This is a genomic window from Lactobacillus helsingborgensis, assembly GCF_003173695.1.
Classification (GTDB): Bacteria; Bacillota; Bacilli; order Lactobacillales; family Lactobacillaceae; genus Lactobacillus; species Lactobacillus helsingborgensis.
Map to the genome: position 1 here is coordinate 807,402 of NZ_CP029544.1, position 115,343 is coordinate 922,744.

112 protein-coding genes, 1 pseudogene and 1 riboswitch (1 of these 114 only partly in view) are annotated in these 115,343 nt (G+C 36.9%); of the genes and pseudogenes, 96 read left to right on the forward strand and 17 right to left on the reverse strand.

What is annotated here, in order from left to right:
* From DLD54_RS03835 to mreD, 9 genes are all read left to right on the forward strand, one after another.
* Positions 1-903, forward strand: the 3' portion of a protein-coding gene (locus DLD54_RS03835) for a cysteine desulfurase family protein (RefSeq protein WP_109918292.1). It extends 255 nt beyond the left edge of the window; 903 of the gene's 1,158 nt are visible here — the last part of the coding sequence; its start codon lies beyond the left edge, outside the window; its stop codon occupies positions 901-903.
* A gap of 6 nt (positions 904-909) precedes the next feature.
* Positions 910-2,127 (forward strand): tRNA uracil 4-sulfurtransferase ThiI, encoded by a 1,218-nt coding sequence (gene thiI / locus DLD54_RS03840; RefSeq protein WP_109918293.1) that lies wholly within the window; start codon positions 910-912, stop codon positions 2,125-2,127.
* A gap of 269 nt (positions 2,128-2,396) precedes the next feature.
* Positions 2,397-5,036 (forward strand): valine--tRNA ligase, encoded by a 2,640-nt coding sequence (locus tag DLD54_RS03845; RefSeq protein ID WP_109918294.1) that lies wholly within the window; start codon positions 2,397-2,399, stop codon positions 5,034-5,036.
* Position 5,037: 1 nt separating this feature from the next.
* Positions 5,038-6,315, forward strand: coding sequence for a bifunctional folylpolyglutamate synthase/dihydrofolate synthase (locus DLD54_RS03850; protein ID WP_109918295.1), 1,278 nt, complete (start codon positions 5,038-5,040; stop codon positions 6,313-6,315).
* Entirely contained in the window at positions 6,296-6,976 is a 681-nt protein-coding gene (locus DLD54_RS03855; RefSeq protein WP_109918296.1) for an HAD family hydrolase, read from the forward strand. The genes DLD54_RS03850 and DLD54_RS03855 overlap by 20 nt, the downstream gene beginning before the upstream one ends.
* A 35-nt stretch (positions 6,977-7,011) precedes the next feature.
* Positions 7,012-7,635: a JAB domain-containing protein gene (locus DLD54_RS03860; RefSeq protein ID WP_109918297.1), complete on the forward strand. Its 624-nt coding sequence runs from the start codon at positions 7,012-7,014 to the stop codon at positions 7,633-7,635.
* A gap of 97 nt (positions 7,636-7,732) precedes the next feature.
* Entirely contained in the window at positions 7,733-8,737 is a 1,005-nt protein-coding gene (locus tag DLD54_RS03865; protein ID WP_038522305.1) for a rod shape-determining protein, read from the forward strand.
* A gap of 50 nt (positions 8,738-8,787) precedes the next feature.
* Positions 8,788-9,639 (forward strand): rod shape-determining protein MreC, encoded by an 852-nt coding sequence (mreC, locus tag DLD54_RS03870; RefSeq protein ID WP_109918298.1) that lies wholly within the window; start codon positions 8,788-8,790, stop codon positions 9,637-9,639.
* Positions 9,639-10,169, forward strand: coding sequence for a rod shape-determining protein MreD (mreD, locus tag DLD54_RS03875; protein ID WP_109918299.1), 531 nt, complete (start codon positions 9,639-9,641; stop codon positions 10,167-10,169). The genes mreC and mreD overlap by 1 nt, the downstream gene beginning before the upstream one ends.
* 140 nt (positions 10,170-10,309) lie before the next feature.
* Here the strand turns inward: mreD and DLD54_RS03880 are convergent, their stop codons facing one another.
* Complete coding sequence (locus DLD54_RS03880; protein ID WP_084608687.1) at positions 10,310-10,441, reverse strand: DUF4044 domain-containing protein; 132 nt, start codon at positions 10,439-10,441, stop codon at positions 10,310-10,312.
* Positions 10,442-10,543: 102 nt separating this feature from the next.
* Between DLD54_RS03880 and DLD54_RS03885 the strand changes: the two genes are divergently transcribed.
* The 29 genes and pseudogenes from DLD54_RS03885 to DLD54_RS04020 all read left to right on the forward strand — a co-directional run.
* Positions 10,544-10,870, forward strand: coding sequence for a DUF3397 domain-containing protein (locus DLD54_RS03885; RefSeq protein ID WP_046327039.1), 327 nt, complete (start codon positions 10,544-10,546; stop codon positions 10,868-10,870).
* Positions 10,871-11,037: 167 nt separating this feature from the next.
* Entirely contained in the window at positions 11,038-11,469 is a 432-nt protein-coding gene (gene mraZ, locus DLD54_RS03890; RefSeq protein WP_038522316.1) for a division/cell wall cluster transcriptional repressor MraZ, read from the forward strand.
* Positions 11,470-11,471: 2 nt separating this feature from the next.
* On the forward strand, positions 11,472-12,419 hold the full coding sequence (rsmH, locus tag DLD54_RS03895; RefSeq protein ID WP_109918300.1) for a 16S rRNA (cytosine(1402)-N(4))-methyltransferase RsmH: 948 nt from the start codon (positions 11,472-11,474) through the stop codon (positions 12,417-12,419).
* A gap of 13 nt (positions 12,420-12,432) precedes the next feature.
* Complete coding sequence (ftsL, locus tag DLD54_RS03900) at positions 12,433-12,795, forward strand: cell division protein FtsL (RefSeq protein WP_109918301.1); 363 nt, start codon at positions 12,433-12,435, stop codon at positions 12,793-12,795.
* Complete coding sequence (locus DLD54_RS03905; protein WP_109918302.1) at positions 12,795-14,960, forward strand: penicillin-binding protein; 2,166 nt, start codon at positions 12,795-12,797, stop codon at positions 14,958-14,960. The genes ftsL and DLD54_RS03905 overlap by 1 nt, the downstream gene beginning before the upstream one ends.
* Positions 14,961-14,966: 6 nt before the next feature.
* Positions 14,967-15,929 (forward strand): phospho-N-acetylmuramoyl-pentapeptide-transferase, encoded by a 963-nt coding sequence (gene mraY, locus DLD54_RS03910; RefSeq protein WP_109918303.1) that lies wholly within the window; start codon positions 14,967-14,969, stop codon positions 15,927-15,929.
* Positions 15,930-15,938: 9 nt separating this feature from the next.
* On the forward strand, positions 15,939-17,318 hold the full coding sequence (murD, locus tag DLD54_RS03915) for a UDP-N-acetylmuramoyl-L-alanine--D-glutamate ligase (protein WP_109918304.1): 1,380 nt from the start codon (positions 15,939-15,941) through the stop codon (positions 17,316-17,318).
* A 1-nt stretch (position 17,319) separates the two neighbouring features.
* Positions 17,320-18,426 (forward strand): undecaprenyldiphospho-muramoylpentapeptide beta-N-acetylglucosaminyltransferase, encoded by a 1,107-nt coding sequence (gene murG, locus DLD54_RS03920; RefSeq protein ID WP_109918305.1) that lies wholly within the window; start codon positions 17,320-17,322, stop codon positions 18,424-18,426.
* A gap of 17 nt (positions 18,427-18,443) precedes the next feature.
* A complete protein-coding gene (locus tag DLD54_RS03925; protein ID WP_109918306.1) occupies positions 18,444-19,301 on the forward strand; it encodes a cell division protein FtsQ/DivIB in 858 nt (285 codons plus the stop codon).
* Between the two features lie 60 nt (positions 19,302-19,361).
* Positions 19,362-20,720, forward strand: a complete 1,359-nt coding sequence (gene ftsA / locus DLD54_RS03930; RefSeq protein WP_109918307.1) for a cell division protein FtsA — start codon at positions 19,362-19,364, stop codon at positions 20,718-20,720.
* A 14-nt stretch (positions 20,721-20,734) separates the two neighbouring features.
* Positions 20,735-22,072: a cell division protein FtsZ gene (gene ftsZ / locus DLD54_RS03935; RefSeq protein WP_109918308.1), complete on the forward strand. Its 1,338-nt coding sequence runs from the start codon at positions 20,735-20,737 to the stop codon at positions 22,070-22,072.
* 15 nt (positions 22,073-22,087) lie between these two features.
* Positions 22,088-22,528 carry a cell division protein SepF gene (locus DLD54_RS03940; RefSeq protein WP_038522343.1) on the forward strand — a complete coding sequence of 147 codons (441 nt, stop codon included), beginning with the start codon at positions 22,088-22,090 and terminating at the stop codon, positions 22,526-22,528.
* A complete protein-coding gene (locus tag DLD54_RS03945; protein WP_046327050.1) occupies positions 22,528-22,833 on the forward strand; it encodes a YggT family protein in 306 nt (101 codons plus the stop codon). The genes DLD54_RS03940 and DLD54_RS03945 overlap by 1 nt, the downstream gene beginning before the upstream one ends.
* A gap of 171 nt (positions 22,834-23,004) precedes the next feature.
* Positions 23,005-23,835 carry a YlmH family RNA-binding protein gene (locus tag DLD54_RS03950; RefSeq protein ID WP_233559191.1) on the forward strand — a complete coding sequence of 277 codons (831 nt, stop codon included), beginning with the start codon at positions 23,005-23,007 and terminating at the stop codon, positions 23,833-23,835.
* Positions 23,836-23,840: 5 nt separating this feature from the next.
* Positions 23,841-24,596 (forward strand): DivIVA domain-containing protein, encoded by a 756-nt coding sequence (locus tag DLD54_RS03955; RefSeq protein WP_109919002.1) that lies wholly within the window; start codon positions 23,841-23,843, stop codon positions 24,594-24,596.
* A 220-nt stretch (positions 24,597-24,816) separates the two neighbouring features.
* A complete protein-coding gene (gene ileS / locus DLD54_RS03960; RefSeq protein ID WP_109918309.1) occupies positions 24,817-27,606 on the forward strand; it encodes an isoleucine--tRNA ligase in 2,790 nt (929 codons plus the stop codon).
* Positions 27,606-27,812 (forward strand): cold-shock protein, encoded by a 207-nt coding sequence (locus DLD54_RS03965; protein ID WP_038522352.1) that lies wholly within the window; start codon positions 27,606-27,608, stop codon positions 27,810-27,812. The genes ileS and DLD54_RS03965 overlap by 1 nt, the downstream gene beginning before the upstream one ends.
* A gap of 14 nt (positions 27,813-27,826) precedes the next feature.
* Positions 27,827-28,399, forward strand: coding sequence for an NUDIX hydrolase (locus DLD54_RS03970; RefSeq protein ID WP_038522355.1), 573 nt, complete (start codon positions 27,827-27,829; stop codon positions 28,397-28,399).
* A complete protein-coding gene (locus tag DLD54_RS03975; protein WP_109918310.1) occupies positions 28,392-28,724 on the forward strand; it encodes a hypothetical protein in 333 nt (110 codons plus the stop codon). Before DLD54_RS03970 ends, DLD54_RS03975 begins: the two co-directional genes overlap by 8 nt.
* An 18-nt stretch (positions 28,725-28,742) precedes the next feature.
* Entirely contained in the window at positions 28,743-29,438 is a 696-nt protein-coding gene (locus DLD54_RS03980; RefSeq protein ID WP_109918311.1) for a 5'-methylthioadenosine/adenosylhomocysteine nucleosidase, read from the forward strand.
* Between the two features lie 4 nt (positions 29,439-29,442).
* Positions 29,443-30,594 carry a cysteine desulfurase family protein gene (locus DLD54_RS03985; RefSeq protein ID WP_109918312.1) on the forward strand — a complete coding sequence of 384 codons (1,152 nt, stop codon included), beginning with the start codon at positions 29,443-29,445 and terminating at the stop codon, positions 30,592-30,594.
* Between the two features lie 53 nt (positions 30,595-30,647).
* A complete protein-coding gene (locus DLD54_RS03990) occupies positions 30,648-30,989 on the forward strand; it encodes a DUF1831 domain-containing protein (RefSeq protein WP_109918313.1) in 342 nt (113 codons plus the stop codon).
* A 5-nt stretch (positions 30,990-30,994) separates the two neighbouring features.
* On the forward strand, positions 30,995-32,119 hold the full coding sequence (gene mnmA, locus DLD54_RS03995; protein WP_162542257.1) for a tRNA 2-thiouridine(34) synthase MnmA: 1,125 nt from the start codon (positions 30,995-30,997) through the stop codon (positions 32,117-32,119).
* Positions 32,120-32,240: 121 nt separating this feature from the next.
* Positions 32,241-32,897, forward strand: coding sequence for a histidine phosphatase family protein (locus tag DLD54_RS04000; protein ID WP_046327054.1), 657 nt, complete (start codon positions 32,241-32,243; stop codon positions 32,895-32,897).
* Positions 32,894-33,541 carry a tetratricopeptide repeat protein gene (locus tag DLD54_RS04005; protein ID WP_109918314.1) on the forward strand — a complete coding sequence of 216 codons (648 nt, stop codon included), beginning with the start codon at positions 32,894-32,896 and terminating at the stop codon, positions 33,539-33,541. Before DLD54_RS04000 ends, DLD54_RS04005 begins: the two co-directional genes overlap by 4 nt.
* The gene (recD2, locus tag DLD54_RS04010; RefSeq protein ID WP_109918315.1) at positions 33,534-35,912 is read left to right on the forward strand and encodes an SF1B family DNA helicase RecD2; all 2,379 of its coding nucleotides are present in this window, start codon (positions 33,534-33,536) and stop codon (positions 35,910-35,912) included. Before DLD54_RS04005 ends, recD2 begins: the two co-directional genes overlap by 8 nt.
* An 11-nt stretch (positions 35,913-35,923) precedes the next feature.
* Positions 35,924-36,319, forward strand: coding sequence for a DUF1828 domain-containing protein (locus DLD54_RS04015; RefSeq protein WP_109918316.1), 396 nt, complete (start codon positions 35,924-35,926; stop codon positions 36,317-36,319).
* A 104-nt stretch (positions 36,320-36,423) separates the two neighbouring features.
* Complete coding sequence (locus DLD54_RS08810) at positions 36,424-36,588, forward strand: P-loop NTPase family protein (protein ID WP_158593319.1); 165 nt, start codon at positions 36,424-36,426, stop codon at positions 36,586-36,588.
* Positions 36,552-36,759: pseudogene (locus DLD54_RS04020) on the forward strand (IS3 family transposase); the annotation flags it as partial. The gene DLD54_RS08810 and the pseudogene DLD54_RS04020, both read left to right, overlap by 37 nt.
* Here the strand turns inward: DLD54_RS04020 and DLD54_RS04025 are convergent.
* The 4 genes from DLD54_RS04025 to def form a co-directional block, all read right to left on the reverse strand.
* On the reverse strand, positions 36,756-37,706 hold the full coding sequence (locus DLD54_RS04025) for a diacylglycerol/lipid kinase family protein (protein WP_109918317.1): 951 nt from the start codon (positions 37,704-37,706) through the stop codon (positions 36,756-36,758). The pseudogene DLD54_RS04020 and the gene DLD54_RS04025 sit on opposite strands and share 4 nt — an antisense overlap.
* A gap of 47 nt (positions 37,707-37,753) precedes the next feature.
* Positions 37,754-39,433 (reverse strand): ribonuclease J1, encoded by a 1,680-nt coding sequence (gene rnjA, locus DLD54_RS04030; RefSeq protein WP_046327058.1) that lies wholly within the window; start codon positions 39,431-39,433, stop codon positions 37,754-37,756.
* A 5-nt stretch (positions 39,434-39,438) separates the two neighbouring features.
* On the reverse strand, positions 39,439-39,663 hold the full coding sequence (locus DLD54_RS04035; RefSeq protein WP_109918318.1) for a DNA-dependent RNA polymerase subunit epsilon: 225 nt from the start codon (positions 39,661-39,663) through the stop codon (positions 39,439-39,441).
* 174 nt (positions 39,664-39,837) lie between these two features.
* Positions 39,838-40,392: a peptide deformylase gene (def, locus tag DLD54_RS04040; protein ID WP_109918319.1), complete on the reverse strand. Its 555-nt coding sequence runs from the start codon at positions 40,390-40,392 to the stop codon at positions 39,838-39,840.
* Positions 40,393-40,647: 255 nt separating this feature from the next.
* On the opposite strand from def, the gene typA reads away from it, so the two are divergent.
* From typA to holA, 9 genes are all read left to right on the forward strand, one after another.
* The gene (typA, locus tag DLD54_RS04045) at positions 40,648-42,492 is read left to right on the forward strand and encodes a translational GTPase TypA (RefSeq protein ID WP_109918320.1); all 1,845 of its coding nucleotides are present in this window, start codon (positions 40,648-40,650) and stop codon (positions 42,490-42,492) included.
* Between the two features lie 97 nt (positions 42,493-42,589).
* Positions 42,590-43,771 carry an FtsW/RodA/SpoVE family cell cycle protein gene (locus tag DLD54_RS04050; protein ID WP_109918321.1) on the forward strand — a complete coding sequence of 394 codons (1,182 nt, stop codon included), beginning with the start codon at positions 42,590-42,592 and terminating at the stop codon, positions 43,769-43,771.
* The gene (locus DLD54_RS04055; protein ID WP_109918322.1) at positions 43,768-44,109 is read left to right on the forward strand and encodes a DUF2129 domain-containing protein; all 342 of its coding nucleotides are present in this window, start codon (positions 43,768-43,770) and stop codon (positions 44,107-44,109) included. Before DLD54_RS04050 ends, DLD54_RS04055 begins: the two co-directional genes overlap by 4 nt.
* Complete coding sequence (rsmD, locus tag DLD54_RS04060; RefSeq protein ID WP_109918323.1) at positions 44,106-44,657, forward strand: 16S rRNA (guanine(966)-N(2))-methyltransferase RsmD; 552 nt, start codon at positions 44,106-44,108, stop codon at positions 44,655-44,657. The genes DLD54_RS04055 and rsmD overlap by 4 nt, the downstream gene beginning before the upstream one ends.
* The gene (gene coaD / locus DLD54_RS04065) at positions 44,657-45,151 is read left to right on the forward strand and encodes a pantetheine-phosphate adenylyltransferase (RefSeq protein ID WP_109918324.1); all 495 of its coding nucleotides are present in this window, start codon (positions 44,657-44,659) and stop codon (positions 45,149-45,151) included. The genes rsmD and coaD overlap by 1 nt, the downstream gene beginning before the upstream one ends.
* The gene (locus DLD54_RS04070; RefSeq protein WP_109918325.1) at positions 45,144-46,193 is read left to right on the forward strand and encodes a SepM family pheromone-processing serine protease; all 1,050 of its coding nucleotides are present in this window, start codon (positions 45,144-45,146) and stop codon (positions 46,191-46,193) included. Before coaD ends, DLD54_RS04070 begins: the two co-directional genes overlap by 8 nt.
* Positions 46,194-46,254: 61 nt before the next feature.
* A complete protein-coding gene (locus DLD54_RS04075) occupies positions 46,255-46,971 on the forward strand; it encodes a ComEA family DNA-binding protein (RefSeq protein WP_109918326.1) in 717 nt (238 codons plus the stop codon).
* Positions 46,940-49,228: a DNA internalization-related competence protein ComEC/Rec2 gene (locus DLD54_RS04080; RefSeq protein WP_109918327.1), complete on the forward strand. Its 2,289-nt coding sequence runs from the start codon at positions 46,940-46,942 to the stop codon at positions 49,226-49,228. Before DLD54_RS04075 ends, DLD54_RS04080 begins: the two co-directional genes overlap by 32 nt.
* A complete protein-coding gene (gene holA, locus DLD54_RS04085) occupies positions 49,225-50,211 on the forward strand; it encodes a DNA polymerase III subunit delta (RefSeq protein ID WP_109918328.1) in 987 nt (328 codons plus the stop codon). The genes DLD54_RS04080 and holA overlap by 4 nt, the downstream gene beginning before the upstream one ends.
* 69 nt (positions 50,212-50,280) lie before the next feature.
* Here holA and rpsT read toward each other — a convergent pair whose 3' ends face one another.
* Positions 50,281-50,532 carry a 30S ribosomal protein S20 gene (gene rpsT / locus DLD54_RS04090; RefSeq protein ID WP_038522422.1) on the reverse strand — a complete coding sequence of 84 codons (252 nt, stop codon included), beginning with the start codon at positions 50,530-50,532 and terminating at the stop codon, positions 50,281-50,283.
* 200 nt (positions 50,533-50,732) lie between these two features.
* Here rpsT and rpsO point away from each other — a divergent pair, with 200 nt between their 5' ends.
* The 7 genes from rpsO (at position 50,733) to yihA (ending at position 58,621) form a co-directional block, all read left to right on the forward strand.
* Positions 50,733-51,002 (forward strand): 30S ribosomal protein S15, encoded by a 270-nt coding sequence (gene rpsO / locus DLD54_RS04095; protein ID WP_038522425.1) that lies wholly within the window; start codon positions 50,733-50,735, stop codon positions 51,000-51,002.
* 178 nt (positions 51,003-51,180) lie between these two features.
* A complete protein-coding gene (locus tag DLD54_RS04100) occupies positions 51,181-52,965 on the forward strand; it encodes a ribonuclease J (RefSeq protein ID WP_046327068.1) in 1,785 nt (594 codons plus the stop codon).
* Complete coding sequence (locus DLD54_RS04105; RefSeq protein WP_109918329.1) at positions 52,965-53,798, forward strand: tetratricopeptide repeat protein; 834 nt, start codon at positions 52,965-52,967, stop codon at positions 53,796-53,798. The genes DLD54_RS04100 and DLD54_RS04105 overlap by 1 nt, the downstream gene beginning before the upstream one ends.
* A gap of 184 nt (positions 53,799-53,982) precedes the next feature.
* Positions 53,983-55,173: an elongation factor Tu gene (tuf, locus tag DLD54_RS04110; protein ID WP_038522433.1), complete on the forward strand. Its 1,191-nt coding sequence runs from the start codon at positions 53,983-53,985 to the stop codon at positions 55,171-55,173.
* 144 nt (positions 55,174-55,317) lie between these two features.
* The gene (gene tig / locus DLD54_RS04115; RefSeq protein WP_109918330.1) at positions 55,318-56,643 is read left to right on the forward strand and encodes a trigger factor; all 1,326 of its coding nucleotides are present in this window, start codon (positions 55,318-55,320) and stop codon (positions 56,641-56,643) included.
* 123 nt (positions 56,644-56,766) lie between these two features.
* On the forward strand, positions 56,767-58,047 hold the full coding sequence (gene clpX, locus DLD54_RS04120) for an ATP-dependent Clp protease ATP-binding subunit ClpX (protein WP_109918331.1): 1,281 nt from the start codon (positions 56,767-56,769) through the stop codon (positions 58,045-58,047).
* The gene (gene yihA, locus DLD54_RS04125) at positions 58,037-58,621 is read left to right on the forward strand and encodes a ribosome biogenesis GTP-binding protein YihA/YsxC (protein ID WP_038522442.1); all 585 of its coding nucleotides are present in this window, start codon (positions 58,037-58,039) and stop codon (positions 58,619-58,621) included. The genes clpX and yihA overlap by 11 nt, the downstream gene beginning before the upstream one ends.
* Positions 58,622-58,659: 38 nt before the next feature.
* On the opposite strand, the gene DLD54_RS08910 is transcribed toward yihA, so the two are convergent.
* Positions 58,660-58,788: an SPJ_0845 family protein gene (locus DLD54_RS08910; RefSeq protein ID WP_255409528.1), complete on the reverse strand. Its 129-nt coding sequence runs from the start codon at positions 58,786-58,788 to the stop codon at positions 58,660-58,662.
* A gap of 216 nt (positions 58,789-59,004) precedes the next feature.
* Between DLD54_RS08910 and uvrC the strand changes: the two genes are divergently transcribed.
* From uvrC to DLD54_RS04165, 8 genes are all read left to right on the forward strand, one after another.
* Complete coding sequence (uvrC, locus tag DLD54_RS04130; RefSeq protein WP_109918332.1) at positions 59,005-60,807, forward strand: excinuclease ABC subunit UvrC; 1,803 nt, start codon at positions 59,005-59,007, stop codon at positions 60,805-60,807.
* Positions 60,808-60,884: 77 nt separating this feature from the next.
* Positions 60,885-62,204, forward strand: a complete 1,320-nt coding sequence (obgE, locus tag DLD54_RS04135) for a GTPase ObgE (protein ID WP_109918333.1) — start codon at positions 60,885-60,887, stop codon at positions 62,202-62,204.
* A 24-nt stretch (positions 62,205-62,228) separates the two neighbouring features.
* Positions 62,229-64,148, forward strand: coding sequence for an acyltransferase family protein (locus DLD54_RS04140; RefSeq protein WP_109918334.1), 1,920 nt, complete (start codon positions 62,229-62,231; stop codon positions 64,146-64,148).
* Positions 64,149-64,160: 12 nt separating this feature from the next.
* On the forward strand, positions 64,161-65,102 hold the full coding sequence (gene rnz / locus DLD54_RS04145) for a ribonuclease Z (RefSeq protein ID WP_109918335.1): 942 nt from the start codon (positions 64,161-64,163) through the stop codon (positions 65,100-65,102).
* Positions 65,095-65,889 (forward strand): SDR family NAD(P)-dependent oxidoreductase, encoded by a 795-nt coding sequence (locus DLD54_RS04150; RefSeq protein WP_109918336.1) that lies wholly within the window; start codon positions 65,095-65,097, stop codon positions 65,887-65,889. Before rnz ends, DLD54_RS04150 begins: the two co-directional genes overlap by 8 nt.
* A gap of 8 nt (positions 65,890-65,897) precedes the next feature.
* Positions 65,898-66,119, forward strand: coding sequence for a lipopolysaccharide assembly protein LapA domain-containing protein (locus tag DLD54_RS04155; RefSeq protein ID WP_109918337.1), 222 nt, complete (start codon positions 65,898-65,900; stop codon positions 66,117-66,119).
* Positions 66,120-66,228: 109 nt separating this feature from the next.
* Complete coding sequence (gene rpmF, locus DLD54_RS04160) at positions 66,229-66,420, forward strand: 50S ribosomal protein L32 (RefSeq protein ID WP_038522462.1); 192 nt, start codon at positions 66,229-66,231, stop codon at positions 66,418-66,420.
* A 57-nt stretch (positions 66,421-66,477) separates the two neighbouring features.
* Positions 66,478-68,025, forward strand: coding sequence for a bifunctional metallophosphatase/5'-nucleotidase (locus DLD54_RS04165; protein WP_109918338.1), 1,548 nt, complete (start codon positions 66,478-66,480; stop codon positions 68,023-68,025).
* A 36-nt stretch (positions 68,026-68,061) separates the two neighbouring features.
* Here the strand turns inward: DLD54_RS04165 and DLD54_RS04170 are convergent, their stop codons facing one another.
* Positions 68,062-68,268 (reverse strand): YjzD family protein, encoded by a 207-nt coding sequence (locus tag DLD54_RS04170; protein ID WP_038522468.1) that lies wholly within the window; start codon positions 68,266-68,268, stop codon positions 68,062-68,064.
* A gap of 107 nt (positions 68,269-68,375) precedes the next feature.
* On the opposite strand from DLD54_RS04170, the gene DLD54_RS04175 reads away from it, so the two are divergent.
* The 16 genes from DLD54_RS04175 to DLD54_RS04250 all read left to right on the forward strand — a co-directional run bounded on the left by DLD54_RS04175 (position 68,376) and on the right by DLD54_RS04250 (position 85,494).
* Positions 68,376-71,504: a DNA polymerase III subunit alpha gene (locus DLD54_RS04175; RefSeq protein WP_109918339.1), complete on the forward strand. Its 3,129-nt coding sequence runs from the start codon at positions 68,376-68,378 to the stop codon at positions 71,502-71,504.
* Positions 71,505-71,664: 160 nt separating this feature from the next.
* Positions 71,665-72,624, forward strand: coding sequence for a 6-phosphofructokinase (gene pfkA, locus DLD54_RS04180; RefSeq protein WP_109918340.1), 960 nt, complete (start codon positions 71,665-71,667; stop codon positions 72,622-72,624).
* Positions 72,625-72,652: 28 nt separating this feature from the next.
* Positions 72,653-74,422 (forward strand): pyruvate kinase, encoded by a 1,770-nt coding sequence (gene pyk / locus DLD54_RS04185; protein ID WP_109918341.1) that lies wholly within the window; start codon positions 72,653-72,655, stop codon positions 74,420-74,422.
* A 178-nt stretch (positions 74,423-74,600) separates the two neighbouring features.
* A complete protein-coding gene (locus DLD54_RS04190) occupies positions 74,601-75,485 on the forward strand; it encodes a CvfB family protein (RefSeq protein WP_109918342.1) in 885 nt (294 codons plus the stop codon).
* Positions 75,482-76,381 carry a site-specific tyrosine recombinase XerD gene (gene xerD, locus DLD54_RS04195; RefSeq protein WP_046327083.1) on the forward strand — a complete coding sequence of 300 codons (900 nt, stop codon included), beginning with the start codon at positions 75,482-75,484 and terminating at the stop codon, positions 76,379-76,381. The genes DLD54_RS04190 and xerD overlap by 4 nt, the downstream gene beginning before the upstream one ends.
* Before the next feature lie 8 nt (positions 76,382-76,389).
* On the forward strand, positions 76,390-76,746 hold the full coding sequence (locus DLD54_RS04200; protein WP_046327084.1) for a hypothetical protein: 357 nt from the start codon (positions 76,390-76,392) through the stop codon (positions 76,744-76,746).
* The gene (locus tag DLD54_RS04205; RefSeq protein WP_109918343.1) at positions 76,743-77,483 is read left to right on the forward strand and encodes a segregation and condensation protein A; all 741 of its coding nucleotides are present in this window, start codon (positions 76,743-76,745) and stop codon (positions 77,481-77,483) included. Before DLD54_RS04200 ends, DLD54_RS04205 begins: the two co-directional genes overlap by 4 nt.
* Positions 77,473-78,081, forward strand: coding sequence for an SMC-Scp complex subunit ScpB (scpB, locus tag DLD54_RS04210; protein ID WP_109918344.1), 609 nt, complete (start codon positions 77,473-77,475; stop codon positions 78,079-78,081). Before DLD54_RS04205 ends, scpB begins: the two co-directional genes overlap by 11 nt.
* Positions 78,081-78,800, forward strand: a complete 720-nt coding sequence (locus DLD54_RS04215; protein ID WP_109918345.1) for a pseudouridine synthase — start codon at positions 78,081-78,083, stop codon at positions 78,798-78,800. The genes scpB and DLD54_RS04215 overlap by 1 nt, the downstream gene beginning before the upstream one ends.
* A gap of 27 nt (positions 78,801-78,827) precedes the next feature.
* Positions 78,828-78,942, forward strand: a riboswitch (FMN riboswitch).
* An 87-nt stretch (positions 78,943-79,029) separates the two neighbouring features.
* A complete protein-coding gene (locus DLD54_RS04220; protein WP_046327088.1) occupies positions 79,030-79,710 on the forward strand; it encodes an ECF transporter S component in 681 nt (226 codons plus the stop codon).
* Positions 79,711-79,813: 103 nt separating this feature from the next.
* A complete protein-coding gene (locus DLD54_RS04225) occupies positions 79,814-80,305 on the forward strand; it encodes a LysM peptidoglycan-binding domain-containing protein (protein WP_046327089.1) in 492 nt (163 codons plus the stop codon).
* 51 nt (positions 80,306-80,356) lie between these two features.
* A complete protein-coding gene (cmk, locus tag DLD54_RS04230; protein ID WP_109918347.1) occupies positions 80,357-81,031 on the forward strand; it encodes a (d)CMP kinase in 675 nt (224 codons plus the stop codon).
* A 72-nt stretch (positions 81,032-81,103) separates the two neighbouring features.
* Positions 81,104-82,309, forward strand: a complete 1,206-nt coding sequence (gene rpsA / locus DLD54_RS04235) for a 30S ribosomal protein S1 (RefSeq protein WP_038522505.1) — start codon at positions 81,104-81,106, stop codon at positions 82,307-82,309.
* A gap of 60 nt (positions 82,310-82,369) precedes the next feature.
* Positions 82,370-83,680: a ribosome biogenesis GTPase Der gene (der, locus tag DLD54_RS04240; RefSeq protein WP_038522508.1), complete on the forward strand. Its 1,311-nt coding sequence runs from the start codon at positions 82,370-82,372 to the stop codon at positions 83,678-83,680.
* Between the two features lie 183 nt (positions 83,681-83,863).
* Positions 83,864-84,139, forward strand: coding sequence for an HU family DNA-binding protein (locus DLD54_RS04245; protein WP_038522511.1), 276 nt, complete (start codon positions 83,864-83,866; stop codon positions 84,137-84,139).
* A 95-nt stretch (positions 84,140-84,234) separates the two neighbouring features.
* The gene (locus tag DLD54_RS04250; protein ID WP_109918348.1) at positions 84,235-85,494 is read left to right on the forward strand and encodes a tetratricopeptide repeat protein; all 1,260 of its coding nucleotides are present in this window, start codon (positions 84,235-84,237) and stop codon (positions 85,492-85,494) included.
* A gap of 66 nt (positions 85,495-85,560) precedes the next feature.
* On the opposite strand, the gene DLD54_RS04255 is transcribed toward DLD54_RS04250, so the two are convergent.
* Entirely contained in the window at positions 85,561-86,448 is an 888-nt protein-coding gene (locus DLD54_RS04255; protein ID WP_109918349.1) for a YitT family protein, read from the reverse strand.
* A gap of 86 nt (positions 86,449-86,534) precedes the next feature.
* Between DLD54_RS04255 and DLD54_RS04260 the strand changes: the two genes are divergently transcribed.
* Positions 86,535-87,734: a CCA tRNA nucleotidyltransferase gene (locus DLD54_RS04260; protein WP_109918350.1), complete on the forward strand. Its 1,200-nt coding sequence runs from the start codon at positions 86,535-86,537 to the stop codon at positions 87,732-87,734.
* A 1-nt stretch (position 87,735) separates the two neighbouring features.
* Here DLD54_RS04260 and trhA read toward each other — a convergent pair whose 3' ends face one another.
* Positions 87,736-88,401, reverse strand: a complete 666-nt coding sequence (trhA, locus tag DLD54_RS04265) for a PAQR family membrane homeostasis protein TrhA (RefSeq protein ID WP_109918351.1) — start codon at positions 88,399-88,401, stop codon at positions 87,736-87,738.
* A gap of 120 nt (positions 88,402-88,521) precedes the next feature.
* Between trhA and DLD54_RS04270 the strand changes: the two genes are divergently transcribed.
* From DLD54_RS04270 to DLD54_RS04320, 11 genes are all read left to right on the forward strand, one after another.
* The gene (locus tag DLD54_RS04270) at positions 88,522-89,382 is read left to right on the forward strand and encodes a DegV family protein (RefSeq protein ID WP_109918352.1); all 861 of its coding nucleotides are present in this window, start codon (positions 88,522-88,524) and stop codon (positions 89,380-89,382) included.
* A 3-nt stretch (positions 89,383-89,385) separates the two neighbouring features.
* Positions 89,386-89,616, forward strand: coding sequence for a YozE family protein (locus DLD54_RS04275; RefSeq protein ID WP_038522527.1), 231 nt, complete (start codon positions 89,386-89,388; stop codon positions 89,614-89,616).
* Between the two features lie 46 nt (positions 89,617-89,662).
* Positions 89,663-90,502: a ribosome biogenesis GTPase YlqF gene (gene ylqF, locus DLD54_RS04280; protein WP_038524986.1), complete on the forward strand. Its 840-nt coding sequence runs from the start codon at positions 89,663-89,665 to the stop codon at positions 90,500-90,502.
* The gene (locus DLD54_RS04285; protein WP_109918353.1) at positions 90,499-91,254 is read left to right on the forward strand and encodes a ribonuclease HII; all 756 of its coding nucleotides are present in this window, start codon (positions 90,499-90,501) and stop codon (positions 91,252-91,254) included. Before ylqF ends, DLD54_RS04285 begins: the two co-directional genes overlap by 4 nt.
* A gap of 44 nt (positions 91,255-91,298) precedes the next feature.
* Positions 91,299-92,150 carry a DNA-processing protein DprA gene (gene dprA, locus DLD54_RS04290; protein WP_109918354.1) on the forward strand — a complete coding sequence of 284 codons (852 nt, stop codon included), beginning with the start codon at positions 91,299-91,301 and terminating at the stop codon, positions 92,148-92,150.
* Between the two features lie 60 nt (positions 92,151-92,210).
* Positions 92,211-94,322 carry a type I DNA topoisomerase gene (gene topA, locus DLD54_RS04295; RefSeq protein WP_109918355.1) on the forward strand — a complete coding sequence of 704 codons (2,112 nt, stop codon included), beginning with the start codon at positions 92,211-92,213 and terminating at the stop codon, positions 94,320-94,322.
* Between the two features lie 85 nt (positions 94,323-94,407).
* Positions 94,408-95,724 (forward strand): methylenetetrahydrofolate--tRNA-(uracil(54)-C(5))-methyltransferase (FADH(2)-oxidizing) TrmFO, encoded by a 1,317-nt coding sequence (trmFO, locus tag DLD54_RS04300; RefSeq protein WP_109919004.1) that lies wholly within the window; start codon positions 94,408-94,410, stop codon positions 95,722-95,724.
* Positions 95,725-96,654, forward strand: coding sequence for a site-specific tyrosine recombinase/integron integrase (gene xerA / locus DLD54_RS04305; RefSeq protein ID WP_109918356.1), 930 nt, complete (start codon positions 95,725-95,727; stop codon positions 96,652-96,654).
* Entirely contained in the window at positions 96,651-97,175 is a 525-nt protein-coding gene (hslV, locus tag DLD54_RS04310) for an HslVU peptidase proteolytic subunit (RefSeq protein WP_038522540.1), read from the forward strand. Before xerA ends, hslV begins: the two co-directional genes overlap by 4 nt.
* Before the next feature lie 17 nt (positions 97,176-97,192).
* Positions 97,193-98,602, forward strand: a complete 1,410-nt coding sequence (gene hslU, locus DLD54_RS04315) for an ATP-dependent protease ATPase subunit HslU (RefSeq protein WP_109918357.1) — start codon at positions 97,193-97,195, stop codon at positions 98,600-98,602.
* A gap of 18 nt (positions 98,603-98,620) precedes the next feature.
* Positions 98,621-99,511, forward strand: coding sequence for an aldose 1-epimerase family protein (locus tag DLD54_RS04320; protein WP_109918358.1), 891 nt, complete (start codon positions 98,621-98,623; stop codon positions 99,509-99,511).
* A 138-nt stretch (positions 99,512-99,649) separates the two neighbouring features.
* On the opposite strand, the gene plsY is transcribed toward DLD54_RS04320, so the two are convergent.
* A complete protein-coding gene (gene plsY / locus DLD54_RS04325; protein WP_109918359.1) occupies positions 99,650-100,285 on the reverse strand; it encodes a glycerol-3-phosphate 1-O-acyltransferase PlsY in 636 nt (211 codons plus the stop codon).
* 97 nt (positions 100,286-100,382) lie between these two features.
* Here plsY and parE point away from each other — a divergent pair, with 97 nt between their 5' ends.
* The 4 genes from parE (at position 100,383) to DLD54_RS04345 (ending at position 106,935) form a co-directional block, all read left to right on the forward strand.
* Positions 100,383-102,341 (forward strand): DNA topoisomerase IV subunit B, encoded by a 1,959-nt coding sequence (gene parE / locus DLD54_RS04330; protein WP_109918360.1) that lies wholly within the window; start codon positions 100,383-100,385, stop codon positions 102,339-102,341.
* A gap of 11 nt (positions 102,342-102,352) precedes the next feature.
* Positions 102,353-104,806 carry a DNA topoisomerase IV subunit A gene (gene parC / locus DLD54_RS04335; protein WP_109918361.1) on the forward strand — a complete coding sequence of 818 codons (2,454 nt, stop codon included), beginning with the start codon at positions 102,353-102,355 and terminating at the stop codon, positions 104,804-104,806.
* Positions 104,807-104,946: 140 nt separating this feature from the next.
* On the forward strand, positions 104,947-105,879 hold the full coding sequence (locus DLD54_RS04340; protein ID WP_038522558.1) for a LysR family transcriptional regulator: 933 nt from the start codon (positions 104,947-104,949) through the stop codon (positions 105,877-105,879).
* Between the two features lie 126 nt (positions 105,880-106,005).
* Positions 106,006-106,935 (forward strand): manganese-dependent inorganic pyrophosphatase, encoded by a 930-nt coding sequence (locus DLD54_RS04345; protein ID WP_109918362.1) that lies wholly within the window; start codon positions 106,006-106,008, stop codon positions 106,933-106,935.
* Between the two features lie 48 nt (positions 106,936-106,983).
* On the opposite strand, the gene DLD54_RS04350 is transcribed toward DLD54_RS04345, so the two are convergent.
* The 3 genes from DLD54_RS04350 to DLD54_RS04360 form a co-directional block, all read right to left on the reverse strand.
* Positions 106,984-107,343, reverse strand: a complete 360-nt coding sequence (locus DLD54_RS04350) for a helix-turn-helix domain-containing protein (protein ID WP_034979176.1) — start codon at positions 107,341-107,343, stop codon at positions 106,984-106,986.
* Between the two features lie 1,140 nt (positions 107,344-108,483).
* Entirely contained in the window at positions 108,484-109,326 is an 843-nt protein-coding gene (locus tag DLD54_RS04355) for a beta/alpha barrel domain-containing protein (protein ID WP_109918363.1), read from the reverse strand.
* Positions 109,327-109,663: 337 nt separating this feature from the next.
* Positions 109,664-110,956, reverse strand: coding sequence for a PTS sugar transporter (locus DLD54_RS04360; protein WP_199692038.1), 1,293 nt, complete (start codon positions 110,954-110,956; stop codon positions 109,664-109,666).
* 249 nt (positions 110,957-111,205) lie between these two features.
* Between DLD54_RS04360 and DLD54_RS04365 the strand changes: the two genes are divergently transcribed.
* On the forward strand, positions 111,206-111,931 hold the full coding sequence (locus tag DLD54_RS04365) for a MurR/RpiR family transcriptional regulator (protein ID WP_158593320.1): 726 nt from the start codon (positions 111,206-111,208) through the stop codon (positions 111,929-111,931).
* Positions 111,932-111,959: 28 nt separating this feature from the next.
* Positions 111,960-113,069 carry a tyrosine recombinase XerS gene (gene xerS, locus DLD54_RS04370; RefSeq protein WP_109918365.1) on the forward strand — a complete coding sequence of 370 codons (1,110 nt, stop codon included), beginning with the start codon at positions 111,960-111,962 and terminating at the stop codon, positions 113,067-113,069.
* Positions 113,070-113,074: 5 nt separating this feature from the next.
* Here xerS and DLD54_RS04375 read toward each other — a convergent pair whose 3' ends face one another.
* From DLD54_RS04375 to DLD54_RS04385, 3 genes are all read right to left on the reverse strand, one after another.
* On the reverse strand, positions 113,075-113,710 hold the full coding sequence (locus DLD54_RS04375; RefSeq protein WP_109918366.1) for an NUDIX hydrolase: 636 nt from the start codon (positions 113,708-113,710) through the stop codon (positions 113,075-113,077).
* Between the two features lie 49 nt (positions 113,711-113,759).
* A complete protein-coding gene (locus DLD54_RS04380) occupies positions 113,760-114,638 on the reverse strand; it encodes a DegV family protein (protein WP_109918367.1) in 879 nt (292 codons plus the stop codon).
* Between the two features lie 75 nt (positions 114,639-114,713).
* The gene (locus DLD54_RS04385; protein ID WP_109918368.1) at positions 114,714-115,127 is read right to left on the reverse strand and encodes a MarR family winged helix-turn-helix transcriptional regulator; all 414 of its coding nucleotides are present in this window, start codon (positions 115,125-115,127) and stop codon (positions 114,714-114,716) included.
* Positions 115,128-115,343 lie beyond the last annotated feature (216 nt).

The following is a 115,343-nucleotide window of genomic DNA, read 5'->3' on the forward strand; positions in this document are numbered from 1 at the left end:
GAATTTGGTAAACACCTCATTACTTCAAGTGTTGAACATGCCTCCGTCGCTAATGCTTTTAATGCTTTAGAATACCTGGGTTTTCGGGTAACTCACCTGCCAGTTGACAAAGAAGGGCGCGTTAACGTTAATGATTTGCGTAATGCACTGGATTCTGACACTACTTTGGTATCAATTATGGGTGTTAATAATGAGATTGGAACTATTCAGCCTATTGATGAAATTAGTGATTTGTTAACTAATTATCCGACAGTCAGTTTTCATGTTGATAACGTCCAAGCTTTAGGTAAAAATATTTGGCAGCGTGTTTTTACTCCCCGCGTGGATTTTTCCAGTTTGTCTGCTCATAAATTTCATGCTCCAAGAGGTACGGGTATTCTTTACAAAAAAGAAGGAAAAATGCTCGCACCACTTCATGATGGGGGTGGTCAGGAAAAAGGGCTGCGGTCGGGTACCGAAAATTTGCCGGCAATTGCAGGAATGGCTAAAGCTATCCGACTTCTGTTAGAAAATGAAACAGCTAAAGCTCAAAAAGAAGCTGCTATTAAGAATAAAATTACGGCGTACTTACAAGATAAACCGGGAATAACTATTTTTTCACCTGTTTCTGCTGACTTTGCACCGCATATTTTATGTTTTGCACTTGAAGGGATCAGGGGCGAAACGCTAGTTCATACACTGGAAGAACATGATATTTACACTTCAACGACTTCTGCTTGTGCCTCGACTAAAGTTGATGAGGCTAGCACATTAGTGGCAATGCACATTGACAATAAAGTTGCAACCAGCGCTATTCGCCTTAGTTTTGATGAAACTAACACTCTTGCAGAAGCTGATGAATTTATTAAAGTCTTTGATCAGATTTACCGGCACTTTGCCACAATTAATCATTTAGGAGAATAAAATTAGATGAAATATACTGAAATAATGGTTCGTTATGGTGAACTTTCAACGAAAGGAAAAAACCGCAAAGATTTTATCGGTCGCTTAGCCGGTAATGTCACTAAAGTGCTGCGCGATTTTCCGCAAGTTGAAATTCATCCGCGTCATGATCGGATGCACATAGTTTTAAACGATGCTCCTTTTAAGGAAGTAGATCAACGGCTGAAAAAGGTTTTCGGCATTCAGACTTATTCACCTACCATTAAAGTTGAAAAGACATTAGAAGCAATTGAAAAGACATCGCTTTCTTTAATGAACGAAACTTTCAAAAAGGGAATGACTTTTAAAGTTAATACCAGACGCAGCGACCACCAATTTTTATACGATACCAATGAATTAAATAAAATGGTAGGTGACTACCTTTTTGCCCACATGAGTGATTTGAAGGTAGAAATGAAACATCCTGATCTAATCCTCAGAATTGAGGTGCGTAAGGATGCCGTTTATATTTCTAATCAATTGCTTCATGGGGCTGGCGGTATGCCCGTTGGTACAGGCGGGCGTGCTGTCATGATGCTCTCAGGTGGTATTGATTCACCGGTTGCTTCATACTTAGCTTTAAAACGTGGCGTTGATATTGATATGGTTCACTTTTATAGTCCGCCATATACTACAGAAAAGGCGCTAAATAAGGCTAAAGAATTAACCGGTATCTTGGCTAATTATGCAGGGAAAATCAATTTCATTGCTGTACCTTTTGCGGAAATTCAAGAAACTATTAAAGAAAAAATCCCTGAAGGCTACTTAATGACTGTTCAGCGGAGGTTTATGCTGCAATTAGCTGATAAAATTAGAGCCCAAAGAAAAGGACTAGCTATTTTTAACGGTGAGTCCGTCGGACAAGTAGCTTCACAAACTTTAGAATCAATGGCCGCAATTAATGATGTTACAACGACGCCTGTTGTTAGGCCGGTTGCTACAATGGACAAAACAGAGATTATCCGTTTAGCTGAAAAGATTGGTACTTTTGACCTGTCAATTCAGCCATTTGAAGATTGCTGCACTATCTTTGCGCCACCACGCCCAAAAACCAAACCTAGAATTGATAAGGCCCGGGAATTTGAAAACCGTTTGGATGTAGAAGGGTTAATAGAAAGAGCTTTAGCAGGTATTCAAGTTACAGCAATTTATCCTGATGACAAGTTTTTAGCAGATAAAGCGGCAGAAGATGCTGCACTGCTATAAAAAAAGTGTTATAATACCTGCAAAGCAATAATTGAGAGGTATTAACCTTATAGATAGAGAAAGGCTCATGGTTGGTGAAAAGCCGAATGAAGGTTAATTTGTAGCTTGATTGGACTGGTTGGCTGAACTTAAAGTAAGCTGGCCCGGTAAATATGCCGTTATCATTTTTAAGAGAAGCAGAAGTAGTTCTGCTTAATCTTAGGTGGTACCGCGGTTAATCATATCGTCCTAGACATTATGTCTAGGACTTTTTTATTGGGAGGAGAATTATGACAGATTTAGCGCCAAAATATGACCCACGTGAGGTCGAACAGGGTAGATATCAAAAATGGCTTGATCAAGATTTGTTTAAACCGTCTGGAGATAAAAAGGCACATCCATATTCAATTGTTATTCCACCACCAAACGTTACTGGTAAGCTTCATTTAGGACACGCTTGGGACACAGCAATTCAAGACACTTTAATCAGGTTTAAAAGAATGCAAGGCTATGACACTTTGTATTTACCAGGAATGGATCATGCCGGGATTGCAACTCAAGCTAAAGTCGAAGCAAAGTTGCGTAAACAAGGTAAAGATCGTCATGAAATGGGTCGTGAAGCCTTTGTTAAACAGGTTTGGGATTGGAAAGATGAATATGCCGCTATTATTAAAAGCCAATGGGCTAAACTAGGGCTATCATTAGACTATTCACGTGAACGTTTTACTTTAGACAAGGGATTATCTAAGGCTGTTCGCCGCGTCTTTGTCCAATTATATAATGAAGGTTTAATTTATCGCGGGGAATACATTATTAATTGGGACCCCGAATTGCAAACTGCTTTAAGTGATATTGAAGTTATTCACCAAGACGATAAGGGCGCCTTTTACCACATTAAATATCCGTTTGCGGATGGTTCTGGATTTGTCGAAATCGCAACTACTCGTCCTGAAACTATGTTTGGTGATACTGCGGTTGCCGTGGCACCCGGTGATGAACGCTATAAAGACCTTGTCGGTAAAGAATTAATTTTGCCAATTGTTGGTCGTCATATCCCAATTATTGAAGATCAACATGTTGATCCAGAATTTGGTACCGGGTTAGTTAAAATCACTCCTGCTCATGATCCTAACGACTTTTTGGTTGGCAATCGTCATCACTTAAAACGGATTAACGTCATGAATGACGACGGTACAATGAACGAAAATGCCGGTAAATATGAGGGCATGGATCGTTTTGCATGTCGTAAAGCATTAGTTAAAGACCTGAAAGAACAGGGTTATTTGCTTAAAGTTAAGCCGATTGTGCACTCGGTTGGACATTCAGAACGTTCTGGTGTTCAAGTTGAACCGCGTTTGTCAACACAATGGTTCGTTAAGATGAAACCACTTGCTGACAAAGTTTTAGCAAATCAGAAGACTGCTGGCAAGGTTAATTTTGTACCAAAAAGATTTGAACAAACCTTAGATCACTGGATGGAGGATGTTCATGACTGGGTAATTTCACGCCAATTATGGTGGGGGCACCGGATTCCTGCTTGGTACAATAAAAAGACTGGTGAAATGTATGTTGGCGAAGATGCTCCCAAGGACATTGAAAACTGGAAACAAGATCCAGATGTTTTAGACACATGGTTCTCCAGTGCTTTATGGCCATTCTCAACTTTAGGCTGGCCTGATGAAAATTCTGCTGATTTTAAGCGTTACTTCCCAACCAATGCCTTAGTTACCGGTTATGATATTATCTTTTTCTGGGTTTCACGAATGATTTTCCAGAGCTTGCATTTTACACATGAAAGGCCATTTAATGATGTGGTTCTTCATGGCCTGATTCGTGATGAACAGGGACGTAAAATGAGTAAATCTCTGGGTAATGGGGTAGACCCAATGGATGTCATTGACCAATACGGTGCTGATGCTTTACGCTGGTTCTTGCTCAATGGTACAGCCCCAGGACAAGATACTCGTTATAATCCTAAGCAACTAGCATCTGCTTGGAACTTCATCAACAAGATTTGGAATGCCGCTAGATTTGTGATTATGAATTTACCAGAAGATGCACAAGCTGCTCACATGCCTGATACTAGTGAGTTTGATTTGTCTGACAGCTGGATATTCGATCGCTTAAATCACACTGTTAGCGAAGTAACTCGTTTATTTGATGATTATCAATTTGGTGAAGCTGGTCGAGAATTATACAACTTTATTTGGAATGACTTCTGTGACTGGTACATTGAAATGGCTAAAGTTGCTTTAAATGGTGATAATCAGGAATTAAAAACCAGAAAACAAGATAATTTGATTTGGATTCTTGATCAGATCTTACGCTTGCTTCATCCGATTATGCCATTCGTGACAGAAAAATTATGGTTGTCCATGCCACACGATGGTGAATCAATTATGGTTGCCAAATATCCTGAACCACATGCTGAGTTTGAAAATGAACCAGCTCGTCATGACATGGCTTTCTTAATTGAAATCATTAAGGCAGTACGTAATATTCGTATGGAAGTAAATGCTCCGTTGTCTTCTTCAATTGACATTATGATTCAATTAGAAGACGCAAAGAATGAAAGAATTTTAACTGACAATGAAGATTACGTTAAGAACTTTTTGCATCCAAAAGAATTAACCATTTCAACTCAAATTGCTGCACCAAAACTTGCTAAAACTGCCGTAATTTCAGGCGCACAGATCTTTGTTCCGTTAGCTGATTTAGTCAATATTGCAGACGAGATCAAGCGCATGACCAAAGAAGAAAAAGATCTGCAAGCTGAAGTTGAACGTTCAACTAAGAAACTAAGTAATCAAGGCTTTGTCGCACATGCTCCTGAAGCTGTGATAAATAAAGAAAAAGCGAAAAAAGCTGATTACGAAAATCAACTTCAAAGCGTTCAGGAAAGAATTCAAGAATTAAAGAAGAGTGAATAACGTGACTTTTACTAAAGCTCAAGATGTGATTAATTATTTATACTCACTTCCTAAACTGCACGATAAGGCAGATTTATCTTATATTAAAAGGGTTCTAGCCTTTTTGGGCAATCCGCAAGACCAAATAAAAACTATTCACGTTACGGGCACAAATGGTAAAGGCTCAACTTCTTATTATTTAAGTAGTCTACTGCAAAAGGCCGGTCAAAAGACTGGTCTTTTTGTTTCTCCGTACGTGTTTGAATTTAATGAACGTATTCAACTAAATGGTCAAAACATTAGTGATAACAAATTAGTGGAAGTCGCTAATACTGTAGAGGCAGCTTTAACAGCAATCCGCCAAATAGATAGTCAATTTTCTTTAGTTACTTTTGAATATGAAGTGGTAATGGCCTTTATTTATTTTTCATTGGAAAAATGTGATTATGCGGTGATTGAAGTTGGAATTGGGGGAGAACATGATAAAACTAATGTAATTACACCTGAAATCAGTGTCATTACTACTGTCGGATTAGATCACGAAAAAATAATTGGTCCGACAATTGAAGATATTGCCCGCGAAAAGAGCGGGGTGATTAAGAAAAATCGTCCCGTTATTTTAGGTAATATTCCTCAAAAAGTGCTGCCTATCATAGAGCAGAAGGCTAAATCAGAACATGCAACTGTTAAATTGCTGGGACGGGATTTCACGGTTTCAGACGAAAAACAATTGCTTTATAAAGATCATTCTCAAAAAATATCATTTTTACCTAAACCACTAGTTGAAGGTTATGATATCGGCGTTGCGGTTCAAGCATTTAGTTTGCTAGATCTAACTTTGTCTGCAAGTGACATTCAAGATGCTATTAATCACACTGTTGTTCCCGGGCGCTACCAAGTCCTGCAAAATAATCCGTTAATAATTTTAGATGGTGCTCATAATATTCAGGCTGTTCACAATTTGCTTGATTTTGCTCATCATGAACAAGAAAAAAGACACGGTCAAATTAGGATTTTGATCATGATGATGAAAGATAAAGATATTGCACAGGTTTTTGATTTATTTAAACCGACGGATCAGGTCTATTTGACTACTATCAACTATCCACGAGCAGCCAAGCAAGATGATTTTCCCGCCTGGGTTCAAGAAAGATACCCTTACTTTTCTGATTGGCAAACTTCCTATCTAAATCTAAAGCAAGCAAGTCAAACAAATGATATACTGCTAGTAACTGGTTCTTTTTATTTAGTGGGGGAAGTTTTGCAAAGGGAGAAACATAATGCACGTTCACGGAATTAAAGAAGATATTAAAGGCATTCTTTTTGATATGGATGGCTTATTGGTAAACTCGGAAAATTTATATTGGCAGGCGAATATTCAGGCGGCAAAAGAGGCACATATAGGTACACCTGATGATATCTACCTTAAGCTTGTAGGTTCTACTAACACAGATATGAATGACTTTTACTTACAATATTTTGCGAATACCGAGCAGCGCGATCAATTCATTAAACGCACAGACGAACTGGTGTGGCAATGGACAGATGAGGGTAAGTTGAAATTAAGACCCGGTGTACAAAAAGCCCTTGATCTATTTCAACAAGCTGGCTTACCAATGGCAGTTGTAACTAGTAACACTGAAGATGTGGTTGAACATAATTTGTGGGCAACTGGAGCACGCAATTATTTTCAATTTCACTTAAATTATGACGATGTGCAGAAAAACAAGGTCAAACCCAAACCAGCACCTGATATTTATCTTTTAGCTGCAGACAGACTCAATGTGGCAAAAGAAAACATTTTGGCTTTTGAAGATTCAGTGCCAGGCTTATTGGCTGCTGTTAATGCCGGTTTAAAGTGTGTGATGGTTCCCGACTTAATTCCTGCGTCTGCCAAAGATAAGCAAAAAGCGACCTTTGTCTGTCAGGATTTTTACCAGTTTTTGAAAAAAATTTATTAGATTTTAGCGTACTTAAATAGTGAAAGGATGGTTTTATGGAATTAATAAAATCTAAACACTATTTGGTAAAAACTGACTGGGAAATTTTAAATGATTTTGTCAATGAATTAAAAGAACTGGGAATAACAAAGTTTGATCAACTTGCTGTGAAGCTTAAAGAACTTAATATCAAAAACTTTGATGAATTGCTAAAATATATCTCTGGCAGCCAATGTAATGATGACTTAGCTATTTTAGCTGAAGGATTACTGGAAAGAATACGAGCAGCAGTTCCTGACCGTGATTTAATCATGACTTCAAGTAACGAAGTGGGAGCATACTTGACTGATAAATTAGCTGGACACAAACAAGAAGAACTGTGGGCACTATATATAGATAATAGTAATCACATTATTGCTGAAAAAAGATTGTTTCAGGGAACTTTGGATAAGTCAATAGCTCATCCGCGGGATATATTCCGTTGGGCTGTGATATATGCATGTGCAGGGATATTTATTGTTCATAATCATCCTAGTGGCAATTTGATTCCATCTAGCAGTGATATTGAATTAACTAAAATGCTGCAGGCAGCAGCAGACTTATTTCATATTGATTTTTTGGATCATTTCATTGTAGGTAAGGGACAGTATTTAAGTCTGCGTGAGCGGCAATTATTTTAAATTCATCTTAAAGTTACATTCCATTTTCTTTTTTAAGTTGCACTTTATGCTATAATTATTCAAGATTTAGAGACTGCAATAATAAGGAGAGATTTTCGTGTTTGGATTAGGAGCAAAAAATATTGGCATTGATTTAGGAACTGCCAATACCCTTGTTTACATGGAAGGCAAAGGCATTGTCTTAAGAGAGCCTTCTGTAGTGGCAAAGAACACCCATACTGGGAAAGTAATCGCGGTTGGTTCAGAAGCAAGGGAAATGATTGGTAGAACGCCTGAAAGTATCGTAGCAATCAGACCAATGAAAGATGGTGTAATTGCTGATTATGATACCACAGCGTCAATGTTAAAATATTTCATCGAAAAGACAGTAGGTAATTCCAAACCATCAGCTATGATTTGTGTACCTTCAGGCGTCACAGAGGTTGAAAAAAGAGCAGTTATTGATGCTGCAAGGGTTGCTGGCGCACGTGAAGCTTATGTGATTGAAGAACCGTTTGCTGCAGCAATCGGTGCTGGTCTACCAGTAATGGATCCAACTGGCTCTATGGTAGTTGATATTGGTGGCGGTACTACTGATGTTGCAACTATTTCACTAGGTGGTATTGTTTCCTCTACTTCAATTCGTCAAGCCGGCGACAAATTCAATAATGCTATTGTAAATTATGTTCATTCTAACTTTAACCTTCTAATCGGTGAAAGAACTGCTGAAGATATCAAGATTCAAATTGGTTCGGCTTCAGTTGAAAAAGCTGAGGGCATTGAATCAGTTAATATTCGTGGTCGTGATTTAGTCACGGGCTTGCCTAAATCAGTTGATGTTAAAGCTGTTGATGTTTCCAAAGCTATTCAAGATGTTGTACAAGATATTATTGTAGCAATCAGAGAAACTCTGGAGCAAACTTCTCCCGAAATTGCAGCTGATGTTATTGATCATGGTATTGTGCTAACTGGTGGTGGTGCTTTACTTAAGAATTTGCCTGATGTTATTTCAGAAGCTACTAAAGTTCCAGTTTTCATAGCACAAGATCCGTTAGATTGTGTCGCAGTTGGTACCGGTGAGTCTCTGAAAAATATCGAAGTAATGCGTAAAAGTCGCAGATAAATAAACTAGTCGGCTATTAGTGCCGACTTTTCTTTAGGGACTGTTTCCATATGAAGAAATTTTTACAAAATAAGAAATTATTATCAGCATGTATAATAGTGGTCTTGATTTTTGCTATTCTAGGTGGCAGTGTTTCTATGCGTAACAAGCGAAATACTCCCATGATTATTCAAAGTTTTGGTAACGATGTAGTTGCTGTTGGTGCAAGGATAATTGATTTTCCTCTTAGTTTTGTTTCTGGCAGTTTGAATAATGTTCACGATCTTATGAATACTCAGAATGAAAACAACTATTTAAAGAGTAAAGTTACTGATTTGGAACAAACAAAAACTCGGAATGCCACCCTTGAAGCTGAGAATAAGCAACTTAAATCAGCCCTTAAATTAAAAGAAAGTTTGACAGATTATGAGAAAATTCAGGCTTCAGTTATTTCTCGTTCGCCAGACAGTTGGTCAGATCTTTTAATCATTAATAAAGGGACAACAGCAGGATTACGTAAAAATATGGCAGTAATGTCTGGAGGAGGCGTTATTGGTCGTGTTGTAGAGGTGAATGCTGCTTCGGCTAAAGTTGAATTAATTACTACGAGTGATAAATCAGCTAACCGTTTTGCAGTTGAAGCTCAAGCTGTAAATGGTAAAAAAGTACATGGTATCATCACTGTTATTGGTAATAATACTTTAGCTTTTACGCAAGCAGTTGACGGTAAAAAGTTAAAGCGTGGTACAAAGATATACACCAGCGGTATGGGAGGTAATTCTCCTAAAGGCTTGCTTGTGGGTACAATTGCAACGACAACACATGATACATTTGGTCTATCTGACCTAGTTAAGATTACACCAGCTGGGGAATTAAATGACCCTTCTGTTGTTACAATTATCAAAAGAAAGGTGGATGACTAATGAGGTCTTTGCAAAAATTTAGTCTTGCTTTTGCCTTGTTTGTTGCTCTAGCAGTAAATGGCAGTTTGTCATTTTATCTCCACCAATTCTTTTCATTTGGTAATGCGTCAAATTTGTTGTTACCTGTAAGTATGATGCTAATTGCACTTTTTGATGATACGAATGCAAAAGAAATTTGGCTTGCTTTGGGTGCTGGCGTTGTTAGTGATATATATTCCTTTGGCATCATTGGTATTTATGCAGTTTGTTTGCCACTACTTTGCTGGCTTTTACAAAAGGTCGCACGTTTTTTACCCGAAGTTTTTTGGGCTCGGATTTTAGCAGTTTTAGTTGCAGCAATTTTAGTTGACTCTTTTACTTGGCTTGTTCTCAATGTAACCGGTCTGTCTAATATTGCTTTTACAAGCCTTTTGCAAAGTATTTTTCCTACTTTAATTTGGTCTTTTATTTTTGCAGCAGTTACATATAGATTATGGTGGAATTTAGCACGAGACCATCCATTTATGATTAATTTAGAAAATTATCGCTAACAAAAAGAGTCCAGGAAAAAACTCTAACCTAACTAAAAAGGCTGACAAATCACGTCAATAAAACGTTGATTTGTCGGTCTTTTTAAATTGTGAAATTTTTTAATTTAACTTCAAAGAGCACTTTTTTCTCAGACTCTTTTTTATTGGATAAAGCCAAGGGCGCCTACAGCTTGCATTACAACTGCTGCTAAAGTAATAATCGCCATTAACCAAGCCATTGCGATCGTTAGTTTTTCAAATTTAGATCTTTTTTTCTTATGTCTTCGCGTCATTGATAGACCTCCCTATTTGAACAATATTTTATGCTACTTAATTGTTTTTTTCAAACGACTAGTAGGATAAAATAGAAATTAATAAACGAGGTTATAATAAAAATGTTTTCGATTTTGATAATTCCATTAATAGGACTGGCATTGGCTTTTATTGTAAATAAAATTTTCCCCAAAGCTCAGTTTAGGGGCTATGACTTATTGCCCATATTTTTCATATATGGTTGTCATTTGATAACTAAACAGCAGCAAAAACCCGAATTTTTACCCTATGGCTTTTTTGTTTTTTTCTTTTTGGTAATCTTGCTTGCCGTTTCCGATGCTGTCAAAAACAAAAACCTTTCCTTAGGCAAAACAATGCGTAAAATCTGGAACTATTTAACAGTGAACACAATTTTTTGGTATTTAGGCCTGTTATTTATGATGATATAGTCAAACTTAAAATAAAAAAATTAGCAAAAATACTAGTCGCAAACCCGAACAGGTTTGCGACTTTTGCTTTTCGTGTCATTAAAAAATAAATATTTAGCTTTTTTTGATTAAAAAGTGGTAGGAAGTGGTGAATTGTGGTAAATTATTCAGTGGAAGGGGGCTAAGCCATGTTCATGGGTGAATTTCATCACAATCTCGACAGCAAAGGGCGTTTAATTATACCTGCCCGTTTGCGTAGTCAAATTGGTGACAAGATGATCTTTACCCGCGGAATGGAAGGCTGTATTTTTGGCTATACTACTGAAGCATGGCAAAAAATTGAAGCTAAATTAGCGCAACTTCCATTAACTAAGAGAAACGCGCGTAGTTTTACGCGTTTGTTTTACTCTGGTGCGATGGAATGTGAATTTGATAAACAAGGTCGTGTAAATCTGACCACAACGTTGAAGAAACACGCAGCCTTGGTTAAAGAATGTGTCATTGTAGGAGTTTCTGACCGAATAGAGATTTGGTCGAAAGAACGTTGGGAAAACTTCAGTGATGAAGCAAACGAAAACTATGATGATATCGCAGAAAATTTGGATGATATTGAACTATAACTATGGAATTCAAACACACCAGTGTACTCTTACACCAAACAATAGAAAATTTAAAACCAAAAAATGGTGGTCTTTATGTAGACGCGACATTTGGTGGTGGCGGACATGCAAAATATTTACTAGATCAACTTGCAAATGGCACTTTAATCGGCTTTGATCAAGATGAATATGCAATAAATTCGGCCAAGTTAAACTTTGCTGATTTACTCAAATCTGATGCAAAACCTAAATTACAACTAGTACACGACAATTTTAGTCATTTAAAAATTAACTTGGTTAAGCTGGGTTACCAGAATGGCATTGACGGTATTTATTATGATTTAGGCGTATCTTCACCTCAATTCGACCAAGCACAAAGAGGCTTTTCTTACCGCTTTGATGCTAGGCTGGACATGAGGATGGATCAAACTCAAAGTCTTGATGCATATCAACTTGTCAATAATGCAAGCCAAAAAGAGTTAGCTGATATTTTGTATCAATTTGGCAGTGAAAAATTTTCTCGTCAAATCGCCCATAAAATTGTTCTTAAAAGACAAAAACAGCCAATTGAAACAACCTTTGAACTAGTTGAGGTTATTAAGGAAGCAATTCCAGCGTATGCACGTCGAACTGGTGGACATCCTGCAAAGAAGACTTTTCAAGCTTTACGTGTCGCTGTAAATCACGAGCTTGAAGTTTTAAATAAATCGCTTGAGGAGGCTATTGCGCTCCTTAAGCCAGGTGGTCGGATTTGCGTGATTACATTTCAGTCTGATGAAGACAAGATCGTGAAAAATATTTTTAAGAAATATTCTGAGGTTGAAGTTCCAAGAGGGATGCCTGTGATACCAGATGATATGAAACCAACACTTCGTTTGGTTAACCGCAAACCAATTGTAGCTTCTGCTGCAGAGCTTAAAAATAATAACCGCTCACACAGTGCAAAGTTGCGGGTTGCAGAAAAATTATAAAGAGGAAAAGGCAATGGCTGATAATTTAGCAAGAAAAGTAGAGTTTAATCCTAGTGAACAAAAAGTTCTACAACAAAGACAACGTCAGGTTCTTAATCATCACAATGTGGCCTGGACTGGCTTTGAGAAGTTCTTGCTTGCAGTAGGAGTGCTGATTACAATTGGCTTAATGACAATGCTTGTTTCTTCCAGTATTTCTGCTACTTCAGCTCAACATGAACTTACAAATGTGCAACGTTCTGTTGCTAAGAGTCAGAGTCAAGTTGGAGATTTGCATCAAGAACTAGGAGAACTAACTTCGAGCTCGCGCATGAATAAGATTGCTCGCAGCAAGGGGTTGGCTTTGAATGAAAAAAATATTAGGACTTTACGCTAATGAAAAAACGCGTTAGTAATTCGAATACTGAACAATCCAAAGCTCACGGATACCGTTTTACAGTCGGGAGATTTCTCGAGGTAGCTGTTGCTTTGGTTTTTCTTGTATTTATAGGTAGATTTTTATATATTGGTATTTCAAATAAAGTTAATGGGCAGAATTTAACAGCCAAGACTGAGCAGTTATATATGCGTAACCAAGTGCTAAAGGCTAATCGCGGCACTATTTATGATCGTAATGGTTTGGCAGTGGCTCAAGATTCTCACTTGTACACTATTTATGCAATTCTAGACAAGTCTTCTATCAATTATAAAAATAAGCCGGAGTATGTAGTAGATAAAAATAAAACTGCCCAAAAATTGTCTCAGGTCTTACCCCTTAAAGCAGACAAAATTTTAAATTATCTTAACCCTTCACATTCTGTTTTTCAGGTACAATTTGGTACTGCAGGTTCTAATTTGACCAAAAAGCAAAAGGTTCAAATTGAAAAAATGAAACTGCCTGGAATTAAATTTTTTGAAACCCAGTCGCGTTTATACCCCAATGGTAACTTTGCCTCTCATATAATTGGCATGGCTACACCCAAGTTTGATGAAAAGACCAGACAGCAAAATTTAGAGGGGACAATGGGGCTGGAGGCCTGGTATGATGATGTGCTTACTGGCAAGAACGGTTACCAGCTATCAGCTGTCGATGCTTCAAACTTTCAAACGCCTAACAGTGCCCATACTTATAAGGCACCTGTAAATGGTAACAATATTTATTTGACTATTGACTCACAACTGCAAGCATATCTTGAAAGTAGATTGTCGTATGTGCAAAATACTTTTAACCCTGTTTCTATGACTGCAGTTGTAGAAGATATCAAAACGGGCAAAGTTTTAGCTGCTTCTCAAAGGCCAACTTTTAACCCGCAAACAAAAAAGGGCTTGAAAAAGTCCTACCGCGATATTTTGGTACAAGATACATATGAACCAGGCTCTGTTTTTAAAGTATTAACACTTTCATCATCTGTTAATAGCGGAAATTACCATCCTAACCAATATTATAATTCTGGTTCTGTTACAGTTAATGGTTCCGTAATTCATGACTGGCAACCTCGTGGATGGGGCAGCATACCTTTTTCACAAGCTTTCCCCCGCTCAAGTAATACTGGTTTTGTTCATATTGAACAGCAGATGGGAGCGAAAACGTGGAAGAAATACCTCAAAAGATTTCATATTGGTCAAAAAACGGGAGTTACACTACCTGGCGAACAGGCGGGAACCATCGCCTTTAATTCTCCAATTGATCAAGCTGTTACCAGTTTTGGTCAGGGCGTTGACGTAAATGTCATGCAAATGATGCAAGCTTTTAGCAGTTTAGCAAATAATGGTCAAATGGTGAAGCCGCAATTTGTGGAAAAGATTACTGATGCCAATAATCATACTATTACCGGCTATCAAATTAAAAATGTGGGTCAACCAGTTTATACAAAGGAAACAGCGGAAGTTGTGCTTAAAAACATGCGCCGGGTTTTAAATAAACGAATTGGTACCGGTGCAGCTTACCAAATGAAAAATCAAAGTATTGCTGTTAAAACAGGTACTGCGCAAATAGCTAACCTTAAAGGTGGAGGCTATTTAAAAGGTAATAATAATTATATCTTTTCTGTTGTTGGGGTTACACCGGCGAAACACCCGCGTTATTGCATTTACATTACTGTTAAACAACCTCGCAGGATGAGTAAACCTGCAGAAGTCATTCTCTCATCAATTTTTAAACCAATGATGAACAGAGTGATCATGATGTCAAAAAATGACCTGAATAGCTCAACGGTAGTTAAAGTGCCAGATATGAAGGGGTTAAGCTATGAAGAAGCTGAAAAGGTCACACAGCGTGTCGGTTTGAAACTGTTAAAAATTGGGACGGGCTCGAAAATAACAGAGCAGTCTTATCCTAAGGGACAAAAGCAGCAAGCTGGAAAAACTATTTTGGTGCGGACGAATGGCAAACTTATTTGTCCGAACATGAAGGGCTGGAATCTTGATGAATTACATCAATTTGCTGACTTAACAGGTGTCAAATTAAGCATCAAAGGCTCAGGCGTGGTTCATAAGCAGAGTATTTCTGCTCAAAAGCCTCTAAAAACAGGAACCAAAATCAAAATACAATTAAAGGAGTAGCATTTTATGCTGATTATTAGCATTATTGCATTAGTAAGTTCGTTGGCATTCACAGGAATTGTTTTACCTTGGATGATTATTTTTATGAGGTCACATCATGAAGGACAGGAAATTCGTGATGAAGGGCCAAAATGGCATGAAAAAAAATCCGGTACACCAACTATGGGCGGAGTGGTTTTTGTTTTAGCAGCAACCATTTCTACTATTTGGGTTTCTGCATGGCAACATGAAGTATCTAAGTTGATGTGGATATTGCTAATAAGCATGCTGGGTTACGGTATTATTGGCTTTTTAGATGATGGCATCAAACTCTTTTACAAACGTAATTTAGGTTTACGTGCGTGGCAGAAATTTTCCTTGCAAATTTTAGTTGCTCTTATCATCGTGATGATAGCAACAACTGATCATTTTAAATTTAATCTTTATCTGCCGTTTTTCGGCATGGTTAGTAACGTTATCATTTTTACCTTATTCGTCGTTTTCTGGTTGGTAGGTTTTTCTAATGCTGTTAACTTGTCAGACGGTTTAGATGGCTTGGCTACCGGTTTATCGCTTATTGCTTATGCTACATATGCCTATATTGCATTCAAGCAAAAAAACTTTGCGGTACTAATTTTCTGCATGAGTGTTATTGGTGGCTTAATATCATTTTTTATTTTTAATCATAAACCTGCTAAAATTTTCATGGGTGATGTCGGATCGTTAGCCTTGGGAGGCGGACTGGCAGCTGTCAGCATCTTTTTAAATAGACCGTGGTCGCTTTTATTAATTGGAATTGTTTTCGTTTGTGAAACTGCGAGCGTGATTTTACAAGTAATTTCATTTCAAACAACGGGTAAACGTATTTTTAAGATGACACCGATCCATCATCATTTTGAAATGCTGGGTTACTCCGAGTGGAAAGTTGATATTATTTTTTGGTTAGTCGGCTTAATAGGTAGTATTTTATATTTAGTAATATGGGGTTAAAAATAATCAATGAGGCAAGTTAAAACATATCAGGATAAAAAAATTTTAGTTTTAGGCCTCGGTAAAAGTGGTTTTGCAGTAAGTAAATTACTGCTTAAACTTGGTGCAAAGCTGACTTTGAACGATAAGGCTGATTTAAGTAAAAATCAAAATGCGCAAATACTTGAGAAAATGGGTGTGCGCGTTATTGGCGGCAAGCATCCGGTAGAATTATTAAGTCAGGAACATTTTGACTATCTTGTTAAAAATCCTGGAATACCGTATGAGAATCCAATGGTGCAAGAGGCACAAAAATTAAATTTGCCACTAATTACTGAACCGGAAATAGCTCTAAGCGTCAGTGAAGCACCATATATTTGTGTCACTGGTTCTAACGGTAAAACTACCACTGTTATGTTGACACAACAGATACTCGACCGCTATTTAAGCCGAAAAGGTCACCATGCTTATGCTGTAGGCAATATTGGCGTACCTATTTCTTCTGTCGTAGAAAAAGCTACCAAAGATGATATTTTAGTTTGTGAGACCTCAAGCTTTCAGCTTCTTGGTGTAACCGATATTGATCCTGTTATTGCAGTAATTATTGATATTTATAATAACGTGCATTTAGATTATCATAAAACGTTCACCAATTACGTTAATGCCAAACTAAATGTTACTAGAACGCAATCAAGTGCTCATTATTTCTTAGCCAACTTTGATCAGAAGGATATTTTACAAAAGGAAAAGCAAGCAACGAATGCTCAAGTTTTAACTTTTTCCGAAAATGATCGCACGGCAGATTATTTTATTGCAGATGGTTATTTACAAAATCAGCACGGAAAAATCATGAAAACTGCTGCTATGAAGTTGCCTGGCTTACACAATCAGCAGAATGCTCTGGTTGCAAGTGCAATTGCACAATTAATGGGTGCTGCTGATGAGGACATTAGGTCAGTTTTAGCTAGTTTTACCGGGGCGAAGCACCGTTTACAATATGTCATGACCCTTAACGGTCGGAAAATTTATAACGACTCAAAGTCTACCAATATTGAAGCGGCCTCAGTAGCAATTCCGTCTTTTACTGAACCTGAGGTTTGGATTGCAGGAGGACTAGATCGCGGCTTTACCTTTGATTCATTAGTGCCCCTCTTAAAAAAGCACGTGAAGGCTGTAGTTTTATATGGTGAAACCCGTTATTTGCTTGCAGATGCAGCACGTAAAGCAGGTATTGCTAAAATTGTAATTGAAAATACATTGCAGGAAGCAGTGCCTAAGGCGTATGACTTAACCACTGCAGGTGATGTTTTACTATTCTCACCGGCATGTGCGTCATGGGATCAATTTAGGACATTTGAAGAACGCGGCGATTATTTTGTTAACTTTGTGAAGGAATTAAAGACGAAATAAAATGAGAATAATATTTACTGGTGGGGGAACAGGTGGACATATATACCCCATTATGGCACTGATTGAACGATTAAAAGAACGTAATTTAGCAACCGATGATGATATTTTATTTGTTGGAACTAAAACCGGTCTGGAAGCTAAAATTGTCCCGGCAGCAGGGGTCAATTTTAAAACTATTGAAATGCGTGGCTTTTCTCGTAAACATATATTGAGTAATTTTGCTACAATTAACCTGTTCTTAAAAGCCACAAAAAAAGCAGAGAAAATCATCACTGATTTTAAGCCTGATCTGGTGATGGGAACCGGTGGCTACGTCAGCGGGGCGATGGTCTACCAAGCAGCAAAAATGAAAATTCCTACGATGATCCACGAATCAAATTCTGTCGTCGGAGTTGCTAACAAGTTTTTAGGTCATTATGTAGATAAAATTTGCTACACATTTGACGATGCGGCTAAGCAGTTTAGAGAAAAAAAGAAACTGGTCAAAACCGGCAACCCCCGTTCACAGCAGGTGCTCAATTTATCTGCAACCAAGGTTGATATGCAAGAAGAAAGGGGACTAAATCCGCAAATACCGACTGTTCTGGTATTTGGTGGTTCTCGGGGTGCTTTAGCTATCAATAGGATAATGCTGAAATCATTGACTCGCCTTGAAAAGAAACCTTATCAAGTTATCTGGGTAACGGGAACATATTATTATAAGGAAATTGAGCAAAAATTGGCTGGTGTCGATTATGGCAACAGTATAAAGGTTTTGCAATACGTAAAAGATATGCCGGCTCTATTACCAAAAATGATTTGTGTAGTTTCTCGGTCGGGAGCTACTAGTATTGCTGAGTTCACTGCTTTGGGTGTTCCCGCAATTCTAATACCTAGTCCCAATGTAACTCATAATCATCAAATGAAAAATGCACTTGATCTTGAAAAAGCAGGAGCTGCAACGGTGATTGCAGAAGATGATCTTAATATTAATAACTTCATTTCTTCAATAGATCATATTGTGCTTGATCGCAAATACTATAATGAGATGAGTCAGGCATCCAAAAAACTGGGTGTTCCAGATGCTTCAGATCAAGTAATTAAAGTAATGCAAGAAATTTCCCAATAAAAAAGGAGGTGGGGCAGTTGACTAAAAAGCGCGTAACTAAGATAGATCCAAAAGAAAAGTTATCACCTTATTTGGATCATCAATCTAATCGACAAAAGAAAAAGACCAAAGCTAAAACAAAGATCTCTGCCTCACTTTCTCAACTACGTAATGAAAGAAAGTCAGCACTATTAAAACGTTTAGGTCTCCTTGTTGGTATATCACTTTTTGCGATTTTAGTTTTAGGTTATTATATTTCTCCTCTTGCCAATGTTAAAAGTATTCAAATAGAAGGAGAAACCGACCTGCCAGTAAAAGATGTAGTAACTGCTACCGGAATAAAAGCCAGTGATAAGGTCGTTGACTATCTTTTTAATAAGCAAGTTGTAAATAACAAATTATCCCAGAAATACTCTGAAATTAAAAATGTCAATTTTCGGGTGAAACATTTTAATAATTTAGTAATTAAAATTGATGAATATCACACTAAAGGATATATCAAAACAAATAAGGGCTATCGCAAGATACTTTCACATGGCAAATTAGGTAGCCAATATATTCCTTGGTCAAAAGTTAGCTCAGATAAACCGGTTTTTGTCGGATACAATCACGAAATTTCCTTAAAGGAAACTTTAAATTTGTTCAACAGCTTACCGAGTGATTTTCAAGATCAAATCAAATTATTAAGTGGCAATACTCGCAGAAAATCCCAAGTAATATTTTTAATGAAAGATGGAAATGTAGTTATTGGCAACGTTTCTACCCTCAAAAGCAAATTAAAGTATTATAATAAAATAAAAACTAAAGTGGGAAAAAATACTTTGATTGATTTGGAAGTAGGTGCGTTTAGCAGGCCACTTACACCAAACGAAAAGCGAGCTTATGGTTTAACTTAGGCTGATTTTGAGCTCCTTTTATGGTAAAATTTTTTTAAAAGCAGCAACAGGGGGTAAATTTTGGACAATTCAAATTTATTAGTGGGCTTAGACATTGGTACCACAAGTGTGAAAGCGGTTGTAGCCGATTCAGGCAAGGTAATTGGAGCAGTTGCGGTTCCTAATCAAGGGATGCGGCATGGTAATATAGTTGATATTGATGAAACAGCATCTGCTATTAGTAAAGCATTAAAAGAAATAGCTAAAAAAACAAATGCTAATATTTATCGAGTTGTAACTGGTATACCTGTAGGAATGTTGCAGCTTGAAACTGCAAGCGATTTGGTTAATGTAGGCGATAATGGTCAAGAGGTCGGCAATCAGGATGTAATGCGTGTTGTACGTGCTGCAGTCAGATCTGCCGTTAAAAATGAACGCGAACCTATTGCCTTTTTGCCAAGCCGTTTTTTAATTGATGGCAGAACTGAAGTTGATGATCCCCGCAAGATGATTGCTCATTCGCTTTCCGTACAGGGTATCATGCTGACTGCCCCAGCTAGTCCTTTGCATAATATTAAAAAAGCTATTGAACGTGCTGGCTATCGTAACAACTTTTTTATTCCCACCCCACTTGCAATTGCCAGCGTAGCCTTAACTGAAAGTGAACGTCATTTTGGCTCAATTATCCTTGATTTAGGCGGAGGTGTTACTACTGCTACTGTAATTCACAATAATCAGATTAAATATGCCAATATTGATTTCGAAGGTGGCAGCGATATTAGTAATGACATCTCAGTTGTTCTCAGCACTTCAAAAAGAGACGCTGAACAAATTAAATTAGATTATGGTTATGCTGATCCTAATTTAGCCTCAAGTAAAAATAAATTTGCAGTAAATAGCGTCGGTTCCAATGGCCAACAAATGATTGATGAGGAATATTTAAGTGAAATAATCAACGCTCGGGTCATGCAAACCATTGATAGAATTGAAAAAGGTTTAATTAAGCATGATGCCTTGAAATTACCGGGCGGCATTGTGATTACAGGTGGAAGCAGCCTTCTACAAGGTTTTGATAGCATAATTGCTAACACTTTAAACGTCAAAGCCAGAATTTATCAACCAGATCAGATTGGAATGCGCAACCCAATTTACTCAGCTGCTTTCGGTGTTGTGAACTATGCATATAAAATGTCAGATATTGATTTTTTGGTAATTAATGCAATATACGGTAGTAACTCGTTAGGACAAGAAGAAAATTCGTCTCCAAAAAGTACAAAAACTTCTAAAAGAGCGGCTGCTGTTAATGAAACAAAAAGAAAAGAAGAATATAATAGACATGAGTTACTAAAGCGAGAAAAAAGTTCGCAAAGTAAACCGAAAAATAATACGCAAAATAAAGATAAAAGCTTTAAGAGCTTTTTTAAAAAGTTCTTTGATTAAAGGTGGTTAATTAGATGGATTTCACGTTCGATTCAGACGACAATAAAAATGCTGTCATCAAAGTTATTGGTGTCGGTGGTGCTGGTGGTAATGCTGTTAATCGGATGATCGATGATGGTGTGCAAGGAGTATCTTTCGTTGCTGCTAACACTGATGTACAAGCATTAAATAGTAATAAGGCTGAAAATAAAATTCAACTTGGGCCTAAATTGACGAGAGGATTAGGTGCGGGTTCTCACCCAGAAGTTGGTCAAAAAGCTGCAGAAGAAAGTGAGCAGACTATTGAGGATGCATTAAAGGGTGCGGACATGATCTTCATTACTGCCGGTATGGGTGGCGGCACTGGTACTGGTGCTGCACCTATTGTAGCTAAAATTGCGCGAGAGACAGGGGCCTTGACTGTCGGTGTTGTCACTCGTCCTTTTACTTTTGAGGGTCCTAAGCGTTCAAAAAATGCTGCTGAGGGAATTGCGCAACTGAAACAATATGTTGATACATTAGTTATCATTGCCAATAACCGTTTGCTGGAAATGGTTGATAAGAAAACTCCAATGATGGATGCCTTTAAGGAAGCCGATAATGTTTTAAAGCAAGGTGTACAAGGTATTTCTGATTTGATTACTTCCACTGATTACGTAAACCTTGATTTTGCGGATGTTAAAACAGTGATGGCTAACCAAGGAGCAGCTTTAATGGGAATTGGTCGTGCGAGTGGTGAAAACAGAACGGTAGAAGCTACTAAGTTGGCTATTTCGTCTCCTTTACTTGAAGTATCAATTGATGGCGCTAAACAAGTTTTGCTTAATATAACTGGTGGTCCTGATTTAACTTTATTTGAAGCACAAGATGCGTCTGAGATAGTTTCTAAGGCTGCTGGAGATGACGTCAATATTATTTTTGGTACTTCCATTAATCCTAATTTAGGAGATGAAGTTGTGGTAACTGTGATTGCCACTGGAATAAATTCACAAGCAGAAGAAGAAGCTTCTAAGCAGTTACCAGGTCACAGCCACCAGATTAAATCTCATCCTGAAAGTGTTAGTTCAAATAGTACTGCTGAAACAGCTAACAGAACAGTTTCTGAACCAAAATCAGGCTTAAGCAGCGCTTCCGGTTCAGTACAGCAAGCTCCTAAGCATAAACCTATGGTTGATCCGACAAGTGTCTGGGGCTTAGACAATGATAATGAAGGGAATCGTCGTACAAATCCAAGTGAGATAAGTTCGCAGGAAGAAACTTCAAGTTCATTTGATGACGATGATCAGAGCCGAATTTCACAAATCGAAACTAACGCTTTTGATGACGATGATACTGATGACATTCCATTTTTCAGGCATCGTGGTGAAAACTAATAGGAGGCAAAAGTAATGGCTTTTAGTAAAATAGGCAAGTTCTTCGGCGTTGCCAGCGATGATGACGAAATGCTGGAAGATGAATACGGTGAAGAACAGCAGATAGCTGATGAGGACAATCTTAATAACGGTGCAATTGATCGTGACAAGGTAGTTTCTATCAAGTCGGGTATCAGCGCGAATAAGAGTAAGATAGTTCTTTATGAGCCACGTGTATATTCAGATGCAAAAGATGTTGCCCAAAATTTGCTTAGTAATAAAGCGGTAATCATTAATTTTAGCCGAATGGAAGATGCTTCTGCTAGGAGAATTGTCGATTTTATCACGGGTACTGTTTACGCTTTAAATGGCGAAATTCAACGTATTGGGGATAAAATATTTTTGGCTACACCACCAAAGTTTGTTACTAATGGTAAAATTAGTGATTTAGTTGATAAGAAAGATACTTTGAGTTAATGGCAATCAGAATAATATACTACGGAATTTACATACTAAACTATGCCATTTGGATATATAGTATTGTTATGGTGATTGATGCGATTTTAAGTTGGGTTCCTTCAATGCGTGATTCAGCTGTTGGCAGAATAATTAATCGCATTATTGATCCCTACTTAAATCTCTTTCGTAAAGGTCCAATTGAACGGTTATCACAAACTATCGGAATTGATATTTCTTTTTTAATCGGTTTATTATTGCTTTACTTTGTGCAGGATTATGCTATTAAATGGCTTGCGAATATTCTTTTCCGGATATTTGCTTAATTTCAATTTAAAAATGAATAAAATAGCTGATAAAACTCGTTAAACAAAACTTAGCTTTATCAGCTATTTATTTACAATTTACTTACCTGCCTTTACAAGTTTGTTCATGCTATAATTAATCAAAAAAGAAGTTTCATTCTCAAGTGGTTGAGTGTTTTTAGGAGGAATTTTGTGAAAATAGAAAACGTTTATAAGCGTAGCCATTATGCTAAAAACGTTTTATTTAAGAATGATGTTGCTGCAGAAAAAACAGTAGATAAAATGGCTGGTTTTATCAACGACGTTCTTTATAAGCACAACATGGTATTGACAGATTTTTTAAATCCTGGAGAAAGGGATATTCTCAAAAGTGTAGCTGGTGACGATGTTAGCTTGCTCGAATTTGGCGGCTATAATTCTGCCGAAAAAAAGCGGGTATTGTTAGATAATAGTAATTTAGAGTTCTCACCAGCAGCATTTCAAATCACTGTTTTTGCCATTGAATATTCCCAGAAATTTGCCACCTTGACTCATAGTGCAATCTTGGGTTCTTTAGCTAATTCTGGTGTTGAAACATCAACTTTTGGCGATATTATTACCGATGGTGCTGGTCACTGGCAATTTTTTGCTAAAAGTGAATTGAGCGATTTTTTTACCAGTGAAATAAATTATATCGGTCACACGAAGGTGAGATTAAGACCTACCACTAAGCAAAAAGTTCTTACAGTAGAAGATGATAGCGCACAAGCGACTGCCATTGCTTCTTCTTTAAGACTAGATGCGTTAGTAGCTGCTATAACGAAAAAAAGCAGACAACAAACCAAAAGTGATATAGCAAATAATTTGGTTAAATTGAATTGGCATAGTGCAACCAATTTTAATATAATGATTAAAGAAGATGATGTTCTAAGCTTAAGACACTTTGGCAGAATAAAGATTTTAGACGTTAAAACAACTAAGAAAGGTAAATTTAAGGTGGTGTATAAACTGTGGCAGACGAAAAGGAAAAAGAGCAAAGACTAACTCCGATGGAAATTCACAATAAAGAATTTAAAAAGCGGGGCTTCAGTGGATACGATAGACGTGAAGTAGATAGTTTTTTAGATCAAATTATTAACGATTATGGCGATGCTCTTGATCAAACTGTTGATTTAAAAAATGAAGTTGTCAATTTACAAAATCAAGTTTCTGAATTACAGAAGCAAGTCGGTCAATATCAACAAAATGAAAATGCAACTAAAGAAGCAGTAGGTAACGCTAAAATTAAAGCGGAAAGAATCATCAACGATGCAACTGTTCAGGCAAATAATGAGGCTGAACAGGCCAAGATTGATACTGATTATCAGCGTCAGCAGCTTGAATCAATTAAATCCGATTATGATCGTGTTAAAAAAGAGGTTGCTGGTTACCGTAGTTATATTCAAGAGCTTTTACAAAAAGCTATTGAAAATCTTAATGATGAAAAATGGCAAAAAGCTCTTGATAAATACTTTGGTACAGAGCGTTTTTATCCTCCAGATGGTGCAGAACCAATCATGTTAACTGATGAAGAAGAAGAAGTTGACGTTGACGACGATGATGACGATGATGGCATCGAGGTTGACAACGATAGTGCCGATGAAGTAAACTTTGAACAAGACATTGACGAAGATAATGATAGTCCTCAGCCAATGACGGGTGATAGTCCCAGCATTGAAACTGTCAATAATCAAAGCAGTTCTTCCAATACCAATAGTTCAGGTCCTACTGTTATCTTTCCGAATGACTATAAAAATCATAAATAACAAACTGGCAGTAAAACCTAAGAGCAATTCAGCGAATTAGCGCCGGTGTGAGGCTAGTATCAGAGCTCAAAGGTTGATCAGCTGTTAATAATGGTTTGTTACGTAAGTTGTACGATACACAATCAATAAGTGGAGCTTAAAAGCTCAATTTAGGTGGTACCACGATAATTAACCTCGCCCTAATTTTAGGACGAGGCTTTTTTTACAGAAAGGAATAAAAATGCGAGTGAAAGATACTCTTAATTTGGGTAAGACCAAATTCAAAATGAGAGGAAATTTGCCTGTAAGAGAAGCGCAATGGCAAAAAGAATGGGAAGAAAACAAATTATATGAACAGAGATTAAAGTTAAACAAGGGTAAGCCTCGTTTTGATTTGCATGATGGTCCGCCATTTGCTAATGGCAATATCCATATCGGTCACGCTATGAACAAGATCTCTAAGGATATTATTGTTCGTTTTAAAAATATGAACGGCTACTATGCTCCTTACGTTCCTGGCTGGGATACTCACGGCTTACCAATTGAACAGCAACTGACTAAGCAGGGTGTTGACCGCAAGAAGATGAATCTGGCAGATTATCGTCAACTTTGTCAAGATTTTGCTCAAGAAGAAGTCAAAAAGCAAATGGCTGACTTCAAGCGCTTAGGTGTTATGGGTGATTGGGATCATCCATACATTACTTTTCAGCCTGAATACGAAGCAGAAGAAATTCGTGTTTTCGGTAAAATGTTCGAAAAGGGCTACATCTATAAAGGGAAAAAACCTGTATATTGGTCACCTTCAAGTGAGTCAACTCTAGCTGAAGCCGAAGTTGAATACCATGATATCAAGTCACCATCAATTTACGTTTCTTTCCCGGTTAAAGATGGCAAAGGTCTTTTAGACACCCAAAACACTTATTTCTTGATTTGGACAACTACACCTTGGACTATTCCTACTAACCAAGGAATTACTGTAAATCCGGGCTTTGATTATTCAGTAGTTCAAGTTGACGATAAGCGGTATGTTGTTGGTACTGAGCGATTAGAAGCAGTTGCCGCAGAATTGGGCTGGAATGACTACAAAGTTACCCAACACCTAAAGGGTAAAGATATGGATCGTATGGTAGCTAAACACCCACTATATGATCGTGATTCTTTAGTAATGAATGCTTTGCATGTCACTGCCAGTGATGGTACAGGTCTAGTTCATACAGCTTCCGGCTTTGGTGAAGATGACTATAATGTAGCACAAAAATATGGCATTCCAGTTTATAGTCCAATGGACAATAAGGGTTGCTTTACAGCAGAAATTGAAGATCCTGATTTAGTAGGATTATTTTATAATGATGCAAATAAAGTTGTCAGCGAAAAATTAAAGAAGTCAGGCAATCTACTGAAATTAAGTTTCTTTACCCACTCATATCCACATGATTGGCGTACAAAAAAGCCTGTAATTTATCGTGCTACTACCCAATGGTTTGCATCAATTGATAAGTGTCGCCAGCAAATTCTTGACCAAATTGATCAAGTTAATTTCACTCCTTCTTGGGGTAAATTACGTTTGCATAACATGATTAAAGATCGTGGCGATTGGGTAATTTCAAGACAGCGGGCATGGGGTGTTCCTTTGCCAATCTTTTACGCAGAAGATGGTACTCCAATTGTTACGCCAGAAACTATTGAGCATATTGCCCAGATTTTTGCTAAAGAGGGCTCTAATGCCTGGTATAAGAAGACTGCTAAGGAATTATTGCCTGAAGGTTTCACTTCTGAGCATTCTCCAAATGGTAAATTTACCAAAGAAACAGATATTTTAGACGTATGGTTTGATTCAGGGTCTTCTCATCAAGCCGTATTAGCTAAAAGACCTGATTTGCGCTTCCCATGTGATCTTTACCTTGAAGGCAGTGACCAATATCGGGGCTGGTTTAACTCCAGTTTGATTACTTCTGTAGCAGCAAAAGGAATTGCTCCATATCGTGGCATTTTATCTCAAGGATTTGTTCTGGATGAAAAAGGACATAAAATGTCCAAATCTTTGGGTAATGTAATTTCACCAAATGATGTCATCAAGCAAATGGGTGCAGAAATTATTCGTTTGTGGGTCGCATCTGTTGATACTACTTCTGATGTTGCAGTTTCACAAGATATATTGCGTCAGACTTCAGAGAGTTACCGTAAGATTAGAAATACATTCCGCTATATGCTGGCCAATACTTCAGATTTTGACCCCCAAGTCAATCGTGTAGAATACCAAGATCTCAACACAATTGACCAATACATGGAAGTACGTCTTAATGATTTGGTTAAAACTTGTCTTGACAGTTATGAACGTTATGACTTTAATAATGTTTATAAAAAAGTATTCGCATTTATTTCAAATGATCTGTCTGCCTTTTACTTAGACTTTGCTAAAGATGTGCTTTATATTGAAAGTCAAGATAGTCATGCAAGAAGATCAATGCAAACTGTTATCTATGATGCTGCCGTTAAATTGGACAAAATTTTGACACCAATTTTGCCACACACAATGGAAGAAGTTTGGTCTTTCCTTAAAGAAAAGGAAGATTACGTTCAACTTGCAGAAATGCCTCAGGTTGAGACTTATTCAAACCATGATGAATTGACTGAAAATTGGCATAAATTCATGAACTTACGTGATGATGTCTTAAAAGTTCTTGAAGAAGCTCGTGATCAAAAATTAATTGGTAAATCATTTGAAGCTGCGGTTACAATTTATCCAACTGCTGAAATGCAAACAGTTTTAACTAAACTGAACGCAAACTTTAGACAAATTTTAATTGTTTCTAAATTAACTATTGCCTCAGGTGCAGCACCTGAAAATGCACAAAAATTGCCAAACGGTGCTTTTATAGTTGAACATGCTGAAGGTGAAGTTTGTCCACGTTGCCGCATGATCAGAACAGACATTGGTGCAGATAATAAAATACCTATGCTGTGCGGAAGATGTGCTAAGATAGTTGAAGCAGATTACCCCGAAGCAGTTCAAGAAGGCTTTGAAGAATAATGCGTTACGGTAAAGTAAAACAGTTTGACCGAAACAGCAGTTTTGGTTTTATCACCGATGATGAAAATCAGAAATCATATTTTGTTTTTTATACAGCTATTAAAGAAGAAGGTTATCGCCGCTTGCAAGTTGGTCAAAAAGTTAAATACCAACTTGCTCAAGGTAAAAATGGCTTACAATGTGTCAACGTATATTTAGCTGATTAACAGGAAAGTGAATAATGGATTTAACAGAAACTGAAATCTCTTCAAAACAAATTTTTACGGGTCGTATTGTCGATCTTTCTGTAAGAACGATTAAATTGCCCAATGGTGAAACTGCCTCGCGGGAAGTGGTAAAACATCAACCTGCTTCAGCTGCTATCGCAGTGAATGACAAGCAGGAAATGTTGCTGGTCGAACAATGGCGTGAACCGATTAAAGAACTGACTTTAGAAATTCCTGCTGGTTTAATTGATGATACTGATGCTAGTCCACTGGATGCAATGAAACGAGAGCTGAATGAAGAGGGCGGCTATCATGCAGATTACTGGGAGAAAATTACTGAATTTTATTCTTCACCAGGCTTTACTGACGAAAAGCTCTATTTATTTTATTGCGATACATTAACAAAACTGACTGATAAAAAGGCGCTCGACCCAGACGAGTTTCTTACTAGTCATTGGTTTAATTTAGAAGAGTTGAAACGTCTTTCAGCAGAAGGTAAAATTGTCGATGCCAAAACATTGTATGCCATGAGCGTATGGGAAAATATGCTGCTGACAGGCGCTGATACTAAGGAACAAAATGACTGAAAAACGATCTGATTACCGTAAAAAATTAAAACGGCAAAGGGGTAAAAAGGTTCTAAACTCCATCAAGTCTGCTTTTGATGATAGTGATGAAGAAGTTAATGTTAATCCTGAATTTACCCGTGATGCGGATGAAGTTGTGCACACAAACGAGCAGGTTAATGCAGAAACTGGTGAAAAGAAACGAAACTCTCCCAATAGAGAAGCTAAGTCACAGTCACCTACAAGTCAGGAAAAAGCTTTAAAATTAAAGGGCAAACTCAACCGTGCCATTTTAATTGTGGCTGTTTTAATAATTTTGGTATTATTTGCGTTATTTCACTTATAAAATTGAACGAGGGTAAAAATGAAGATAGCAATTATTGTCCCAATGGAAATTGAGGCTGAATATTATCGTAAGTATTTTCACTCTGGTCACAAAGAAATGTTCGGATCTACTACATTCGAGCATTTTTGCGTTAATCAGAATGATGTGTATATTGGTTTGAGCGGAATAGGCAAAGTGCAAGCAGCTATGAATTTAGCTAGTTTACTAAGTCTGGTTGATATTGATTTAGTTTTTATGACCGGTACTGCTGGGTCTTTACAAGATAGTGTTCATAAAGAAGATTTAATTTTGGCAAGTGCTTTTGCGTATCATGATGCCCATAACACTTTGGCTGGTGATTATGTTGAAGGGCAAATACCGGGCGAACCGGCAGTATTTAACTTAGATTCAACTGCTAGAAGTAATTTTGCCCAATTTTTACAGAAAGAAAAGATTGATTATCAAGAAGGATTAATTGTTACAGGCGATTCTTTTATTGGTTCTCAAGTACAAAAAGATAAAATCAAGCAGAATTTTTCTACTGCTTTAGGAGTGGAGATGGAAGGAGCTGCTTTTGCTCAAGTAGCTTATCATTTTGAAAAGCCCTTGATTGGCTTACGTGCCATTTCAGATAATGGTAACCAAGATGCTAACGGCGATTTTGACCATTTTGCTCAAAAAGTTGGTGCAAAAGCCGCTAAAATAATTTGTTCATACATAGAGAAGATGGCTTAAACTAATGACAGAAGTTTATTTAGATAATGCTGCTACAACACCAATGTCAGATAATGTAATTAATGTTATTACGGCTGAAATGAAAAATGACTTTGGTAATGCTTCAAGTACATATGAACTAGGACGAAAGGCTCGTCATGTTGTCGACTTAGCCAGACAAAAAGCGGCACACGCGATAAATGCTTCAGAAAGTGAAATTATTTTTACCTCCGGTGGCTCAGAAAGCAATAATACTGCAATTTTTGGTACAGCTCATAGTCGCCAAAATATCGGCAAGCGTATCATCACAACGAAAATTGAGCATCCGTCCGTTTTAAAACCAATGCAGCAGTTGCAACGGGAAGGCTATGATGTCGTTTATCTGGATGTTGATGAAAACGGGCGTATTTCTTTAGCAGATTTAAAAGAGGCACTTACTCCTCAAACTATTTTGGTTTCAATTATGGCTGTCAATAATGAAATGGGTACAATCAACCCTTTGACGGAAATTGGAGCTATTGTAAAGCCAAGCAATGCTTATTTTCATGTTGACGCAGTCCAAGGCTTAGGTAACATAGACTTAGACGTTGAGAAAATGAATATTGACTTATTGTCAACTTCTGCTCATAAAATAAACGGACCCAAGTTTTTAGGCTTTTTATATGAAAGAAATGCAATTAACTTGCCGCCGTTAGTTTATGGTGGTGAACAGGAAACCAAACGCAGAGCTGGCACTGAGAATGTTCCCGGAATTGCCGGCTTTGGTGAGGCTATCAGTGAAATTGCTGCTATAGATAAGGCGCAACTGCAAAAGAAATATCAAAAGCTGCAAGGTATAATTTTAAATCAACTTGAAGAAGCTCAATTAGACTTTCAAGTAAATGGCGGCATTAAAGAATACGATTCACATCATATCTTAAATTTGTTTTTTAATGATATTTCCACCACCCTTTTACAGACAAATTTGGATTTAGCAGGTTTTGCGGTTTCCGGTGGCTCTGCCTGCACTGCAGGATCAATTGAGCCTTCACATGTACTAGTTGCATGTTTTGGTAAAAAGTCGCCAAGAATTAATGAATCTATTCGGATCTCTTTTGGACGCTTCACTACTGAAAAAGAGGTGCGCGCTTTTGCAAATCAGTTGGTTAAAGTTGTGAGCAAGCTCCAAAACAAATAAAATAATTGCTTTTTAAAGCAGATATGCTTATTATTAGTAAGTGAGGTAAAATTATGGCAAATACAGTTATTATTAATGGTGATACACGCAAGTTTACTCTTAGCCCAGATTTAAAACTCTATGCGTTAATCGATGCGGGCTTTGTTAAAACCGTTAAAGGTAATTTTAGTTATGAACATCCACTTTATAATGAATCGCCATACGATGCCCCAACTAAGTTAAAAATGACCATTAATAAAGAAATGTCTCATTTAACAATGGTTGTGACTGATAAAAATGGTCTGCAAAAGGTTAATATTTTTAAGAATAAGCAATTAGCTCCTACAGTCGAACTTTTAAACTATATTTTGAAAGATTTAGAGGAGCGAAATATTATAGTTGCAGTGAAGGATTGATTAATTTGGCAAAAAGCAAAACAAGAGTTGTTGTTGGTATGAGTGGAGGAGTTGACTCCTCGGTTTCTGCCCTCCTTTTAAAAGAGCAAGGCTATGATGTTATCGGCGTCTTCATGAAAAATTGGGATGACACTGATGATTCCGGGGTCTGCACGGCTACTGATGATTATGAAGATGTAAAAAGAGTCGCTGATCAAATCGGCATTCCTTATTATTCAATCAATTTTGAAAAGGAATATTGGCATCGCGTTTTTGAATATTTTTTAAACGAATATAAAAAAGGGCGCACACCAAACCCTGATGTTATGTGTAATAGCCAAATTAAATTTAAATCATTCTTGGAATTCGCGCTCAATCTTGACGCTGATTATATTGCAATGGGTCATTATGCCAAAACCTTTAAGGACAAGAATGGCGTTACCCATATGATGCGTCCTAAAGATGGTAATAAAGACCAAACTTACTTTTTAAGTCAGCTGAGCCAAGAACAAATTAGTCGTGTGCTATTTCCATTAGCTAACCTGACTAAGCCGCAGGTGCGTGAGATTGCACTTAAAAGTGGTTTAGCTACTGCTAAGAAGAAAGACTCAACTGGAATTTGCTTTATTGGTGAAAGAAACTTCCGTAAGTTTTTGAGTGAGTTTTTACCTGCCCAGGCTGGAGATATGATTACACCAGATGGCAACGTTGTTGGTCAACATGCCGGCTTAATGTATTATACTATTGGTCAAAGATCAGGTTTGGGGCTTGGTTCAACTAAAGAATCAACAGCACCTTGGTTTGTAGTTGGTAAAGACTTGCAAAAGAATCAACTGATTGTTCAGCAGGGCTATGACAGCAAATTGCTCTATGCGACGGAGCTAGAAGCTAGTGATATGTCATTCTTTACTGGCCAACCCGAGCATGATTTTGAGATCCATTGCACTGCTAAGTTCCGTTACCGTCAGCCTGATGTTGGTGTGACCGTATCGTATGATGCAGCAAACAATAAGGCAAAAGTCTACTTTGATGAGCCTGCTCGTGCTGTTACTCCAGGACAAGCATTGGTTCTTTATCAAGGCGAAGAATGCTTGGGTGGCGGCAATATTGATTGTGCTTACCAGAATGAGCAGCAATTACAATTAGTTTAATTTTAGCTATCAAAGGGAATGTCTGCGGCATTTCCTTTTTTGCTTGCTCCTACTCTTTTTCTTTTAAACAAATTAAATGATAAACTAGAAACTAATAGCAACAGAAAAGGATAATTATTTAATGCAGATTTATTTTGTCAGACATGGTAAAACAGAATGGAATTTACAAAAACGTTTTCAGGGGGCACACGGTGATTCGCCACTTTTAACTCAAAGTCTAATTGATATTGGCAAACTGGCTGGTTATTTAAGAGGAACAAATTTTGCCGGCATTTATACTAGTCCCTTAAAAAGAGCAAAAACTACGGCAGAAAATTTCGCTGAAATTTCTGGTTGTAAAGCCCAAATAAATGTAGATGAACGTTTGCGCGAGTTTGATCTGGGAGCGATGGAAGGACTCACTTTTTCTGAAGCCGAAAGTAAATATCCCCAACAAGTTGATGATATCTGGAATCAACCTGCAAAATATGATGGTCACAGTATTGGTGGAGAAAATTATCCGGAAGTAATTGCTCGGGGATTAAGTTTTGGCCAAGAAGTAGCTCACAAGTATCAAGATGATGATAAAGTGTTAGCAGTAAGCCATGGAGCAGCTCTAGGAGCAATTATGGGTGGTTTATTAGGTTACCCGCTAGCTGATATTAGGAAAAATGGCGGTTTAAGCAACACAAGCCTTACTATATTGGAAACAAAAGACAAAGGGCAGACATTCAAAGTTTTGACTTGGAATAAAACAGACTTTTTAGACAGAAAAATGGTGGATTCTGATTCGTTATGACAACAGACAAAAAAGCTGCAGGAGACTCAACTCCTGTTAAAAAGAGAGTACATGAGTTAATTAAGAAAATTGATGCTCACCCGCATAATAGTGAAAACTACTTAAAACTTGCTACCTATTTAACTGAACAGGGCAGTAGCGATCAAGCAGCACAGCTGCTTGAAAAAGCTAAGAACTTAGTTGCTCACCCCCAGGATTTAGATTATGATCTGGCAGTATGTTATTATATGCAGGGTAAATTTGACCAAGCACTCAGTTTACTCAAGCAAATTCCTAATGATGATTTAGTCTTATATCAAAAAGCACTGGTATTTTTTAAAATTGGGCAGAACCAAAAAGCACTGGCCTATGCACTAACTATTAAAAATGTTGATGCCAAAGTCTTAGAGTTAATTGGCGATATTTGGTTAAGTTTGGGAAATATGAAAGAAGCAGAAATGAGCTATAGCAAAATTCCTACTACAAAAAGAACAGCCAAAAGCAATTTTATGTTGGGCATCACAATTTTAACTAGAAGTCGCAAAGAAGCTGAAAAATACTTTGCTAGGTCAAAAAAGCAAGATCCCAAACTTTTTAGCCAAGAGCAAAAGCAATATGCTTCAATCTTAAAATTAGTAAATGAAGCGAGAAAGAAAAATGACTGAATTTACTGGCAAAATTAATCGAATTGTTTTCGAAAACGACCAAGATCTTTATAAAATTCTTGACGTTTCGATCATTGGTCAATTGGAAAATTACGACCGGGATGACATTAAAGTCACCGGTAATTTTGGCGATGTTCAAATAGGAGCAACTTATAGTTTTACCGGTAAGTTGACAGTACATAATAAATTCGGTTTGCAGTTTCACTGCGAAAATTATAAATTGGCTTTGCCACATGAAAAGGGCAGTTTAATTAATTATTTAAGTTCAAATAAGTTTCCCGGAATAGGCAAAAAAGCTGCTGACACCATCGTATCTGATTTAGGGATGGACGCACTGAATGTATTAAAAGAAAAACCGGGGAAAATTGCTACTCTCTCTTTAACTAAAAAGCAAAAGGACAGTTTGCTCAGCGGAATTAACTCAATGGATTCTTATTCGGAAACAGTTTTGCAACTAGCTCAATTTGGCTTAAATAAAAAAGTGGCGGGAAGACTTTATCAACTTTATCATGGCGAAACTTTAACTAAACTGGAAGAAGATCCATATGCCTCAATTGCAGAAGTGACAGGTTATGCTTTCAAAAGTGCCGACCGTATTGGTCAAAAGTTAGGAATTGCTGCTGCGGATCCCAAAAGAGTTAATGGTGCAATTTTTCAAATTTTACTTGATGAAGTAGGAAAAGAAGGCAATACCTACGTTAAGTTGGAAAAGCTTCTGACCGATGCTAAAAAACTACTACAGATTAACCAATTTAATGTCATTGTTGACTGCGTCAATAACTTGCAGCATCAGGGTAAAGTAGTTGTGTTGGGCAATCATGCAGCTCTGCACGAAATATTTGAAACTGAAACAGATATTGCCAATACAATGAAAAACTTGGTTGAAAAGAGTCAAGCGACTGCAAAATATAGTGACAAGGAACTTAATCAGGCGATAACTAAGGCCGAAACCAAATTAAAAATTAAATATGATGCAACACAAAAAGCTGCTATTAAAAACGCTCTGACCCATCCTATTTCAATATTAACAGGTGGTCCCGGAACTGGGAAAACAACTATTATCAATGGTATTCTATTAGCATTGCGTGATTTGGCTGAAATACCATCATCAGCTTTATATAGCTCGGACCCACCGTTTTTACTAGCTGCGCCCACTGGTCGTGCCGCAAAAAGGATGGAAGAGATAACTGGTATTACAGCTAAAACTATTCACCGGTTATTAGGTTTAGGAATTGGTGAAAATGATGCCACCGATCTGAACGAACTCAATGGTGAAATTTTAATTATTGATGAAATGTCAATGGTAGATATGTTTTTATTTAAACAACTTGTATCCAGTATTAATGAGACTAAACATATTGTTTTTGTTGGGGATAAAGACCAGTTGCCCTCTGTGGGAGCGGGAAATGTCTTTAGTGATTTAATTAAGTCGCAAGCTTTTCCGACTACTGTCCTCAAACAAATTCATCGGCAAGGAGACGATTCAAGCATTATTACGCTTGCCCATGATATAAATCTTGGACAGAATAGTGCGGCCTTGTTTAAGAAAACCAACAACTATTCTTTTATTTCCTGCCCGCCTCATGAAGTTTCTCATGTTGTCAGTCAAATAGTTGAGCGCGCCCTAGCAAAAGGGTTTAATCCGGATGATATTCAAGTTTTAGGAGCAATGTACCAAGGCGATGGCGGAGTAACTAATTTAAATAATGTAATTCAGGAAATAATTAATCCTGCAAAACCTACTAGCAAAATACTTGAAATTCATGATGAGAAGTTTCGCATTGGCGACCGCATTTTACAATTACAAAATAATCCTGAAAAAGATATCTATAATGGTCAAATAGGTAAAATTTTAGCAATTGATAATGATAATGCCCAAAAGTGTATGGTTGCTGATTTTGATGGTAGAGAAATTACTTTTAGCAAAAAAGATCTTTTTGATGTAACTAGAGCTTATGCAATTACAATACATAAGGCACAAGGCTCGGAATTTCCGTTAGTAATTCTGAGCTTGACTATGCAAAATTACGTCATGCTTAAACGTAATTTGTTATATACCGCGGTAACTCGTGCTGAAAAAAACCTGGTTTTAATTGGTGATCCGCGTGCTTATGAGATGGCCTTGAATAACTCAGGTAATGACCGCCAAACTGGTTTAACTGCTAAATTGCAAACGGCGCTGAATGTAAAAGTTGACCCTAGCGCAAAGGAAAAGTCCGATAAAAATAGAGATGAGCAAGATCTAGCAGAAACTGACACACTTGCAACTCCAAAACAAGATTATATTTTAACCCCGGAACTGATATATTCAGGTCAAATAGACCCGATGATTGGGATGCAAAATATTAAGTTAGAAACTAAAACGAGATAGGAATTTAAAAAATGGTGCATGAAAACGCTGATTATTCTAGTTTGACCCTGCAAAAAGATATTACTAAATGGATAACACAACATACTAAAGTCTTAGAATTTGGGCCAGATACCCTTGAAATTGAAACAATTTTAAAAGATTCCTTTGGTGAGACTGTCTACTGCTTTGTCGAAAAGGGTCAAAACGGTAGTTTCGATATTAATGATGACGGACGTGCATTATTTAAGTTGGATCCAAGTGCCAGTGATGCCGAACTAATAGATGCAGTGGCAGATTTGGTCTTCAATGCAGGATTTTCTTTTAACGCTGAAAATGGTGTAATCAGTTGTGAAAGTGACCCGCAAGACTTAGTAAAAAATATCATACAGTTAGCCCAAATAGAAGTAAATGTATCATATTTAAATTAAGAAAATGAATTTAAATAGTATTTTTTTATTGCCATTTTAAAAAAAACAATGATTAAATTATTGTTATATTTTTAATTATAGCCTAATCATTAAGGAGCAAAAATATGGCAATAATTTTTGAGCGGGTGAAGAAAAACTACGGCAAAAAGCCGGTCTTTTATGATCTTAACTTTAAAATCCCCTTGGAGCCCACAGTGATTGGTTTGGTAGGACCTAACGGAGTGGGAAAGTCAACCAAATTGATGATGGTTCTGAGGAAGGCTTCTTAGGGATACTCAAACGAGAAATGTTTTACGGTCTTGAAAAGCAATATAAAAATCTCACTGAATTAGAAGATGCAATCAGAGACTACATTGAACATTAGAATCATATTCAAATTAAAAAGACTAACTCCGATTGAATATCGGAGATTAGTCCTTTTTTTAAATGTATTAAATTAGCGCAATAAATTAAAACAAGATACGGAAAATTCAACATTAAATGTATTGCGTTTAATTTCCTCACCATCTACTTGAGCATATTCTTTTTGCCTAGTTTTAACGGTAATTTTTTTAGCTTCAAAATAATGGAATTGGGGATCATAAACATGGGAACCATCTTTAAGCAGATTAATAAATAATTTGACTAATTTTCTCAAACCAAATTTTTCTACTACTACAGTGTCAATTCTATGGCTGTCAATTTTTGCGCTAGGTAAAAGAGGCAAGCCACCACCTAAATAAGGGTGGTTGGTTGTTGTGACCAAGAACGCATCATCAAAATGGACCTTACGTTTATTAGTTTCAATATCGACACTAAAAGTATCCTGTCTAGTAACACTTGCCAGAACGTTATAGCCGTAAATCAATTTTCCTTCATTAAATCTGTTCAGTAATTTTTTTAATTTGGAAATATTGCTATTGTGATTAACAAAAGCATCAAAACCAACACCAAAACTATTGGCAAAGTAGTATTTTTTATCTTCATTAATATCAGGAAAAACAAATGAACCACAATCAATTTGATCGGGCTTAACTCCGCATTTTAAGCGATCAAGTAAAATTTTAGGATCAGCAGTTAAATTGGCTGCACGCCCGAAATCGTTTCCTGTACCAGCGGGCAAATAAGCGATAGGTGTGGCAGGATTACTTGAACGCTTAATGCCATTAAGCACTTCATTGAGTGAACCATCTCCACCAATTACTAATAAAATTTCATTTGAAGAATGTGGTCGATTACCATAGTCTTGAGCGATGCGAATTGCCTCACCAGCGTAATCGCTTGTTCTAGTATCAAAATTAATATTATTATTTATAAGTAATGCAGTAATTTCTTCAAACACAGACTTAGCATGACCGTTGCCTGCAGTTTCATTTACTAAAAGGTGTATCTTTAATTTATTGTTCATATAATTTCATTCATTATACAAAAAAGCCCGTACAAAACAGGCTTTTTTTATTTTTTCTCAACTAACATAGGTAAGATCATTGGCCGTCTTTTTGTTTTAGAATACAGAAAGTCCGATAAGTTAGCGATTATCGCATTGCGGATTACACTGTCTTTTGGGTGTTCCATTTTGTCCATCTCAGATTTTAGCACATGATAAATGTGCTTTTGCGCTTGATTAATTAATTCTGTAGATTCTCTCATGTAGACAAAACCGCGACTTAAAACGTCGGGACCAGCCAGTACACGTTTATGCTTATAATCAACAGTTGCTACCACAACCACTAAACCATCTTCAGATAATACTTGTCTGTCATGGACAACAACATTGCCCACATCAGCAGTACCTGAAGTGTCAACATAAACATCGCCCGCAGGAATGTGACCGGCTATTCTTGATCCTTCAGGACCAAAACAAACTACTTCGCCGTTTTCAAGGACAAAAGTATTTTCTGCGGGGACACCGGCTGCCTGTGCTAATTCAGTATGAATGACTTGCATCCGGTATTCGCCGTGAACAGGAATCATGTACTTGGGCTTGGTCAAACGAACCATCATTTTAAGTTCTTCCTGACCACCATGTCCAGATGTATGGACGTTATTTATTCTGCCATGAACGACGTTGGCGCCACCCTCCATTAATTTATTAATTAAGTGATTCACGCTTAAGGTATTTCCTGGAATCGGGTTAGAGGAGAAAATTACTGTATCTCCTGGTTGCAGACTTATTTGCCTGTGAGTACCGTTAGCTATCCGAGATAAAGCTGCCAGCGGTTCACCCTGAGAACCAGTACATAAAATCATGACTTCTTCTGCTGGAGTATGGTTAATTTCGTTAGCATCAACGATCAAACCATCAGGAACATTTAAGTAACCTAGGTCAATCCCATTTTGCACGCCATTTTCCATGCTCCGTCCAAAAATGGCAACTTTACGTCCGGTATCTTTGGCCGCCTGAATAGCGGTTGAAACACGGTAAAGATTAGAAGCAAACGTGGCGAATATTATTCGACCATGAATTCCTGTAATAATGTCATGTAGCGATTTGGCTACAAAACGTTCGGACTTGGTAAATTGCGTTACTTCAGCATTAGTCGAATCAGATAATAAAGCTAGAACACCTTCGTTACCTAATTTAGCCATTTTTTGAAAATCAGGGGCTGGCTGATTCATGACGGGTGTTAAGTCAAATTTGAAGTCACCAGTAAACACGACTGCACCCAGCGGAGTATGAACGGCTATACCCAGAGTATCAGGAATAGAGTGGGTAGTTCTAAAGAAAGTCACTGTTAATTTTTTGAATTTAAGGACAGTGTCTTCATGCTCCTCGTGCAATTCTGTTGTCCGCAGAATGCCGTGTTCTTCGAGTTTTCCTTTAATAAGTGCCAAAGCAAAAGGAGTGGCGTAAACCGGAATTTCTGGAATTTTTTCCAGTAAAAACGGAATACCGCCAATATGGTCTTCGTGACCGTGACTCACAACAAGTGCTTTAATTTTTTTCCGATTCTTAATTAAATACGAATAATCAGAAATTACATAATTAATACCAAGAAGATCATCTTCAGGAAACTTAATACCACAATCCATGATAATAATTTCATCTTGGTATTGAACACAATACATATTTTTGCCTATTTCGTGCAACCCCCCGATTGCAACGACGGCAACTTCATTATTTTTAATGCGCACGAAAACTACTTCTTACTCTCAAAAGAGGTCAATTTAAAGTCGGCATGTTCTTTTTCGTAAGTTAGCGAATTTCCGGCCAATTCTTGGATGAGTTCAATATTATAGGGGGTATTCTCCTCAACCATAGTCCTTGCTGCCACCATATTATCGGCTTCAAGGTAAAGAGTCTTGGTTGTCTCCCGTCTAGGGTTGACAACCTTGTCTTTTTGATACAAAACTTTGTAGATCATATTTGTATTCTCCTTATTCAGTTTATAAAACGTTCATATTTTGGATAACAAAAAGTACCCAATAGCTAATAAAATTCTACCATACATAAGAAATCAAGTATAGAATCAAGTTCTAGTAGCTTTATTAAAAAAACCGTCAAATCAAAAAAGACGGCTTAAATATTTTTAAAACAATTAATAAATTATAACAGTATCATCATCCAGTTTGAAAGGATCTTCCTTATTAATGCGATCATAAAACAGATGTCCCCGTAAATGTTCGATTTCATGGGATGCTACAATTGCAGGATAATCTTTTAAGCGTACGGTTTTTTCTTCTCCGGAGACAGTGTAGTAGTGGACCTTTAGCTTGTCAGGTCTAGGGACATACCCGTCAATTACCTTATCAACACTTAAGCAGCCTTCACCTTCACTGAGACATGCTTGCCTAACAGATTCAGACAATATTTCGGGATTAACAAAAGTTTCCTTAAAAATTATATCACCCTTATCGTTAGGAACTAATAGTGAAGCCATTTGGACACTTTCACCTACCTGCGGAGCTGCTAAGCCTACACCCGCTCTTAGTTGGTGTTTTGCGGCAATTTTAGGATCTTGAGAGTTAACAAGATACTCCATCATTTCTTTAGCTAAGTTTTTGTAGTGTTCACTTAAAGGAAAAGTCAATGGTTTAGCGACTTTACGTAACACAGGATTACCATCCCGGGTAATATCTTTCATTAATATCAATTAAATTCACTCTTTCATAAAAGTTTATAGTTATATTTGTAACATAAAGTAAACTAATTTGTCTGCTTTTTATTCTATACTAAATTTTTAATTTGAAAAAGAGGGATAAACGTTGACCAGTATATAGTTAGGTGGTAAAATCAATGAGCGTAAATATACAGATATGAAACACTTCGATTAGCATGTTTTTGACGTGCCGCCGAAACTGTGACATGGTCACAGTTTTTTTATTGAGGAGTGGAGGAGGAATTACTTTTGTCAGAGAAAAGAAGAAACGATATTAGGAATATAGCTATCATAGCTCACGTTGACCATGGTAAAACTACTTTGGTTAACCAATTATTGAAGCAATCCGACACTCTCCCTGAACATATGGCTCTGGAAGATCGGGCAATGGACTCAAACGATATTGAGCGCGAACGTGGTATTACTATTTTATCCAAAAACACTGCGGTTAAATATGGCGATACTACAATCAATATCTTGGATACTCCGGGACATGCCGATTTTGGTGGCGAAGTTGAACGTATTATGCATATGGTTGATGGTGCCTTGCTTCTAGTAGATGCCTATGAAGGAACTATGCCGCAAACTCGTTTCGTACTTAAAAAGGCATTAGAAGCTGGGGTTAAGCCTATTGTAGTTATTAATAAAATTGACCGTCCAGGTGCTCGTCCAAAAGAAGTTCTTGATGAAGTTTTGGAATTATTCATTGAGTTAGGTGCAAACGATGAACAATTAGATTTCCCAGTTGTTTATGCTTCTGCATTAAATGGTACGTCCTCATACGATCCAGATCCGGCCAAGCAGGAAGAGACTATGAATCCTATATTTGATACGATTATCAAATCTATTCCTGCACCAATTGATAATTCTGATGAGCCTCTGCAATTCCAAATTACAATGCTTGACTGGGACGATTATGTTGGCCGAATTGGCGTTGGCCGAGTTTACCGTGGTCGGGTCAAAGTCGGTGACAACATCACAGTTATGAAACGTGACGGTTCTACTCAAAACTTTAGAGTTACCAAATTATTTGGTTTCTTCGGCTTGAAGCGTAATGAAATCACTGAGGCAAAAGCTGGCGATATAATTGCTATCAGCGGTATTAACGATATTTTTGTTGGTGAAACTATTGCATCGGCAGAGAATCCTGAGGCATTGCCAATTCTGAAAATTGATCCGCCAACCTTGCAAATGGATTTTGTTGCCAATGATTCTCCTTTCTCAGGACGTGAAGGTGACAAGGTTACGCCTAAGAAACTGGAAGACCGTTTAATCAAGCAAACTCGGACTGATGTCTCATTAAGAGTTGAGCCTACTGATCAATTAAACGCCTGGACTGTTTCTGGTCGTGGTGAACTGCACCTTTCGATTTTAGTCGAAGAAATGCGTCGTGAAGGTTTTGAATTGCAACTGTCAAGACCAAAGGTTATTTACCGCGAAATTGACGGCAAAATGTGTGAACCATTTGAAGCTGTGCAAGTTGATACACCTGATGAGTATGTTGGTTCAGTAATTGATTCACTTTCTCAAAGAAAAGGTGAAATGAAAAATATGGCTTCAACGGGCAATAATCAAACTCGCTTAGACTTTTTGGTTCCTTCCCGTGGCTTAATTGGTTATAACAATGAATTTATGTCTCAAACAGGTGGCTATGGTATTATGAACCACAGCTTTGATTCATATAAACCAGTTGTGAAAAACTGGGAGCCGGGCCGTCAAAACGGTGCACTTGTGTCAATTAGCCAAGGCAAATCAACTACTTACTCTTTACAGACAGTTGAGCAACGTGGAGAACTATTCATTGGTGCCGGTGTTGAAGTATATGAAGGAATGATTGTCGGCCAATCATCACGTGATCGTGATATTGCTGTTAATGTCATTAAGGGTAAAAACTTGACTAATACTCGTGCTGCGGGTAAGGACCATGCCGCTGCAATTAGAACTCCAAAGACTTTAACTCTAGAAGAAGCCATCGAATTTTTAAATGATGATGAATACTGTGAGGTAACACCAGAATCCGTCAGATTAAGAAAGAAAATCCTGAACACTTCTGAGCGGCAAAAAGCTGATAAGAGACGCAATAAAAATAAATAAATTATTTAAGAAGGGCACTCACTGATGAAGTAGTGCCCTTTTTGTTTTATAATGCTTTATAATGAACGTGTATTAATCACAGGGAAGAGGTCAACTTGTGCGACAAAAACTTCACCATTTAAATTATAATATTTTGGTGCCTTATATATTATTGGTTGTTTTTGGCATAGTGATGGTTTATTCGGCCAGTTCTGATATTTTATTGGTAAATGGCTTCAATCCAGCTATCTATGGTATTCGACAAGCAATATACGCGTTTTGCGCAATTTTTTTGGTTGGTGCTCTGTGCTTTTTTTTAAAATTAGGCATTTTCAAAAGTCGTAGATTTGTTGCCGGCTTTTTAGTGATTTGTCTTTTAATGTTGTTTTATCTGATCTGTTTAAAACTTTTCAAAGGATCTGCAGCTGCTGTTAACGGCTCAGTTGGCTGGATTGATTTGAAAATTATCAAAATACAACCTCTTGAAATAGCCAAGCTGTCCCTAGTAATCTATTTAGCGTATTTTTTAGACCGCCATGATGGGTCCTTTAAGAAGGGGCACATTATTCAAAACCTCTCTAGACCGGCTATCTTAGCAGCATTTATGATGTTTTTAGTTATTATTGAACCAGACTTTGGCGGTACTGCAGTACTAGCAATGATAGTGATTGTGATGTTTTCTGTTTCAGGTGTCCCTGCTAAAAACGCTGTGCTTTGTCTGATTGGAATCGGCATCAGTGTCTTTTTGTTAGTATTTTTGATAATCAAGTGGAATCCAGAATTTTTGCAGGAAAGTTACCAGTACCGGCGTTTTCTCTCCTTTCTCCATCCATTTGAATTAGAGCAAAAAGGCGGAGCACAATTAGTTAATTCATATTATGCTATTCATAATGGTGGTCTACTTGGCGTTGGGTTAGGAAACAGTATGCAAAAAAGGGGCTACCTTCCTGAACCATATACTGATTTTATTCTGGCTATTATTGCCGAAGAAATTGGGGTAATAGGAGCTTTACTGGTTTTAGGACTGATATTTTACCTGATATTTAGCATAATGGAAGTTGGCAACAAGGCATCTTCTCAATTCAACGCACTGGTTTGTTTTGGCATTGCCACAATTATTTTTACCCAAACATTTTTTAACGTGGGAGCTGTTTTAGGCTTATTGCCCATCACGGGTGTTACTCTACCTTTTATTTCTTATGGTGGCTCATCTTTGCTCGTCCTTTCAGCTGCAATTGGTATTGTGTTAAATATTTCTGCTAATGAACGAATTAAAAAAGAGAAAGAAGAACTTAAATGAGTATTGAAAAAGATTTGGAACATAAAAATATTAATCAAAGACAGAGTTTGATTGTTTATTTAAAGTCTGTTAACAATCAATACAAATTACGACGTTATGGGGATATAGTTTATTTCTCCAAAAAATGTGCTTACTGCATTTTATATGTTAATCAAAAGGATGTTGATCAAATTAGGGAGGAACTAAACGCACTTGATTTTGTCGATCAAGTTACGAAATCAAGTTGGGATCAGATTGATCTTTCAAGTGATCATATTGAAAAACAAATAAGTGATTTGGCTGTCCAAGCTGAAAAGAAGTTACAAGAAACACAGGAAGATATGGAACAATTGTTATGAGAATTATTTCTGGTAAATACGCCAAGCGCAATTTATACACTCTTAAGAGTCAAAAAACCAGACCAACAAGTGATAAAGTTAAAGAATCACTTTTTAACGCACTAGGTCAGTTTTTTTCAGGGGGCAACGTCTTAGACCTTTACGGTGGAAGCGGAGCCTTAGGAATTGAAGCAGTTTCAAGGGGATGTCACCATGCTGTAATAGTTGATATTAATTATCAGGCCGTAGAAATAATTCGTAAAAATGTTGCTCTTACTAAAGAACCTGATCGCTTTTCTATCTATAAAATGCCAAGTAATGTTGCTCTAAATAAGCTAGCAGGTGACGGGCAAAAATTCGATTTAGTTTTTTTAGATCCGCCTTATGCCAAGCAACACATTGTGTCTGATATGAAAAAAATGCTTAAATTAACTTTATTAAGCCCAGAAGCCATTGTGGTGGCGGAAACTGATGATAAAACTGAATTAGTTCAGATTGAAGGCTTTAAGTTAATGCAGGAAAAACATTTAGGTAAGACTATTGTGCGCTTTTATCGAAAGGAAAATTAATGAGTACCGCTATTTTTCCAGGAAGTTTTGATCCATTGACAAATGGTCATGTTGATATTATTCAGCAAGCTGCCAAGATTTTTGATCAAATTTATGTTGTAATAATGACTAATACGGCCAAGAAATATCTTTTTACTGAAAAGGAGAGACAATCCTTGGCACAGGATGCCGTCAAAGAGGAAAAAAATGTGACGGTTCTGTTAAGGCCGAATAGTTTAACGGTTGATGTTGCTCATGATCTTCAAGCTAATGTTATTATTCGGGGCGTCAGAAACAACGCTGATTTTTTATATGAACAACAAATAGCGGAAATGAATAAAGAAATAGCACCAGATGTAACTACTGTTCTATTTTTTACCAAACCAGAGAATAGTTTTGTTGCGTCTAGCATTGTGAAAGAAATTGCTAATTTTAATGGTGATACCAAATCATTTTTACCTGCTAAAGCAGCTGCAGCAATTAGGAAAAAAATAGGTAAAGAAAAAGATGAATGAACCAAAAAAATCGACCAAAAAAAGGAGTAGACTAAATAAGTTCCTCCTGTTAATTCTAACAGTCGCTGTAATATTTATTGGCTTAAATTGGCCAACCAATTATTATATTGAAATGCCCGGTAGCGCAGTGTCTACAGGACAATTTATGCGTAGCAACTCAAAGGCACCTAATAACTTTTATTTGGTTACAGTAAGTGAAACTAGTCAGCCAGCTTCAGTATGGCAATACCTTTTTAGTTTTACTCAAAAACATGTTAGCCGGGTTCCCAAAGAAGAACTGTTAGGCAGCGCCACAAATAGCCAGTATCAAGAACTGCAAAATTGGTATATGGAAACCAGTCAGCAAAATGCTATTTATTGTGCTGCTAAGAAAGCTGGACTTAAGCCTAAGTTGCATTATCAAGGCGTTTATGTAATGCAAGTACAAAAAGGTTCGAGTTTTAGAAAAAAATTGCAAATTGGTGATACTGTTTTAGGCGCTAACGGTCATAGATTCCGTTCTACTGCAGAAATGATCAATTACCTGCAAAAGAGAAAAATCGGCTCAAAAGTACAGATAACAGTTCTCAGAGAGCAGAAAAAAATTGCTTTTACCGGTAAAATCGTTAAAGTCAAGGGAACAGGGAAGCCAGGTATTGGTATTCAATTAGTTGAGCATACTAAAGTTGAAACCAAGCCCAAGTTAACTATTAATGCAGGCGATATTGGTGGACCGTCTGCAGGTTTGATGTTTACGCTGACTAGTTATGAAATCTTCTCGGGTGAACATTTAGCAAAGGGTCATAAAATTGCTGGCACAGGCACTATTACTCCTTCTGGAAAAGTCGGCATCATTGGTGGAGTAGATAAAAAAGTGGTTGCTGCAGATAAGGCAGGTGCCGAAGTATTCTTTGCCCCTACTGATACTGGTGGATTGAAAAAGAGCGCCAATAATTATGTCGTCGCCAAAAAGACAGCTAAACAGATCGGAACAAAAATGAAAATTGTTCCTGTTCGTACTTTTGATGATGCTCTCAATTATTTACGTAAAAATTTCAAATAAAGTATAAAAAGCTCAAAATTTTTTGAGCTTTTTTCGTACTTAAAATTGGGAGTTGAAAACAATGGATTGGGAAAAAGTTAAAAATTTTATTGCACAATACAAACTCTATTTTGTCGTGGGACTTGTTTTGCTAGTTTTAATTATTGTCATTTGGACAAGAAAAGAGACGCAAAAAGATGAATTGATTGATTTTAATGAGGATAAAAGTGCTGCCTTTGCCAATAAAGAAAGCCTTGATAATGACGAGAATGATAAAGAACAGGTAAAAGCCGCCGCAAAAAAACAAGTAATTGATAAACCGCAAAATGTTACGTGTGATATTTCTGGTGCAGTCAAAAATCAAGGTGTTTATACGTTAAAAAAAGGAGCTCGCTTAAATGAGCTAATCACTGCTGCAGGCGGATTAAAAACCAATGCCCAAATCAAAAATGTTAATCGGGCACTAATTTTGAATGATCAGGATAAAATTCGTATTCCCTATAAAGGTGAAAAGATCACTAAAAAGGCGATCGTTGAATCCTATTCTTCAGACAGTGCTGAACCAAATTCAGCTGAAGTGGCGAGCGATACAAGTGTAGCTGAAAATAATAAAGTCAATATTAACACAGCGGATGCAGCTCAATTACAAAAACTGAATGGCATAGGTGAAAAAAAGGCTCAGCAAATTATTAGTTACCGGCAAGAAAATGGCCAGTTTAAAGCAGTTGACGAACTTAAACAAGTTTCTGGAATAGGAGACAAAACTTTTGCAGGACTTAAGGATCAACTGGAAATTTAGCATTCTCAGACCAGGCTTTTTCTTATTATTAGGACTTTTATTAATTGGTTTAAGTTTTATTATTTTTCAAAAACAAACTGTAACGCAAAAATTGGTCTGTTATGCTTTGATTAGCTTTTTAACATTACTATTATTTTATAAATTTACCAACCTAAAATGGTTTATTTTACTGTCAGTATTTTTGATGGCGATTATTTTCCATGTCGATAACAAAGAAACGAAATTTATGCTGACGCCTCATGCCACTGTCGACGTTTATCCTGATCAGGTTAAAATTTCGGATGATTGGTTTTCCGCTGAGGCAAAAGCACCGGGCGGCAGAATTTTAATTTCGGGAAAATTAACTCCTAATCAGCTTAGAAAAATTGCTCAGGGTTATCAAATTACTTTTTCTCATTTGGCTGGTGAGGTAAGTCGAATTGAGCCTGCTTCTAATTACGGACAATTTGATTTACGCTCTTTTTATCGCAGCAAGAACATTACTCAACAAGTCAAATTGACTAGTTGCAATCTTACAGTAGAAAAAAGAGGGTTTTGGAATTATTTACATTATTTACGCTATCGTTTAAAGACATACTTGCATAAAATGCCACCTATACTTTCTTTTTTCAGTTATGAACTGCTCTTAGGGGAAAACCCCAGTCAAGATTTTCAACCGATCTTAAACAATTATCGCGATCTTGGTGTCATTCATATTTTGAGTATTTCAGGCTTACATGTTGGTATTTATACCCTCGTAATTAGTACGATTTGTTATTTTTTTAAGTTGACTGAAAATGAAGCCTTTTGTTTTTGTTTACTCATTTTGCTGGTAGGGATATTTCTTTGTAATGGTCAAGCAGGTTTTGTGAGAGCAAGTTTGACTTATATTATTGGCAAGATTTTAACTTTAAATAAATTGCAAATTAATAAACCAGATTTGTTAGGGCTGACGGCGATAATTCATTTGCTTATTAATCCGCGTTTAATGCTCGGTACTGGTGCATTATTAAGTTACATCTTGGCACTAGGATTAGAATTAACAAATAAAATGACGAACTTTAAGCAATCTGTTGCTTTAAACTTGCTCCTTTTACCTTTATTATTGTTTTATTTCTTCCAGTTTAATTTTCTAACGGTTATCTTTAATCTGATTATTGTGCCTTATTTTAATTGGGTTGTGCTGCCGATGACATTTTTAAATTTAATGGTATTTAAAATAACGCCGCATTTGAGTTGGTTGTTAGAAGGAATATTAGGAAAGGGTGAGCAATTAATTGCGCTGTTTTCTAAAACTCAGATCGGATTATTTACTTTTGGTAAAATCAATTGGTGGCAGTGTTTATTTTTGCTCTTACTAACTTCTGCATTATTAGTGGCTATTAATGAACAAACTTTTAGCATTAAATTTAAAAAATATCTTTTGAAAGGCACCTTGTTCTTTTATTTAATAGTCTTTCTCAGCATCCATTTTCCGTTGCAAGGACAGGTAACATTTATTGATGTCGGTCAAGGGGACAGCATATTAATATCTACTCCCTTATTTAGACGCGTTTTTCTGATTGATGTTGGTGGGAAATTAAACTTTAACGGTAAAAAAGTAACTCCGCAAGTTAATAAAATTACAATTCCATTTTTAAAAGCACAGGGAATAAGCAAGATTGATGGTATATTTTTAAGTCATCAAGATGCAGATCATGTGGGAGACTTGGGACCATTGCTGGATCAAGTTAAGGTAAAAAAATTATACATGGCTCAAGGACTTCTAGACAATCCTTCCTTTCGTAAACGGATTGCCTCGCGCATTGGTAAAAAGCAGGTTGTGCAATTATTAGCTGGGCAAAATGTTAAATATCCAGATATTTCTTTTGCAATTGTTTACCCGTTTAAGCCGGGTACTGGCAAAAATGAGGATTCTTTGTCATTAACATTTAAATTAGCCCGTAAGCAGTGGTTGTTTACAGGCGATCTCGGTCAAGCAGGGGAAGCAGAAATCATGTCTAAGTACCATTTACACGCAGATTACTTTAAATTAGGTCATCATGGCAGTCGGACAGCTTCCAATCCGGATTTTTTAAAGGCTTTACAGCCGGAAAGAGTTTTTGTATCTGCCGGACGTCATAATAGGTTTGGCCATCCACATGAAGAAACAATTGGAACGCTGCAAAACCAACATATCTCATGGGCTTCCACTCAGGACTGTGGTATGATAACTTGGAACTATGGCGGATTAATGAAGCCAAAATTTAAACAATTTTTACCGGTGGCAAAAAAATGACGTTACTTTCTTTATTTAAGAATTCCCAACAAAACACTCTAAATACGCTTATTAGTGGGTCTGATACTTTTTTAAACGATTATCTTGCTAAATCCTATCTGCAGGAAGAACAATTCTCAGACTATGAAAGGGTAATGGTTGATTGTGAAACAGATGGATTAGATAATTTAATTGCAGCTCTCACTGAATCGAGCCTTTTTAGTCAAAAAAAAGTGCTGACCGTTAAGAACCCTTTTTTTATGACCGCTAAAGTACCACAAAAATATCATAAACAAGTTGAGCAATTACAAAATATTTTTGAAAATAGTTCCCAACTGGATGATGTGATAATAATGGTAGCGTCATATGAAAAACTGGATCGGCGCAAGAAAATAACTAAAATTATTACGCAGAATTTTAACGTCGTGGAAGCCCAAGTAAAGCCTTATGAACTGAAAAAAGTAGTCAGAGGACTGATTACAAGTGAAAAATACCAAATAACAGACGATGCCCTTAAATTGCTTTTAGAGCGTAGCGATCAAGTGCTGGATACGGTTTTGAGTAACTACAATAAACTGAAAATGGCGGCAATCGATCAGAAAATCACAACTGCATTAGTTGAAAAGAACACTGATTTGTCACTAGCACAAAATATATTCGCTATTTTAGAAGTTGCTTTAAGGAAAAATTATCAAGAAGCACTAACACGTTTAGATAATCAACTACATAATGGTAACAGTCCAGTGCAGCTTTTAGCTGTTTTTGAAAACCAAATAGAGTTTATTTTGGTGGTAAAGGTGTTGCAATCCAGAGGGAGAAGTGAGGCAGAAATTGTGCGTGAGTTAGGTGTACACCCATTTCGAGTTAAGGTGGCTCTCAGGAATAACATAGGTTTACAAAAATTAGAAAAATTATTACAAGAAGCCATTAAACTTGATTTTAATTATAAAAACGGACAATATCGCAGTGAGAATTTTTTAAGACTTTTTATCCTGAGTGTTTGATATTTACAGCAAAAAAAGACAGAAATGATATTCATTTCTGTCTTTTTTGATTATCAATAATCAAGATCATTATTTTGCAAGTTTTGCTAAACGACTCTTATCACGGTTAGCTTTATTTTTGTGAATAAGACCTTTGGAAGCGGCCTTATCTAATGCACGAGCTGCTTCTACATGTAATTCGGAGGCGTTCTCAGCACCAGCTGCTTGAGCAGTCTTGAACTTCTTAATAGCAGTTCTTAATTTGTTCATTTGAGCGGCATTGCGCTTTCTAGTAGCATCTTGAGTCTTAACACGCTTAATAGCTGATTTAATTTGTGGCATAAAAATTCACCTCCATCAATCGTAATTCTACTTTATAGATTATACTGAAAGATAAATGCAGATGCAAGATAAATTATACTTGCTTTTTAAAAAAATTGTCTGTATTATACTATTGTTGTGAACCGTTAACGCTGTTTGCGCGCTCACACCTGACGGTTAACGTTGTTAACGGCAATTATTCTAGTGAAAGGTGAAAAATAATGGCAATTTCAAAAGCAGAAAAAGATGAAATAATTAAAAATTTTGCGACTCACGAAGGTGACACTGGTTCAACTGAAGTTCAAGTTGCAATCTTGACTACTGATATTAACAATCTGACTGAGCATATGAGAAATCACTCACATGATCACCACTCTTATGTTGGTTTGTTAAAGAAAATTGGTCACCGTCGTAACTTGCTTCGTTATTTACAGAATAAGGATATTAATCGTTATCGTGAATTAATTAAGAAATTAGGTTTACGTCGTTAATTTCATTTGAAATGTCAAAAAGCTGGTTCAAAGTTTTGAACTGGCTTTTTTATTTTTGTCAAACTGCTATTTTATGCTAGAATAAAAAAAGATACTTTTTACGTTGTGATCACACGATCCCTAAATAACAACTGAATAGAAAATTAAAGAAAAGGAAATATAAAGAAAAGGAAATATAATGACTGATCAAGTTAAAATTATGATTCTGAGCGGTGTTCGTGAGCAAGGAAAAGACATGTTCGCCGTTCAAGTTAATGATGAAATTTTTGTTCTTGATGCCGGTCTTAAATATCCTGATAGTACGTTGTTTGGAATTGATTTGGTTATTCCAGATCTGGACTTTTTTGAACAATACGGCGATCAGGTTGTCGGCATCTTTTTAACACACGGACATGCTGATTCTATCGGCGCTTTGCCTTATATTTTACGTCAATATGACATACCCGTTTTTGGCTCACAACTAACAATTGAACTAGCCAAGATTACTGTTAAACGCGAAAACAAACGTTGCAAAAATAGTCTTTTTCATGTGATCGATGCAGATACTGAGATTGAATTTAAGAATGCTAATATCTCATTTTTCCCTACAACACACTCTATTCCTGACTCTTTGGGAATTGATGTGCATACCCCTGCAGGTGAAGTTGTTTACACAGGAGATTTCAAATTTGATCCTTCAGCAGCACCCAAATACCGCACGGATCTGGATCGTTTAGCAGAAATAGCACATAAAAAGGTATTGGCACTGTTAAGTGATTCTTCCAATGCTGAAGCATCACTTCCTAACGTTGCAGAACAGGATATTGGGGATTATGTAACGAATGTTTTTCGTAATGCCAAGGGCAGAGTAATTGTAGCGGCTAAAGCCTCCAATTTAATCAGAATTCAAGAAGTATTAAATGCCGCTCATAAAACTGGTAGACGTGTTTTATTGACAGGTAGAGACTTAGCTAAAATAGTGCGAACAGCTATGAGCTTGGGTTATCTAACAGTTCCTAAAGGTCTGTTAATGCGGGTTAAAAATTTAAAAGAAACTCCTGATGAAAAAACCGTCATTCTTGAAACGGGTCAAATGGGAGAACCTTTAAATTCCTTGCAAAAAATGGCTAAAAAGCGCCATAGCATGATCACAATACATAAAGGCGATTTGGTTTTTATTGCTACAACACCGTCGCATTCTGTTGAAACTATTGTGGCGCAAACCAGCGATCTGGTTTATCGTGCTGGAGGCACTGTTATCCAGCTTGGTAAAGCTAAACACACTAGTGGTCACGCTACAGGCAGGGATCTCCAACTTCTAATTGGCATCTTAAAGCCCCAGTTTTTAATTCCTGTAATTGGTGAATACAGACTGCTTGAGGTTCATAAAGATTTAGCTATCAGAGCTGGACTAAAAAGAGAAAATATTTTTATCACGAAAAATGGTGATTGCTTAAGCTACGATTTTAACCAAGAACGACTTTACCTGACTGATCCGGTTCCAGGAGAAGATACAATGATTGACGGCTCTGGTATTGGCGATGTTGGCAACATCGTACTGCGCGATCGTGAAGTATTGTCAGATGATGGTATTTTTATTGCTGTAGTTACGATTGACCGGCGTAAGAAAAAAATTATAGCTCAACCACAGGTAACAAGTCGGGGCTTTGTTTATATTAAGGCCAACCAGCAGTTAATGCGTGACAGCATTGAATTGATTAAAAAAACTATTAACAACAATTTTGAACATAAAAAATTTGATTGGACTGAAATTAAACAAGATGTCCGTAACGATTTGGAAAAGTTTTTATATCGTAAAACAAATCGCAGACCAGTGGTTTTACCAGTAGTAATGGAGGTTAATCAGAATCGCCACCGTGCTATGCAAAAAAGAAATAGCAAGAATGAGCAGACGAAGGAAGAAACCCATCATCCAGTTGATGTTAATAAGACTGGCCAAAGGATTGTCAAGAAAGATAAATAATGACGTCGTTGAGTCAAAAAAATTTGCTTAATTTGGCAAATAAAGTTGCAGCAAATGGTGACTTTCCCCAAGCAATTCAATATTTGGAAGAAGCTTTAAGAGATGGCTACAGTGAGACAATTGTTCTCAATCTTTGTCAGATGTACATTAAGAATGGGCAGAATTATTCAGCCTATGAACTAATTAAAGAAGAAAAAGATTTATTTACTGATGCCCAAGTTTTCTCTGTTTATAGTAAAGTTTTACAGGCGAATAACTTTTTGATTGAAGCACTTGAAGTTAAAAATATTACCGGTTATGATTTGCCGGATAAAATCCAGCCTGTTCCTTTAAAAGAGCAGCAGCAAATAATGCTCAATTTTAAAGGAAAAAGCAAACCAACAAAATTTGACTATGAGCAACTTTTTAAACTTGATTTAATTAACTTCCAAAATTTTGCTCAAAGCTTACTAATTGATCCTAGCTTGAATTTTGCTAGCCGCATAGTTTTATGTGAGGATTTATTTCGCTTAGGCATTAAGGAAAAGTTCAAGGTATTAGTGTTAGGGCAGACTGAGGAGTTTATCCCGCAAAAAATTGACTTGCTTGAAAAAGAGCCAATTTATCGTGAAGTTGTTTCTGGTATTGGATCGAGATATTATCATAAACCGAGCCAACTTCCAGCCGTTTTAGGCGAAGTAAATTTGATTTTAGGCAGTCTTTATCCTAAACTAAGTAAGTATGTTGATGATCCAGATAGTTTTGCCAGTGATATTGCTTCATATATTGAAAACCAAGATGGTAGGAGCAATCAAAAACTGTTTGAGAGAATCGATCATAATATATCCGAATAAAATTGGATAAATACCTTTACTTTTTCAAAGTATTTAGTATAATAGCAAAGGACGTTTTCATTAGGCATGGCTCTATGCATTAAAATACTAGGCATTTGCCAATGAAAGTAGTACAATATTCAACAGAGAACTATCCGTTACTTACTCAACGGACTTCTTGCAAATTTACAGGAGGGTCATTTTAATGGCAGAAAAAGAACATTACGTTAGAACAAAGCCACACGTAAACATTGGTACTATCGGTCACGTTGACCATGGTAAAACCACTTTAACAGCGGCTATTACTAAAGTTTTATCAGAAAAGGGCTTGGCTAAGGCTGAAGATTACTCAGAAATCGATGCTGCGCCAGAAGAAAAAGAACGTGGTATTACTATCAATACCGCTCACGTAGAGTACGAAACTGAAAATCGTCACTACGCCCACATGGATGCCCCAGGTCACGCTGACTACATCAAGAACATGATTACTGGTGCTGCTCAAATGGATGGAGCTATCTTAGTTGTTGCGGCAACTGATGGTCCTATGCCTCAAACTCGTGAACACATTTTGCTTGCTCGTCAAGTTGGTGTTAACTACATCGTTGTTTTCTTAAACAAGACTGACTTAGTTGACGACCCAGAATTGATCGACTTAGTTGAAATGGAAGTTCGTGACTTATTAACTGAATACGATTACCCTGGTGATGATATTCCAGTTATCCGTGGCTCAGCTTTGAAGGCATTACAAGGCGACAAGGAACAAGAAGAAGTTATTTTGAAGTTGATGGATACAGTTGATGAATATATCCCAACTCCAGAACGTCAAACTGACAAGCCTTTCTTAATGCCAGTTGAAGATGTCTTCACTATTACTGGTCGTGGTACTGTTGCTTCTGGTCGTATTGACCGTGGTACAGTTAAGATCGGTGATGAAGTTGAAATTGTTGGTTTAGTTGATAAAGTTCTTAAATCAGTTGTTACTGGTTTGGAAATGTTCCACAAGACTTTGGACTTAGGTGAAGCCGGAGATAATGTCGGTGTATTGCTTCGTGGTATTGACCGTGACCAAGTTGTTCGTGGACAAGTTCTAGCTGCACCTGGCTCAATTCAAACTCACCACGAGTTTAAGGGTCAAGTTTACGTACTGAAGAAGGAAGAAGGAGGACGTCATACTCCATTCTTCTCAGACTACCGTCCACAATTCTATTTCCACACTACTGATATTACAGGTGAAATTGAATTACCAGAAGGTACTGAAATGGTTATGCCTGGTGATAACACAGAGTTTACTGTTAACTTAATTAAACCAGCAGCCATTGAAAAGGGTACTAAGTTCACTATCCGTGAAGGTGGTCGTACTGTTGGTGCTGGTCAAGTTACTGAAATTCTTGACTAGTTCGTTAAAAGACAGTTTAAAAAGATGTACTTCTTCATAGAAGTACATCTTTTTTTGCCTAAATTTGTTTTTTACGAGCGTTTAATGTAAGATAATTTAGTATGTAACGATGCAATTTAACTTGACATTGGAGGTATTTAATTAATGTCTGTAAAATGGAATAAAACCGATAAAACTACCGGTGAACTTACTTTTGATATTCCCCAAGCTGAAGTGAAGCGTGGGCTAGATCAAGCATTTAAGAGAGTGAAAAATAGTCTGCGTGTCCCGGGCTTTAGAAAAGGACACGTTTCCCGTGTTATTTTTGATCAGTATTACGGTGAAGAATCATTATATGAAGACGCATTAAACATCGTTTTACCAGCAGCATATTCTGCTGCTATCAAAGAAGCTGATGTTGCTGCTGTTGGTCAACCTCAAATTTTGCCTGTTTCAATGGAAAAGGGTAAGGACTGGCAAATGAAAGCCACAGTTACTGTTGAACCAGAAGTTAAATTAGGTGAATACAAGGGAATTGAAGTTCCTAAGCAAAATACTCGCGTTTATGCCAAAGATATCGATGCCAAGCTGAAGGAAGAACGCGAAAAGAATGCTGAATTAGTCTTGAAAAAGAGTGCTGCAGCTAAGGGCGATACCGTAACTATTGACTACAAGGGTACAATTGACGATAAAGCTTTTGATGGTGGCTCTGCAGACGATTACTCGCTTGAACTAGGCTCTAACACATTTATTCCTGGCTTTGAAGACCAATTGATCGGCCATAAAGCTGGAGATGGTGTTGATGTTGTTGTAACTTTCCCTGAAGATTATGGTGCAAAAGATTTAGCTGGAAAAGAAGCTCACTTTGCAACTAAGATTCATGAAGTAAAATCAAAACAATTACCTAAATTAGATGATGAATTTGCTAAAGATGTAGATGACTCGGTAGATACCCTTGATGACCTCAAAGAAAAGATCAAGAAGGACTTGAAAGCTCAAAAAGAAGATTCTGCAAAAGAAGAAATTGAGCAAGCAGCTATCGAAAGTGCTGTTAATAACGCTACCATTGATAAAATTCCAGATGCAATGATTCAAGAAGATATTAATACCCAAATGAATCAATATCTAGGAAATATGCAACGCCAAGGTATTAGTCCAGAAACTTATTACAAGATAACTAATACTACTGAAGCACAATTACGCTCACAATTTGCTAAGGATGCTGAAGAAAGAGTAAAAACTAACTTGGTTCTTGAAGCTATTGTCAAAAAAGAAGAAATTAAAGCTTCAAAAGAAGAAATTGACAAGGAAATTAAGAACTTAGCCAGTGAATACAACATGGACGAAAAGACTGTCCGTAATACTCTGACTGATGATATGCTTTCTCATGACATTAATGTGCGTAAAGCAATTGACATTGTTGCTGACAGCGCAAAGCAAGTTGCAAAATCCAAAATAAAAGAAGACGAAAAAAAGTCTGATAAAAAATAGGATTTATCTCTGAAATAAAGAGGCAGTGTCATACTGCCTCTTTATTTTATCTCCGAGCAAAAAATTCATGTATAGCCTCTATTTTATGCTAACCTTAAAGTTGAAGATATGAGGAGGAATATGATGGCATCACAATTTACTGATCAACAAGAGGAAATTAAATGTTCCTTTTGTGATAAAACACAAGATCAAGTTAAAAAGATGATTGCTGGTAATGGTGTTTATATTTGTAATGAGTGTGTGGATTTATCAAAAAGAATTATTGATGATGAATTGAAGTCTGACTCATTAAAAAAGGCACGTGATTTACCTAAGCCAATGGAAATAAAAAAGCAGCTTGATCAATATGTTATTGGGCAAGAACGTGCTAAAAAAATTCTTTCGGTTGCTGTATATAACCACTATAAACGTGTCACCCAAATGGACGTAGATTCTTCAACCGAATTACAAAAATCTAATATTGCTTTGATCGGACCAACTGGGTCAGGAAAAACTTATTTAGCCCAAACATTGGCTAAAATATTAGATGTGCCTTTTGCTATTGCAGATGCAACTACTTTAACTGAGGCTGGTTATGTCGGTGAAGACGTTGAAAACATTTTGCTTAAGTTATTGCAAAATGCCGATTATGATATTGAGCGTGCAGAACGCGGCATTGTTTATATAGATGAAATTGATAAAATTTCTAAAAAGTCTGAAAATGTCTCGATTACCCGTGATGTTTCTGGCGAAGGTGTACAACAATCTTTACTGAAAATTTTGGAAGGTACAATTGCTTCTGTGCCACCTCAAGGTGGTCGTAAGCATCCACAGCAAGAATTAATTCAGATTGACACTACGAATATCTTATTTATTGTCGGTGGTGCTTTTGACGGCATTGAGCAGATCGTTAAAAATCGTCTGGGCAAAAAAATAATAGGTTTTAGTGCTGAAAATGAATTGAATAAAGTTCAGGATGATTCCTGGACAGAACATCTGACGACAGGTGACTTGGTTAAATTTGGCTTAATTCCGGAATTTATCGGAAGAATACCTATAATTGCTACTTTGGATAAACTTGACAGTGCTGATTTAGTAAGAATTTTGACTGAGCCAAAGAATGCTCTAGTCAAACAATATAAGAAACTATTGTCACTTGATCAAGTCAACTTAGAGTTCACTGAGGAAGCTTTAAATGCGATAGCTGATTTGGCAATCGAACGTAATATGGGCGCTCGTGGTTTACGTACTATAATTGAAAATGCGATGATGGGTATCATGTATAAAACGCCAAGTGAACCAGACATTGAAAAAGTAAAAGTTACTAAAGATGTAATTGAGAGTAACGCTGAGCCTGAAGTAACTCGCCGTGAAGATGATAATCCAGAAGATAATTTGGAAATAAAGGCTGCTAATGATCATTAAAAATAGTTCATACGCTATTAGTGCAGTCCGAGAGGAACAATATCCAACTGATAATTTACCGGAAATTGCGCTTTCAGGACGCTCAAATGTGGGTAAATCAAGCTTAATTAACACATTGTTAGGCCGTAAAAATTTAGCGCGGACGTCGGGTCAACCGGGTAAGACGCAAACACTAAATTTTTATCTAGTTAATGATGATTTTTACTTAGTTGATGTTCCTGGATATGGTTATGCCAGAGTTTCGCAAAAGAAAAGACAACAGTTCGGCGAAATGATTCAAGATTATCTGGAAACCAGAGCAAACTTGCAAGGTTTAATCATTTTAATCGATGGTCGCCATGATCCTACAAAAGATGATATAGCCATGTATAATTATGCGCTTTATTTAAATCTACCGATTTTGGTGGTTTGCACAAAAATTGACAAGATTAAGAAAAATCAGCGAAATCAGGTCATCAGTGCATTAAGTCATAAGCTTGATCTAAAACATGATAACGTGGAAGTCCTTACTTTTAGTTCAGTTCAAAAATTACATGTCAAAGAAGTGTGGCAATGGATTGAACAAAATCTGTAAATTTGTAAGAAAAAATGGTTCTCTTAGGAGAACCATTTTTATTTATCCTTTTGTTTGTCTTTTTCGTCTTTGTCTTTGGTGAACTTTTTCTTTTTATCTTTTGGCACTGTCGCAAATTTATCGAATAGTTTTTCTAGTTCATCTTGTTTTTTGAATGTTAAACCCATAATTAAATTCCTTCCTGATTTCATTATAATAAAAATAATATTAAGTAGCTAGCTAGATTTTTGATCTAAGTTTAAATAATATTATTTATGTAAAGTAAACAGATAATGATTATAATAATTTAAGTAATAGCATAAAGTGTTTAATGAGCAAAAGCAAATTTCAAACGGTAAATTATATGTTAAAATAATATAGCTGATTTTGGAGGGAGTGATTTTTTGGCCTCGCAATTAATTGAAAATAAATTAAAACTATTACCGGCTAAACCAGGCTGTTACTTGATGAAGGATGTTAACGGTAAAGTAATTTATGTCGGCAAGTCAAAAAATCTGAAAAGTCGTGTACGTTCTTATTTTAAAAGTACTCAGGTTGGGAGACGTGCTGAATTAGTTGAAAATATTAGTGACTACGATATCATCACGGTTTCGACAGATAAGGAAGCATTTTTACTTGAAGTAACATTAATTAAGAAGTATCAGCCATACTATAATGTACAATTAAAACAAGGTACAGGTTACCCTTATATTGAGATTACTAACGAGCGGGATCCTCAAACAAAATTAACTAGTATTATTAGAAAAGATGGGGGCTATTATTTTGGTCCTTACCCGAATGTTTACGCTGCTCAGGCTACACTCAAATTCATTCAGAAAGTTTTTCCGTTAAGGCGCTGTCATGGTAAACAAGGTAGGCCTTGCTTATATTATCATATGGGTCAATGCCTTGGCGCCTGCTTTAAAAATGTACCCAAATCAGTTTATGCCGCTCAAATCAAAAAGATCAAAAGTTTTCTGAACGGTGATATTGGTTGGGTCAAAAAAGACCTTAATCAAAGGATGGAAACTGCATCTCAAAACCTGGAATTTGAGCGCGCAGCTGAAATTCGCGATCAACTTAATTACATTGAAGAAACCGTTGAAAAGCAAAAAATAATTTCTAATGATAATACACAACGTGACATTTTTAACTTTTACGTTGATAAATCTTGGATTGCCATTCAAATTTTCTTTTTAAGACAAGCTAAGCTGCTCAGAAGCGAAACTAGGATGTATCCGTTAACTGATACTAATGATCCTGAAGACACATTCTCCTCGTTTATTGTGCAATTTTACGGGCAAAGAAATAGAATACTGCCTAAAGAAGTTCTTGTGCCTGCCAAAATTGATAACGAAGCTCTAAGCGAGGTTTTACACGTACCGGTGAGAACGCCAAAAAGAGGGCAAAAGCGTTCCTTATTAAATATGGCAAAAGACAATGCCAAACTCAAACTGGACGAAAAATTTCGCTTGCTGGAATTAGGCAATAGAAAAACTAAGGGAGCACAGAAAGAAATTTTTGATTCCTTGGGGTTGCCTTATGGTCATGTCATTGAGAGTTTCGACCATTCACATATTCAAGGAGCTGACCCAGTTTCGGCTTTGGTAGTTTTTAGAGACGGCGAACCGGACAAAAATTCATACCGGAAATATAAATTAAAGGGCGAAGTCGAGCATCAAAATGGTGGTGATGAAGTGCGCAATACCCGTGAGGTTGTCCGCAGGCGATACAGCAGATTACTTAAAGAGCATAAACCAATGCCGGATTTAATTCTAATGGACGGTGGTCAAATTCAGGTTGATGCGTGTGAAGATATTTTAAGAAATGAGTTAAACCTTAACATTCCGGTAGCTGGCATGGTTAAAGATAATAAGCACCGCACAAACCATCTTTTGTATGGTGATCCTATTAATGGTGTGCCCTTGAAGTTAATTCCGTTAGATCCTAAATCACAAGGCTTTTATTTGATGACTAGAATTCAGGATGAAGTACACCGCTTTGCTATTACCTTTCATAGAAAAACACATGCCAAAAATGCACTGTCAAGTAAACTTGATTCTATTAAAGGTATTGGTCCTAAAAGCAGGAATAAGCTATTAAGACATTTTGGCTCTTTGAGAAAAATCAAGGAAGCTTCAATTGATGAATTGCGCTCTGTTGGTTTGACGTTACCGCAGGCTCAAACTGTTAAATTAACGTTGTAATTATTGATTTAAACCCAAATTCCACTAAGCATTTGTGGTATAGTAATAAGGTTAAGAAAGACGGAAGGAGAATCTTTATGCCAACATTTGTCGACCAAACTAAGATAGAAGTCCAAGCCGGAAAAGGTGGCGACGGTATGGTTGCTTTCCGCCATGAAAAATATGTCCCTAATGGCGGACCAGCTGGCGGCGACGGAGGTCGTGGCGGCAGCATTATTTTTGTTGCTGACAGCGGTTTAAGAACATTAATGGACTTTCGTTATCGCCGTAAGTTTAAAGCAGAAAATGGCGAAAACGGTCGCATTAAATCACAATATGGTCGTGGAGCAAGCGACTTATATTTAAAAGTACCTGTTGGTACTACTGTTTATGATTTTGAGACTAACGAAGAAATTGGTGACCTCACTAAAAATAAACAAGAATTAGTGGTTGCACACGGAGGTCGCGGAGGTCGCGGCAATATTCATTTCGCCACTAGTGTTAATACCGCTCCTGAAATTGCTGAAAATGGGGAACCAGGAGAAGACCGGGTTTTACGTTTAGAACTAAAGGTTTTGGCAGATGTTGGTCTTGTGGGCTTTCCTTCTGTAGGCAAATCAACTTTATTATCTGTTGTAACTAAAGCTAAACCTAAAATTGCTGCTTATTCTTTTACGACTTTGACTCCCAATTTGGGCATGGTAATTTTACCTGATGGACGTGATTTTTCTATGGCAGACTTGCCCGGCTTAATTGAAGGGGCAAGTAATGGTGTAGGATTGGGAATCCAATTTTTACGTCATATTGAAAGAACTAAAGTAATTCTGCATTTAGTGGCAATGGATCCTGCTAATGGGCGTGAAGCAATCAAAGATTATCAGACTATTCGTCACGAATTGCTGCAATATGATCAGAGCCTTGAAAAGAGACGTGAAATTATTGTTGCAACTCAAATGGATATCCCGGGTGCAGAGGAAAAATTAAGTCAATTTAAAAAGGACTTAAAGTCTCACCAAATTAACAAGCCAGTTTATGCTATTTCTAGTGTCACTCACAAGGGTATTGACCAATTGTTGCAGGATACGGCTAGTTTGATAGAACAAGCTGAAAAAGAACAAGCTGAAAAAGAACAAGTTGCCAAGACCACTGAAAACGTTCAAAATGTTAAAGAATACAAATACGAACAAAAGCAAAAACAAGAATTCGAAATTATTAGATTAGAAGAACATGTTTTTGAAATCAAAGGTGAAGGTATTGAGAGGTTGGTTGAACGGACTAATCTTGACTACCATGACGGAGTTATGAGACTCGCACGCAAGCTGAAAAACTTAGGTGTTGATGATGCATTACGTAAAAAAGGAGCCGTTGACGGCGATGATGTAATCATTGGTTCATTCAATTTTGAATTTGTCCAATAAAATAATAGAAAAGTTTTGAAAGATATGACAAAAAATCGGTTTATTACAGGATATTCTGGACTTAGAGCTTTGGCGGTAATCGGAGTGATTTTATATCACTTTGACCCTAATACTTTTGTGGGCGGGTATCTTGGTGTACCGATTTTCTTTGTTTTGTCTGGATATCTTGTTACGTGTCAAATACTAAAGTCTTATGAAGAAAAAGGCTTTTATGATAGTAAAAAGTTTTATTTAAGCAGGCTGAAAAAAATTTATCCGCCACTGATTGCGGTACTATGGTTTTCAGCTGCTTATATTATTTTATTTCAACGCAATTTACTGGCTAAACTAAGTCAGATTGTGGTGGCTAATCTGCTTAACGTTTATAATTTCTGGCAAATTCTCAACGGGCAAAGCTACTTTGAGCGCTTTGCAGTCAATGAATCGCCATTTGTCCACCTATGGACTATGTCAATTAACGGTCAATTTTACCTGTTGTGGCCAGTAGTTATTTTCTTACTGGTAAAGTATGGTAAAAAAAGAAAATATATTTTTAGTATTATTTGCACTTTGTCCATTCTTTCAGCTTGTGAAATGGCACTAATGTATAAATCGGGTGTTGATATTAACCGAATATATTATGGCACAGATACCAGGTTCTTTGCACTGGGCTTGGGAGCAGCTTTAGCGGTAATTTGGCCACTAAACAAACTAAAAAGCAACATTAAAACTAGTGATACTATTACTTTAGACCTGATAGGCTTAACAAGTCTTATTGGTATTTTAATTTTGTTTTTCAATCCAGCCATGAATCCGGAAAGTGATTTTCCTTATTACGGTGGGATGCTGTTATTTACCATATTTGTTACTCTGCTTGTCGGTGTAACAGCTCATCCTGGCTGCCACTGGAATAACTGGTTGACTAATCCCATATTCAATTGGCTTGGCTCACGCAGCTATGAAATTTATCTCTACCAATTTCCAGTGATGATTTTCTTTGAAGATAAAGTTTCTAACATGGCAGATCATGTTCAACTTTATCATTTGCTAGAGTTAATTTTAATTCTTATTTTCAGTGAATTATCATACAGGTTGGTAGAAAAACCTCTGGGCAAAATTTCTTGGCTGAAACTGAAACAATTTTGGCGGCAGGTTTTTGCTAAAAATACCCGTAATTATCTGCTTCGGGCACAAGCTATTTTGGCAAGCTTAATTTTTCTAATTGGAAGTATCGCAATTCTTGTTTCCCCAACAGTTAAAGCCCAAAATTTCAATCAGACGCAACTTGCGCGGAGAATTAGAGCTAATTGCAAAGAGCAAGAGAAAAATAATAAGGCACTAATTGCTAAGCGCCAAAATGTTAGCCCCAAAGAACAAAAAAAGGCTAAACTATTGAAGAAAGCTGAACGTGCTGCTAAAAAGCATCCTGTTAATAAATCATTCATGAAATATGGTATCTCACAAACTGAGCTGCAATTGGCGCGTAAAGTTGAACTCACAGCAATTGGTGATTCAGTTATGGCGGGGTCCAGCGATGATTTAAACCGTTTAATGCCTAAGGCCGTGATAGATGCGGCAATTTCGCGGCAGCTAAGTGTTTCTTTTAGCTTGCTTAAGCATTATAGAAGTAAAAATGCACTGGGTAAAAATATTTTGATTGGTTTAGGCACTAACGGTCCATTTAAAATGGCAGATCTAAATGAGCTCATGAAGCAAATAGGAAAAAAGAAACAAGTATTTTGGATTAATACTTATGTACCAAATAAACCGTGGCAAAATGAGGTTAATAGTTTATTAAATGAAGCAGCAAAAAAATACCCTAATTTTACTGTTATTGATTGGTATTCGAATGCCAGACAGCATCCAAATTGGCTTTATGAAGATAAAACGCACCCAACGCCACTGGGATCAAAGCACTATAGTGCTCTAATTGTTAAACAAATTGTTGAAAAAGCTAAGTATTAGAATGGGAAGAGTATGGAGTTACAATTTTTAGGAACTGGAGCAGGACAACCGTCTAAGAAACGCAACGTATCAAGTATTGCGTTAAAAATGCTCGATGAAATTAATGAGATTTGGTTATTTGATGTTGGTGAAGCTACCCAACATCAAATTTTGCGTACGAATATCAGACTACGCAAAGTAACCAAAATATTTATTTCTCATAATCATGGTGATCATATTTTCGGATTGCCGGGATTACTTGCGACCAGATCTTTTCAAGGAGATGTTGGTCCAATCACAATTTACGGTCCGGCTGGATTAGAAGAGTTTGTTAGAACAGCCTTAAAAGTTTCACGCACTAAAATTAGTTATCCGATCAAATTTATGGTTTTAGAAGAAGGAGGACTCATTTTTCAAGGTAACGGTTTTAGGGTATATGCGGAAAAGTTAGCTCACCGCGTTCCTAGTTTTGGTTATCGAGTTGTCGAAGATAATCGACCGGGTGAACTTTTAATGGATAAATTAGCGCAATATAATGTACCTAACGGACCATTACTTGGTAAACTAAAGAATGGTGAAAAAATTACCCTAGATAATGGTACTATATTAGATGGTAAGGACTTTTTAGGACCTAATAAGGCGGGTAGAGTAGTGACAATTATTTATGATACTCGTGCTACACCGGCAATTGCCCAGTTGGCGCAAAATGCTGATGTGCTGGTTCACGAATCAACTTTCGCTGGCAATGAAGCAAATTTAGCTCATTCATATTATCACTCCACTGCTGTTGAAGCAGCAAAAATTGCGCGTGACAATGGTGTTAAACGTTTGTTTTTAAACCACATCTCTGCTAGATATTTAGGTGCTAAAGCCAAAAAATTAGAAAACCAAGCCCAGAAGATTTTTCCAAACACTAGGTTGGCTAATGATTTTGATCGAATTGTAATTCCGATGAAAGGTGAGAAAAATGAGTGATTCTCTGAGAAATAAGGTAGTTGTAATAACTGGTGCATCTAGTGGAATAGGACACTCTATTGCTTTAGAAAGTGCTGGTAGAGGAGCTACAGTGATTTTAATTGCCAGAAATGAGGCAAAATTAGCAAAGGTAGCTTCAGAAACACACGAATTGTCCGGCGCTCCAGCTTATACAATTGTTGCTGATATGAATCATAGTGATCAAATTGATGCTGCGTTTAAACAAATAGTAAAGTTAACCAAACACGTTGACTATTTAGTTAATTGTGCTGGTTTTGGCAAATTTGAAAATTTTTTAGAATCAAATCGTCACGAAGTGACGGCAATGTTCCAAGTCAATGTTTTAGGTTTAATGTATTTTACCCGTCTAGTTGGTCGTTTAATGATAGATCAAAAAGCAGGTCAAATTGTTAATATTGGTTCGATTGCCGGCAAAGTCCCTACAGTAAAATCAGCAGCTTACAGTGCGTCCAAAGCGGCTGTCATTCAATTTTCTAATGTACTGCGGTTAGAACTAAAACCTTTTGGCGTCAAAGTGATGACTGTGAACCCGGGCCCTGTTTATACTAATTTCTTTAATATTGCTGATAAGAGTGGACATTATGCTGAAAACGTTCAAAGATTTATGCTTGACCCAGATGATGTTGCTTGGCAAGTAGTTCATTTCTTTGGTAGTAACAAACGTGAACTTAACTTACCGGTTAGCTTAGGCATATTGGCCAAATTATATAATCTATTTCCCACCATTGGTGATAAATTATCACTTAAGTTTGCTTCAAGAAAGTAGTGCAAAATATGAAAGACACAGGCAGGCAGATTAAACTCATTTTTACTTTAATTTTGACATTATTAGCAGTAATATTTGTGGTTTTAAATACCGATAATGTTGCTATCAATTTTGGCTTGTTCAAATTCAAGCTGCCCTTAATCATTATTTTAGTATTAATGCTTATTATTGGAGTTCTAATTGGTTATTTTTGGGGATCTTATGGACATAATCAAAACAAGAATAACTAATATAGCTTGATTTATTCGGGATACAATAGTATCATTAACAAACGTGAAGTATTTTGGGTACTTTTAAGTAACTAAAATCGTAATTCTACAAAAAAGGAGATCAATTTAAATGGCTGTTCCTAAAAGACATACTTCTAAGCAAAAGAAACGTTCACGTCGTGGTCATATTAAGTTAACTGTGCCAGCAATGCATTATGATGCAACTACTGGAGAATATCGTTTGAGCCACCGCGTTTCACCTAAAGGATATTACAAAGGTCGCCAAGTAGTTAACCAAACTAACTCAAGCGACAACCAATAATTAAAAGACACCAAAAATTAGGTGTCTTTTTTTATTTAGAAAGATGAACATGCTGAAATGAAACTGGTTTTCTTGCACACAAGTGATATTCATGGCTACATTATGCCTACCGATTATCAGAATAAAAATGACTATTCTGCTGCTTTTGGTCTCAGCCTAGTAAGCAGTCTAATTGAAAAAGAACGTCAAAAATATGGCCCAGACAATGTGATTGTGACCGATGCCGGAGATTTTCTTCAAGGCTCACCGCTTGCTGCCTATGTTCATGAAGCTAATAACAGCTCTGTGTTAAAAAAATTTGCAGATTTTTATAATGAGATTGGTTATGATGCAAGGTGTCTCGGCAATCATGACTTTAATTTTGGTCAAGATTATTTAAAAAGCTATCTGGAGTATAATCAGTCACCATTTTTAAACAGCAATATTTTATCTCGTAAAACGGGTCGGTCAGCTTTTGGTCAGAGTTATGTTATTCTGAATAAAAATGACTTAAAAATTGGTCTTATCGGTATTACGACCCAGAGAATACCATTTTGGGAGCCTGCAGACCATATTACAGGCTTACAGTTTGAATCTGCCTTTACTCAGGTTCAAAAAATAGCCAGAATTTTACGTCCGCAAGTTGATGTATTAGGCGTTTTGTACCATGGCGGGTTTGAAGCCGATCTAAAAACTGGTAAGAGAACCGAACCAAAAACAGGTGAAAATGAGGGCTACCGTATCTTACAGAATATTCCAGAAATTGATGTAATGCTAACAGGTCACCAGCACCGCAAGTTAAAGCTTATTTCAAATAATACTGCTATTGTTCAACCGGGCTACAAGGGAGAATGTGTTGCCAAAGTAGTAATGGATATTGCTGATAAGAGTAACAAAATTCAACACATGTCCGTGGAATTATTGGATAGCAAAAATCATGTTCCCGACAATAAAATTATAAATTTAGGCTCTAGTTTGGATAAAAAAACACAATTGTGGCTGGATCAACCAATTGCTCACATAGAAAAACCAGCTTTAATAAAGAACGCTGAACAGGCCAGAATTAATGGGTCTGACTTCATCAATTTAATTCAAAATATGCAACTATATTTTACCAAAGCTGATATTTCTGCAACAGCACTAATGAGTGAAACGGCTCAGGGATTTAACAAAGATGTAACTATGCGTGATATTTTACTAAATTATCCGTTTGCCAACCAATTGTGCAAGGTTAGGTTGACAGGTAAAGAATTACGTAATATTGTTGAATACTCCTTAAAATTTTTGACAAAAGATCAGACTGGAAAAGTAGTTTTCAAGCCTAAGTATAAAAACCTGCTTTTTAATTTTGATGTGTTTTATCCGTTGACTTATGAAGCAGATATTTCTAAGAGTCAGGGCAGTCGCCTAACTAAGTTGGAATTAAACGGAGTACCAATTGTAGCTGAAAAAATGTATCATCTTGCCGTAAATAATTATCGGGCAATGGGCGGTGGTTTTTATCCAGAATATTCACCAGATAAAATTGAAACTATTTTGGATAAAAATTATGTAGAGATGTTTCAGGAATATTTACAAAAGAAAAATATTATACTGGATTCAACGCGAAATTATTATTTTAAGTAAACGAAAAAGCCATTAGTCTTAAAACTAATGACTTTTTTATTTGAGTTTAGAATATTTGCTTTTATCTTTATGAGAGTGAGCTGTGATCGTAGGAATGATTGCCGCAAATAGCAATCCGAAAATCAAACCAACAATGGCAGCTTCTTTTAAATTAAAAACATTTTGCGTTAATGGAGCAGCGATGAAACCTACAATTAGCATGTAAACCACGCTCCAGCAAATAGTCACGATATAACGACCCATAGTGGTTCCTTCTTTCATACACATGAATTTTAACAAAAATTATGCACGTTTTCAATCCAGAAGATAGCTTTTTGGTATACTAATTTATAGGGAAGGTGGCTGCAAAAATGAAATATGCTGCTCTGCAAAATCTTAGTGCTTTCACGCTTTTAGAAAGTCCTATAAAGATCAAAAACTTATTGAATACCGCTAAAAATTTAGGCTATGATGCCGTAGGGCTAACGGATATTAATGTCACATACGGTCTAGTTAACTTTTACGAAGTAGCACAAGAGGTTGGTATTAAGCCGCTTTTAGGGATGCAGTTGAGACTTAATGGACTAATTGATAGTGCGCATAAATATGATTTAATAGCATTTGCTAAAACAGATGAAGGCTACCGCAATATTTTACGATTATCAAGTAGGATCAATCTGCTAACTGAAAATGGTACTAATGACAAAATCCTGACTCTAGAAAACTTAACTAAAGATTTAAATGAACTGATTTTTATCACACCTGCAAATACACATAGTGAGTTACTTAATTTGCAGCTGCAGAATGAAAACTTGGGCACTGATTTCATCCGGCATTTAATTAGTTTGGTGCCAAAGACCAGTTCATTATATTTAGGCGTTTACGGCAGCAATTCACAAAAAAATTATATTCAATACGTCACGCAGATTGCTAAGCAGTTTGACTTACCCCTTGTTAGTGTTGAAGACACATGCTACTTGAAACCGCAGGATCAATTTTTGCGCAAAACTTTGCAAGCTATTAAAAAAGGCGCTGTAATGCAGGATATTTCTGAGTTGGCAAAACAAAAAGGCTCACATTACTTACCTTCAGTTCAGGAGATAAGTGACCGCTATCATGAGCTTAATTTGGATGATGCTCTAAATAATACGGGCAAAATCGCTGATGCTTGTACTGCCAAAGTGGTTTTTCAAACACCTGTTTTGCCAAAATACAAACAGGATCAGTTTGCTAACTCAAAGGATTATCTTAATTCTTTAGCTCAACAAGGTTTGCAGGACCGTTTTCATGGGCATAAAATACCGCTAAACTATCAAAAACAGCTGGACTACGAGTTGCAGGTTATTGACCAAATGGGCTTTAACGATTACTTTTTAATAGTTTGGGATGTGGTAAATTATTGCCACCGCTCCGATATAGTCATGGGACCGGGACGCGGCTCTGCCTGTGGCTCCTTAGTTTCATATTCACTGCGCATCACGGAAGTTGACCCTATACAATATAAATTATTGTTTGAACGGTTTTTAAATCCAGCAAGACACGAAATGCCAGATATTGATTTAGACATACCTGATAATCGCAGAGACGATGTCATCAAATACATGTTCACTAAATACGGTATGGACCATGCGGCACAAATTCTTACCTTCGGTACTCTGTCCGCTAAACAAGTTTTGCGGGATACGGGACGCGTTTTTGGCTTGCAAGAAATGCAAATGAGCAAATGGTCAAACAGCGTACCTTTTTCTAAAGGTAAAATCACTTTGCAAGAAGCATATCAGGGATCAAAGAAAATGCAAATGCTAGTGAATGCCAGTGCGCAAAATAAGCTGCTCTTTGAAACGGCAAATGGTTTGGAAGGATTACCGCGGCACTATTCTATTCACGCAGCCGGTCTAGTCCTTAGTGATAATTCTATTGCTGCGATTGCTGGATTACAATCTGGTCAGTTGGGCATACCTATCACTCAGCAAACAAAGAAATATGTCGAATCTCTGGGATTATTAAAAATAGATTTTTTAGGTCTCAGAAATCTTACAATTTTAGGGGATACGGAAAAATTAATACGAACACAAGGTAAAAAAATCGATTTTAATAAAATACCTTTAAATGATCCCCAAACCTTAGCAATTTTCCAAAAAGGGGAAACCGAGCTGGTTTTTCAGTTTGAATCAAGCGGGATCAGAAACGTGTTGCGTGAATTGCATCCTGACAACTTTGAAGATTTGGTCGCTGTTAACGCTCTTTACAGGCCAGGTCCAATGCAAAATATCAAGACTTTTATAGCCAGAAAAAAGGGCAAGCAGAAAGTAGCGTATCCAGATCCAAGTTTAAAACCAATTTTGGCTTCAACCTATGGCGTTTTAGTGTACCAAGAGCAAGTAATGCAAACAGCTCAAGTTTTAGCAGGTTTTTCTTTAGGTGAAGCCGATATCTTGAGACGTGCAATGTCAAAAAAGGACCAAAGCGTTATTGAGAAAGAAAAATCGCGCTTTATTTCCGGTGCTGTCAAAAAAGGCAAAACTAAACAAGTAGCGGCCAAGGTTTATAACTATATTGAGCAATTTGCAAATTATGGCTTCAACCGCTCCCATGCCGTAGCCTACACTATGATTGCTTTTTGGTTAGCATATTTGCAAGTTCATTATCCTGCTGAATTTTATGCGGCCATGCTTAATTCAAATACTGGTAACCAAAATAAGTTAATTGAATATGTGATGAAGGCACAAGGTGACGGGGTAAAAATTCTGTCTCCTGATATTAACAGAAGTACCTTAAATTATCAGGTGATTGACGGTAAAATTTTAGTCAGTTTGCGGGCAATTAAGGGTATCAAGATTGATTTTCTGAAGGAAATAATCAAGAAAAGACAGAATGGCAAATTTAAGTCTTTGAGTGATTTTTTGCGAAAAATTGATCCCAAGTTCATTCAAACCAAGGTAATACAATCAATGATTAAGGCTGGCTGTTTTGATCAACTTAACTCTAATAGAAATGAGTTATTACAAAATAGTACTGAAATAGTTGAAAACGTCAAGTTAACGCAGGGAAATCTCGCACTTGCTGAAAGCTTAGGCGGAGCACCTATTGAGCCGGCTAAAGCACCAACTAAACAGGAAAAAGCCCGCATGGAAGAAGAAGCCCTGGGTTTTTCCACTTTAACTTCGCCATTATTAGCGGTACAAAAATATGCGCAAAAATTTAATGCCAGACCTTTAAGTGATTTTGAAATCCATGAGTCAGGCATAACGGTGGGGAAGCTGTTAAATTTAAAACTAATTAGAACCAAAAATGAGCGAACCATGGCGTTTGGCAGCTTTGCGGATTCAAGCAGTAAGCAGGATATTGTTATTTTTCCTAATGTTTATGATAAAATTCAATCGAATTTAAAGGAAGGTGGAATTTACTTATTAGGTATTAAAATACAGAATGACCGTATTGATTCCAGTAAAAAACAGTATGTATTGACAAATTTAAAGGTTGTCAACTTCAAAGAGTGATTTTTGCGTAAACTTGAGCAAGTAGCTGTTGTTAACGCTAACATCGAAAAAGACTGTTAAATCAAGAATTTAAATCATTTTTTGTGAGATTTTTTCCTGAAAGAATGTTAAAATTTAGGTGATGTGAGAAATTACACAATAATCTTGATGAGGTGAATTCATGAAACGAATTGGAATTTTAACGAGCGGTGGCGACGCTCCAGGTATGAATGCAGCCGTAAGGGCTGTTACAAAAACCGCTATTCATCACGGGCTTGGTGTTGTTGGTATTCGTTATGGTTTTGCCGGCCTTGTAGCAGGTGACTTTGTTACATTAACTGCTGAAAACATTGACCATATGATTAATTCTGGTGGTACTTTTCTTTACAGTGCCCGCTATCCCGAATTTGCACAAGCAGAAGTGCAAAAGAAGGGTGTTGAACAATTAAAAAAGCACGATATTGACACTATAATTGTAATCGGTGGTGACGGATCATATCATGGTGCTTTGGCATTAACACGTTTGGGTATTAATTCAATTGGGTTACCGGGTACTATTGATAATGATATCCCGTATACTGAATATACAATTGGTCTTGACACTGCCTGCAATACTGCAATGGAAGCTATTGACAAAATCAGAGACACTGCCAGCAGCCATCATCGCGTTTTCGTAGTTAACGTTATGGGACGAGATTGCGGCGATATTGCTATGCGTGTAGGTCTGGCTTCCGGTGCTGATGCAATTGTTGTTCCGGAAAGAAAATACGATATTAAGGCAATTGCCGAAAGATTAAAGCGCGGCTTTAAAGATGGCAAAGATAATGGTATTATCGTGTTAGCTGAAGGTGTCATGAATGCTGCTGATTTTAGAACAGAGCTTTTAAAATACGGTGACTTTGATTGTAGAGCAAATATTTTAGGTCACATGCAACGCGGTGGTTCACCAACCCTTTTGGACAGAATTAATGCCACAAAAATGGGTAACTATGCGGTTAAATTACTTCTCGATGGTAAAGGCGGTTTAGCTGTCGGCATGGAGAATGGTCAATTAGAAACCCACGATATTCTGGACCTGTTTGATGAACAGCACGCCAGTGAACAGTCTTTACTTGACATTAATGAAGAAATGACTAAATAATAGTCGATTTTGGGGAGATTTTTAAATAATGAAGAAAACTAAAATTGTTAGTACCTTAGGGCCAGCTTCAAATGATATTGAAACTATTACAGCTCTGGCTAAGTCAGGCGTAAATGTATTTCGTTTCAACTTTTCACATGGTGACCATGCTGAACATCTTTCACGGATGAAAATGGTTCGTCAAGTTGAAAAAGAAACTGGTTTAGTACTTGGTATTGCTTTAGATACCAAAGGTGCTGAGATTAGAACCACTGATCAAGAAGGTGGCAAGTTTACCATTAATACTGGAGACCAAATTCGTGTATCAATGGACGATTCTAAACCGGGTAACAAGGACATGATTCATGTTACTTACGAAGGTCTTTATGGTGATACCCACGTTGGTGGTCACGTTTTAATTGACGATGGTTTAGTTGACTTATTAATTAAAGAAAAAGACGAAGAAAAGAAAGAATTAGTTTGTGAAGCTCAAAATACTGGTGTTATCGGTTCTAAGAAGGGTGTTAATGCACCTGGCGTTGAAATTCGCCTCCCAGGAATTACTGAAAAAGATGCTGATGACATTAAGTTTGGTTTAGCTCATGGCATTAACTTTATCTTTGCTTCGTTTGCACGTAAGGCGCAAGATATCCTTGATATTCGTAAGTTGTGTGAAGATGCTGGTTGTGACTACGTTAAGATTTATCCTAAGATTGAATCACAAGAAGGTATTGATAACGCAGACGAAATCTTGCAAGTTTCAGATGGTTTAATGGTTGCTCGTGGTGACATGGGTGTAGAAATTCCATTTATTGATGTGCCATTTGTTCAAAAAGATTTAATCAAGAGAGCAAACGCACTTGGTAAGCCTGTTATTACTGCCACCCAAATGCTTGATTCAATGCAAGAAAATCCTCGTCCAACTCGTGCTGAAGTTTCAGATGTTGCCAATGCAGTTCTTGATGGTACTGATGCCACTATGCTTTCTGGTGAATCAGCAAATGGTTTGTACCCAGTTAAAGCTGTTTCAGCAATGGCTGAAATTGATGAAAGAACTGAACGAGAACTTCTTAAGCGTAACACTCTAGCTCTGCAAAGATTTGAAGAATACAAGGGTTCAAACGTTACTGAAGCTATTGGTGAATCAGTTGTGCGGACTGCACAAGAATTAGGTGTTAAAACCATTATTACTGCAACTAATTCTGGTTATACTGCAAGAATGATTTCCAAGTACCGTCCAAATGCTAACATTTTAGCTTTAACTTTTGACGAGAAGATCCAACACTCACTTGGCATTTCTTGGGGTGTTCAACCTTTGCTTACTGAAAAACCTGCTTCTACTGATGACATGTTCGAAGTAGCAGCTAAAGTTGCTAAAGAACAAGGTTATGTTCAAGATGGTGATTTAGTAATCATTGTTGCTGGTGTTCCTGTTGGTGACTCAGGTACAACCAACTTGATGAAACTCCAAATTATTGGTAGCAAATTAGCTCAAGGATTAGGAGTAGGCAACGGTTCAGTTGTTGGTAAAACAGTTGTAGTTAACAGTGCCGAAGAAGCAATTAGCAAGACTAGAGAAGGAGACATCCTTGTTGCCAAGACTACTGACCCTGATTACATGCCAGCGATCAAGAAGGCTTCCGGTTTAGTCGTTGAAGCTTCCGGCTTGACCTCACATGCTGCTGTGGTTGGTTTATCATTAGGTATTCCAGTTGTTGTTGGTGTTAGTGATGCAACTGAAAAGATTGGTAGTGGAATTACTATTACTGTTGATGCTCGTCGTGGTGCTATTTACCAAGGTGAAGTTTCAAATCTTTAATTAAGTTCATTTGTCAAAATAGCCAGTGGTTGTCACTGGCTATTTTGTTTTGAGTTAAATACACTAGGCAATGATACAATAGATATTACTAGTAAAGTCAAATGACTATTAGAGCTAAATACTTTGAAAATGATATACTTGTTTAAAGATCCCAATTTTAGATTTAGGAGAGAAAATTATGCTTGGCACCATCGCAGCTGGTAAAATTATTGATCAAAATGAAAATTCTTTTTTCGTGCAAATTGATGGTATTACTTATGAATTAAAAAGAAAAGAAATCACGCAGGAAGAAAAGCCTAAACTGGGGGATGAAATCAAGGGCTTTTTATACGACGATAAACAACATAATCGTGAAATGACCCAATTCCTGCCGTTTGCTCAAAAAGACCAATATGGTTGGAGTAAGGTCACAGCAGTTAAATATGACCTCGGAGTTTTCGTGGATATTGGCTTGCCGGATAAAGATGTTGTAATATCTCTTGATGATTTACCTTTTAATAAAGATCGGTGGCCTCGCCCAGATGACCAGCTTTTAGTTCATTTAGAAACAGATGAAAAGGATCGTATTTGGGCAAAGCTGGCTGATGAAAATATCTTTGAACAGCTTGCTGCTCATTTTCCAGATGACATGAAAAACAAAGATGTTTTTGGAACGGTCTATTCTGCACGTGAAGTAGGAGCTTTTGTGATTACAAAAGAATATTATCTTGGTTTTGTTCATCCTTCAGAAATGGCTCGTCCCCTGCGCTTAGGTGAACAGTTCAAAGGTCGGGTAGTTGGTATCAGTCAGTATGGTAGGTTAAACTTAAGCAGTTTACCTCGTGCTTTTGAAGAAATTGATGATGATGCCCAAATGGTTTTAATGAGTTTGCGGCGTAAAAGCGACAAAATGTTGCCTTTTTACGATAAATCAGATGCTCAAGATATTAAAAATTATTTTGGCATTTCCAAATCTGCTTTTAAGCGTGCATTGGGACATTTGCTCAAAAATAATTATATTGTTGAAGACAAGGATGCAGGTACAATTACTTTAATTAATGATCCTGAAGATGTAGCAAAATGAACAATTTAACAGAACAAGTTGAAGATTATTTAAGATACAGCCAAATTGAGCGCGGTTTAAGCGCGAACACCATTACATCTTACAGGCAAGACTTAACTGCTTTTATCAATTTTTTAAAAAAAGAGCATTTAAAGACTTGGCCAACTAAAGCTCTTGACATTGATGCCTTTTTGGCTCAACAGCGTGATTTAAATAAAGCCACCAGTTCAATTAGTCGGTTAATTTCTAGTCTGCGTAAATTTTATCAGTGGCTGGTAAGGCAAAACATTCAAAAAATCAATCCCATGCTGGAAATAGATTCTCCCAAAAAAAGGCGCTCTTTACCTGTAGCTCTCACAGTAGATGAAATCAATCATTTGCTTGATCAACCTAATACCAATAAGAAACTGGGTTTGCGTGATCGGGCGTTACTTGAAACTTTATATGCAACTGGAATTAGGGTGAGTGAATTAATCAACCTCAAGTTTAACGATCTACATGAAGAACTAAAGTTGATCAAAGTTTTCGGTAAGGGATCAAAGGAACGGTTAATTCCAATAAGCGAAGTAGCTTTGTCCTGGATAGATAGTTATAAGGAAAAAGTACGGGATCCGTTAATATTAAAAGTAGGCCAAAACTGTGACTTTATTTTTCTTAATAGTCGCGGTACCGCTTTAACAAGGCAGGCAGTCTGGCAAATTATTAAAAAATATTGTAATATGGCTGGTATTCAAAAAAATGTTACCCCTCATACTTTAAGGCATACTTTTGCTACGCATTTACTAGAAAATGGAGCGGACTTGCGTGTAGTTCAAGAAATTTTAGGTCATTCAGACATTAGTACCACCCAAATTTACACCAATTTGTCGCAGAAGCATATTTTACAGGTGTACGCAAAAACTCATCCCCGGACATAGGTGATTAAATGTTAATTGAATGTAAAAATGATAAAGAAAAAGTAGCAATGGGCTTGTTGTCATATTTACCTGATTTTAAAAACCTTGCTAACCTTAAAGATGAAATTCATTTAAACAAGAATAGCAATGAATTTCATCTATACCTTTATCGTGCTCAGGATCCCAATTTTGTGGGCGTAATCGGAACCCAAGCGAATAAGCAATTTGTAGTTATCCGCTATCTTTCGTTTGCTCCTGATTATCGTAAGGAAAAGTATGTGGCACAAGCAGTCAATGAATTGGCCCAGGCTAATCCGCAAAAAATTATTACTGCTGTTCCTGAATATATTGAACTGATTAAATATCTTAAAAAGGACACGAGATAATGAGTGAAAACCTAACTTTGGAATTACCTAATTTTGAAGGCCCTTTGGACTTATTGCTGCACCTAATCAAAGTCCAAAAAATTGATATTTATGATATTCCGATTGCTCAAATTACCAGTCAATATTTGGCCTATTTGCAAGAAATGCAACAATTAAATCTCAAAATAGCAGGAGAATACTTTGTGATGTCTTCAATGCTTTTGCGCATTAAATCTCAATCATTATTACCGCATAATGATTTTGCAGATGAAAACGAAGAACAGGAAGATCCGCGGGATGAATTAGTGCAGCAACTAGTAACCTACTCAGTATTTAAAAAGGTTTCAGCTTATTTTAGAAAAAGAAACGAAGAAGTTCCAATTACTGCTGCTAAGGAAGAAAGTGTTCCCCAAAATAAAAAGATTCAGCCTTTACCAAAAGGGCAGATCACAGCTACGGAATTAACCAATACTTTTATAGTAATTTTGCAACGAATGAAAATTAGGCAGCCTGATATCGTTTCGGTTAATGTAAACGAAACCTCTGTAGCAGAAATGGCTCATTTTTTACAAAAAAAGTTAGCTAAACATCAGACCGTCAGTTTTTTTTCGTGTTGTAAGGAAATGAGAACCTTATCCGATGTGATTGGCTTATTTTTAGCATTACTTGAACTATGTAAGAAACAACAAGTAAAAGTGCTACAAAAAAGGACTTTTGGCGATCTTTGTTTAGAAAGAATTGATTGTGATGACAAGTAAAATAGCGCAGTTAGAAGCACTATTATATGTAGCTGGTGATGCTGGTATTACAGATGTAAATTTATGTGAACTTTTGCAAATTACCAAGCCTGCTTTGCGTGAACTGACCAAAGAATTACAAAAAAAGCTGCTGGAAAATGCTGATTCAGGTCTTCAAGTACAGCATATTAATAACAACTATAAATTAACTACTCGTCCCGAAATGAGTATGATCATTGAGCACTTTTTTCAAAAAGATTTAACAAAAAGCTTGAGTCAATCTGCACTTGAAATATTGTCGATTATTGCTTACAAGCAGCCTATAACCAGAATAGAAATTGATGAAATTAGAGGCGTTAATTCCTCTGGTGCGCTGCAAACATTAATCTGGCGCGGGTTAGTTAAAATAGATGGTAAAAAAGAAGCTCCCGGCCACCCAAACTTATATGTGACCAGTGACTACTTTTTACAATATTTTGGTTATCACAGTCTGGCCGACTTGCCCTTAATTGAAGACTTTGAGGATGAAAGTGTAAACGCTGAAGGCGAAATAGATTTATTTGCGGCCAAGGGACAGGCTGATAAAAATATTGCAAAAACTCAAAAAGGAGAAAAATAATGGTTTTAGAACGGTTGCAAAAAGTAATTGCGGAAGCTGGGATTGCTTCACGCCGCAAGGCCGAAAAAATGATCGTAGAAGGACGAGTGACGGTTGATGGGAAAGTCGTTACTCAGCTAGGAACTAAAGTTAACACTTTTAGCAGCGTTACTGTTGATGGCGAGCCGATTGAGCGTGAAAGTCTACATACTTATTTGTTTTATAAACCACGCGGCGTAGTTTCTACTGCCAGTGACGATAAAGGTAGGAAAACAGTAGTTGATTATTTTAAAAACTTACCGTACCGGCTATATCCAATCGGAAGACTTGACTATGACACTTCAGGGTTGCTGCTGATGACTAATGATGGAGAATTAGCTAACTTGTTAATGCACCCACGTAATAACGTGGCCAAGGTTTATGTGGCAAAAATAACAGGTCAGCTTACGCCTGAAGAAATCGGTCAACTGAAAAATGGTGTCAAAATTGATCGGCATAGATGTGCACCTGCCAAAGTAAAAATCATTAAGACCGATCGCAAAAAGAATAACCAAATTGTGCAGTTAACAATTCATGAAGGACAATATCATCAAGTCAAAAGAATGTTTAAGTCTGTAAACCATCAAGTTAAAAAATTAGCCCGTGAAAAATATGCTTTTCTAACTCTTGATTCTTTAGTTTCTGGCACATATAGAGAATTAACTCATGAAGAAGTTGACAGATTAAAGGACGTAGATTAACATATATGTGGAAATTAAAAATAAGTTTGTTGTCTTCATGGCAGGGTGAAAATCCCGACCGGTGGTGTAAGTCCACGACCCACGATAGTGGTGGAATCTAATGAGATACCGATAGTTAAAGTCTAGATGAAAGAAGACAGACTAAACTAAAAGCCAAGATCTATAGCTTACTTTTACATGGTCTGTTGCTAGGAGCAACAGACCATGTATTTTTTTGGAGGTAAGAATCTTGCATAAAAAGAAATCTAGTAATTTAGCTAACATAGTAGCCTATACTTTAATTGGAACGATTGCATATATATTAATGCTGCTTGAATTTCCGCTACTGACTAGTTTTTTAAAATTTGATTTTTCAGACGTGGTCATTACAATTGGTACATTTTTGTTTGGACCTGGACCTGGTGCGTTCATTGCATTTGTGCGGATGTTAATCAATTTAATTTATAAGGGCTTTGCTTTACCAAGTATAGTTGGACAAACTGCAGCTTTTCTTGCTTCGCTTTCTTTTGCTTTGCCATTTTATTATTTAACTAAAAATATTAGTAAAGATGAAAAGAATTTCTCGAAAAAATTTTTACAACCAATAGTAGGAATTGTTCTGGGAATTGTGGCGATGACTATAGTTTTATCCGTACTCAATGCTCTAGTGTTAACACCTTTTTATGCGGTAACTACAGTTCCTAACTTACCGGCAATCCATGGCTATACTGGTTTGCTTGCCTTTACAGAAAAGGTTTATTTAGGTCAATTGTTACATATTCCTTCTATGAGTGCTTATATTTTTGGCATTATTGTGCCATTTAATCTGTTAAAAGGAACCATTAATGGTGTAGTTGTTTACTTATTATTTGAAACAGTTTTACGAACATTTAAGCCTTTTGTACGCAGAAACTTTAATTTAAAAAATTAATATAGTGAAAAACCAAAATCAGTCTATTAAATGACTGATTTTTTTGTCCACTTAAATAGCAAATATGCTAAAATTAAGCAGGTTAGGTAAGGAGGTTTTCACGATGAATCATAATCAAGAGGGTCCATATCATCATTATGAACGTCCTCAGGAATCAAGGGTCAGGACATATAAGTCTGTATCAAAAGGCTGGCTTGCCCTAATAGTTTTGTTGGTTGTTGTTTTAGTAGCTCTTGTTCCTGTAGTTCATCATTTGGCTGGAAATAATAATTCTGCCAGCAAAGTTGTTGAAGTACGTAAAACAAGTAAAAAAACAATTAAGCATACCAAAGCTAAAAACTTGCCTGCTAAAAATAAAAAAGTTATAAATAAAAGTAAAACTAAGACTAAAACTGAGACAAAGTCAAAGAAAAAATCTCAGACTAAGCCTCAAAAGAAACGTGCAGTTGTAAAACAATACGTTGTAAAAAGTGGTGATTCGTTAACAAGTATTGCCAACCGATTTAATATGTCTGTAGGCTATTTAGCACAGTTAAATCAACTTGATCCCTATAGTCAAGTTGATATAGGACAAACATTAAAGATTAGACAATAATAATATAGAAAGGAATAGGGACTAATAGTCAATAGTCCCTTTTTTATTGGAATGCAAGTAGCAATTGATGGTCCAGCATCTGCTGGTAAAAGTACAGTAGCAAAAATTATCGCTCAAAAGTTAAATTTCACTTATATTGATACGGGGGCAATGTACCGCGCATCTACGTGGTTGGCGCGGGAACACAAACTTAGTTATGGTGATGAAAAGGGCATATTGGCTGCTATTGATCAGGAAAATATTGAACTGAAGTCTGTTGCGGGTCAACAAAAGGTTTTTGTGGGTACAAAAGATATTTCACAAGAAATTCGCACGCCAGATATTTCAGCTCATGTTTCTCAAGTATCAGCTCTTGCTGGGGTAAGGGAAAAGATGGTCAAATTACAAAGGCAGATGGCTGGCAAAATGAATGTGGTGATGGACGGGCGTGATATTGGTACCACTGTTTTACCAAATGCTGCTGTAAAAATCTTTTTGATTGCTTCTGCTCATTCCCGTGCTGAAAGAAGAATGAAGGACTTTAAAGAGAGAGGCATTAAAGTAGATCAATCACTTGCAGAAATTGAACATGATATTGCGGAAAGGGATTATAAAGATTCTCATCGTAAAATCTCACCATTAAAAAAAGCACAGGACGCTATCGAAATTGACACGACTGCAATGACGATTGAGCAAGTTGTTAATGCAATTTTATTTGAAATTAAAAAAAGTCAAAAAAAACTATAAAAAAGGGGATAAAACAGTAGAAAAATCTCTAACTTTCATTTAAAATTAGAGTATGATATTGGGAGGTAAATAATGTCAGAAAACAGTAATCAATTTTTAGATGCATTAAAGCAAATGCAAGGAGTTGAGGTCGGAGATATCGTAGATGTTGAAGTATTAGACGTTGAAGAAGGTCAAATTGATGTTGGTGTCGTAAATGCCGGCGTTGAAGGTGTGATTCCTCGTCGTGAATACACTTCAGATCGCAATGTTGACCTACGTGAAGCCGTTAAGCCAGGCGACAAGTTCAAAGCTTTGGTTTTGAGAAAAGCTGGCGGTGACAAAGAAAACGGAGAATTCTTCTTCTCAGTTACCCGCTTAAAGGAAAGAGAAGCTTACGATGAATTACAAAAGGACTTCGAAGAAGGTAAGACTATCGAAGGTACTGTAACTTCATCTGTACGTGGTGGTTTGTTAGTTGATGTTGGCACAAGAGGTTTCTTGCCAGCTTCACTGATTTCTAACCGTTACGTTTCAGATCTTAAGCCTTTCATTGGCAAGACCATGAAGCTTAAGATTACCGAAATTGATCCAAGTAAGAATCGCTTAATTCTTTCTCACAAGGACTTAATTGAAGAAGAACGTGAAGAAGCTTTTGATAAGGTAGCATCTCAATTAGTTGTTGGTGATGTTGTTGAAGGCAAAGTTTCTCGTTTAACTAATTTCGGAGCTTTTGTTGATGTTGGTGGTGTTGACGGTTTAGTCCACATATCCGAGATTTCATATAAGCATGTTGATAAGCCAAGCGATGTTTTGAAGGCTGGTCAAGATGTTAAAGTTAAAGTAATTGGTATTGATGATGATAGACATCGCATCTCCCTTTCGATTAAGCAAACTGAACCTTCTCCATTCGAACAAGCCACAGCTGACTTACACGAAGGAGATGTGTTTGAAGGCGAAGTAAAATCTTTAACTAACTTCGGTGCCTTTGTTGAAGTAGCTGATGGCATTCAAGGTTTGGTACATGTTTCAGAAATTTCTTATAAGCATGTTGATAAGCCAAGTGATGTGTTAAAGGTTGGTCAAACAGTTAAAGTCAAAGTTTTAAACATTGACCCTAATGAACGTCGTATTTCACTTTCAATGAAGGCCGCTGAGCCTAAGAGTTCTGAAAATGAAGGCAACCAATCACACGGTTCATACAATCGCAATTCGGTTAACAAGAAATACATGAACAATGATGATAACGGCTTTGCTTTAGGTGATATCATAGGTGACCAATTAAAAGATCGTCGTTAATTTTTAATGAAAAGACCGACTTTTTAAGTCGGTTTTTTTATTTATGAAGGAGGCTGAAAAATGGTTTTACCCGTTGTTGCAATAGTTGGACAGCCAAATGTTGGTAAATCAACGCTTTTCAACCGGATTATTAATCAACGTTTAGCAATAGTCGAAGATAAGCCAGGTGTAACTAGAGATCGCAATTATGCTCAAGCAGAATGGCTGGGTCATAAATTCGATTTAATTGATACTGGTGGCATAACTTGGTCAGGCAGTAATATTGAAGAAGAGATTAGGGCCCAAGCAGAAATAGCGATTGAAGAAGCTGATGTAATTGTCATCTTAACCAGCGTGACCAACCACTTAACTAGTCTTGATGAACGAATTGCGCAAATGCTTTATCAAACTAAGAAGCCGGTAATCTTAGCCGTCAATAAGGCTGATAATCCTGAACAGCGCATGGATATATATGATTTTTACAGCTTAGGATTTGGTGAACCTATCCCAATTTCAAGTATTCATGGGACTGGTATTGGTGATTTGCTGGATCGCATTGTTGCTAGCTTGCCGCAGGATTTAGATCAAAACGAAAACAAACAAATATCTTTTAGTGTTATTGGTCGACCAAATGTCGGAAAATCTTCCATTGTAAATCAACTTGTGGGAGAGAAACGGGTCATCGTTAATAACGAAGAGGGTACTACCCGTGATGCAGTAGACACGCCGTTTGAAACGGCTGATGGTACTAAATTTAGAATCGTGGACACAGCCGGTATCAGAAAAAGGGGCAAAGTTTACGAAAAAACTGAAAAGTATTCAGTTATGAGAGCGATGGGCGCTATTGAACATTCCGATATAGTTTGTTTGGTACTGGATGCCGATACCGGTATCAGAGAGCAAGATAAGCACGTTGCGGGTTATGCCCATGAAGCAGGACGCGGCATCATTATCGTGGTCAATAAATGGGATCTACCAAAAAAGAATAGCAATAGTGCCAAAGAGTTTGAGCAAACTATTCGAACAGAATTTCAATATTTAGATTATGCTCCAATTTTATTTGTTTCAGCTAAAACCGGACAGAATTTGGCAAAAATTCCAGAAATGGTTAAGCAAGTTTATCGCAATCAGCAGCAAAGAATTAAGTCAAGTGTATTGAATGACTTGCTTTTAGAAGCAAGTAAGTTAGTTCCTACACCTATGATTAAGGGTAAGAGACTGCGTGTTTATTACATGACTCAAGTTGCTACTAATCCGCCCACTTTTGTTGTTTTTGTGAATGACCCTGAATTAATGCACTTTTCTTATGAGCGGTTTTTAACTAATCAGTTAAGGGCCAACTTTGACTTTTCTGGAACGCCAATTAAAATTATTCCACGTAAGAGAAAATAGTTTGTATCTAGCAAATGCATAAAAAACACATTTTTAGATTAAATTGCTTGTTGTAGCAGGGCTTTTGTGCTATTTTGAATTCAAGGAAATAGTGATCTAGATAATCATTTATTCCTTGTTCCTTTGTTGAGGAACTAGTTAGGAATCTTTTTAGAGATTCATGTTTCAGGAGGTGAATTCCCAATGGCAAATAAAGCAGAATTAGTTAGTGAAGTTGCATCAAAGACAAAATTAACAAAAAAAGACGCAGCTACAGCTGTTGATGCAATTTTTAGCTCAATCCAAGAAGATCTTTCTAAAGGTAAGAAAGTACAATTGATTGGCTTTGGAACTTTTGAAGTGCGTAAGCGTGCAGCCCGTAAAGGACGTAATCCACAAACTGGCGCTGAAATTAAAATTCCAGCAAGTGTTGTACCAGCATTCAGACCTGGTAAGGCTCTTAAAGAAGCTGTTAAATAGCTTAATAGTTTTTACTTAAAAGATGGTGGCTAATTCGCCATCATCTTTTTTGTTTGTTATTATTTTAAATGTAAATAAATCATGGAGGAATTAAAATGAGCTATTCAGAACAACTTCTTGATGCCATCGAACGGCAAGATTTTTCCCAAGAAAAAATTTTATTGAAAAAAGCCTTAGACAGTGATGAACCTGAAATTTTAGCATCACTAGCAGAAAACCTTGTAGGATTGGGTTTTACCGACTTAGCTAAGGAAGTATACCGCAGTCTGATTGCTCGTTTTCCCAAAGAGGACCTATTCAAAATCTATTTAGCTGAAATTTTATTAAATGACGGCAAAGACGAAGATTCCTTGACTTTACTTTATGGTGTTAAACCAGACTCTGCTGCATACCTTGACAGATTATTAGTGCAGGCAGATTATTATCAAAGTAATGGTTTGCTCGAGACTGCCTATAAAAAGCTCTTAGAGGCGGCTAAAATTTCACCTGATGAAGATGTCGTCAAGTTTGGTTTAGCCGAACTGGATTATCTCAGCGGGCGTTACGAGCAGGCACTGTCTAGATACCAAGATCTATTAAAGCGCCATAAAACATTTAGCGAAGTAAATTTGAATGATCGGTTATTTCAAACTTTAGCCAAATTGGGCCGCTACGAAGAAGCTAGCAGAGTTATTTCCCAAAACGGCAACGAAATCTTGGATATTGACAGTAAATACCAGGCTGCCTTAGTAATGCTTGCTGTTCATAAAGATGAGCAGGCTATTAAATACTTGAATGAAGTAATTGATCAAAGTCCTGATTACGTAAACGCATACCGTCTGTTAGTTGACGCATACGAGCAGCAGCATAATAATGAGCAGGAACTGCGGTCAGCTCAAGCTGGAATAGCCTATAATGAGCTTGACCCAGTTTTGTATAAAAAAGGCGCCCAAGCTGCTCTAAGAATGAATGATTTTAAAACTGCAGAAGAATTATTGCAAAAGGGAATAAAATTTTTACCTGAAAATATCGCATTGCGCATACAATTATCAAATCTTTATGTAAAAGAAAATAAAGACGAAGAAAATATTGCCCTGTTTAAAGAATTGGATGATGAAGATCTTGAACCACAAGTGCACTGGAACCTGGCAATTTCCTATCAAAATTTAGATCAAAGTACAAAGGCCAAAAGTGAATTTTTATTAGCCTATCCTGAATTTAAAGATAATAGTGCATTTTTAAAACAAATGATCCGCTTTTTCAATACAGAGCCTAATGCCAAAGAAATTGTCAAAGAACTTCTCGAAAAGTACCTGAAACTTGAACCTGAAGATACAGAAATGCAGGAAATGTATGACAACTTGAATTTTAAATAAAAAAGTATCGTAATAAAAAAGCCCGTTTAAGGGCTTTTTATGTGCTTAAATTTAAACCAATTAAAACTATTTTCTAATTAGTAAATGGTGCCTTTTTTGCTTGTAAGTAAAGCCTTCGCCTAAAACCTCGTGTACTTCAATTACACTGACAAAAGCTTGCGGATCCTCGGCTGCTATCAGTTCTTTAACCACAGGTATTTCTCTGGGAGAAACTACCAGGTAAATCACTGGTCTCTTTGTTTTTTTATAACCACCACGAGCTTCAAAATAAGTAAAACCGCGATCTAATTTCAGGTCAATCATTTGGGCGATTTCTTGGTAATGATCCGAAATAATTAATAGTCCGCGAGCAGAATAGGCACCTTGTTGCACAGCATCCATTACTCTGGAAAGAATAAAGGCGGCTACCAGCGTATACATAATATGCTTAATGTCTAAATATGATAAAGATGACAACAAAATGATGGTGTCACAGAAAAGAAGCACTTTTCCAGAAGAAAAGCCATATTTTATTTGCATAATTCTTGCTATAATATCGGTTCCGCCCGAAGTTCCATTGTAGCGAAAAACTAGTCCTAAACCAATACCGGAAAGCGTTCCTGCTAAAATTGCCGACAAGAAGAGGTCGTGTTCTAAGTTTAATTGATATATAATAGGGATTAAGCGCCAAAACCACAGGAAAAATGATAACCATAGAGTTCCCCAAATGGTATAGGCTAGTGGCCTTTTACCCATGAAACGATAACCCAAAATTATTAAGGGGATGTTAAGTAAAAGGGATGATAATCCCATATTTATTCCCCAAAAATGTCTCAGCAGCAGTGTGATCCCGCTAATTCCACCGTCTGTAAGCTTGTTCGGAACAGAGATCATATCCAGACTAAGGGCGTAAATTGCGCAGCCAATTGCTATCATAATCAGATCTATGACATTTTTCTTGTTGATTTTCTGCATAATACATAATCTTTCTTTGATAAATATTATCTTTAAACTAACATAAATTAAATAAAAAAAACACTAATAAATGAGTTGACTAAAAAATGAAGAAAATAAACAATTTACCGCCTATTTTTACTGCGGCATTTCCCGTGCTTGATAAATTAAATGAGGCTGGATATGAAGCATATTTTGTAGGCGGTTCTATTCGTGATTTGCTTTTAAAGCGATCTATCCATGATATTGATATTGCCACCAGCGCGTATCCTGCAGAAGTGAAAAATCTTTTCCCTAAATCTATCGATACGGGTATTAAACACGGAACAGTGACGGTTTTAAATGATGGTGCCAGTTACGAAATTACTACTTTTAGAACCGAATCGGGTTACCAAGACTTTCGCCGACCTGATCACGTCACGTTTGTGCAAAATCTTGCAGAAGATTTAAAAAGGCGTGACTTTACGATTAACGCTTTAGCAATGAATACAAGAGGAGAGATAATTGACCTCTTTAACGGTTTAAGTGACTTAAAAAAGCGTCTAATAAAAGCCGTTGGCGATCCGGCAACCAGGTTTCATGAAGACGCCTTAAGAATGATGAGAGCCGTGCGCTTTATGAGCCAGCTAGACTTTAAGCTTGAAAGTAAGACTAAAAAAGCGGTCAGGGAATTTCATGATTTGTTGCCGAAAATTTCAGTTGAACGCATCCGTGATGAGTTTGTCAAAATGGGAACAGGGGCTAATTCACGGGCAGCCTTTCAGGTCTTTTTAGATACTGAGTTAAGTGAAGGGGTCCCAGACTTTGCCGGCAAAAAAGATTTGTTGGCAATTTATCCCCAGTTAAAGTTTAATCCCAGTATGGAAACCAGCCTGTGGGCAGTGATCATTATTCTTTTAAAAATACCTAATAACGAAATTGGACATTTCATGCGTGACTGGAAAAATTCTAATGCGATGACGGAAAAGGTAAAAAAGATAGTAGCACTGTTTGATCTACTTTCCGAAAAATCACCATCTGATTTTGAATTGTTTACTGCAGGGAAAAATATTTTGCTTAACACAATTGATGTCGCTCACATATTAGGTCAACCAGTTAATTCCGAAGCTTTGGTTGACCGCTACACTGCCTTACCAATCAAAGCGGATGCAGAATTAGCCGTTGACGGTCAATTTTTAATTGCTAATGGCATTAAACCGGGGCCAAAATTAGGTCAGATTCTTTTGTTAATTAAACAAAAAGTGATTGCGGGTGAAGTAGAAAACACTCAAGAGGCAATTGAGGACTATCTCAACGAGATAGAATAACTTAAACATAAAATAAGACAGAGAAATACATTAAAGCTGAACCTAATATCACAAACAAGTGCCAGATTACATGAATGAAAGGAATTCTTTTCATTGTGTATAAAAAAGCACCCACTGTGTAAGCCACGCCACCACCAACAAGGAGCCAGAAACCGACGGGACTGAGCCTAACGTAAAGATAGTTGCCAGCTAAGATTACAAGCCAGCCCATCGCGACGTATAAAACGGTATCTAATATGACGTGTTTTCCTCTATTGAAAATGTAGTAAACAATGCCAAAAATAGCAATTAGCCAGACTAAGCTGAATAATAAAATACCCCACATGCCACCAATTGCTACTAATGAATAGGGCGTGTAAGAGCCGGCAATCAGGAGGTAAATTGATGAGTGGTCAAAAATCTGGAATACATTGCGCGCTCTAGTAAAAATCAGACTGTGAAAAAGCGTAGAAAAGAGGTACAAAAGAAGCAGACATGAACCATAAATGGTAAAGGTAACTATTCTAAGTGGACTATGGGTAGCAGCAGCTTTGATAATCAGCAGTACTAAGCCGGCTACAGCTAGACAAAAACCAATCCCGTGGGTAACTGCACTGAGTGTATTGTCTAAAATATAGTAGCTTTTTGGTCTTTGCTCAGGTTCTTGCCAAATTTTTTGCATTTTCATTATGAAACAGATTGTTCGCTTTCTTTTTTTTACTAGTTTTTTTGCTATAATGATTATAATTAATACAGTTCACATTCTATCATAAATGAGAACAGCAAAGCAGAATTGAGGGCGAGAACGTTGTCAGAAATTAAAATTTTGACAGATTCTTCCGCGCAATTAACGCCGGAAGAAATTGAAAAATATCATATTACCGTTGTGCCTTTGTCGGTTACAATTGATGGAGAGACATACTTAGATGGTGTGGAAATTACCAGGCAACAATTTGTACAAAAAATGAGCGAGTCGGAACAATTGCCGAAAACCAGCCAACCATCTATTGGCACTATGGTTGATACGATTAATGAGCTCACAAAAGATGGCAGCGAAATTATTGGAATTTTCTTGGCAAAAGTATTAAGCGGCACGATTGATGCCGCTCGGCAAGCAGTCAAACTAACTGGTAAAGCGGATCAAGTACATATAGTAGATTCAGAATTAACAGATAGATCTGAGGGCTTTCAAGTATTAGCGGCTGCACGAGATATCGCTGCTGGTAAGACTATTCCCGAAATTTTAAGTCATATTGAAAAAATCAAAAAAACGCAGCGTTTGCATCTTCAAATCGTTAATTTGGAAAATGTTATTAAGGGTGGGCGTTTAGGACCTTTGGCAGGAAAAATCGCCAATATGCTTAATATTAGAATTGAATTGCAAATGCCAAATGGTCAGCTGAAAATTGCTAAAAAAGGTCGAGGCAAGAAATTTTCTTTGGCTTTTGACAAACGTGTTTTAGATGATATTGAAGCAAATAAAGAAAAGATTAAAGAAGTGGGCATTTCTTATGTTGCCACTGGCGAGACACCCCAAAAACTGCTTGACTTTGCTCAAAAAATCAAAGATATTAATTCTAAAATAGACGTTTTGGTCCGCGAAACCAGTCCTATTATTGCTACACATGCTGGAATGGGTGCGTATGCAATACTTTATTATACGGAGTAAAAATTGGCATACAGAGAGAGCTTTTACCGTTTTTTAATGACCCAACGCGATGCGGATTCAAAAGATGAGGTGGCTCAGTTCGCAAATAACGCACAAAATGATCAGACTTTTCCTAAGCAAGAACAAAGCTATGAAAAATTATCTGATTATCTCGAACTTAATGCTGGTTATTTACCGAGCATGAGCATTTTTGATAGGGCATATCAAATGTATCGCGATAAAATGTCGTATTAAATTGAGCTCCAATTTGGGAGCTTTTTTAGTGTTTGAAAGGCAAATTATGGTTAACATTCAGTGGTACCCCGGACATATGAACAAGGCACGCAATCAACTGGAAGATAAAATGGGATTGATTGACGTAATTGTTGAAGTTTTGGATGCACGTATTCCGCAATCGTCACGCAATCCTATGATTGAAGAATTAGTGGGCGATAAACCGCACTTAATTATTTTAAACAAAGCTGATTTGGCTGATCCAATTATGACCAAAAGGTGGCAGAAAGAATTTACCAGTCAGGGAAAATTCGTCATGGCATTGGATTCACTGCACAATACTAACATGCAGGTGCTGGTGCGCATGATTAAAAAAGCCGCGGCTGCTAAAATTAAAAAATTAACAGCTAAAGGTGCAAGTCAGCCAGTTATTAGAATTGCTTTGGCCGGTATCCCTAACTGCGGTAAATCAACTATCATCAATCGTTTAGTTGGGCGCAATGTAGCTCAAGTAGGTAATAAACCGGGAGTTACGAAAGGGCAAAATTGGCTTAAAACGACTGATAACATTCAGATTTTAGACACGCCGGGTATCTTATGGCCTAAGTTTGAAGATCAAACGGTTGGGTTGAAACTAGCGGCTTTAGGTGCAATTAAGGACAGCGTGTTTAGTGCTGATGATGTTGCCTTATTTGTGCTGGCAAAATTGCGCATGCACTATCTTAAAGACTTAAGCAAATTTGCTCGGACTACTAAAGAAGAAATTACCAAAATTAATGATACCGATTTATTGCTGGCGCTGACAGAAGAATATGGCATGAGAGATGATTATGATCGTTTTGCTACATACATGCTGCAACGGCTACGCAAAGGAAAAATAGGAAGGATCACCCTTGACCGATTATGACCATAAGCGAAATTAAAAAATTACTGCAAAATGGCACGGTAAGCGCTGAAGACCTTGCTCTTTTGGAAAATGATTCTCGGGTTGGTGTTCAAAAACTTGTGCTTAGTTATCGTAACCGCCAGCAAAAATTAGCAAAGAAAAAAGCTGCTTTTTTAAAACGCTTTGCCTATGAAAAAGCCTTTTGGGCTAAAAAGCAAGTGGTAGCTGGTGTAGACGAAGTGGGCAGAGGCCCCTTGGCCGGCCCAGTAGTTACAGCCGCAGTAGTAATAGATGACAGTTTTGATTTAGTTGATGTCAATGATTCTAAAAAATTAAGTGCCAACCGGCGCTTAGAATTATATCCGTTAATTTTACAAAAAGCGGTCAGTGTGGCAGTGGGCGTGAAAAGCGCGCCAATCATCGATCAGATCAATATATATGAAGCTGACCGGTTAGCGATGGCTGAAGCAGTGAGAAATTTAGACGTTAAACCTGATGCTTTATTGGTTGACGCCATGCAGGTGCCGGTCAGCCTGCCGCAAGTGCGGTTAATTAAAGGGGATGCAAAATCGAATTCAATTGCCGCTGCCTCAATTGTTGCTAAGGTATTCAGAGATCAATTAATGGCGGATTATGGTTTAATTTACCCAGAATACCACTTTGCTGAAAATGCCGGATACGGCACTAAAGAACATCTTGCAGCAATTAAAAAATATGGCGCTACCCCGATTCACCGTAAAACTTTTGCGCCGATTAACTCTTTAACTAAATAAAAATTTTACCTCCTTTTTACGTACATGTATTTAGGAGGTTTTTTATGAAACTTACAGACTTTCTTTTGCATCTTAAATTACAAAAAGGAATGGGATATGTTAAGATATTACGAGTTGCAAGTCAATTAAATGCTGCAGATGTGACAATTCAGACTATTAAAGACTTAGATCTGCCAACTAATTTAATCAATTTGTGTATTAATGCTTATAATGATAGTAAGAGCAGTAAAATGATTGAACGGATAAAAAAACAATGTCACGTTATTAGTTTTTTTGATCCCGAATATCCTGAAAAATTGCGTCAGATTTATCAACCACCCTTGATTTTATTTTTGCAGGGTAATACTGCTTTGTTAGGGCGTAAAATCGCGACGATTGTTGGTTCCAGACAGGCAACTAATTATAGTCAATTAGTAATCAATCAACTCGTACCCAATTTAATTAGAAAAGACTATGTTATTGCCAGCGGTCTGGCGCAGGGTGTCGATGTCATGTCACATAAAGCGGCTTTAAAATATGCTGGACAAACGATTGGTGTGATAGGTAATGGGTTAAATCATTTTTACCCTATGACAAATTGTCATGTTCAAGAACAAATAGCACAAAATGGCTTACTAATTAGCGAATATTTACCGGATACGCCGCCGCGACCATTTCGCTTTCCGCAGAGAAATAGAATTCTGGCTGGCATTGCTGAATGTGTAATTGTTACTGAAGCTAAACAAAAGTCTGGTTCTTTGATCACAGCCAACTTGGCTTTACAGGAAAATCGCGATGTTTTTGCTATTCCTGGTCCAATTACCAGTGATCTTTCTCAAGGACCAAATAAACTGATTGAAGCTGGTGCCTATCCCATCACTGATTTTGATTTGCAACTTGAAAGATTTGACAATTAGCAGTTAAATATTCTATTCTCAATTGAGTATTTAAAAAAGAATTAAATGAGGAGGCTTTTGATGCCTACTAAATCAAAGCCAAAAAAACGTAAGAAAACATTAGTAATAGTTGAGTCTCCGGCAAAGGCCAAAACTATTGAAAAGTATTTAGGGCGTAATTACCGTGTAATCGCATCTAAAGGTCATATTCGTGACTTGCCTAAATCGCAAATGGGGATTGATTTTGACAATAATTACAAGCCAAAATACATTTCGATTCGCGGTAAAGGTGACACCATTAAGGAATTGAAGGCGGAAGCAAAAAAAGCAAAAGATGTTTATTTAGCATCCGACCCTGATCGTGAAGGTGAAGCTATTGCTTGGCATGTTGCCCATGTGCTCAATTTAGACCAAAAAGATAAAAATAGGGTGACATTTAACGAGGTCACTAAAGATGCTGTCAAAAACAGTTTTAAAAATCCTAGAACCATTGACATGGATACTGTTAATGCCCAACAAGCTCGGAGAATTTTAGATAGAATTGTCGGTTATTCTCTTTCGCCAATTTTATGGGATAAAGTCAAAAAAGGTTTGAGTGCTGGTCGAGTTCAATCGGTCGCCTTAAAGCTGGTGATTGATCGCGAAAAGGAAATTAAAAACTTCAAACCACAGGAATACTGGACAATTGATGCCGAATTTAAGAAATCCCGTCAGACTTTTAAAGGTCAATTTTGGGGCGTAGATGGCAAAAAAGTCGATTTGCCGAATAATGATGCGGTTCAAAACATTTTGGCTAAAATTGATAAGAAGAACGACTTTCAGGTAGAAAATGTTCTAAAACGTGAGCGCAGACGGCAACCGGCGGCTCCTTTTACAACTTCAACTATGCAGCAGGAAGCAAATAAACGTTTAAATTATCGCACCCGCAGAACGATGAGTATTGCGCAGCAATTGTATGAAGGGATTAGTTTAGGCAAACAGGGTATTGTTGGTTTAATTACTTATATGAGAACTGATTCCAAACGGACATCACCAGTTGCTCAAGCTGAGGCTTCAAAATTTTTAAATGAAAACTACGGTAAAGAATACGCTGCTAAGGGAGCACGTCACTTTAAGAACCAAGAAGATGCTCAGGACGCGCATGAAGCTATTCGTCCTACCAGTGTTTATCGCACGCCAGAATCACTCAAGTCAGTTTTAACGACCGAACAGTACCGTCTTTACCAATTAATCTGGTCCAGATTTTTGGCTAGTGAAATGACACCTGCCGTTTATGACACGGTCAGAGCAGATATCATGCAAAATGGGGTAGTATTTAGAACTACCGGTTCTAAAATGAAATTTGCTGGCTTTACCAAGGTTTATGATAACCAGCAGGAAAAAAATGTTGAGCTGCCTGAGTTAAATGATGGCGATAAAGTTAAATTGGCCAAGTCTGATAATAAACAGCACTTTACCATGCCACCCGCAAGATATACCGAAGCAAGTCTAGTGCATTCTTTAGAAGAAAACGGCGTGGGTCGACCTTCTACCTATGCACCTACTATTGATACAATTCAACGGCGTTATTATGTTAAATTAGATGGTAAATCTATTGTGCCGACAGAGTTAGGTGAAATAGTCGATAATCTGATTGAAAAATTCTTCCCTGATATTGTTAATATTGACTTTACCGCCCAATTGGAAAATGACTTAGACGGAATTGAAGAAGGTAAGAAAAACTGGGTAAAGGTAATTGATGATTATTATCATCCCTTTAAAAAGGAATTAGACAAGGCAGATGCCGGCATTAAAAAGGTGCAGATTAAGGATGAGCCTGCTGGCTTTAACTGTGATATCTGTGGTGCTCCCATGGTGATTAAAATGGGACGCTACGGCAAGTTTTATGCCTGCTCACGCTTTCCCGATTGTCGCAATACCAAGGCAATTGTTAAGAAAGTTGGTGTTACTTGTCCTAAGTGTGGTAAGGGTGACGTAGTCGAAAAGAAGTCTAAGCGTAACCGGAAGTTTTACGGTTGTTCTCGTTATCCTGACTGTGACTTTGTTTCTTGGGATAAACCGATTAACCGCAACTGCCCTAATTGTGGTCATTTCTTGGTGGAAAAGAGAAATAAAAAAGGACCTGTAATTCTTTGTCCTAATGGAGATTACAAAGAAGAACAAAGCTCTGAAAAAGAGGCTGCAGAAAGTTAAATTTATATTAATATCATCAGATCACTTTTGGTTTGATGATATTCTTATATATAAACAAATATTTTTAGTAGAGGAATATGATAATATGCCTGAAAAAGTTACTGTAATTGGCGGGGGATTAGCCGGAAGTGAAGCTGCTTGGCAGCTGGCTAAACGGGGAATTACCGTTGATTTATTTGAAATGCGCCCGCAAAAAATGACCCCAGCGCATAAAACTGACCAGTTTGCTGAATTAGTTTGTACAAATTCTATGCGTTCCAACCAATTATCTAATGCAGTGGGGTTGTTAAAAGAAGAAATGCGTCAGCTTGATTCACTGATCATGCAAGCTGCTGATCATTCTCAGGTGCCAGCTGGTGGGGCGTTGGCAGTTGACAGGGATGAATTTAGCGGTTATGTCACAGATAAGCTGCATTCAATGCCGAATATCAATTTTCATACAGAAGAAATTACTGCCATTCCCACTGATGGTATCACGATAATAGCAACCGGTCCTTTGACTAGTGACAAGTTAGCGGCAGAGATACAACAATTTTCGGGTAAGGAAAGCCTGCATTTCTTTGACGCTGCGGCTCCAATTATTGCTGCAGCTTCAATTGATATGGATATTGTTTATAAAAAATCGCGCTATGATAAAGGTGAAGCTGCTTATTTAAATTGCCCCATGACTAAAGAGCAATATGAGAATTTTACTCACGAACTAGTCAATGCAGAAACTGCAGAGGTTCATAGCTTTGAAAACAGTGACGTTTTTGAAGGGTGCATGCCAATTGAAGTAATGGCACAAAGAGGCATTAAAACAATGCTGTTTGGCCCCCTGAAACCTGTAGGGTTAGAAAACCCGGCAACAGGCAAGACACCGTATGCTGTGGTTCAGCTGAGACAAGATAATGCTGTTGCCTCAATGTACAATATTGTCGGCTTTCAAACACACCTGAAATATGGCGAACAAAAACGGGTTTTCTCAATGATTCCGGGACTTGAAAACGCCCGCTTTATTAGATATGGTAAAATGCACCGCAATACCTATATGGCTTCTCCCGGAGTTTTGTCAGCTACATACGAGGCAAAAAAACAAGCCGGCTTATTTTTTGCTGGTCAAGTCACTGGCGTTGAAGGTTATGTTGAAAGCGCGGGTAGTGGCTTGGTAGCAGGAATTAATGCATCTCGCAGAGCTTTAGGTCTTGAACCGGCAGCTTTTCCCAAGTTAACAGCATTGGGTTCAATGGCTAACTATGTCACTACTGCAGATATCAAACACTTTCAACCAATGAATGCCAGTTTTGCATTAATTCCTGGGCTTGAAGGTCCTAAAGTGCGTAATAAAAAAGAGCGTCATCTTAAAATTAGTCAGCGCGGTTTGGATTGTTTAAAAGAATTTCAAGAGAAAGTGCTAAATTAAATGGCTCCCAATCAAGACGATTTATTAAAGCTTTTTATTTCTTATTTACAAAATGAGAGGCATTACAGTCCAAAAACAATTCTGTCTTATCAAACAGACCTAACCGAAGCAAAAATATTTTGGCAAGAAAATGGCGGCTTTAATGGGTGGAATAACATAGACAGAAGGGATGTAGAAATTTACCTTCAAAACCTGTCAGATCGAAAACTAGCGCGCACCACTCAATCTCGCAAAATGTCCAGTTTGAGATCTTTTTATCACTTTTTAACTAAAAGAAATATTGTTAAAATAGATCCAACGCAGACGATAGTTCTGCGGGCAAGGGAACGTAAACTGCCGCAATTTTTTTACGCACCTGAAATTAAGCAGGTTTTTGATTCATTAACCGGAAATGATCCTTTGACCTTGCGTAATTTAGCTTTATTTGAATTATTTTATACCACTGGCATGAGGGTGAGTGAGGTAAGAAACCTCAAAATTAAGCAAATTGATTTAGATTTAAAAATAATTCTGGTTCATGGTAAGGGCAACAAAGATCGTTATGTTGCTTTTGATGAGCAAACAAAATCTGCTTTAACGCGTTATTTTGATAAGAGTCGTCAAAAACTCTTGGGCAATCAAGAGGATTTAAACTATGTTTTTCTCAATAATGCGGGTAAACAGTTATCTGACCGCGGTATCGAATATATCATGCAAAAAGTTTTTAATGGTGCTGGTATTAATGGTAAGGTACATCCACATGAGTTGCGGCATTCCTTTGCGACTGCAATGTTAAATAATGGTGCTGATTTACGTAGTGTACAGGAATTATTAGGACACGATAATTTATCCACTACTCAAATCTATACTCACGTAACAATGAGTCATTTACAGGCAAACTACGAAAAATATTTTACCCGTAATGACAAGAAAGACGAGGCAAAAAAATGACAACAATTTGTTCAGTAAAATTCAATGGTAAAACAGCAATAGCTGGTGATGGTCAAGTTACTCTTGGTGAAAAAGTAATTGCCAAAGCCACTGCTAAGAAAATTAGACGCATTTACCACGACAAAGTAGTTATTGGCTTTGCTGGTGGCGTAGCTGACGCTGTCAGTTTGCAGGACATGCTTGAAGGTAAATTAGAAGCTTTTGGCGGCGACTTGCGCAGAGCTGCTGTTGAAATGGCACAAGCTTGGAGAAAAGATGCCACTTTGCAAAAGCTTGAAGCAATGCTCATTGCTTTTAATGAAAAAGACTTGTTACTTATTTCAGGTAATGGTGAAGTGCTGGAGCCTGACGAAAATGTTGTAGCAATTGGTTCTGGTGGGAATTTCGCGCAGGCGGCAGCGATCGCGTTGACTAGACATTCAGCCAACATGAGTGCTAGTGAAATTGCCCATGAAGCTGTGGAAATTGCATCTGGAATTGATATCTTTACTGATGACCAGATAATTACAGATGAATTGTAAAAACGGGGCGGAAAGAAATGGAAACAAAAACACCGAAACAAATAGTTAGCCTGCTTAATGAATACATTATTGGGCAGGATGAAGCCAAAAAAGCCGTTGCTGTGGCTTTGTATAACCGCTACCGGAGAATGCAGCTGCCTAAAAAAATGCAAGAAGATATCACACCTAAGAACCTCTTAATGGCTGGTCCTACTGGTGTCGGTAAAACTGAAATTGCGAGAAGGCTGGCAGCAATTGTTAATGCTCCGTTTGTTAAAGTAGAGGCAACTAAATTTACCGAAGTTGGTTATGTTGGCCGCGATGTAGAATCAATGGTGCGGGATCTGGTGAATGAAGCCGTCCGCATGGAAGAAAAAGACCAATTTGACCGCGTTCGCGCCCAAGCGACCAAAGAAGCCAATAAAATTTTGGTTCGTTTGCTGGTCCCTGGTGTTAAGCGTGAGCGCAGGAAAAATCAAATGCAGGAATGGCAGGACATGATGTCAATGTTAATGGCTGGGGGCCAGGGAGATAACCAGTCTGCAGATTCTGATCAAGAAGAGATCACTGATGATGTCCGCAATGAACGATTGAGTGTAGCTGAGCAGTTAAGTAAAGGTTTACTTGAAAATCGTGAGGTCACAATCGAAGTTGAACAAGCGCCGAAAGTAAATCCTATGGGCGATATGATGGGGCAAATGGGGATTGATATGAGCTCCATGCTTAACGGTTTAGTACCTAAGAAAAAAATCAAGCGCACATTGCCGGTAAAAGATGCCAGAGAAATTTTGATACAGCAAGAATCGCGCAAAATGGTCGACTATGATTCCCTTTATCAAAAGGCAATTGAACGTACAGCCAATAACGGCATCATTTTTATCGACGAAATTGATAAAATTACTGCGGGCAATAAAAATACTTCCGGTGAAGTCTCGCGTGAAGGTGTGCAAAGAGATATTCTACCAATTGTTGAAGGTTCTACTGTTCAAACTAAATACGGACCTGTAGCAACAGATCATATTCTCTTTATTGCTGCTGGTGCCTTTTCTGAATCTAAGCCGAGTGACCTGATTCCTGAACTGCAAGGACGTTTTCCGATTAGGGTAGAGCTTAATGCACTGACTAAAGATGACTTTGTCAAAATTTTGAAAGATCCTGAAGATTCCCTTTTAGAGCAATATATTGCTTTGATGAAAGCCGATGGGATCAAGTTAATTTTTACACAAGAAGCTGTCGATCGCATAGCTCAAATTGCTTATGATGTAAACCAAGGCACAGACAATATTGGTGCCAGACGTTTATCAACTATTTTGGAAAAACTGCTCGAAGATGTCCTGTATGAAGGCCCTGATATGACAATGGGCGAAATTACAGTGACTGAAGCATACGTTAATGAAAAACTTAGTGATATAATTACAAATAAGGATTTAACTAAGTTCATTCTTTAACAAAGGTGATGATCAAACATGGACTACATTATCAAAAACAGCTTTTTACAGGTTAAAATTGCCAGTAAAGGTGCTGAGGTCCAAAGTGTTAAAAGTTTACATAGCGGGTATGAATACATTTGGCAGGCTGATCCAAAGATATGGCAGAGGCATGCGCCTATTCTCTTTCCCATTGTAGGTAGACTGAAAAATGATGAATATACTTATCAAGGTAAAACCTATCATTTAAATCAGCATGGTTTTGCCCGAGACTTGGAATTTTCCGTTGAGCAGCAAACAGCTGAAAGTATCACTTTTTTGCTGACAGATAATGAGCAAACCAGAAAGGTGTATCCGTTTAGTTTTGAATTACGGGTAAATTACAACCTGCTTAATAACTTACTGGAAGAAAATTTTAGCGTACTTAACAAGTCTGACGGAGAAATGATTTTTGGTATTGGGGGGCATCCTGGTTTTAATATTCCTACGAGCGCAGATTTGACTAAGGAAGATTTTTACTTCAGTACCAAACCTTCAAGAGCTCGCGTGCGGATACCCCTTAACGGTCAGTTTTTAGATTGGGCTAATAGGTCGCTAGCTTCAACCAATAGTTTGATTACTCTGAGCGATCATCTGTTTAAAGATGACGCATTGATTTTTCAAATGCGCGGCCATGATAACCGTATCTCATTAAAAACAGACGCGAATAATTTTCATGTCAATGTGTGGCTAAGGGATGCTCCGTTTGTGGGAGTCTGGTCACAATATCCTCAAACAGCTGACTTCGTGTGTATTGAGCCTTGGTGGGGGATTGCTGACCGCACTGACACCAATCAAAAGCTTGAAGAAAAATACGGCATGAATCATCTTGCTGCCGGAGCTACTTTTACCGCAGGGTTTAGTATGGCATTTCATGATCAAGATGAATGAAAAAGTTTCAATATGATGAAAGAGAAAGCATGAGCTTTCTTTTTTTATGACATAAATCAGATGTTGCGAACTAATGTTCTAACAATTATAATAAAATAGCTAGCAATTGAGCTAGCTAAAAATATTAACAAATAGGAGTTATAACTTATTGTGCTTTTTCTTGTACCAATACCATAGACCAAAGGGGATGATATTTTCTTGATGGTGCAGCAAGCGAACGATATTTGTTCTATGGCGGATAAATAAGATGACCATGATGCAGCCGACGATGATTTCAAGAAAAATATCATGGAAAAAGAAAGTAACAATAAATATTAATACTACTGCAATTAAACTGGCTAAACTGACATAAGATGTTATGAAAACCAGTGGCAAAAATATTAGCGCGCAAACACCAAAGAATTTTAAATTATAGCCTAAGAATAGGCCGGCACTGGTAGCTACTGCCTTACCACCTTTGAATTTAAGAAAAATAGAAAAAGTGTGCCCTAAGATAGCCAACCCACCGGAAATTAATAGTAAGTATTTAGGACCATTAATATGAAATAGCCGCGGTAGGTTGGTTGCTAATGTGCCTTTGAGAACATCAATCACTAACACTACGCTTCCTGCAACGGGACCAAAAACACGAAAAGAATTAGTAGTGCCGATATTGCCGGAACCATAATCTCTAATGTCCTCAGAAAAAAATATCTTACCTACGATAACACCAGTAGGAAACGATCCTATTAAATATGCTAGAATAAATATCAGAATTAAATTTAGATTTATCATTTATATCCTACTCTCTTAACATCTAAGGCTATTTTATCAGAGATTACTAAGTATGAGGATGAAAATAAATAAATGATTTTAAACTGGAGGAGTCTATTTGACTAAAACAAGTAAAAAAACGAATTCTTATGATGATTCAGCGATTCAGATTCTTCACGGTTTGGAAGCTGTGCGGAAAAGGCCGGGGATGTATATCGGCTCAACCGATGTACACGGACTGAATCAGTTAGTCTACGAAATCGTAGACAATTCGGTTGATGAAGCAATGGCCGGATTCGGTAAAGAAATTGACGTTACAATTCATCAAGATAATAGCGTCACCGTGCGCGATTTTGGTCGCGGTATGCCAACTGGGATGCATAAATCAGGTAAACCGACAATTGAAGTTATTTTAACTGTCTTGCATGCTGGGGGTAAATTTACCGAGCAAAATTATAAAACATCCGGTGGTCTACACGGTGTGGGCTCTTCCGTTGTTAATGCTCTTTCCAGTTACATGGATGTGAAAGTCGTGCGTGATGGTGTAGAGTACGAAGAAGAATTTAAAGATGGTGGTCATCCCATTGGGACTTTAAAACGTTTAGGAAAGACTAAAGAAAAAACAGGTACGACCATTACATTCAAACCAGATGAAAAGATATTTTCAACCATTAAATATAAATATGAAACTATTCAAGAACGTATTCGTGAATCGGCTTTTTTGCTTAAAGGCGTCAGGTTCGTTTTAACCGATGAACGTGAGCCGGAGCATCACGATGACTTCAAGTATGACGATGGCATTAAAGCCTTCGTCTCCTACCTTAATGAAGGTAAAGATACTCTGAATGATGTTTTTTATTTTGCCGGCAAACAAGATGAAATTGAAGTTGAATTTAGTGGTCAATACAGCGACAGTTATTCTGAAAATCTGGTTTCCTTTGTAAATAATGTTCGTACAGCAGACGGCGGTACCCATGAGGTGGGTGCAAGAAGCGGTTTCACCCGCGCTTTTAACGATTATGCCAAAAAACAAGGCTTACTCAGTAAAAAAGATAAAAACATTGACGGTTCTGATTACCGCGAAGGTTTAAGTGCTGTCTTATCAGTTAAAATTCCAGAAGAATTATTGGAATTTGAGGGTCAGACTAAGGGTAAGCTGGGTACTCCTCAGGCTAGGTCAGTAGTTGATGCTATTGTCTATGAAAAAATGTCTTATTACTTAATGGAAAAAGGCGAACTGGCGCAGGAACTGGTTAAAAAAGCCCAAAGAGCCAGGGATGCCCGTGAAGCTGCCAAAAAAGCCCGCAACGAAAGTCGAAACGGAAAAAAAAGACGCAAAAAAGAGGTTCTTTCCGGTAAATTAACACCAGCGCAATCACGCAACCCTAAGAAAAATGAATTATTCTTAGTTGAGGGTGACTCCGCCGGTGGTTCAGCAAAACAGGGCCGTGACCGTAGATTTCAAGCTATTTTGCCTCTACGGGGTAAAGTTTTAAATACCCAAAAGGCTAAATTGCAAGATATTTTTAAAAACGAAGAAATTAATACTATGATCTACACGATTGGTGCGGGTGTTGGGACTGAGTTTAAAGTGGCAGATTCAAATTACGATAAAGTAATTATTATGACGGACGCCGATGACGATGGTGCCCATATTCAGATACTTCTGCTTACCTTTTTCTATCGTTACATGAGACCAATGATTGAACACGGTAAGGTTTATATTGCGCTGCCGCCCCTTTATCGCTTGCAAAAAGGGCGAGGCAAAAAAGCGCAGGTCAAATATTCCTGGACCGATGAAGAATTAGCAGCTGATGAAAAGAAAATGGGTCGGGGATATACCCTGCAAAGGTTTAAAGGACTTGGTGAAATGAATGCCGAACAGTTATGGCAAACAACCATGGATCCTGAAACCAGATTACTGATCCGCGTTAAGATTGATGATGCTGCTTTAGCAGAACGCCGTGTGACTACATTAATGGGTGACAAGGCGGGAGCGCGTAGAAAATGGATTGAAGAAAACGTTAAATTCAGAATGGGCGAAAATGCTTCAATTTTAGAGGAAGAAAATGAATAGGGGTTTGATTAATGGCAACTAAAGAGCGAATTCGTGAAATGCCGCTTGAACAAGTTATGGGTGAGCGCTTTGGCAGATATTCTAAATATATAATTCAAGAACGTGCCTTACCGGATATTCGTGATGGCTTAAAACCTGTGCAGCGCAGAATTTTATATGCTATGTATCAGGATAATAACACTTATGATAAACCGTTTAAAAAGGCAGCTAAGGCTGTGGGTAATATCATGGGTAATTTTCATCCTCATGGTGACAGTTCAATTTATGGTGCTTTAGTTCACCTTTCTCAAGATTGGAAAATGCGCGAACCATTAATAGAAATGCACGGTAATAACGGTTCTATGGACGGGGATGGTCCTGCAGCTATGCGTTATACCGAGTCGCGCTTAAGCAAGATTTCAAACATGTTGCTGCAAGATATTGATAAAGACACCGTTAATATGGTACTTAATTTCGATGATACCGAGTACGAGCCTACAGTATTACCAGTTCGTTTTCCCAATTTGTTAGTTAATGGTTCTACCGGTATTTCAGCAGGATATGCTACCGAAATTCCACCTCACAATCTCTCTGAGGTTATCGACGCTACTATTTATTTGCTGAAAAATCCGGCTGCGAATTTAGATGACCTGATGAAATTTGTCAAAGGTCCTGACTTTCCGACAGGGGCTATTGTCTTAGGAGAAAAAGGATTACGTGAAGCTTATGAAACTGGTCGCGGCCGCATTCAGGTACGCGCAAAGTCGACTATTCAAGAAATAAGGGGTCACCGCGAAGAAATAGTAATTACGGAAATTCCTTTTGCTGTTAACAAAGCTCTTTTGGTTAAAAAAATGGATGAAATCCGCTTAAACAAAGAGATTGACGGCATTGCAGAAGTGCGTGATGAAACTGATAGACATGGATTATCTATTGTAGTCGAACTTAAAAAGGGTGCTGATGCACAAAATATTTTAAATTATCTCTTTAAAAATACTGAACTGCAGGTATCATACAATTTCAATATGGTTGCTATTGATCACATGACACCAATGCAGGTTGGTCTGAAACACATCTTGTCTTCATACTTAGAACATGAAAAAGATGTTGTAACTAAGAGGACAAAGTATGATCTAAATAAAGCTGAAGAACGGCTTGAGATAATTCAAGGTTTAATTCACGCAATGGATATTTTGGATCAAGTTATCAAGGTAATTAGGGCTTCTAAAAATAAAGCAGAAGCTAAGACCAACTTGTCTGAAAAATTTAAGTTTTCTGCTAGACAGGCGGAAGCAATTGTATCTCTCCAGTTATATCGATTAACTAATACAGATGTTGATGCGTTAGTTAAAGAGCAGACAGAATTAAACGAGAAGATTGCGCGTTTTAAGGAGTTACTCTCTAACCAGAAGACACTGGAAAAAGAAATAGTTAAAGAATTATCTGTCGTAAAAAGAGAATTTGGCAATCCTCGTAGGACGGAAATTTCTTCAGAAAATGCCAAAATTCAAATTGACGAAAAAGCACTGGTTGCTGATGAACAAGTGCGGGTGTTAATAAGTAGGGATGGTTATTTAAAGAGGTCTTCTCTGCGTTCATGGCAGTCAAGCGATGATGAAGATAATGGTTTGCCGGGCGGGGATGATGTAGTGTTTGAAAAAACACTCTCTACTTTGACTAATTTATATCTTTTTACTAGTCGTGGAAATGTGATTTATCGTCCAGTAAGTGAATTGGTTGAAGCTAAGTGGAAAGAAACAGGGCAGCACCTTTCTCAAGAAATAGGGCTGGATGATGATGAAAACATCATTCGCGTATTTGATTTTGCTGAGCTGGACCAAAATATTAATTTCTTGCTGGCTACTAATGACGGCTATATTAAGCAGCTGAGTTTAAGTAACCTTCAACCTACAAGAACTTACCGTTCACGAGCTATCACAGCTATGAAAATGAAAAAAGCCGATAGTAAAGTTATTCGTGTTGGTTTAGTTAAACCTGATAGTGCAGCAGAAATCATTTTATTTACCCATAATGCTTATGCAATTCGTTTTGATATTAGCGAAGTACCTGAATCTGGTGCTAAATCTTTTGGAGTTAAATCAGTCAATCTTAAAGCTGAAGACTTTGTAGTTTCCTATGTTTTAGTAAATCCAGAATTTATTGATCTGCTGCATATTGGTTTAATTACACAAAGAGGTGCCTTTAAGCAGTTTAAAGCTGATCTGATCAATAAGGTAACACGGGCTAAACGGGGTGTTTTAGTACTAAGAGAATTAAAGACTAAACCACATCGTATTGCAGCAGTTACAGCTTATGGTCAGGATCATACCTTATTTGTTACTACTACAAGCAAGAGAAAAATTAAAGTGTTAACTAATGAGTATCCGGTTAGTGATAGATATTCAAATGGTTCATTTGTAATTGATACAACGAGTGATGGGGTACCAGTCAATATACGATTGGGAAAGCCGTTAAGTGCAGAATAAATTTTAATTTATTTAATGATATAAATAAATTATGAAAGCACTTTGATAAAATTTAATATTACTTTGACACAAAGGGGTTTTTGATTAATAATAGCATATAAATAGAGCTATATAATTGTTAAGATAGAAGGAATAATTTTATGCCTAAAACAGAAACAATACTATCAACCAAGTCCTTACATTATTTCTTGCAATTAATCGATACCATGAATTATACTCAAGCTGCTCAAATACTTGGTATTACTCAACCTGCATTAACTCAACAAATAAAAAAGATAGAGCATGCAATCGGAACTCCTTTGTTCGGTCAAATGGGCAAAAAACTTTACCTTACTGAAGCTGGGAAGCAATTACAAACCGGTGCAATCAAGCTTCTTGGAACTGTAAATTCTGTTGTTAGCGATATTCAAGAATTTACTCAAGAAGATAAAGGGCATATTGCTATTGGCGTTTTGGAAAGTGTTAATTCTGACATTCTGCGACATTTTTTGGTTAAATTTAACCAAAAATTTCCAGATATTACTATTAATGTTTCCTACTATAATCGCAAAGACCTTTGGTATAATCTCGACAATAATTTAATTGATTTAGCTTTGTTGTATGTGCCTGAAACAACTAAGAAAAGCCAAGCAAACATTCAGAATCAATACGAACAAATGAAAATTGTTCAGGATAAATTGACAATCTTAACCCATGATAATCAGGCGGAAGTAGGGAAGGCCTATCCTGTTTCTAAATTTTTAGGCAAAAAGTGGGTTCTTTATCCTGACGACTTTTATTTAACTCAATTATTAAAAGGAAAGTTGGGTAGTAAATTAAATACCAGAAATGGTTTAAAAGTACCCCTAACTTTTACTTCCACTCAGCAGTTAGTGGCGACTGCACAAGAAACTAAATATGATACGGTTGTGAGCGATTCATATTTTCAATTACACAAAAATGAAATTACTCTGACCCCAGTCTTTTTAAAGGGTGTTCAAAAGTTTTCAATTTCGTTTATTTACCGTAAGGGTAAAAAAGACGTTCCCAGAATCAAGAACTTTTTAGTCGAATTGAAGAACTTTTTAAGCTAATATCTAGTATAGAGTATAATTTTTAAATGAATTTAACCGTGTAAAAATACTCTTGGTTACTTAAGCATTATTGGTTAAACTATGATATAAGTATATTTTTATAAAAGAAGAAATAGAGGAGAATAAATGGAAAAAGAATTAGTCTTTGGTCATCAAAATCCAGACACAGATGCAATTGGTACAGCGATAGCTTACTCTTATTTACAAAATAAATTAGGGTATAACACAGAAGCTGTTGCTTTAGGTGAAGCTAATGACGAAACTGCTTTTGCTTTAAATAAGTTTGGCTTTGAGGCACCTAGAGTGATAAAAACAGCAGCAAATGAAGTTAAAAAAGTAATGCTTGTTGACCATAATGAACCTCAACAAAGTGTTGCGGATATTGATCAAGTTACTGTTACTCATGTGGTTGATCACCATAGAATTATGAATTTTGATACCAGTATGCCGTTATTCTATTTGGCTGAACCAGTAGGTTGCACAAGTACAATTATGCTGGGACTGTACAAGCACTTTGGAGTTGAAATTCCCCAAAATATAGCTGGAATTATGTTATCTGCGATAATTTCAGATACTTTGCTATTGAAATCTCCTACTACAACTGAAAAGGATAGGGAAGCAGTAAAAGAACTAGCCAAGATTGCTGACGTTGACTATGAAAAATATGGTTTGGAAGAACTTAAAGCTGGTACTAATATTGCAAGTAAATCAGAAGAAGAACTAATTGATTTGGACGCCAAGTCTTTCGACCTTAATGGTAAAAATGTTCGCGTTGCCCAGATCAATGTAGTTGATTTACCAGAAGCCTTAGAACGTAAAGATGCGTTCTTGAAAGCCATGAGCGATTCAGCAAATTCTGCTGGTTACGATTTATTTATGCTGCTTATAACTAATGTACTCGACTCAGATTCAACTGCATTAGTTATAGGTTCAAATGATGCACTAGCTTCATTTGAAAAAGCATTTGGTTCTGTCAAAGATTCAGAAATCAGTTTGCCAGGAGTAGTTTCAAGAAAGAAACAAGTAGTGCCGCCATTGACAGACGCATTCAAGTAATTTAAATTTAAAAAAGCACGAAATAGAATTTCTATTTCGTGCTTTTTTTTAATCTTTATTGATTTCTTTAGCCAAAATAATGAATGATTTACATACTCTTTCGGCCTTGTCAGGTGACATTTTTCTAAGTTCATTAAGAACCTTCTTAATAAATACAGGAGTATTATCTTGATGGTTTTCAACTTTAACTTCCTTAAAGCGGTAAGCATTCATGATAATATCTGGTGTAGTAGTATTTAAGGCTCTAGCAATTGAGTCAAGCTTTTGAATACTAATATTTTGGTTTTTTGTACGTTCAAGACGTGAAATAAAGTTGACTGATAAATCACTTAATTCAGCGAGATCCTCCTGAGTCAACTTTTGTTCACGCCGCCTACGGCATATTTCTTTTCCTAAATTTATACTCATGGAATAAATTCAACCCTTTCAAAAAAATAATTCCATATTCTATAATAACAGATTAATTATAGAAGTGAACAATAAAACAAAATAATAATGAATAAAACACTTGCTTTTGACAAATTTCTACTCAAACTAAATGTTTTAAACTATACCCCACATAGTATTGTAAGCTATTTTTTGGTAAATTAAAATAAAAAAGCACCAATTAATTAAAACTAAAATGAAAAAGGAAATAACGTTAAATATTCTATCAAAGCGTGTATTTGCTTGTCGTAGTTGCATATACGAGATTACTTAAAAAGTTATCTAAAAAAATCTGTGGTTCATATAGTTAGTTATTATAGAAAGCGCTTTTATTTATATTTTTACATTTTTTGAGGGTTATTTTAAATAAGTAAATAAAAGAGCAAACCTTAAAAGACTATAATTTAATAGCAAGACTTTGTTTTTTAAGCATAACAGTTCAATTATATTTTGAATACAATTTTTGTCAAAGGATTAAATTTTGGCTTTATTCTGGTAAAAATAGTTTGATTACCAAACAAGTATAAATTTTTAGTTTCGTATTTCTTTGGTAAAAGTAATTGAAGAATAATACAAGCAGGGGCCGCAAATCTGATAAGCTCTAAGGTGCGATATAACTTCGTATAATATATATTATGTAAAGTAATATTAAACTTTAAGATAGACTTCAAATAGAGGTACTTATTTCAAAGTTGTTGACGACGAAGTTTTAAACGATTTTAAATTAGTTTTACGTATGACTAATCACATAATGAACTTAAATCTTCATCTCGTGTTTCTTAAATTACAAGTGCCTATTTTTGATATGCCTGGAACCTAAATTAAATTTTTCATACCTTTTAGGTTAATACGACTTAAAAACTTAGAGTTTGAAACAATACTGTGTGAAGCAGATCATGGTAATGATGTAGTTTAGTTTTTGTTTTTACTAAATCGTGCTTAAAGGTGATATATGAAAGCAGAATAAATTTAATTGCTGAAAAGCCTTTTAACTAGCTATTTTTAAAAATTGCTTTCATTAAAACTATAATTTTAAAGAAAGATAATTTGATTTATATTTTAAATACCAAAAATGCACCTCAACTTAACAAGGTGCATTTCAATTAAAAATATACTTTAATTTTATTGGTGATTAATAAATTTTGCTACCGCTGATTTAATCGCCCCTTCTGCATAGTCATCCATTGCTGTCCCCACTGTCACCACATTTACTCCAGTATTTTTAAAGGCTTTCACATTGACTTCATTTATTCCCCTTTCAGCGAATGTAGGAACTGAAACCGTCTCAATCAATGCTTGCAAACGGTCTTTAATTTCCTGAGGTATCTCTCCTGCAGCGACGCCTTCATAACTCATTCCTGTCATCATACCAATAAAGTCGGCGCCAATTTCTTGCATTGCTAAAGCAACTTTTTTCACTTCTGTAATATCTTCGGCACCAATACCAAATTGGTGTAGATCTGATTTTTTACCGATATAAGAATCAACCAGTAAACCGTTCTCATGTGCTAAAGTAACAACATCTTTTAAATCGGCTAAACTAGATTTGTGACAATGAACACCATCTGCACCTGCTAAAGCCAATTGACGAAAATCTTCACTTGTCAGTGGAATGGGCTCTCTTTCTGTAAAACTTCCAGGAAAACCAACGGTTAAATAAATATCCGGTCCGACAACTGCGCGCACTCCCCTCACACATTCAAGCATACTTTTTAATGGCAGTTCGTGCCGCACATATTCGGCGTCTCCCATAGTTGAAACACCCTCGAGGCCTCTTGCTAAAGTAACTGCGGGATGGTTTGCTTCTAAAATTTTTGCTCCCCCTGCAACCGCTGCTTTAGCTAGTCGTGCGTCATCACCAGTCATGCCAGTACTCATTAACGTGGTACCATTGTCTTTTTCGATGGCCTTTTCAACCTTTTGTCGTGCTATCTCCATTTTATTTTTCATGTCCTGTTTTATCATAATTTCCTCCTAAATATTTGCAAATTTGAATAATAAACACCATGCGATTTTGAGTTCAATCTTTTTGGCTACGAGAGTTTGCCTTTTTCGAGTTTGTTAATTAACAAAACCATTATGAATGCAGATACAATACCCGTTAGCATTGCAAGTAAAAAGCCCAACCAATTATTCGACATTGCGGGTCCTAAAAACGATGGCACATAAGCGGTACCACTCACGTTAAATAGGCCTACGACGCACCCTGCAAGAGTTGAACAAATTAACGTGCCAATCATTTCCAATTTATTTGAAAGAATAAAAGGATAAACTGATTCGGCATACGTTCCAAAAAGTAGATTTATAATAAACCTGGGACTGCTAAAGCTCTATCACTTGGTTTTTGGGGATAGAGGACGTTTGCCAGATTTATTCCTGTAGCAACCATTATTAAAGAGCACATGTCAATCGCACCTAAGAAACTGCTACCATATTTAGACATTTGTAACATAATTAAAGGTAGAAATATCGCGTGGTAACAGCCTGTCAATATGGCTGGGAAAATGATGAAACCCGCAACCGCCCCTGCTAAAATAGGATTAATTGCGATCGCGGTATTTAAAATAAATTGTAAAAAATCGCCCAATTTTGCCGATAAATGAGCAATTAAATAGTAACCTGTTAAACCAGAAATTAACCCGGCAAATGATCCTGCACAAATATTTGCTGTTGTTCCCGGGAAATGCCATTGTAAACATTTTTTAAAAATGACACTGACCAAAATTCCGGCCATAATACCACAAATTATTCCGCCAATCAGACCACCTTTTGTTGAAAAGAGTCCAGCGATCACGCCGGCGCAAATAGCAATATCGTTCAAGCCAGATATTTGTTTGGCGGCAACGGCTGATATTATCACCGGTAAACCGTTCAGCATAATGTCAAAAAGCGCATTGGTCGACTTGGGAATACCGGGTATCTTGGATATTAAAAGTGTGATTGCCATAGTGATAAAAGCTGGCAAACACGCCATTAAAATTCCGCGTAAGCTAATATTTTGCCAAATATTTTGATTAGCTCCGTTATTGTTTTTATCAGTTCCACCAATTAAGGGTGAATATTTAATTTGCCATTTTTTGGTTAAAGCAAACATTGCGCTTACTGCCCGGGTTTCATTAGTTGTACCTGTAGTTCCAGATACAGCAACTACATCCAGACCCATTTTTTGCGCATTGGACATAGATGTGCCGCCAGTTCCAGCAGCAATAATATGATGTTTAATTGCCGCAGTGATCGCCTTTTTATTCGTTCCTGCGGGATCAGCGCTCATTAGTATTAAGCCATCAACCTGATTAGAATCTATTAAATCTGCCATTTTTTGATCATGCTCTTGGGCAACTTTATCAATTTCTTTTAAAGTGCCCTCAGCAATAATTACTGGTTCTTGTCCATTCCATGACCATAAATGTGCTGCAGTGGTCGGTTTAGCGAAATCTAAAGAAGCATCTACAGCAACGAATTGTATTGCTGCTATTTCCGTTTCTGTGGTTGATTGCACCTGTCTAACTACGGCTTCTAAAAGACTTTTTGGATCTTTTCCTCCAAGATTGTATAAATTGCCCCCACTGCTTCCTAAAATCAAAATTCTTTTCATAACATACCCTTCCTGTTTGTTAATTAAAAACTTTAACTTGGTAACCTTATTTTTTTGAGCTCAAAACCTATGAAATCAATCAAATATATTATTTTTATTGATTTCATTTTTATCTTAATACGAATTTTGAAAGCGATTGCTTTTTTGTTAAAAGTGCAACCTTTTTATTTTTTCTCCTTGACCCAATGTGTAAAATTACACATAATTGAATTAAGATTTAAAAAGTTTCTTGAGAAAGGAGTTGTAAAAATGCTAAGTTTTAAAGAAGTTTATCAGGCTCATGAAGATGAATTAACAGATTCAGAGGAATATATTTGCGACTATATTCTTGCGCATAGAAGTCAGGTCAAGAACATGTCCATAACCTGTTTGGCATCTAATACTTCAGTAGTACCTAATACTATTACTAGGTTGTGTAAAAAGCTTAATTATAAAGGATATACCGAACTGAAATATAATTTAGATACATTCTCTGAAGGCAGTCAGGCTTTTTCTCAAAGAATTCTCTTTGAAAATACGGTTAAGCTAATTAACAAGAAAAAAGAAGTACAGATAATAAACTTATTCAGTAAAGCTAAAAAAGTTGTTTTCTGTGCTTCTGGTGAAACCGGCAATGTTGGGCGTTATTTTACTTATGCGTTTAACGCTGTATACAACAACTCGGTTTTTTGCAGTTATACAGAAGAAATTTGGGATATTCTTAACCACTATTCCAATTTAATAGTTTGTATGCTTAGTTTTTCCGGCGATTCAGAGCAAACTTTAAAAATTGCCAAGTTAGTTAAAGAAAAAAACATCAAACTAATAACTGTCAGTGATGTCAGCCATTTCTCCCCTTTAGCAAAAATGGCTGATATACCCTTATTTTGTTATTCACCTAACATTTTTTATAAAGGTTATAACTTAACTAACAAAATGCCAATGTTTGTTGTGCTTAATTCTTTATTGGAACAAGCTATTGACTACCAAAAATGATTTATTTTTAGGAGGAGAATTTTATTACGTGGAAACCAAAAAATATTTAAACTTAATTGATGATGAATTAAATAAGATGCCAGATTTTGTGAAAGAATATAACTTTGGCACTACCCATTCCTTGGCCACTTCTTACCAGTATTTAACAGAAATTAGACGTTTTTTTAATTGGCTTCGCCAAGAAGGAATTTCAGATGCTAAGGATAACCAACATGTGACAACAGAAACCCTGGCAAATCTTCAGCGAAATGATATTATGCTTTACATTAATTATCTTGGTCACGTCAAAAATAAGCAGGGCAATTTAAGCTCTCCCACCACTATTAATCGTTCAATTAATGCACTTAGATCTCTTTTTAAATTCTTAACTATAACTGCAGATAATATCAACGGACAGCCTTATTTTGAGCGCAATGTGATGCTTAAAATTGATTCACTCAATAATATAGAAACTTTAAATTATCGTGCACACATGCTTGAATCACATATGTATACCGGAAAGTTAAAATACCAATTTTTAGACTTTATTGAAAACGACTATCAGCATGTTTGTAACAAACATGCTTTACCAAGCTTCAAAATTAATAAAGAACGAGATATGGCAATCATTGCTTTAATACTTGGTACTGGAATAAGGGTTTCTGAATGTGCTGGTGTAGACCTTTCAGATATTAATTTCAAGAAGGCTACACTTGATGTCACCCGTAAAGGCGGTCAAAAAGACAGTGTGCCAATTGCTGAGTGGACTTTAAGTTATATTACAGCATATAAAAAAATTCGTAGACAGAGCTATTCTGCTACGAAAAATACGAATGCTTTCTTCCTCACTCGTTGGCATAATAAAACTAGACGGATTACGGCAAGTGCAATTGAGAAAATGGTCAGTAAATATTCGGCTGCCTTTGGGCATCCGCTTACGCCCCATAAGTTACGTCACACCCTGGCCTCTGAACTATATGGTGTAACCAAAGATCAGGTTTTAGTAGCCCAGCAATTAGGGCAAAAAGGTACTACTGCAACAGACTTATACACGCATGTTGATCAGAAAAAACAACGTGCAGCCTTAAATAAAATAGCAAATGTAGACCAAAATATGGCAACTAACAAAAAATATACTAAAAATAAAATTCAGCCTTAAAATTTTTATTCAAATTTAGTCTGCCATTGTGGATCATTGTTTGCTGCAAAACACATTTTAACTTCTTCTAGGGTATTACGTGGTAAAGATAAGGCTGGTAGATTGGTTAATGAAAAGTACTTGCATTCTTTAGTTTCAGTGTTTTGAGCAAATTTACCTCCAAGATCATGACAAAGAAAGATTACGTTGCAAACATTGATCACTCGTTCTATTTGTTCTTTATGATGAATATTAGTTGAGTGATTATTAACGGCAATGATGCGCTCTACAGTAATTTGATGACCAGCTTCTTCTTTTGTTTCTTTAATACAATTTTCTTTGACTGTTAAATTTGGTTCACACCAGCCACCCGGCATTGACCATAAGTTATCTGTACCTTCTTTTACCAGCATTATTTTTTGATCTTGAAAAATTGCTGCTCTGGTAGATACCTTGGGCGTTTGATAACCATCCTCGCTGCTAAACAGACCCTTAACTACCTTAAGCGGCAAATCTGTCTTAACAGCCATTATTTTGGTGGCAATCTCTCTTATTTGCTCATACCTTTCCCTGTCAAAGCGGTCATGACCATATTCCAAACCATTTTGGGCTATACTTTGCAATTCTACTGCCCATTTTGTAAGTTGATCTAATTTTTTCATTAGTAACCTCATAATTTCATAGCAAAAAAGCAGCTCTTAGCAGCTGCTTTTATTTTGTTAAGTCAATTTTGTCAATATCAATCATCCAACCAATTGCAAAAGATTTTTCACCTAGGTGTGTAGCAATTACCGGGCTAAATTTAGTGACTGAAATATTTTGCTCAGGAAATTTCTCCTCTAAGAAATTTTTGGCTTCAGCAACTTGACTACTGTCATTGGAATCGATGATAAATAGCTTGATTTTGTCCTTATACGGTAGTTGATCAATCTTTTTCACAGTTAACTTCTTGATTTTAAGAAATGCGCGCTTCATTGAACGTATCTTATCAAAAGCAACTATGTTACCATCTTTAAACGTAAGTAGCGGCTTAATGTTAAGCATTGAGCCGATAAAAGCACCAGCATTACTTAACCGTCCTCCACGACTTAGATTATTCAGATCATTGACAACAAATATTTCATCAATCGTTGAGCGAATTTCATCAAGATGAGCGAGAATACTATCTAATTTAACACCATTTTTGATCATTTTTGCTGCTGCTAAAACCAGGTTTCCCTGCAAACGCACAGTCATTCGGGTGTCTATAGGATGTAAATTATATTTAGGATTATTATCTGCGATATTGCATAGTGTCTGATAAAAGCCCGAGATACCACTTGAAAGTGTAATAGCGATGATTGCTTCATACCCTTGGTCAAGCAAGCGGTCAAAAAGGCGAATTAAACTTCCTGTACTTGGTTGAGAGGTTTTGGGGAAGTCTGCTCCCTCACGTTGCATTTTAAAAAGCTGGTCAGAGGTAATGTCAACATTTTCCAAATATTCTTTTTTACCTATGATAATGGGAATTGAAACAACAATGATATGGTTTTCTTCTGCCTCTTGTTTTGTTATGGCGCTAGTACTATCAGTTACTAATGCAATTTTCATCTAACTTACCTTCCGCTTTTGTCTGTACAATATAAAAGAATTATAGCATAAAAAAGTAGGCGTTTCGACTATCAGCTATATAGAAGTTGATTTTTCAGTTTTCTGAACTAACTTAGTGAAAATCTGATTTAAAAGTTTAATTTCGTCGTCTGACAGTCCCTGTAATAAAGACTTCTCAATTTCTTTTAGAGCCTTCCTTAATTCTTCAATTTTTGCCAGGCCATGTTGATTTAACCAAACAGTTTTACTTGAATCTGTTTCAGAACGTTTAATAGTCACTAGACTCATAGTTTTTTTCTGCTGTAATTGCCTACTTAAAGTTGATAACGAAATTTGTAGTTTGTTAGCCAAATCCCCCATTTTTAAAGCTGTGTTGTTATTTCGGTAAAAATACAGTAATATTCTTGTTTGTGACAAATTCAACCCACATTTTCTGCTGATCTCATTTTTGATATTGCCCGCAATTGTACTAAATGATAAAACGTCCATTTAACTACCTTTTCTGATTAAAATAAATCATAAAAAAATTTTATAAACTAAATTAAAGCAATATTATGCTTGCTAAGTAGATATTAGAATAGCAGTTAAAAATTGTGAAACAATTGTGCTTAACTTTTATAGTAATATTTGTAACTATTAATTTTAGCTTATAAACATTTGCTGTGATAACTTTAAATCTATATTACCAGTATATCAAGTTTTTGC

Bases quoted from the DNA above. Each gene is read 5' to 3' on its own strand.
- thiI (WP_109918293.1), top strand. From the start codon at position 910: ATGAAATATACTGAAATAATGGTTCGTTATGGTGAACTTTCAACGAAA.
- DLD54_RS03845 (WP_109918294.1), top strand. From the start codon at position 2,397: ATGACAGATTTAGCGCCAAAATATGACCCACGTGAGGTCGAACAGGGT.
- DLD54_RS03855 (WP_109918296.1), top strand. From the start codon at position 6,296: ATGCACGTTCACGGAATTAAAGAAGATATTAAAGGCATTCTTTTTGAT.
- DLD54_RS03860 (WP_109918297.1), top strand. From the start codon at position 7,012: ATGGAATTAATAAAATCTAAACACTATTTGGTAAAAACTGACTGGGAA.
- mreC (WP_109918298.1), top strand. From the start codon at position 8,788: ATGAAGAAATTTTTACAAAATAAGAAATTATTATCAGCATGTATAATA.
- mreD (WP_109918299.1), top strand. From the start codon at position 9,639: ATGAGGTCTTTGCAAAAATTTAGTCTTGCTTTTGCCTTGTTTGTTGCT.
- DLD54_RS03880 (WP_084608687.1), bottom strand. From the start codon at position 10,441: ATGACGCGAAGACATAAGAAAAAAAGATCTAAATTTGAAAAACTAACG.
- DLD54_RS03885 (WP_046327039.1), top strand. From the start codon at position 10,544: ATGTTTTCGATTTTGATAATTCCATTAATAGGACTGGCATTGGCTTTT.
- mraZ (WP_038522316.1), top strand. From the start codon at position 11,038: ATGTTCATGGGTGAATTTCATCACAATCTCGACAGCAAAGGGCGTTTA.
- rsmH (WP_109918300.1), top strand. From the start codon at position 11,472: ATGGAATTCAAACACACCAGTGTACTCTTACACCAAACAATAGAAAAT.
- ftsL (WP_109918301.1), top strand. From the start codon at position 12,433: ATGGCTGATAATTTAGCAAGAAAAGTAGAGTTTAATCCTAGTGAACAA.
- DLD54_RS03905 (WP_109918302.1), top strand. From the start codon at position 12,795: ATGAAAAAACGCGTTAGTAATTCGAATACTGAACAATCCAAAGCTCAC.
- mraY (WP_109918303.1), top strand. From the start codon at position 14,967: ATGCTGATTATTAGCATTATTGCATTAGTAAGTTCGTTGGCATTCACA.
- murD (WP_109918304.1), top strand. From the start codon at position 15,939: ATGAGGCAAGTTAAAACATATCAGGATAAAAAAATTTTAGTTTTAGGC.
- murG (WP_109918305.1), top strand. From the start codon at position 17,320: ATGAGAATAATATTTACTGGTGGGGGAACAGGTGGACATATATACCCC.
- ftsZ (WP_109918308.1), top strand. From the start codon at position 20,735: ATGGATTTCACGTTCGATTCAGACGACAATAAAAATGCTGTCATCAAA.
- DLD54_RS03940 (WP_038522343.1), top strand. From the start codon at position 22,088: ATGGCTTTTAGTAAAATAGGCAAGTTCTTCGGCGTTGCCAGCGATGAT.
- DLD54_RS03945 (WP_046327050.1), top strand. From the start codon at position 22,528: ATGGCAATCAGAATAATATACTACGGAATTTACATACTAAACTATGCC.
- DLD54_RS03955 (WP_109919002.1), top strand. From the start codon at position 23,841: ATGGAAATTCACAATAAAGAATTTAAAAAGCGGGGCTTCAGTGGATAC.
- ileS (WP_109918309.1), top strand. From the start codon at position 24,817: ATGCGAGTGAAAGATACTCTTAATTTGGGTAAGACCAAATTCAAAATG.
- DLD54_RS03965 (WP_038522352.1), top strand. From the start codon at position 27,606: ATGCGTTACGGTAAAGTAAAACAGTTTGACCGAAACAGCAGTTTTGGT.
- DLD54_RS03970 (WP_038522355.1), top strand. From the start codon at position 27,827: ATGGATTTAACAGAAACTGAAATCTCTTCAAAACAAATTTTTACGGGT.
- DLD54_RS03975 (WP_109918310.1), top strand. From the start codon at position 28,392: ATGACTGAAAAACGATCTGATTACCGTAAAAAATTAAAACGGCAAAGG.
- DLD54_RS03980 (WP_109918311.1), top strand. From the start codon at position 28,743: ATGAAGATAGCAATTATTGTCCCAATGGAAATTGAGGCTGAATATTAT.
- DLD54_RS03985 (WP_109918312.1), top strand. From the start codon at position 29,443: ATGACAGAAGTTTATTTAGATAATGCTGCTACAACACCAATGTCAGAT.
- DLD54_RS03990 (WP_109918313.1), top strand. From the start codon at position 30,648: ATGGCAAATACAGTTATTATTAATGGTGATACACGCAAGTTTACTCTT.
- DLD54_RS04000 (WP_046327054.1), top strand. From the start codon at position 32,241: ATGCAGATTTATTTTGTCAGACATGGTAAAACAGAATGGAATTTACAA.
- DLD54_RS04005 (WP_109918314.1), top strand. From the start codon at position 32,894: ATGACAACAGACAAAAAAGCTGCAGGAGACTCAACTCCTGTTAAAAAG.
- recD2 (WP_109918315.1), top strand. From the start codon at position 33,534: ATGACTGAATTTACTGGCAAAATTAATCGAATTGTTTTCGAAAACGAC.
- DLD54_RS04015 (WP_109918316.1), top strand. From the start codon at position 35,924: ATGGTGCATGAAAACGCTGATTATTCTAGTTTGACCCTGCAAAAAGAT.
- DLD54_RS08810 (WP_158593319.1), top strand. From the start codon at position 36,424: ATGGCAATAATTTTTGAGCGGGTGAAGAAAAACTACGGCAAAAAGCCG.
- DLD54_RS04025 (WP_109918317.1), bottom strand. From the start codon at position 37,706: ATGAACAATAAATTAAAGATACACCTTTTAGTAAATGAAACTGCAGGC.
- DLD54_RS04035 (WP_109918318.1), bottom strand. From the start codon at position 39,663: ATGATCTACAAAGTTTTGTATCAAAAAGACAAGGTTGTCAACCCTAGA.
- DLD54_RS04055 (WP_109918322.1), top strand. From the start codon at position 43,768: ATGAGTATTGAAAAAGATTTGGAACATAAAAATATTAATCAAAGACAG.
- rsmD (WP_109918323.1), top strand. From the start codon at position 44,106: ATGAGAATTATTTCTGGTAAATACGCCAAGCGCAATTTATACACTCTT.
- coaD (WP_109918324.1), top strand. From the start codon at position 44,657: ATGAGTACCGCTATTTTTCCAGGAAGTTTTGATCCATTGACAAATGGT.
- DLD54_RS04070 (WP_109918325.1), top strand. From the start codon at position 45,144: ATGAATGAACCAAAAAAATCGACCAAAAAAAGGAGTAGACTAAATAAG.
- DLD54_RS04075 (WP_109918326.1), top strand. From the start codon at position 46,255: ATGGATTGGGAAAAAGTTAAAAATTTTATTGCACAATACAAACTCTAT.
- holA (WP_109918328.1), top strand. From the start codon at position 49,225: ATGACGTTACTTTCTTTATTTAAGAATTCCCAACAAAACACTCTAAAT.
- rpsT (WP_038522422.1), bottom strand. From the start codon at position 50,532: ATGCCACAAATTAAATCAGCTATTAAGCGTGTTAAGACTCAAGATGCT.
- rpsO (WP_038522425.1), top strand. From the start codon at position 50,733: ATGGCAATTTCAAAAGCAGAAAAAGATGAAATAATTAAAAATTTTGCG.
- DLD54_RS04100 (WP_046327068.1), top strand. From the start codon at position 51,181: ATGACTGATCAAGTTAAAATTATGATTCTGAGCGGTGTTCGTGAGCAA.
- DLD54_RS04105 (WP_109918329.1), top strand. From the start codon at position 52,965: ATGACGTCGTTGAGTCAAAAAAATTTGCTTAATTTGGCAAATAAAGTT.
- tuf (WP_038522433.1), top strand. From the start codon at position 53,983: ATGGCAGAAAAAGAACATTACGTTAGAACAAAGCCACACGTAAACATT.
- tig (WP_109918330.1), top strand. From the start codon at position 55,318: ATGTCTGTAAAATGGAATAAAACCGATAAAACTACCGGTGAACTTACT.
- clpX (WP_109918331.1), top strand. From the start codon at position 56,767: ATGGCATCACAATTTACTGATCAACAAGAGGAAATTAAATGTTCCTTT.
- yihA (WP_038522442.1), top strand. From the start codon at position 58,037: ATGATCATTAAAAATAGTTCATACGCTATTAGTGCAGTCCGAGAGGAA.
- DLD54_RS08910 (WP_255409528.1), bottom strand. From the start codon at position 58,788: ATGGGTTTAACATTCAAAAAACAAGATGAACTAGAAAAACTATTCGAT.
- obgE (WP_109918333.1), top strand. From the start codon at position 60,885: ATGCCAACATTTGTCGACCAAACTAAGATAGAAGTCCAAGCCGGAAAA.
- DLD54_RS04140 (WP_109918334.1), top strand. From the start codon at position 62,229: ATGACAAAAAATCGGTTTATTACAGGATATTCTGGACTTAGAGCTTTG.
- rnz (WP_109918335.1), top strand. From the start codon at position 64,161: ATGGAGTTACAATTTTTAGGAACTGGAGCAGGACAACCGTCTAAGAAA.
- DLD54_RS04150 (WP_109918336.1), top strand. From the start codon at position 65,095: ATGAGTGATTCTCTGAGAAATAAGGTAGTTGTAATAACTGGTGCATCT.
- DLD54_RS04155 (WP_109918337.1), top strand. From the start codon at position 65,898: ATGAAAGACACAGGCAGGCAGATTAAACTCATTTTTACTTTAATTTTG.
- rpmF (WP_038522462.1), top strand. From the start codon at position 66,229: ATGGCTGTTCCTAAAAGACATACTTCTAAGCAAAAGAAACGTTCACGT.
- DLD54_RS04165 (WP_109918338.1), top strand. From the start codon at position 66,478: ATGAAACTGGTTTTCTTGCACACAAGTGATATTCATGGCTACATTATG.
- DLD54_RS04170 (WP_038522468.1), bottom strand. From the start codon at position 68,268: ATGGGTCGTTATATCGTGACTATTTGCTGGAGCGTGGTTTACATGCTA.
- DLD54_RS04175 (WP_109918339.1), top strand. From the start codon at position 68,376: ATGAAATATGCTGCTCTGCAAAATCTTAGTGCTTTCACGCTTTTAGAA.
- pfkA (WP_109918340.1), top strand. From the start codon at position 71,665: ATGAAACGAATTGGAATTTTAACGAGCGGTGGCGACGCTCCAGGTATG.
- pyk (WP_109918341.1), top strand. From the start codon at position 72,653: ATGAAGAAAACTAAAATTGTTAGTACCTTAGGGCCAGCTTCAAATGAT.
- DLD54_RS04190 (WP_109918342.1), top strand. From the start codon at position 74,601: ATGCTTGGCACCATCGCAGCTGGTAAAATTATTGATCAAAATGAAAAT.
- xerD (WP_046327083.1), top strand. From the start codon at position 75,482: ATGAACAATTTAACAGAACAAGTTGAAGATTATTTAAGATACAGCCAA.
- DLD54_RS04200 (WP_046327084.1), top strand. From the start codon at position 76,390: ATGTTAATTGAATGTAAAAATGATAAAGAAAAAGTAGCAATGGGCTTG.
- scpB (WP_109918344.1), top strand. From the start codon at position 77,473: ATGACAAGTAAAATAGCGCAGTTAGAAGCACTATTATATGTAGCTGGT.
- DLD54_RS04215 (WP_109918345.1), top strand. From the start codon at position 78,081: ATGGTTTTAGAACGGTTGCAAAAAGTAATTGCGGAAGCTGGGATTGCT.
- DLD54_RS04225 (WP_046327089.1), top strand. From the start codon at position 79,814: ATGAATCATAATCAAGAGGGTCCATATCATCATTATGAACGTCCTCAG.
- cmk (WP_109918347.1), top strand. From the start codon at position 80,357: ATGCAAGTAGCAATTGATGGTCCAGCATCTGCTGGTAAAAGTACAGTA.
- rpsA (WP_038522505.1), top strand. From the start codon at position 81,104: ATGTCAGAAAACAGTAATCAATTTTTAGATGCATTAAAGCAAATGCAA.
- der (WP_038522508.1), top strand. From the start codon at position 82,370: ATGGTTTTACCCGTTGTTGCAATAGTTGGACAGCCAAATGTTGGTAAA.
- DLD54_RS04245 (WP_038522511.1), top strand. From the start codon at position 83,864: ATGGCAAATAAAGCAGAATTAGTTAGTGAAGTTGCATCAAAGACAAAA.
- DLD54_RS04250 (WP_109918348.1), top strand. From the start codon at position 84,235: ATGAGCTATTCAGAACAACTTCTTGATGCCATCGAACGGCAAGATTTT.
- DLD54_RS04255 (WP_109918349.1), bottom strand. From the start codon at position 86,448: ATGCAGAAAATCAACAAGAAAAATGTCATAGATCTGATTATGATAGCA.
- DLD54_RS04260 (WP_109918350.1), top strand. From the start codon at position 86,535: ATGAAGAAAATAAACAATTTACCGCCTATTTTTACTGCGGCATTTCCC.
- trhA (WP_109918351.1), bottom strand. From the start codon at position 88,401: ATGAAAATGCAAAAAATTTGGCAAGAACCTGAGCAAAGACCAAAAAGC.
- ylqF (WP_038524986.1), top strand. From the start codon at position 89,663: ATGGTTAACATTCAGTGGTACCCCGGACATATGAACAAGGCACGCAAT.
- DLD54_RS04285 (WP_109918353.1), top strand. From the start codon at position 90,499: ATGACCATAAGCGAAATTAAAAAATTACTGCAAAATGGCACGGTAAGC.
- dprA (WP_109918354.1), top strand. From the start codon at position 91,299: ATGAAACTTACAGACTTTCTTTTGCATCTTAAATTACAAAAAGGAATG.
- topA (WP_109918355.1), top strand. From the start codon at position 92,211: ATGCCTACTAAATCAAAGCCAAAAAAACGTAAGAAAACATTAGTAATA.
- trmFO (WP_109919004.1), top strand. From the start codon at position 94,408: ATGCCTGAAAAAGTTACTGTAATTGGCGGGGGATTAGCCGGAAGTGAA.
- xerA (WP_109918356.1), top strand. From the start codon at position 95,725: ATGGCTCCCAATCAAGACGATTTATTAAAGCTTTTTATTTCTTATTTA.
- hslV (WP_038522540.1), top strand. From the start codon at position 96,651: ATGACAACAATTTGTTCAGTAAAATTCAATGGTAAAACAGCAATAGCT.
- hslU (WP_109918357.1), top strand. From the start codon at position 97,193: ATGGAAACAAAAACACCGAAACAAATAGTTAGCCTGCTTAATGAATAC.
- DLD54_RS04320 (WP_109918358.1), top strand. From the start codon at position 98,621: ATGGACTACATTATCAAAAACAGCTTTTTACAGGTTAAAATTGCCAGT.
- plsY (WP_109918359.1), bottom strand. From the start codon at position 100,285: ATGATAAATCTAAATTTAATTCTGATATTTATTCTAGCATATTTAATA.
- parC (WP_109918361.1), top strand. From the start codon at position 102,353: ATGGCAACTAAAGAGCGAATTCGTGAAATGCCGCTTGAACAAGTTATG.
- DLD54_RS04340 (WP_038522558.1), top strand. From the start codon at position 104,947: ATGCCTAAAACAGAAACAATACTATCAACCAAGTCCTTACATTATTTC.
- DLD54_RS04345 (WP_109918362.1), top strand. From the start codon at position 106,006: ATGGAAAAAGAATTAGTCTTTGGTCATCAAAATCCAGACACAGATGCA.
- DLD54_RS04350 (WP_034979176.1), bottom strand. From the start codon at position 107,343: ATGAGTATAAATTTAGGAAAAGAAATATGCCGTAGGCGGCGTGAACAA.
- DLD54_RS04355 (WP_109918363.1), bottom strand. From the start codon at position 109,326: ATGATAAAACAGGACATGAAAAATAAAATGGAGATAGCACGACAAAAG.
- DLD54_RS04360 (WP_199692038.1), bottom strand. From the start codon at position 110,956: ATGAAAAGAATTTTGATTTTAGGAAGCAGTGGGGGCAATTTATACAAT.
- DLD54_RS04365 (WP_158593320.1), top strand. From the start codon at position 111,206: ATGCTAAGTTTTAAAGAAGTTTATCAGGCTCATGAAGATGAATTAACA.
- DLD54_RS04375 (WP_109918366.1), bottom strand. From the start codon at position 113,710: ATGAAAAAATTAGATCAACTTACAAAATGGGCAGTAGAATTGCAAAGT.
- DLD54_RS04380 (WP_109918367.1), bottom strand. From the start codon at position 114,638: ATGAAAATTGCATTAGTAACTGATAGTACTAGCGCCATAACAAAACAA.
- DLD54_RS04385 (WP_109918368.1), bottom strand. From the start codon at position 115,127: ATGGACGTTTTATCATTTAGTACAATTGCGGGCAATATCAAAAATGAG.